Genomic DNA, 115,343 nt, shown 5'->3' on the forward strand with positions numbered 1-115,343 from the left:
TTGTATATTCCAGGAACTTTTCAGAGGAATTTAATGCTCGTAAATTTGCCTCTTTGGCAGGAGTTGCTCCATTTGAAATAAGCTCTGGAAGTAGTATTAACGGTGGTTTTCACGTCAATTGTTATTCTCATAAGCAGCTAAAAGGCATTTTTCATATAGCAGCAATGGCAGCCATACGGTTTAACCCGCAAATGAAGGAATATTTTGACCGAAAGAAAAAAGAAGGAAAGAAAGGTTTTGTGGCAATGAATAATGTGAAAAACAAATTGATTCATCAGATGTATGCAGTTGTAAGAACTAAAACACCTTTTAATCCAGAATATGTTTATAAAAGAGCAGCATAATTTTAAAGAAAATATTTGGATTTAAGTTAGCTATCGAAGTATATCGTTTTGATAATACGACGTAAAGCCCTCAGATACCCACAGCATATTGGTATAATTTTCATTTTCATAATCAAAGGGTCCAAGTGCTACTGGACGAAGCCTTTTAACGTTCCAAAGATGGAAATACTCATGGGCTATCAATCCTAAAAAACCAATATATTTATCTCGGTTTTCATAGGCTCCTGGACTCGTCTGACAAGTTGTTGAATTCAAATGCTCCAAACCACCGCCAATACCTTCTGCATGGTGTACAATGAAAAGATATTCTTTACAGGGATGTTTTCCGCCGAAAACACTCGCTGCGGCCTCAACTACCTTCTTATAGTCTGCCGACACTTGTTTTTTGTCATAGTTTAGTGGTTTTACCGAATAATTGGCAATGGTATGTTTCACGCCCATACTTTCGAATTCTATAATATCCTGATTCCCGATTTCGATTGGGCTATCCACCAAGGTGTCAAAATCTTGAACCTCAAATTTATTTTTCGAAACCATTGGCAAGGCCACAGACACCTTAGAGAATGATTTATGAGGAATTACCTCTAAATGTGATTTTTGGTTCATAAGTTCTTTTACAAACATAAAAACTGCTGCACCGTTGGCATAGCCATGTGAATCGTCTAGGTGGGCATTTCTTACACTAAGTTCGTAGGCATAAACTCGGTATTTTACCTCAATTTTTGGGGTATTTCCAAAAAATACCCTCCAGGTATTTTTAGAGGTTTTTTGATATTTGAGCCTTCCCTTTGGAGAATTTGCCTCAAAACCCTCTACATTTTTTGCGTATTCCCGAATGAGGTAGGAACCTGGGGTCCAAGTTGCCATTTTAAAATCAACAAAGTCTTTGAATTCTGTTTTATCAGCCAAATTGAGTTCGATTTTAACTTCAAAATAATGAGTGTTCGGCTCTGGCATGGACAATTCGTAGGTCATACTAGTGTTTTTTAGGGGTTCTGATTTATACGTTGAAATGGCATAACTTGTTCCAAATGAGAGGAAAAGGAGCAAAAAAGCGAGATTCTTTGATTTCATTGATGAAAAATTTTGATTTTATACAAAACTACAATTTTTAATTTTTTTAGACGTTTTGTACCAAAAAAATGTTTATTGAGAGATTTAGAATTGGCTTTTTGAGAAAAAAAGCGAACAATTTCCTAAATTTGACAAATTTTACTAGAAAAAATCCCTTATGAAAATCAAATTCCTGATAATATTCTTCGGATTAATAGCTCATCAAATTTCAGCCCAAAACACCCTAAGCTATACCCAATTAGAGGCCCACTATAACAATGGTATAGAGTTATTCGAAAAAAAAGCCTACTCAGCCGCAAGAAAGGAATTACACACGTATGTTTCGCTTTCTGAGAAGTCGCTTAATCCCAACAAATTCAATATAGCAAATGCTGAGTATTATTCTGCATTGTCTTCTTTGTATTCGCAAGCCAAAGATGCTGACATAGAAGTGGAGCGTTTCGTCGTAAAAAATCACGAACATCCCAAAGCTAAGTTGATTTTCAATGATTTGGCGAAAAGCTTTTTTAATAAAGGAGACTACGAAGGTGCAATAAAGTACTTTGAAAAGGCCTTGGCCAATCGTCAGGACAATTTAGATACATACGAAATTCGCTACCAGCTTGCATTGTCTTATTATCAATTAAAGGATTTTAAGAATGCCCTAAAGCAATTTGATTATGTTAAGGGAACAGTGGCCCCCAATGCCATCAATGCAGCCTATTATGCAGCAGTCATCAATTTCCAAAATGAAAATTACGATTTGGCTATTATTGACTTGAAAAGGGTGGAGAATGTAAATCCTTACAAGACAGAGGTGCCAAACTGGATTGCACAGATTCTCTATCGTCAGAAAAAATATGATGAATTGCTGAGCTATGCCGAACCGATTATAGCCAATCCTAACGGCAGAAAAATCGACGAACTATGTCTTTTGACGGCTGAGGTTCATTTCTTCGAAAACAATTTTGAAAAAGCTGCAGCTTATTACGAGAAATTCAAGGGCTTTAGACGAGGAACTATTTCTGATCAAGTGACTTTCCGCCATGCATACAGCCTTTACAAAGTTGAAAATTATGAAAAAGCAGCTTTACTATTTAAAAATTTGGCTGCTGCAAATACCGAACTTGGTCAGCAATCTGCCTATTATTTAGGAATAGCTTCTCTTAGAGGTGGGGATTTAAACTCAGCCATGGCGGCTTTTGATGCCGCACGTAAACAAAATTTTGATAAAGCTATACAAGAAGAAGCCAACTATAATCACATAAAGGTTTTGGTGGAGAAAGGAAATAACCAACAGGCTATAACCGATCTTCAGGCATATATAAAGACTTATCCAAACGGTAAGTACATAGATGAAACCAATGAACTTCTTAGCGAAATTCTTTTTGAGACTAATAACTACGCATCGGCCATTACCTATATTGAAGGTCTTACAAGAAGAACCACAAAAATAGATGAAGCTTACCAAAAACTGTGTTACAACCAAGGTGTTCTCGATTTTAATCTCGAAAAATTCGAATCTGCGATTACATATTTTAATAAGTCATTGAGCAAACCCATCAATAGTAATTTGGCTCTGCAGGCTAAATTCTGGAAGGCCGAATCTAATTATCAGTTAGAAAAGCCTGAAACTGAAGAATTATATCGTGAACTATTAAATTCTTCCGACAACAAATTACGGTTAAAGAGCTTATATAGTTTGGGTTATTTGTTTTACAATCAGAAGAATTATAAAAAAGCCCAAGGTTTTTTCGAGGAATTTAGGACAAAAGCAAAAAGCGAAATGAGTCTCTCTCAAAACTACGAAGACGCCTTGGTTAGGCTAGGAGATTGTTTTTTAGCGAATAAAGATTACGGCCAAGCTCTTAAAAGCTATGATTTAGCTCTTCAAACCAACAAAACCGACAAAGACTACGCCATGTACCAAAAAGGACTCACGCTGAAGTTTTTAGGACGTGACAGTGAATCAAAAGAGGTTTTTGAGAAGTTTAGTAAAACATTCAGCTCTTCCAGACTAATTGATGATGCCTTGTTTCAGAACGCAGTCTTAGAAATGGATAAAAGCAACTATGCCGCGGCAGTTTCTATTTTTACTGATTTATTGAGGAAAAAACCGAACAGTGTTTTGGTTCCTCAGGTTTTGCTTAAAAGGGCTCTTTCGTTTTCAAATATTGATAGCCACGACAAAGCTATAGCTGATTATAAGGTAATTATCAATAAATTTGGAAAAACAGAGTTTGCCGAAGAAGCACTTTTAGGTATTAGAGAATCTTTGAATGCTACCAATAGGAGTGAAGAGTTCTTCGAAATAGCCGAACAGTTTAAAACCAACAGTCCAGGAGGTAGTTCTGTTCAAAACCTTCAGTTTGACTCAGCTAAGGATCTATTTTATGCTGAAAAATACGACAAGGCGATTCTTTCACTTCAAAGTTACTTAAAGGCATATCCAACGAGTACTTCTGCAAGCGAGGCAAATTTCTTGTTGGCAGAATCATATTACTTACTTGGAAACAAAAAAGATGCCCTCAAATATTACAACGAGATAGTTTTGGCCAATCAGGTAGAATATTTGACCAAATCTGCCATGAGAGCTGGTTCTATTAATTACGAAAACCAAAATTATGAAGAGGCCATTCAGAGTTACTTACAAGTGGTTGGTTCTACCTCAAATCAAAGAGAGATTATTCTAGCACAAGAAGGATTGATAAAATCGTATTACTTTAAAGGAACTTACGATAAAGTAATCGAATACAGTTCAAAAGTTATTCAGGAAGGTGGAAATACCGTTCTGGGAGCGAAAAACAGAGCAATGCTCTTCAAGGCGAAAGCCCACATGCAGAAAAAAGAGTTTACTGATGCCAAAACGGGCTTTGAAGCCGTTATAGCACTTGCAAAAGACGTCTCAGGTGCCGAAGCCAAGTACTACCTTGGAGATATGCTCTACAAACAGAAACAATACGACGCCTCCATAAAATCACTTCAAGAGCTCGCTAATTATTTTTCAGATTTTGTTTATTGGTACGAAAAGGCGTTTTTACTTATCGCCGATAACTATCAAGCCAAAGACGACAGTTTTATGGCAAAGGCCACTTTGAATTCCATTATTGAGAACTCAGAAAACAAAGAGACTATAGAAACAGCTAAACAAAAATTAAAAGCCATCAAATAAATGAAAATTCAGCATTTTAAAACCATAATAGTTCTGAGCTTCATTTCCACCTATGCTTTTTCGCAGAAACCGGTGGTAAATGAGGAAATAAATATAACCAAAGACAGAGAAGTGGTTTTGCCAAAAGCCAACAGAATCATTGATAAGATACCCCCTGTAGTTACCGATAAGAAGGAAAAGAAGATGTCTTATGCTTTTTTTGACCGCAAACCTACAGCAGTTGAAGAAACGAAGTTTGTTCCCAATGTGGTAAGTCCTGTTTCGAAAAAAAGCACCAACGAAGATGTGATAGGTTACAAGAACTATTTCAAAGTGGGTCTGGGTAATTTCGGTCGTATATATGCTGAAACGTATATCAATTCCGATCAAAACAAAAAGTTTGTTTACGGCATATCTGGTCTTCATAATTCAACAAAACGTGGACCAATTGATGCCGAAAACTCTGCCACTTCACTGAGCAAGATTTCTGTTGATGGCAAATATCATCAAAAAAACTATGAATTGAAGTTGGATATGGGCTATGAAAATCGTGGTTACTATTTCTATGGTTATGATACGCTTACACAAAATGACTATACCCAACAAGACCTCAGACAAAGGGTAAATTTGTACAATTTCACGGCTTCGTTTGAAAATACCAACCCAAAACCAAAAGTGGATTATTCGTTAACAACAGGCATAAAAACACTTTCTGATTTTTATAAAGCCTCAGAAATTGATTGGGGAACTCAATTTAAGGCGTATTTTCCTTTGGTAGAAGATAAAGTAACGGCTCTCGTGGCTGGAGAGGCATATTTGACCCAACGATCAGATAATTACTTTGAGTTAGATAATGTCAGAAAACGTAATCTTTATAGAGTTGAACCAGCTTTCCGATTCGATTTTGGGAGAATTTCGGCCAAAATTGGCTACAAAGCGGTTAACGAATACGAACAAATAGAAAGAATAAATACAACCAAAGGATTTCCTACAGCCTCCATATCTTATAAAACACCTTCATTAACTTACTTTTTTATCGGTTTTGATGGCGATATCATTAGAAATACTTTGCATTCTTTTCTGAATGAAAACCCGTTTCTTGTTCAGGCAGTTAACTTGAAAAATACATATAAAAATCAAGATTTTTATATCGGTAGCCGTGGAGAGTTGTACAGTGGTATCAGTTTCAACACCAAAATCTCTTATGGGAAATACGAAAATCTTTATTTTTTCAATAAATACGAAGGTTTAACAGACACTCCTGCTGGCCAGCCAATAAGCGTGACCAAGTTTCAAGCTGAGTATGAAGATGCAATCACAGACTTCGTAAATGTTTCGGCTGAAATAGGGTATTCAAATTTTGAAAATTGGAAATCTAACTTAAAACTAGACTACAACTATTACGAGACCGTAAAATTCACAAAACCTTATCATCGGCCTGCGTTTACTAGCAGATGGGGTAATACTTTTACGCTAACCAATAAACTAGTGTCGTCTGTTGATTTATATTATATTTCAGGTATTTATGCCAAGGACTTGGAGTTGAATCAGCCAGTAAAACTGAAAGATATAATTGATGTGAATGCCGAATTTACCTATTTATTCAGCAAACAATTCTCAGCTTTTGTAAAATTAAACAACATTGTAGGTCAAAATTATCAGAGATATTACAATTATCCGCAATTGGGGCTTAACTTTGTTGCAGGCATAAACGTAGCCTTATAAATTTTACTAATAAATGCATAGCATTCAGCATGATATACACCATTTTATCCAAGAGCAGGATTTCTTAGTCTTGCCGGGCATTGGTTCATTTCTAGCTGATTATTCAAAACCTTATTTCGATAAAACCGGAGAAATCATTTTGCCGACAAGGTCACTGGTGTTTAATCATTTGATTGATAGAGATGTAGACGACAAATTATTCGGATTGCTTTCTAAAAATCTCAATCTTCCCATAGAACTTGTAAAATCAAATTATTACAAATTTCTCAATCATTTTAGGTCTAGTTTGGTACTTAATAATAAGTTTGAGTGGGAAAGTCTTGGTACTTTTTACAAAAACGAAAATCAAGAAATAGTTTTTTATCCAGAAAGAAGGCCTGAAAATCTTGTAGAAGTTGTTGAAAATCCAAAGGCAGTAGTTAGTAATTTGGTCGAGAAAGAATTTAATAATAGCTATGTTAAAGAAGAATTTGAGGCAGAACCAAAAGAATTCTTGTCCTCTAAACCCAAAAACTATTTAAAACTTCTATTGTACCTGGTGCCTTTGTTTATTATTACAAGCACTTTGGCATATACCATTTTCATAAAACCACTCAACAAAAAGTCTGAGAAAAAGAATATGGTTGAGGAGATTGATTCCTTGTCTAATCTTCAAAAAGAAATACTTTCTGATTCTGATGTTGCATTAGAAGATGAAAGAGTGATTTCTAAAAAAGACAATGAAAGAACAGAAACCAAGAAGAAATCAGAAAGAAGTGAAAACGATAGACAAGATTCGTCCCGAAAGAGCCATATCGTAGGTATTGGAATTTTTAAGGTGAAGGAAAATGTTGATAATTTAGCAGCATACTTAGCCGAAAACGGAATTCCTGCTCGAGTTAGACGCTTCGGTGGTAAATACAAACTATTTGTTACGGCAAGTTCAGAGGAACAAGCTGATGAGTTTGTGAAAAAAATTGAACAATTAACCGGCGAAAAAGCCGTTTATGAGAATAATTAAAGATTATTGATTGTGGAAACATTTAACGATATCGAGAAAGATAAGTACCAGGCCAAAGCTGCGGGTATAAGCGTTGTACTTTATGCTTTTATTTTGTTATCACTATATTTAATAAAAATAGCCTATGAGCCTGTTGCTGAGCCCATTGCATTGGGAGTAGATCTAAACTATGGAGTAGATTTAGTAGGGTCTGGTGATATTCAAACCACAAACAAAGCTAATCCATCAAAAAATAACTATGATGTAAAACCAGCTGAAAATAAAGTGGTTAGTAAACCAACGCCAACAAAAGTCGTTGAACCCAAGCCAGTTGCACCGGCAGTGAAGACTCCACCTGCACCCTCAAAAATATTGACAGCGGATGAAGATTCTAAAGTCACAGTTAAAAAGCCTTCAGAAACCGTAAAACCAAGTGCTAAACCCTCATTAGAAACATCCAAAACAACAACTACTGCTAAACCAGCCACCAATCCTACACCACCTCAACCACAACGTACGGTTGACAATGGATCTCTATTCAAAAAACCGACCTCTGGTACTTCAGGATCAAACGGAACTACTGGTACTCGGTCTGGAGTGGGTGGAAATAACAATGGAGACGGTAAACCCGGTGAAGTAGGAGACAAAGGCGACCCAAGGGGAACTTTAGACGGAAAAAGTTTATATGGTAACCCGGGCAAGGGAGGTGGTAGTAGTGGTGCGTCAGTGAGCATCTCAGGTTGGAAAAATAAAGGTCCGCTTAACATCCCTAAAGATAATTCTAGTGAAACTGGAAGAATTAGATTTAAAGTAGTTATTGACGAAACAGGCGAGGTGATTGCAATTTCTGTTCAAGAAAGCTCACTAAGTCCGTCCATAACAAACTATTACAAAGAGCAAATAAAAAGAAAATTAAAAGCAAATCTTATTCCTGAAGGAAATCCGAATGGAAACTCCAATGGTACAATTACCATAAATATTACGAGAGGAGCATAACCGCCATGACATATTTAGAAACGATTGAGTACTTGTATTCTCAGCTACCAGTATTTCAAAAAATCGGCAAAAAAGCCATTAAACCCAAACTCACCAATATTTCAGAATTGTTAGAGGCATTGGGTAACCCACAAAATGACTTCAAAAGTATTCATATAGCAGGAACAAATGGAAAGGGAAGTAGTTCGCACTTTCTGGCCTCGATATTGATAGAAAGTGGATATAAAGTTGGTCTTTACACGTCGCCGCATCTAAAAGACTTCAGAGAAAGGTTCCGTATAAACGGACAGATGGTGCAAGAATCCTTTATAGTGGACTTCGTTGAGAATCACTTAGAATTAATTAAAAAAATAAATCCTTCATTTTTCGAACTCTCAGTCGCTTTAGCTTTTAAGCTTTTTAGTCAAGAAAAAGTTGAAATTGCCGTGATAGAGGTCGGACTTGGAGGAAGATATGATTCTACTAATATAATTAGCAATGTGATTCTGTCATTGATTACTAATATTGGTTACGATCACATGGATATTCTAGGTGATACATTATCAAAGATAGGCTATGAGAAAGCTGGAATTATTAAAACGTCAATCCCAGTAGTTATATCAGAGTTTCATACCGAAACCTTTCCCGTGTTTCAATCTGAGGCCCATTTGAAGAATACAGAGCTTATTTCCGCCTTCGAAAAATTTGAAATCCTCGCCGAGAAGAGTGATTTGGAGGTTCTGCAGCTCAAGTTAAAAGACAAAAATACCGATGATGTGTATGAAATTCAGTCTGGTCTGGTTGGGGAATATCAAAAGAAAAATATTATCGGGGTAATGGCAAGTGTGAATTTACTAATAAAATTAGGATTTCAAATATCTCCGAAAAATCTTTCTGGTGGCTTCAAAAATGTGGTGAAAAATACACAATTGAAAGGTAGATGGCAGATTTTAGGTAGAGAGCCGTTGATAATATGTGATACAGGGCACAACGAGCATGCCTTAAAAGTTACGATTAAGAAATTATCTGACTTCAATAAGGCCAAATTACATTTTGTTTTGGGCTTTGTAAAAGACAAAGATTTGGAAAAAGTTTTGACCTTATTTCCTCAAGATGCTTACTATTACTTTACAACTTTTGATTCATTTAGGGCACATTCGCCGTCAGACCTGCAAACTGAGGCGATCAAATATGGTTTGGATTCAACTATTTACAACAATGTAAACGAGGCCTTAAACCATGTTAAAACCATCGCTAACCCAAAAGATATTATCTTTGTTGGTGGAAGTACGTATTTAGTAGCAGAATTAAACAATTTATAGACTTGTCAAGAAAGAAACAACATCGATTTGAGCACAATACTATGGCAGATAATGTCATAGAAAGAGGTAAGGAACTCTATACCTCGATAAAAGGAAAATGGAACGAAGTCTTTTTTAAAAATGCCAATCCCATCACTGTTGAATTGGCATGTGGAAAAGGAGAGTATACTGTCGGATTGAGCAAGCAATTTCCTGAAATTAATTTTATTGGAGTTGATATAAAAGGCGACAGGATAGCCAGGGGAAGTAAAAAAGCCATGGAATTGAATTTGTCAAATGTGGCCTTTCTGAGAACTGGAATACAATACCTAGACGAGTTCTTTGAGCCTGAAGAAATTGACGAGCTATGGTTAGTACATCCAGATCCACAACCAAGAGATAAAGAAGAGAAAAGAAGGCTTACTAATCAGAAATTTTTGAATTCGTATAAAATTTACTTAAAAAACGAAGGTATTTTCCATTTGAAGACCGACAGTGAGTTTCTTTTTGATTATTCACTTGAAGTTATTAAGGCTGACTCAGATTTTGAACTGCTGGATTATACACACGATTTATATAACTCTGAATTAAAAGAGGGGCATTATGACATCGTGACACATTATGAGAAATTGTTCAATGAAAAGGGTGCAACTATTCATTACCTCAAAGCAAAACTCATAAAAAAAGCCTCATAAGAGGCTTTTTTTTATGAACTATATTCGTAGAAAGATTATTTAATCAATCCTGCAAAATACTTAACCGTACGAACCAATTGTGAAACGTAAGACATTTCGTTATCATACCAGCTAACTACTCTAACCAATTGTGTATCTCCAACAGATGAAACCTTAGTTTGTGTTGCATCGAATAAAGATCCATAGCTGATTCCGATTATGTCGCTACTTACTATTTCATCTTCAGTATACCCAAAGCTTTCATTAGCAGCTGCTTTCATTGCGGCATTGATTTCAGCTGCGGTGGTGTTTTTACCTACGATAGCTGTCAATTCTGTAAGAGATCCTGTAAGTGTAGGAACCCTTTGAGCAGAACCGTCTAATTTGCCTTTCAGACTTGGCAATACCAAACCTATTGCTTTCGCAGCACCTGTACTATTCGGTACAATATTTTGTGCAGCAGCTCTACCTCTTCTCAAATCGCCTTTGGCGTGAGGAGAATCTTGCGTATTTTGGTCATTTGTGTAAGCGTGTACAGTGGTCATTAAACCGTTTACTATACCAAACTCCTTTTCCAATACTTGTGCCATTGGAGCCAAACAGTTGGTTGTGCAAGACGCACCGCTAATAATAGTTTCAGAGCCATCCAAAACATCATGGTTTACGTTGAAAACGATTGTTTTCAAATCACCAGTTGCAGGAGCAGAAATTACAACTTTCTTAGCTCCAGCCTTTAAGTGTGCCGAGGCAGACTCAACGCTTGTGAAGAAACCTGTACATTCCAAAACTACATCAACATCATGCTCACCCCAAGGAATCAACGAAGGATCTCTTTGTGCATAAATATTAATTGTCTCACCATTTACGATTATCGCACTGTCGGTTGCTTCAACTTTCTCATCGAAACGACCTTGAGCAGTATCGTACTTAAGTAAATGAGCCAATGTTTTAGGGCTAGTTAAATCGTTGATGGCTACTACATCTATACCTTCCATGTTGTAAATCTGACGATAAACTAGTTTACCAATGCGACCAAAACCATTAATTGCTACTTTGACGTTCTTCATTCGTTATAATTTTTTTGTAAAAAAAAGATATGCAAAATTATAAATAATATAAACCAATAACAATTTAAGACCTAAGAAATTAAAAAAAACGGTGAGTAGAGTACAAGAATTTACAATTAAAATCCTGATTAATGCAATTGCTAAAGAGGGGAGAGGGTATTAGTCACATTAGTAAATAAATTACTTAAATACTAACGAGAATTACTAATGCTCTTTTTTTATATTTGTATTTTAAAAGCACAAAACAGAATAAAATTCGGCTTAGTAATCTATAATTTCCAGAATTCAACATTTAGTTGTTTTTCAAGGTATTAACGGTACAAAATCAGTATTTTAAATCATTTTTGGCTGAGTTTTAATCAATAAATAATTTCTATAATTTTTACAAATGGAAGAACTAGAAAAGGTAATTTTGGCAGCGTGGGAAAATCGTGAGCTTCTTAAAGATGCTTCAGTAGTAAATGCAATCAATGAGATAGTCAAATTAGTAAACGACGGCGAATTACGCGTTGCTAATAAAAATAGTGAAGACAAGTGGATTACTAACGAATGGGTTAAGAAAGCGATTATTTTGTATTTCCCATTAAGGCATATGGAAGTTCAAGAAGTTGGAATTTTTGAATTTCACGATAAAATGCAATTAAAAAATAATTACAAAGCTTTGGGAGTTCGGGTAGTTCCTCCAGCTGTTGCCCGTTACGGATCTTATATAGCTCCTGGTGTAATCTTGATGCCAAGCTATGTAAACATTGGAGCATATGTAGATAGCGGTACTATGGTTGATACATGGGCTACGGTAGGTAGCTGTGCACAAATCGGTAAAGATGTCCATTTGAGTGGTGGTGTAGGCATAGGAGGCGTACTTGAGCCAGCACAAGCTTCACCAGTGATTATTGAAGACGGAGCGTTTATTGGTTCAAGATGTATTGTTGTAGAGGGTGCCCATATTTCAAAGAGAGCTGTTCTTGGGGCTGGGGTGACTATTACTGGAAGTTCAAAGATAATTGATGTAACTGGTCCAGAGCCGGTTCAATACATCGGTTTTGTTCCTGAAAACTCGGTGGTTATCCCTGGGACAATCACAAAATCATTCCCTGCAGGCGATTACGGGGTGCCATGTGCTTTGATTATTGGTAAAAGAAAGGAAAGTACAGACCTTAAAACTTCACTTAATGAGGCTTTAAGAGAAAATAACGTAACTGTATAAGTCTTTTAGTTTACTTTGGAGCAATTAAAAAAAGGGCAATCAATTCGTTGATGCCCTTTTTTGTTATTTATTGAACGGATTGTGTAGCACGATGTTATTAGTGATAGCATGTAAGTCACACAAATGTAAATTGGTTTTAAACTAACTTCCAAATCTTTTCTAGAATTTTTTTTTCTTAAATTTTCTGAGCTTTTTTCAAATCTTAGAATAGTCATATAGTACTATTTATCAGTAAGTTACAAGTTTACAAATGTTATTTTGGTTAAATTTGCAAATGTAAATTTTAGTATTTACATTTGTTTAAAATATTAACAGTTGTTAATTTTGAATAGTTTACTTTTGTAAATATGAGCCTCAGAGAAAAGATAGAATCACTTATTATTGGTCTTGGTTTAACCTCAACAAGGTTTGCGGATTACATTGGTGTGAATCGACCAATCATTAGTCATATACTTTCTGGTAGAAATAAAGCCAGTTTAGAGATAATACAAAAAATTGTCTCTAAATTCCCCGAATTAGGCTTCAATTGGATCTCAGACGATGAAGAATTGGATATGGATATTGTGGCTCAAATCGTTAAAAATAAAGATTTTAACGCACTATTTAGCAGTTTTTATTCTTCTCGAGAATCGAATGAAAATAAATCGCCTGACAATGATACAGAAATATTGAATTCTCAGGCGTTTAAAAATGGTAATAAAACAATACAAAAGATTGTTGTGTTTTATACTGATAACACGTTTAGCACTTTTGATCCTTCTTAAGATGTGATTGACAATTCCTACAATGATCGATCATAGTTTCCTTTTTTAATATTTTACATTTTGTTAATTTCATGGGAAGCTTCGTAACACTTAACTATTTTCCTTGCTTAGGGGGAACTTCTGAATGGCTTAAATTACTTGTCTTTTTACATTGTAATAATTTTCAATTATTACTGAAAGTACTATCAATATCACGTATTTGATTATATTCATTTTTTGTTATATAATTTATATTATGTTAAATAGTACTTTTGAATTAAAGGCCACCCTTTTAGAGTGGCCTTTATAAGTCTATTACAGAACACTAATTATTTATTGCACTGCTCTAGGATTCTTTCTAAGTTTTTCAAATTCTCCAAAACCAAATCATCGTCTGCTTTCAAAGATTTACACTTGTCGAAATAAGGTTTCGATGCAGCGAATTGTTGACATACTTTCAAATCTATTTCTTTACCACCTTGCGTTTGATATGTTTTCATATCCATTGCATCCACTGCTTTCTTTGTTTCAACCGCCTCATTGAAATAAAGAACTGCCAAATTGAAATTCGCATCATAATTGTTCGGATCCATTTCTAAGGTTCTCTTGTAATATGAAAGAGCTTTGTCTTTGTTCTCCTTAAATTTTGCCTCTAGAGCTGGAAGTTTTGCAATGTCCGAATTACCCGACATACTAGCTTTCTTGCTTTCAATTTCACTACTTATTTTAGCTATACCCTCCTCTATCGCAACTTTCTGGCTAGTTACTTCCGCAATTCTCTTCTTCGTGGCGGCAGCTGTTTTTGGTTCCTTTTTCATTTTAGCTGTAAGTGTAGCTATTTCGCCTTCGTAAACAGAAAGTTTATCTTTCTCAGATGCAAGTTTCTTTTCTAAGTCTGCTGTACTTCCTTTAGAAACTTGGTCTCTAATTTTTTGTATCTCATTGTTTAATTCTTGAGCCTTGCTATCGTACAAAAGAGCTAGGTTAGACATATTCATGCTGTTCTTTCCGCCATCAGCAGCAACCATCTTCTCCAAATCAATGATGGCTCCTTCAATATTATTTGAAGAAATATAAGTATTGATAATTTCATTTTTCAAATCTTTATCATTCGGATGAATTTCAGATCCTTTTTTCAATATTTCTACAGCTTCCGCGAATTTTTTCTCAATTTTATAAATTTGAGCCAAGCTGTAGAAAACAGCTGGGTCTTTTCCTCCATTCGCAAAATAAGTCTTGAAGCTTTGAATAGCCGCGGTGTTATTGCCTAAGGATTGGTCAACTATTCCTGCATACAATGCAGCTGTAGAATCTTTATCATTAATTCTTGAACTTTGACCAAAGAATTTACTGGCCATTACCATGTTTTTCGAATTGTAATAGGCAGCTCCTTGCTGTAAAAATCCATCACCTAAAGCTTTAGACTTGAGTATATCTTCTATTTCTTTGGTCTTCTTACCACCGGCTGCTTTTTCTACTTCCAAAGCTTTTACATAAGTATCGTAGGCTTTTTGAGTTGCCATAGAATCAGAGGTACAATTACGACCAAGATCCAAATAGGCATCGCCTAACTTGACCCATGTTGCACTTTTTACACTTTGCTTGGCGTTTTGGGTGTTTTTTAGACCCTTTTCTACTGCATCGACATATCCTTTACAGGCTAGTTCTTTCATAGGATCTGCCTGAGCTGATGCATTGAGGGCCGTAAACCCTACGAACGATGCTAAAATAAGTTTTTTCATTTTTTGATATCGAGTTTTGTTTATCATTAGACTTAAAAATACTACTTGGTTTATTTTCTTTTTTAAATTAACAATTCATTAATCTTCTGTTTCCTCAGATGATTCTTCATCAGACGGTTCTTCTGCATTGTTTTCAGGTGTCGAATCCCCAACTATTGGACTTGTACCTTCTTCTATCACGGTTGCTTCTCCTTCTACTATTTCTTCATCATCTTCTCTCACAATCCTTGTTACGGAGGCTATACCATCTTTATCACTTAGTTTGATGAGTTTCACTCCTTGGGTGTTCCTACCCATGATTCTCAGGTCTGAAACATGAATTCTGATGGCAATTCCCCTGTTTGTAATGATCATTAGGTCGTCTTCGTCAGTTACTTCTTTGATAGCCACTAAATTGCCCACTTTATCCGTGATATTGAGCGTTTTAACACCCTTTGCTCCCCTTGAAGTAATTCTATAGTCTTCAATGTCAGAACGCTTTCCAAATCCGTTTTCTGAAACAACCAGAAGTTGAGCGTCTTCTCTACCAACACAAATCATACCTATTACGTAATCATTGTCAGCGAGTGAAATTCCTCTTACCCCTGTTGCACCACGTCCCATTGGTCTGATTCCGGCCTCATGGAATCTTACGGCCTTACCTTGGCTTGCTGCAATAATGATGTAGTCGTTACCATTGGTCAAAGCTACATCTATCAGTGTATCTCCATCGTTAATGTTGATAGCTATAATACCATTTTGACGAGGACGTGAGTAAAGCTCCAGCAATGTCTTCTTGACAGTACCTTTTTTGGTACACATTACGATGTAATTATTTTTGATATAATCTTCATCTGTCAATGTTTTCACATTCAGAACGGCCTTGATTTTATCATCTGACTCAATGTTAATGAGGTTCTGAATTGCTCTTCCTTTCGAGGTTTTGTTGCCTTCTGGGGTTTCGAATACCCTTAACCAAAACAACTTACCTTTTTCTGTGAAGAATAAAAGATAATTATGGTTAGTGGCCATAAACAAGTGTTCCGTGTAGTCTTCATCTTTGGTTTTAACACCTCTTGAGCCAGTACCGCCTCTACCCTGGGTTTTGTATTCGGCCAGGTTAGTTCTTTTGATATAGCCCTGACTTGAAACCGTTACAAGCATTTCATCATCAGGAATCATATCTTCGATATTGAACTCCCCTCCCACCATTTCAATTTTTGATCTACGAGGATCACCAAATTTGGTCTTAAGGTCTTGAAGGTCAGACTTTATGATGTCTTTTTTCTTTTCTTCAGAAGCCAAAATGGCGTTTAGTTCATCTATCAATTCTTTGATTTGCTTATATTCTTCTGTGATTTTATCACGCTCAAGTCCGGTTAATCTCTGCAATCTCATGTCGAGAATTGCTCTGGCTTGAATTTCGGACAAATTGAAGTTGGTCATTAAACCTGCTCTGGCTTCATCTGGGTCTTTTGAACCTCTGATTAAGGCAATAACTTGGTCTAAATGGTCCAAAGCAATCAGTAAACCTTCTAAAATGTGGGCTCTTTTCTCAGCTTCTTTAAGTTCATACTGTGTTTTACGTGTGATTACCTCCATTCGGTGCTCAACGTAGTACTTTATTAAATCTTTCAGATTTAAAGTAACTGGTCTGCCTTTTACCAAGGCTACGTTGTTGATACTGAACGAAGACTGAAGCTGGGTATATTTGTAGAGGTTGTTAAGTACTACATTAGGTACAGCATCGCGTTTAAGGTCGTATACAATCCTCAAACCTTCTCTATCTGATTCATCTCTTAGGTCGGAAATACCTTCGATTTTTTTCTCATTGATGAGTTGAGCTGTTTTTTCTATCATATTGGCCTTGTTTACCATATATGGTATTTCAGTCACAACTATTTGCTCCTTTCCAGTTTTCGAAACTTCAAAGTTGGCAACAGACCTGATAACGATTCTACCTCTACCAGTTTCAAATGCAGATTTTACACCGCTGTAACCATAAATGATACCTCCAGTTGGGAAATCAGGAGCTTTGATGTGGTTCATCAATTCTTCTATTTCGATTTCGGGATTTTCAATGTAGGCCGTGATGCCATCCACAACTTCGTTAAGACAATGAGGAGCCATGTTTGTAGCCATACCCACCGCTATACCAGATGTTCCGTTAAGTAATAAGTTTGGGATTCTAGCTGGTAGAACGGAAGGCTCTGTGAGTGAGTCGTCAAAATTGGGCTGGAAATCAACCGTTTCTTTGTTGATATCTGCCAACATTTCCTCAGCAATTCTACGCAAACGTGCCTCTGTGTAACGCATGGCTGCTGGTGAGTCGCCATCAACCGATCCGAAGTTTCCTTGTCCGTCCACCAAGGGATATCTCAATGACCATTCTTGGGCCATTCTTACCATGGTGTCGTACACGGATGAGTCACCGTGTGGGTGATATTTACCCAAAACTTCTCCAACTATACGTGCGGATTTTTTATACGGTCTGTTATGAAAAACGCCCAATTCGGACATTCCATAAAGAACTCTTCTGTGTACGGGCTTAAAACCATCTCTAACGTCTGGTAATGCACGGGAAACAATCACTGACATTGAATAATCAATGTATGCTCCCCTCATTTCATCCTCTATATTGATTGGGATAATGGTACCGTGGATTCCGGCACCTAACTCTTGATTTTCGCTTTCTTCTGCCATAAATTGGGGTGAAGGATTCTAAAAATATTTAGTAATTAAGATTCTTTTAATTTCTTTCAAAAATACAAATTTCTCTCAAAATATGCAATCATTTTGCCAATAAATCGGGTCTTCGGAGGGTAGTTCTTTCAATGGATTTATCGAGCCTCCATTCGTTGATGAGTTTTTCATTTCCCGACAATAAAACCTCAGGTACCTTAGTGCCTTCAAAGTCAGCAGGACGGGTGTATACTGGAGGTGCCAACAGGTCGTCTTGAAATGAATCAGTTAAGGCCGATGTTTCGTCATTTATAACCCCTGGTATAAGCCGCACAATAGCATCTGTAAGTACCGCCGCTGCTATCTCCCCGCCGGAAAGGACATAATCGCCTATAGAGATTTCTTGGGTAACAAAAAGCTCTCTTACTCTTTCGTCAATACCTTTGTAATGTCCACAAATGAGCAGTAGATTTTGCGTAAGTGAGAGTGTGTTTACTGTTTTTTGGTTGAGTGTTTTGCCGTCGGGTGTTAGATATATGATCTGATCATAAATGGTGTCTTGCTGTAAAGATCTTATGAGTCTTGCAAGGGGCTCTATCATCAGTACCATACCAGCACCTCCACCATATTGATAATCATCTATTTGGCGATAATTTCCTGTACCGAAGGTTCGTAAATCGTGGGTGTTTATTTCAACAAATCCATTCTGAATGGCATTTTTTACAATCGATTGAGAGAAGAAACCGTCGATAAGTCCTGGCTGGCAAGATATTATGTCAATTTTCATAAATCTTATTGATTTAAATAAATATCCAATAAACCGTCTGGCAAGGTAACATGAATACGCTTCTCGGTATGGTCTACTGCATCTAAGAAATTATCGATGATAGGAATCAAAACCTCAGTTTCGTTGATATCGACAGCAAATAGGTCTTGACCTGTACTTTCATATATAGCTTTTAGCTCACCTAAATCTTTCTGAGAATTATTATCAAATATTTGATAGCCAATTACTTCATGATAGTAAAACTGTTTGCCTTTAAGTTTGGGTAATTTTTTTATGGGCAAATAAGCCTCAGCATCGATTATAGGTTCAGTGGCTTCTATAGAATTTATATCTTCGAATTTGACGATAGATTTCTTACCTCTAATCTGCAATTCTTCAATAATATAGGGCACCAATTGGCCTTTGATTTCTAAAAAAAGCCCATCTAGGTCAATATAGTTTTCAGGAATATCAACATCTAACCATATGGTTACCTCGCCTTTTAATCCGTGAGGTTTGGTGATTTTACCGAGCGAAAAACATTCTGATTTTTGCATATTTTAACTAAAAAAAATCCCCGCTGTTGAGCGAGGATTATTATGAAATGCTTAATGAAGCCAAATTATTCTGCCGCAGAAGCTTCTTCAGCTGCTGTTTCCTCAACTGCTGGAGTTTCTTCTGCTACTGTTTCTTCAGCTACAACCTCTTCTTCAACAACTGGAGCTGAAGCGGCGATTAAATCTGCTTCGGCTTTTGCTATTGCAGCCACTTTGTCTTCTTTTTTCTTACGTTCTGCATCAAATGCTGCAGATCTCAAAGCTTCTTTAGAAGAGTTTAATTTAGCAATTTTCTGAGTTCTAATTTCTTCTTTTGCTTTAGACCAAGCCTCAAACTTAGCATCTGCTTGCTCTTGAGTTATAGCTCCTTTGTCAACACCAATCTGAAGGTGTTTTTTGAACATTACACCGTTAACACTCAAGATTTTTCTTGTAGTATCTGTTGGCTGAGCACCTACTTGTAACCAGTACAAAGCTCTGTCATTTTTCAATGTAACGATTGCTGGTGTAGCATGTGGGTTGTATTGACCCAATTTCTCGATAAATCTACCATCACGTGGTGCACGAGCATCTGCAACAACGATGTCGTAAATAGGCATTTTGTTACGACCTCTTCTTGCTAATCTAATTTTAACTGCCATTTGCTTGTTATTTTATTAATGGGAACCCGTCCCTGTTTTAAATTTGGAGTGCAAAATTAGTAATTAATTTTGAAAATAAAAAATGAAATAAGCTAATAAGCCGAATTCTGTTCTATCCTATCATTTATCTAGGGCTTTGATTGCTCAAAACCTCCATCAACCTACCCTCCGACTTGAGCGAGCTACCCTTTAGCGTCGGTTTATTTGGTCTTTCAACTCATGAGGTTTACCTATGCGTATCGTTTTACAAGTCTACCGGTGGTCTCTTACACCTCCTTTTCACCCTTACCACGCCGAAACATGGCGGTAATTTTCTGTGGCACTGTCTGTAGAGAACGAATTCTCCCCTACCCGTTAGGTAGCATGATGCTCTGTGTTGTTCGGACTTTCCTCCAAATTATAAATAATCTGGCGATAGGTCAGCTTATTTCAACCGCAATTTAGCTGTTTTACATTCCTTTTACAACTAATTCCACTTTTGCTTTGGCTATTACTGTAGCCAAGATACCGTTTTCGGCTACTTTTACTTGATCTGGGACCACCGAAAATATCTCTCCTTTCATTTTAATTCCTTTTGAAATTTCGGAATTGATAGTTTGTAAAACCGATTGTTTGCCAAATTCTATGATTTCAGTTACTGGCAAGCCAAACTCACTCTCTATCTTTTTTTCCAAGGTACCTTCCAATAACCACGCTCCTGCCTTGTGAAGAATATTTTTGGTTTTAATGTCCAATTCGGTTTTAGACAGAACAACCAGTTTTTTTACCGGATCGTAAACGGGGATTCCTTTTAGAAATATTTGGCCTTTGAAACTACCTTTGGTCGTTGTAATTAAGGACAAATACTCACCGTCGGCTTTTATTTCTAAATCGGTGACTTCAATTTTATATTTGCCGTTTTTAAAATCATAAACCTGTCCCAAAAACATGTTTTTACTAATTTTTGTGGCTTCCTCGTATGAAATAACGTTGAAAAGTTGAACCTCAAAAACATCAGAGATGGAGGAAACTGATTTTAAATTTGGAATAGTGAGGATTTGTTTAGGTGTGTAAACAGGTGTTCCCACCAAAGTTTCAACGAATATTTTGAGACCAAAGGTTGACTTTAAACTTTTGCCAACGGCCTTTAAAGGAGTGAAATATACATCCAATGGCTCCAATTTGACCCAGGTGTTATATTCTTCTGATGCTAAAAAAGGTTTTTGGGCGGTGTTCCAAGCTTCTAAAACATAAGGTTTTAAAGAGTAATTTTCTTTAATTGTCTGATCAATTTGTTTGGCAAAAGTGGCTAAATTGTTACTTATAAGCTTGCCAATAACTGGGCCAATAGGAATCTCGACATATGAATACTTCAATACAGGTTTAGTAATCCACTCATAACCAAGGCCATTGGTAATGGTTTGAATACTGTAATCAGAGGTAATGCCGAACTTAGAAGAGAACTTTAGTTTGAGTTCAAATTCTGTTGCTGGTGCTTGGGAAACGCCTAAAACCGAAATTCGCTTCTGAGCCCAAATTTTCAATGGAACTTCGTAAGTCAGTACGTCGTTAACGACACTTGTAAATATCAGATTACCTTTTCGCCAAACTTTGGCTTTCAATTCGTCGTTTTGGTTATCCTCAAAACTATTGTCCTCGTAAATGAGGTTTGGCATACCGGTGTTTATCTTACCTTGGAGGTCTTCAATCGAAATATCGATAGGAATACTAATTATGGAAGGTTTTTTTTCGAAGACTACTGGTTTTGCTGGAATTTCCGTAGGTGCTACAGGAACTTGTGAAAAAACATGGTTTACAGATAAGAGTAGGCAGAGGCTCAATAACTTGTTCAATTCGATTAGATTTTTTTGCAAAAATACAAAACGTTTCAACAAACCATTAATTTGACCATTAATCTATTTTTTTTAGCTATCTGTTAAACATTCGTAAAATAAATTAATATTAAACATTTATGGAATTAAGAATAGAATATGATTGACCTACATCAATTTACCCAAAATTCTAGTTTTTTGGTATAGTGATTGTCCAGAAATAGTTAAAATATTATTACTGGATGAAAAAAATTACCAAAGAACTTGAACAAATAAATTCCACATTTGAGTACGGAAGAAGCTTGGGAATCGTAAGAGCAGTGGCAAAGAATGAAGATTATGATGGGCGAAACCTTATGTTGGGTAGTAAGGAAACCATATTTTTTGGAAACTGCAGTTACATGGGACTGGATCAAAATCAAGAAATTAAGGATGCAGCTAAAAATGCAATTGATAAGTATGGAATGTATTTTTCCTCTTCGAGGACATTTGTTGGTTTAGAATTATTTGAGCAAATGGAGGAAAAACTGGAAGAAATGTTCAACAAACCAGTTAACGTTACAACCTCAACGACTTTTGCCCATATTTCTAATTTACCCATACTCATCGGTCAAAATGACGCAATAATTCTGGACAATTACGTTCACAGCAGTATGCAAACTGCTGTAAATATGATGAGAAACAATGGCGATCACGTTGAATTGCTCAGACACAACAGGTTAGATTTGCTGGAAGAAAGAATAAAAACACTTGGTGCCAAATATGACAACGTTTGGTATATGATAGATGGCATTTACTCCATGATGGGCGACGGTGCCCCTATGAAAGAGTTAGAGTTTTTGATGAATAAATACGAGCAGTTTTATGTTTATGCCGATGACGCCCACGGTACAAGCTGGACTGGTAAAAATGGCGTTGGCTATGTATTAAATGAAATCCCATTTCATGAGAAATTATTTATAGGCATGTCTATGTCAAAAGGTTTTGGAACTGGTGGTGGATTGATGGTTTATCCAGATAGAGCATCAAAAGAACTTGTAAAAAATCTTGGTAAGACCATGATTTTCTCTGGTCCACCACATCCAGCAGCTGCGGCAGCGGCCATTAAATCTGCGGAAATACATATGCGGCCAGAATTTGCTGATTTACAATTAGATCTAAAGAGGAAAATTGAATATTTTTGGAAAAAAGCCATTCAGCTGAATTTACCTTTAAGTGGAAATTATAGAACTCCAATATTCTTTATAGGCTCTGGAAGTACTGAAAATACCGCTTTTACATCAAAAATGTTGCTTGACAACGGTTTTTTCGTTTCACCTTGTACCTATCCAAGTGTTCCGAAAAACAAGACTGGTATTCGAGTAACTTTGTCGAGATATATTACGATTCAAGACATTGATAATTTGCTAGAGATGGTCAATCACATCTTTATTCAGCTGGAGACTGCAGGGAAACTTGACAGAGAAGTAGTTAAGAAGAGATTCTTGGAGAAAAGTACGACTGATTTGGTTACGATGTAAACCAATCAATACCCTCCAAAATATTTTCTAAGTGACCATTCGATGGCTGCAAATGCCACCAAAAGAGCTAGAATCCATCGAAGGTTTATAAAGTCTTTGAGTTCTTCGTTGCTCACAACTTTGTTTATTAAACCTTTATTTTCTAGGCTTTTACGAAGTTCTATGATGTTTTTGTAGTTCACAAAATCACCGTTATTTTCATTCGAAAGTGTTTTGAGTAGATTGTGGTCGGCTACGAGATTTTCTGACTCTAGATCGGTTTGGGTTACTAAAAATTGACCCGTAGTGGTTTCATTTTTACCCAAAATGTTGGCACTCGCATCATATTTGTAAAGGCCAGCGGGTAGATTTGAAAGTTCGAATCTTGAAGATTCGTTGGTTATTTTGAAGCTATATGTCTTTTCAGCACCTTTTTCGTCTTTGACCTTCATGGTGATATTTTGGTCATAGATTCTTTCAAAGATATTATTGTATGCTTCCGCCTCAAAACCGATTCTTTGATCGATGCTGAAAGTTTCTAAAGTTGGATATACTCTCAATTTGCTCTTGTCTTCTTTGATAGAAAGCAATTGTAAAGTTTTAATAATCAGTTCGTCTACCTCAGATTGCTGTTCGCTCAAGGCATACTCCTCAAGTCTCCATTGCCAAATGCCTTCTCCAACAAAAACGGCATTATTTACCGAACCACTCAAATTCATGGCCAACATTGGCCTACCTGTATTGATATTTCCTATTTTTTGAAATAGTAGAATTTCAGCCCCTGGAAAAGTTTTGTATTCTCCAAAAGGTACAGAGATTGGTGGTAATTTTTCTAACAAAGCAGTGGTGCTGGAAGAAACATTAAACCTCTGAAACAAATTATTGAGTTGACTGGTGGTTTTATCTAGCTTATTGATCTGTGAGTTTATACCCACCACGTTTTGCATTCCATTAAAAGATGGAATGTTTGTTTTGCTTCCGACCACAAAAAATGTTGGCTTTTTCTTTGAAAGCAAGGTACTTACAATACCAGTAGAAGAACCATAAACGTCTGGCACTTGATGTAAAATGAGAATATCAAAAGGGTCTTTGCCAATCTGGCTTGGCTCAGTGGATTGAAGAATTTGCACTTGAAGCTCAAACAAATCATTCTTTTCAATCATCGACTTGAAGGCCTTGATATCGGGGTGTGGTGCGAATGCTAGAAAAAGTATTTTTTCTTTACCATTTACTACATCCAACACGAAGTCTTTGATATTATTTTTGATAGAAAATTCGCCTTCGACACTCTTTATTTCAGCTATATACCTTTGTTTACCCACTTTATCAGCCATCAATTCAAAAGACGCAGTTTGAAAATCTTCTTTCTTGGTAATGGAAATTTGTTTTTGTGATAATACCTTACCTGTTCCATCTTTGATTGTCACATTCGTGAGTTTACCAGGTAGTAGGTAAGCCGAAATATCTACGTTTACAGTGAATTTATTGCCCAAATAGGCCAATTTGTTAGCCGCAATTCCCGAAATTAAAATGTCTTTTTTTAGTGTAGTGTCCCCGAAACCTACCGTATGTACATTAAATGGGTATTTTTGAAAGGTTGGGGAAACTCCGTCATTGATGATTCCGTCTGAAACGAGAATAACATCACTCAGATTTTGACCCTCATAATTGTTTTTTAAATCACCAAGGACACTTGAAAGATTAGATTTGCCGAGATTGAACTTGGTTTCATTTATTTGTTCGGATTTGTCATCGCTCAACGTTCGTAATTCTAGTTCAAATCCTTTTTCAGTCAGGCTCTCTTTCAAAGCTACAATTCCCTCAAAAACCTCGTTGATGGCTTTTTTACCTCCTTGCAACATTGACCTAGAGTTGTCAAGAACCAATACCACTTTGGGTTTGATGATATTGTTTGAAATGGTTTTGATAAGCGGATTCAGCAGTAAATAGGCCACTAAAAACGTCAAAATTCCCCGAAGTGCGGATAAAGCAATTTTCTGATTTCTTGAAAAGCCTTTAATTCGGAAATAGGTGAACAATGCAAATAACAAACCCAAGCCTACACATAAAAAAACATACCAAATTGGAGTTTGTGATACTATCTCGGGTCTCATTCTTTCGTTTTTATCTAATTAACTGGATTCTGCTTTCGAAATTACATTAACATACCGCCATCAACAACTAAAACCTGTCCTGTAATATAAGAAGACGCGTCAGAACCTAAGAACAAACAGGCATTGGCTATGTCTTGCCCTTGGCCAGCTCTTTTAAGAGGAATAGACTTAGTCCATTCTTTTAGTTGCTCTTCATTTAATTCACCTGTCATTTCGGACTCAATAAAACCAGGTGCAATAGCGTTGCTGCGGATATTTCTTGAACCCAATTCTTTGGCCACAGATTTCGTAAAACCTAAAATACCGGCTTTTGAGGCTGAATAATTTGCTTGGCCAGCATTTCCCATCAGACCCACAACCGATGTGATGTTAATGATAGAACCCGCCTTGGCTCTCATCATAGGCTTGGTGGCGGCCTTTGTAAGATTGAAAACAGACTTGAGGTTGATTCTCAATACGTCGTCCCACTGTTCTTCTGACATTCTCATGAGAAGTGTATCGCGAGTAACACCGGCATTGTTAATCAGAATGTCTAGATTACCGAAATCGGCTACGACTTCTGTTACCAACTGCTCAGCAGCAGCATAATCCGAGGCGTCCGAACGATATCCTTTTATTTTAGTACCGTATTTGGCAAGATCTACCTCCAAAGCCTGACCTTTTTCAACCGATGACAAATAAGTAAACGCTACATTAGCTCCATTTTTTGCAAATTCTTCGGCTATAGCTCTACCAATTCCTCTCGAAGCACCAGTCACCAAAACAGTTTTATTATCAACTTTCATATTTGTTTTTTTTTGAATTATTACCTTCAACTATCATTACAATCTCGCCTTTTACGGTTCGAGTTGCAAAAATAGCAAGAATTTCTGATAAAGTACCCCTGACGGTTTCTTCATGTAGCTTAGAAATTTCACGACTTACCGAGGCTGTTCTCTCACCACCAAAATATTCAATGAAATTTTCAAGAGTTTTTACGAGTCTGTGTGGCGATTCGTAAAAAACCATGGTACGTTTTTCTTCTTTTAGTTCATTTAGCTTGGTTTGACGTCCTTTTTTGACCGGTAAAAAGCCTTCAAAAGTAAAGCTGTCTGTCGGAAAACCTGAAACTACCAATGCAGGAATAAGGGCAGTTGCACCAGGCAGACAAATAACCTCTATTTCATTTTGAACACAGGCTCTAACCAACAAAAAGCCTGGGTCGGAAATACCAGGTGTACCAGCATCCGAAATCAAAGCTATGCGTTTTCCAGATTTTAAGATGTCAATGATTTTTTGAACAGTTTTATGTTCATTGAATATATGGTAACTCTGAAGTGGTTTGGAAATTTCAAAATGTTTAAGCAAAACACCCGATGTTCTGGTATCTTCTGCGAGTATTAAATCGGCATTTTTGAGCTCTTCTAACGCTCGGAGTGTTATATCCTTTAAATTACCGATGGGTGTTGGAACTAAAACAAGAGACATATTTCCTAAAGTAGCTTGTGTTCATAAAAAATTAATAAAAAAATCGAAGAAATATTTCTAATTGGTTCAAAATTAGATAATTATGTACATAACCATTAAAAACCATAAAATGATACTTCTAATTTTCGCCCTGATTCTTGTCCTATTTATAACAATTTTCTCAAAATTGAAAGTAAAAAGGACAAATAGTGTTCCTAAGGAATATTTATTAGCATTGAGAAATCGCCCAAAATCTACAAATTACTGATTAGTAAATAATTATGCACATTTCTGCCAATTAGACTGAATCTTTGCTTTTATTATTTGTTGATAAATGTTTGAAAATAGGAATAACAGGATAAAAATGACCTGATATGCCGTATATACCAGGATTCAGTTATAGACATTTCATAAACATTTCAACATTCTAGTAATCAGCAATTTGACTAATTTTCCTATTTATTTGGTAACATTTCGGAGTCCTTACAGATGAATAATGAACTGTACTAAATACGGACTAGACATAATTAAAAAGCCCTTTTAGTTGTTCTAAAAGGGCTTTTCAGCAGAGAGAGAGGGATTCGAACCCCCGGACCTTTGACAGTCAACGGTTTTCAAGACCGCCGCATTCGACCACTCTGCCATCTCTCTAAATTGTTGGTCGTTCTTAAATCGGATGCAAAGATAGGAGTATTTTCTGTCAAGGCAAACTCCATTTTGATTTTTTTTTAAGATTTCAAGAATTAAAATTAGAAGTCTTTAATTGTCAACTATTTCTGTCGGAATATTTTTTTCCTAATTCAAAAAAAATATTCTGGCAACACTATACTGAATCAAAAACTGAAAAAATATTAACCTCTTTGGCATACTTGAACAAAGTCACAGAACTTACATTGATTATTATCTTCGGTTTGTTCAAACATTTGAGTCTTATCAAGAAGTTCTTCGGTGATACTTGACAACATAGACGTGGTTGCCTCCATGATTTCGAGGTGGCTAAAATCCGATTTGTTAAAAGTTAAATTAGCCGTAAGATTGCGGAATGAATAAATAATAAGCTGAATAGTATTCATGTCTATTCTTTCATCGAACTCTTTTTCTAAGCTATTTAAATTATTACTAATGAGGTAGTAATAAATGATAAGCTGCCTAAGTTTCGATTTTTCGGGATCCAGAAGTATTTGTGTGAGACTTAAGTCTTTTGTCAACAGCAGGTCCCTTTCAGCTACTTTGCCTGTTTTGTAATCAATGACTTTCAGAAACGATCCCGTGGACTCTATTTTATCAATTACACCCTTAAGCTTAACATTTGTTTCACCAAAAGTATCGATGGCGAAAAGTTCTTTTTCAATGCCTAGAACTTTAAATTTCTCTGAAAACTCGTTTTCTCTTTTCGAAAAATATTTTTCCAGAATTTTCTCGACAACAGAAAGCAAAATGAGATTCATTCCGTTGTCAAAATCGAACTGTTTCTGGTTTTCTTTGATGGCTATAGCCAATTCTTTTTGAATACTTTCCTTTTGTTTTTTTAATTCTGCAATGCCTAATTCCGCTTTTGATACAAGAAATGGTATGTCCAGATTCTCTAAAACTTTGTGGACAATAGTACCGAAAACATCCGTACCAATCTGACTCTTCAATTCGTCCTCATTTCTGATTTTCTGAATGTATTTCCAATAAAACTTTAAGCTACAACTTAAGTAATCATTTATAGATGTGGCACTTAAGCCTTTTGAACTCAAAAAATCTTGAATTCTGGTTAAATTATCTTTTTCTACAAAAATGCCAGTTTTAAAGGCCTTGTTTTCAGTGTTTTGAAAATTTAAAACAGGGTATGAAACCTTAATTCTAGGATTATATACTATCAATTCCTCTTCTACCTGCCTAATAAACCTGCTTTTTTCTTTGTTTCCGAGGGCTTCTGAGGCTCCGTTGAGATAGATAAAATTCAGTTTGTTGGCCCTTTGCAATAACCTAAAAAAATGGTAGGCCATGATGGCGTCTTGGTCTGAGTACAGTGGCAAACCGAATATTTTGCTGGCATCGAAAGTGAAAAAAGAATTGATTTTCTTCGCTGAGGGCAAATTACCTTCGTTGAAAGTCATGATGGTAACACATTCAAAATCAATGCAGCGGGTTTCCAACATACTCATTATCTGCAGCGGCGTATCGGACTCTCCTTCAAACGGAACTCGTTGGTTTTTGAGTAAGTCTTCTGTTAAGGACCTAAAGGATTTGAAGTTTAACTCCACTCCTGCTTTTATCTTTTCTTTGATAAGATTGATTTTGTTTTTAAGCACATTGGCAAAAACAAACTCTAAATCACCAAAGTCTTTAAATTGAACGTCAAAAAATCGATTAATCACCAATTCAATGGCTGAAATACAATCATTTACAGACCCTTTCTTGAAAAATATATTTATAATTTCCGAAGAAACCTTGTTTTGGGCCAACCAGTCGAGATCAAAAAAAAGTCTCTTGCTTTTGGCAATACTATTTGTTAAAGCATTCAATTGCTCCTCTCCTATTTCATTAATTATCAAAACATTAAGAACAGGATTTTCGATAATTTTAATAAAAGTGGTTTGGTGATTTTTGACCGTATCATTGTGTTCGTGATACTGAAAACACGCTATAATTAATCGTAAAATTTCGGCAAATTGACTATTAGAAATGGGTAAACCAATAGAAATGTTGAATGGTAAAGCTAAAGACGGAATATTTAATAAAAGTGGCAAAAATTGATTTTCGTCCAATACCACTATTACATGTCTCTTATTGGCCGACTCCATCGCCAGGTTTGATACTAATTTGGATTGCAGGCTGTCGTTGTTGAGCTCAAAAATTCTAACATCCTTTTTTGTATCCTTCAAGTAACTGTTTTGAAAACTCCATTTTCCGAATTTCCCTGATTTTTTATAGGCCCTTAATTTTTTTCCAGCCTTATTTTGAGAATTCATGTAAAAATCGTCCGTATCCCAGATACATTCTGACTTTTTTGCTTTCTCTAAGGTTTCAATAATCTTCTCTTCAGCTCTACTTAGGGCATTCAGACCCACGAAATAGAATTTTTTAGACTCCTGGCCAAGAATTAGGCTTGGATTTTCGGCAACTTTCCTGTAAACCATGCCTCTATAGCATGTTTTATTATCCAGCAATTTCTGGTTTAGCTGCTCGTAAACCATCGAGATTTTATCGAAAAAACTAAAATAACTCTGAGCTGTTGTTGTAAAAACGTAGTCCTCGCTTAATTCCCACCGACTAATAGCATCGGCTTCACTCATGTATTTGAATAGTAAATGAGGATGTTCTACTAAAGAAAAATCAATATTTTCGAAGTCTTTCAGCAAAGTGGGAACCCACGACATGAACTTCTCAAAGCTTTGTCCAGAATCTAATTTTGAAAGAATATCATAGATTTCGAAGTACAAATCGACATTATCGAGGGTGGTAAGCCCCGAAACTCTAAGTATAAAATCATCAATCGATTCTATTCTTGGTGCGAAAAAAGGTAGCTCTGATAAGTCCGAAAGGGCTTTCTTCAAGAAAAAAACCGCCCTTCTGCTTGGTAAAATAACCTGAAGATGTTGTAATTCATTTTTGGAATGATTACTGAAAATGGTTTGAGCGGCTATTTCTAAGAAAGATTGCATAGTTCATTTTAAAGCCGCAATATCAAACTTATTCCGCTTCATTCAAAGCCTCTTTGTAAACTTTTAAGGCTCTTTCTCTTGCCATTTTATGGTCAACAATAGGCTTGGTATAAGTTGGACTAAGATACTCTGGGACCCATTTTTTGATGTACTCAAGGTTTTTATCAAATTTGAGCGTCTGAGATTCTGGATTGAAAATTCTAAAATATGGTGCGGCATCACAACCACTACTTGATGCCCATTGCCATCCGCCATTGTTGGCAGAGAAATCAAAGTCATTGAGTTTTTGTGCAAAATAGGCCTCGCCCCATCGCCAATCTATAAGTAAATGTTTACACAAAAAGCTAGCCACCACCATTCTTACTCTGTTGTGCATAAAACCCGTATTATTCAGCTCTCTCATGCCAGCATCTACCAGCCAGTAACCTGTTTTGCCTTCACACCAAGCTTTAAACTCCGCTTCGTTGTTTCGCCACGGAATTTTGTCATAAGCTTTCTTAAAGGCCTTTCCGGCATTTATTTGTGGGAAATTTGCCAAAATATTCATGTAGAAATCTCTCCAGATGAGTTCGTTAAGCCAAGTTTCGCTGCCAAACATCAATGCGTATTGCACACATTTACGTGTACTTATGGTGCCGAACCTGAGGTGTATGCTCAACCTACTCGTACCTACAATTGCAGGGAAATCCCTCTTTTCCTTGTAGTTCAATAGAATTTGCTTCGATAATGTGGGTTTCTGAAACTCAATTTCGGTTTTTTCAAAACCTATATCGGTCAGATTCATCGCATCCATCTTCACTATTTTCAGGAAATTATTGAAGTACTTCTCAGTAGGATACGATTTTTTGTAAAAGTCATTTAATTTCTCTTTCCATTTTCTTGAGTACGGAGTAAAAACCGTGTAGGGCGTTCCTGTGGCTGACAATACCTCGTCTTTCTCAAAAATACACTGGTCTTTGAAAGTGTGAAAAGTGGCGTTTTGGGCTTGGCATAGCTTGTTAACTTTCCCATCTCTAATTAAAGCATATTGCTCATAATCATGGTTACAATACACTTTTTTGACATTGTATTCCTTGAAAATTGAGTTCCAGATTTCCATTGGATTCCCATATTTCACCAAGATGTCTGATTCGAGTGCATTAAGTTGAGTTTTAATAGAAGAAACGGCCTGATGAATAAAATCTACTCTTCTATCTTTCTTATTTTCAAGTTTGTCAAGGATATTTTTGTCGAAAATAAAAATTGGAAGAACTTTAAGGCCTGATTTCAGTGCCCTGTAAAGCCCTGCGTTATCGTCTAACCTAAGGTCTCGTCTAAACCAAAATATCGCAATTTCTTCTTTCATATATTACATTATTTGAACTAACTTTGGAGCATTAAACATTGTTTAAACAAAATCACCTTACAATTATGAAAGCACTCGTTTTAACCGCCTTCTGTTTTTGTTTTGTTATGGCTAAAGCTCAAGACTTGACTTTGGCCGACCAAGTTATCGATAAATATTTGGAAGTAACCAAAATCAAAGCCAATGCCGGTAGTATTACTGACCTGGTCATGAGTTTTACCTCAGAGTCTCCAAGAGGGGTAGCCGAAACTGAAATTAAGTACCAATTTCCACTCAAATACAATATGACTGTATTTGCCAATGGAATGGAGTTGATGTCCAATATATATGATGGAGACAAATTAGCTAGGAAAAGTAATTTTGGCGGGGCAAATCAGGACCCTAAAACAGGTAGTGCGGCAAAATCTGAGGCTCAAAAATCAAATCCTTTTTTCGAGTTAGATTATAAAAATCAGGGTTTTACGGCTACCTTGTTACCCAAAGAAGGTGATATGTATGTGATTGAGTACAAAGACCCAGAAGGGAAGACTTGGAAAGATTATTTTAATGCAAAGACAGGATTTAAAGATAAAACTTGGATGAAGGTTGAAAGTCCGAGGGGGACCTCAGAAATAACCGTTTTGTATGAAAACTACAAGGCATTTAAAGGAAGCGAAATTTTATTCTCGGCCATCAAAAAGCAATCGGCTCAAATGGGTGAAATAACCAATGAGTTGCAATCAATTAAAGTAAATAAAGGCTTGAAAGCCAAAGACTTCGAGATAAAATGAGTTTTGACAATTCCCAAAAAATAGGAATTCTGGGTGGAGGACAGTTGGGTAAAATGTTGATTCAAACCGCATTAGACCTTGATCTTGACATTAGTGTTTTGGATAATGATCCTGATTGCCCCTGTAAATCCATCGCAACAAATTTTGTAAAAGGTGATATTTCGGATTTTCAAACGGTGTATGATTTTGGAAAAGACCTAGATGTTTTGACCATTGAAATAGAAAATGTGAACATCGAGTCCCTTAAAAAGCTTGAGTCTGAAGGAAAAAAGGTATTTCCGCAGCCACATATCGTTGAGAATATAAAAAATAAGTGTACCCAGAAACAATTTTTTAAAGACCACGATATTCCCACCTCGGAATTTATTTTGGTTAGTGGTCTTAAAGAGATTGCAGACAACAAAGAATTTCTGCCTGCGGTAAATAAAATCGGTGTAGGTGGTTATGACGGAAGAGGAGTCCAAACTATCAGAACCGAAGCCGACATCGAAAAGGGATTTGATGCTCCAGGTATTCTTGAAAAATTTGTCGATTTTGATAAAGAACTGGCTGTTATAGTTGCTCGTAATTCAGACGGGGAAATTAAGACTTTTCCAGTAGTTGAAATGGTTTTTCATCCCGTGGCTAACTTAGTGGAGTATTTGTTTTCTCCTGCCGCTATTTCTAACCATATTGCAGAAAAAGCGAATAAAATTGCCATCCAAACTATAGAAGCTTATAGTCTTGTGGGGCTTTTAGCCGTAGAAATGTTTGTTACTAAGTCTGGTGAGATATTGGTTAATGAGGTAGCTCCAAGGCCTCACAACAGTGGGCATCATACCCAAAAAGCCAATTTGGTTTCACAGTACGATCAACATTGGAGGGCAATACTAAATCTACCTTTGGGCGATACAAAAGATATTTCGATGGCTGCCATGGTCAATATTCTTGGAGAAGAGAACCATGAAGGCATAGCTCAAGTAGAGGGTTTAGAAAAAATATTAGGCCAAGATAATGTATTTCCTTTTTTCTATGGTAAGAAAAAAACCAAACCATTCAGGAAGATGGGACATGTGAGTATTTTAGCCGATGACTTTGATAAATTAAAAGAAAAGGTCAATTTTGTACAAGAAAACTTGAAAGTTGTTTCAAAAAAATAGAATTATGGTTGGTATAATAATGGGGAGCATTTCTGACTTGAAAGTTATGCAAGGTGCGGTAGATATTTTGGAGAAATTTCAAGTAAAGTATGAAATAGAGATAGTTTCGGCACATAGAACTCCCGAGAAAATGGTTTCTTACGCATCAGAAGCAGAAAGCAGAGGCCTAAGTGCCATAATAGCTGGAGCTGGTGGGGCGGCACATTTGCCAGGTATGGTGGCATCTTGCACGGTTTTACCAGTGATTGGTGTACCGGTGAAATCTAGCAACTCTATTGATGGCTGGGATTCGGTATTGTCTATCTTGCAAATGCCCAATGGCGTGCCGGTAGCAACAGTTGCCCTCAATGCCTCCATGAATGCTGGTCTGTTGGCTATTCAAATAATGAGTACGGCTGATTCTGAGCTCAGGAAGAAATTACACAATTACAAAGAAGAATTGAAAGAGAAAGTGAACCAAATGAATGTTGAATTAAATAGTGCAAAATAATGGAATTTGAAGACAGAAACCCCAAACCCGAAACCCCGAACAGTGGCTTACCAATGGCCGTTTTATTGGTCTTAGTAGGTATCATTTGTTTATTACTTTATGCTGGATGGCATTTGATGTCTGATGACGCATCTAAAGCAAGCGATCTTGGTCAAGAACCTGTTGTTGTTGAAAAAATGCAGGATTCAGTCGTGGTAGATACAGATACCACACTTAGCTCAGCTCCAGTTTCTGTTGAAACCGAAGAAATAAAATCGGAGGAGTTAAAAGCAGCGGTAAAATCTGTAGAAACTGAAAAACCTCTAAATATTAGTGGTGAAAAATTATCACATACGGTGAAGGATGGTGAAACGTTCTATGGTATTGCCAATAAGTTTAATGTTTCGGCCAATACCCTGAAGAAACTAAACCCAAGTGTTGAGCCAAGTGGAATTAAAGTTGGCGTTACTAAACTTGTTATTCCTATTCAGGGATATCACGTAGTTGGGCCTGGAGATATTCTTAAAGTAGTAGCTAAAAAATATGATATAACCGTTGAAGGTTTAATGGCAGCAAATGGAAAGACCAAGAATTTTGCTGAAAGAGGCGAAAAACTAATAATCCCTAAAAAGGTTAAAGAGTAAAATAAAGTTTAAAATGAAAAAGCCTGATAATTTAGTGATTATCAGGCTTTTTTGTTAGTTATTTATATTGTCAAGATCAATTTTCCATAAAAGTGAGTACTGCTAGGGCAGCGATAGCAGATGCCAGAATGATATTCCAAGTCCTTTTGGACCTCTCTGTTTTATAATTCATTATCAAAAACATCCCCAAAAGTGCTATAATTAGAAAGAACAACTTAAAGGTTTTGTAAAAACTTTGTGGAATTTGATAAGACATAAATAAGGCAGTGAGAATAGAAATTGCCACACCAATTTTTAAATAATTTAATGCCTTTGAACTGCTGATACTCATATTTCGCTTGGTTTAATGTTATTATCTGTTTCTTGTTCTGTTTCCTCCTCTGTCATATGTTTTACAAATTCATCATCAAGAGGTTTCATGTCTAAAAATCGTTTTTGAAAAATCAAAATTGCCGCTACACCACAAAATATACAAGCATCGGCAAAATTGAAAATCGGTGTTAGGTGATAGTTCCCTCCTACTACCGGCACCCACTGAGGCCAAACCCCGTCTAAGAAGTTAAAGTAGAACATATCTATCACTTGACCGTGAAACCATGGTGTAGATGCACCTTCAGCGGCATTTCCTACTAGAAATACACCATAAAATATACTGTCGATGAGATTACCGATGGCACCGGCCAAAATAGCTCCAATAGCCCATAACAAACCATTATCGGGTGTTTTCTGAGCTTGGTGATTAAGGTACCAGCCTATTGCAAACATTGCCACCAACCTAAAACTTGTCAGAATCAGCTTACCATATTCTCCGCCTAATTCTATACCGAAGGCCATGCCTGGGTTAGTGACGTAGTGGAGCTTTAAAAAATTGGGTATTAAATCAATGTTGCCAAAATGCTGAGGAACTACGATGAAGTGCATCCAAAGTTTAAGTACCTGATCAATGATTATCAATAATATGGTGAACAGAAAATATTTGTAGGATAATTTCATACTTTGTTATTGCTTCTTCTTTTTAATTCTTTCTTTAGTAATAAAAACTCACGGCTGCTTTGTCCTGCTATTGATGTATTTTCATCGGCTCTTCTAAACAAATATGGCATTACCGCTTCTATTGGACCATAGGGAACATATTTGGCAACATTATAACCTTTTTTGGCTAAATTATAAGAGATATTGTCGCTCATGCCCAAAAGTTGAGCAAAATAAACACGTTGATCTCCAGAATCCAAACCTTTTTTGTTCAACAAATCTACTCCTAACTTACAACTGGTCTCATTATGCGTCCCGCAGCATAGACTTACGGTCTCTATGTTGTCCATACAAGCCTCTAATGCCAAATTAAATTGCTCATCGGTTTTAGCTTTGTTTTCATTTATGGGGTCTGGGTAATTCAATTCCTCAGCTCTTTTTCTCTCTTTTTCCATGTATGCACCCCTCACAAGCTTTGCCCCTATTTTAAAGCCGCCCGCTTTTGCTTTCGAAATGTGTTGCATCAGTATTCCCAAGCCTTCGTTTCGATAGAGTTGGTAGGTGTTGTAAATATATGTTGCACCGCCTAAGTTATATTTTTCCATTTTTTCCAAAACCAGAGCGTCTATGACCGTTTGGATCCATGTTTCTTCGGCATCAACAAACAAGCGTATTTCACATTCGGATGCCTTTTTACAAATATTTTCAAATCTCTTTTTAAAGTTCTCCCATTGCTTTTCTTCCGTCTCGGACAACTTATTACCAACCTGTACTTTGGTCAAAAGGTCTCTGGAGCCTATTCCCGTAATCTTAAATACCGAAAAAGGAATCTCCTCTTTATGTGATTTACCATAGGCAATAGAAGCAATCACCTCGGCCTCAGTTGCATCAAAACTTTTTTCATCGTCCTCGCCTTCCACAGAATAATCCAAGATTGTACCCACTGAAAACCTATGAAGATTTTCAATTGTATTTTTACAATCTTCGATTGTTTCGCCACCACAAAAAAGTTCAAAAATGGTCTGTTTTATTATTTTTTTTATGGGCAAACCAAATTTTAAACTGTATTTAATAAAAAAAGTACCTATCTTTACGAGCCAATTTTGGTTCATTAAAGCGAAAATGGCATAGTTTTTTTTCAGTTTTTCGATACTTTGATTTTCAAAAGCGACTTTTGTGTCCGAAAAATCAATTTCTAGGCGTTCCATTTTATTTTGAATGTTTGTCGATGATGCTGCAAAGATACCTATTAGGATTTAAATAATAATGTTTAGGGATATACAATTGACATCCGTGTCGGTTTTTTTAATTAATTACAGATGAAAGCAAATTTAGATGTTTTACCTTTAGATAGTTGGGTAAACACCGGTGGAAAACCTCTTATAATAGCCGGGCCATGTAGTGCAGAGACAGAGGAACAAGTTTTAGAAACAGCTCGTGGAATAGCCAAAAATGGTTTTGCTCACATATTGCGTGCTGGAGTTTGGAAGCCAAGAACAAGACCAGGTAGTTTTGAAGGAAAAGGTGAAGAAGCTCTTCCTTGGTTGCAAAAAGCAAAGGCCGAAACTGGACTAAAAACAGCTGTTGAAGTTGCTACTCCTCAGCACGTTGAGTTGGCTTTGAAATACGGTGTTGATGTACTTTGGATTGGTGCTAGAACTACTGTAAACCCTTTCAATGTTCAAGACCTTGCTGATTCACTAAAAGGTGTTGATATTCCTGTATTGATCAAAAACCCAGTAAACCCTGACTTGGCCTTGTGGTTAGGTGCTTTTGAAAGAATTGCTGGTGCTGGTATCAATAAAATGGGTGCTATCCATCGTGGATTCTCGAATGCACAAGAAACGAAATATAGAAACTCGCCAATGTGGCAAATAGCGGTTGAATTTAAGACATTCTTCCCGCAAATACCAATGATAGGTGACCCAAGTCACATGGCTGGTAAAAGAGCCTACCTTGCTGAACTAACGCAAAGAGCGATGGACTTAAACTATGATGGTTTAATCATAGAATCTCATAGAAATCCTGATGAAGCTTGGTCCGACGCCTCTCAGCAGTTGACACCTGATGCTCTGGCAGAAATGTTAAAGTCTATCGAATTTAGAAACGCTACTTACGGTAGTGATTTCCAAAGTGAATTGGATAGATTGAGAGAAAGATTGGACAATCTGGATAGAGAATTACTAGAAGTGTTGGCAAGCAGAATGTCTGTTGTAGAGCAGTTGGGCGAATACAAAAGAGACAATAACGTAGCTGTACTTCAATTAAATAGATGGAAACAAGTTCACGAATCTCGTGCAGACTGGGCCAAAAGCTTGAATCTGTATCCTGAAGTTGTGGAGGAGTTGTTCAAACTGATACACATGGAGTCAATTCGGAAACAAACCGAAGTTATGAATCAACAAAATGCATAATAATTAAAGCCTTCCTCGGAAGGCTTTTTTTTTGAAACCATGTTATTTTTGTGTGTCAAAAAAACAGCCAATGCAGAAAGAGATTGAATTTTTCGAAAGACACTTTAAGGGATTATTTGAACACGAGCTTTTAGAGGAAATGCAAAAAGTAGGTAGTTACTTAGAGTTGGATGCTGGAAGTTATCTCATGCGGGCAGGTGGGTATATTCGCTCCGTACCCATAATTTTAGAAGGCACCATTAAAATCCTTAGAGAAGATAAAGATGGAAAAGAGATGCTGCTCTATTATCTATCTGGCCTAGACAGCTGTGCGATGTCTCTTACTTGCTGTTTATCTTCAAAGATTAGTGATATTTCCGCCTATGCTGAGGAAAAAACGAAGATGATTTCTTTTCCTTTCGAAAAAGTAGAAGAATGGATGTGCAAGTACAGCAGCTGGAAGGTTTTTGTATTTCAAACCTACCAAAAACGCTTTGACAACCTTTTGGAAACCATCGATTGCATAGCCTTCAATAAACTAGACCAACGATTGGTGTCTTTGATTAAAAAGAAAATAAAGGTGACGGGAGGTACAAAAATATTATACTGTACACACGAAGAACTTGCCACGGAACTAGCCACCTCACGGGAAGTAGTTTCTAGACTACTCAAACAACTTGAAAAAATAGGAAAACTAAAGCTTTCAAGGAATAAAATTGAGATGTTGTAAAGGACTTTTGCAATATTTTATTTTGTTTTTTTTAAAAATATCAACTTATTTTATTTTGTTGCCCATAGATATCCCAAAGTTTCTCGGATTAAAATTGTTCCTGTTATAAATAGGTACCCAGGCTAGGCCAAAAAACAACGAAGGAGTCTTTTTGTAATATCTATAACCTAAACTAAAAGTACCATAGTTTTTTGATAGGTTATAATCTCCTAATCCTAAGATTGGGAATGCTGATGAATTTTTTTTGGAGAGGAAGGCAGTTAAGCCAGTTCCAAACTCCAAATGATGTTTATTTTTGCCCAATAGGTAATTCAAGGAAATCGGAATAATGTTTCCTCTCAAAACTATAAAATCACATTCCTTACAAGCAAAAGCATTGCTCATACCATATCCGATTCGGAAACCTAATCCGTCATCACATTTCAAAAATCTTGAGTCGAAGTTAACCGAAATCAAAGAAGTTTGTCCCAAAATTTCTCCAAAAATAACAGGATTTCTGCTTTGAGAAAAGGTGTAAAGTGGAAGAAATATTGTAAGGAGAATTGTGTAGTGTTTAGCCATTTTTTTAAGTTATATTTTTATTCCAACTTATAACATTTTGGTTAAGCATAAAAGGGTTTTTTCTATTTTATGTTAACTAAATAGGCAATTTATCCAGATTCGATTACAATAATATAAAACTTATTAGATTGAAATTTCAATTTATTTAGCCTAGAGATTGTATTTGCGGACATTCTAAAAATGATTTCATAGCTCTTCACAATCCAATTCCATTTCTATAAACTCCTTCAAATTTTTAACCGTAATATAAATTTCTCAGTGATTTAAATCCGCTAAATAAGATTCATTTGCATCTCGAAATCGAAAAACATAAAATTTGTCGTTCGAAACATGAAAACTAAAAATTTAAAACTATGGGAAAACAATTGAGCAGGTTTAGTACGCTAAACCTCAACAAGGTCAAGCAGTTGCGTCAGTTCAAAATCAAGTATGACAACGTACGGAATTTAGAACTCCTCGACAAAAACAAGGATTACAAAGTGGAGAGCTTTAACCAATTTAGGTTAAAAATCGACCCGGCCATCTTCAAAATTCTTACGATTTGGGGCAGAACGAGACCTACATTTAATTCTGATGAAGCCTACCTCCAAAACTACTCCAGCTTACACTATCCCAAAGGAAAAGTGGCTATTGTGGTCAATTCCGGAATTTACGATGCTGTAAGGTCCTCTATCAATCAATATGTGGTTGATCTGGCCAGAGAAGGCTACTTTGGGCTGATTTACACGGTAAATGGGGCAAGTCCTTCAGGTCTTAAAAATCATTTGAAGAGTATTATTGGCCTAAAAGGTGCTGTTTTTGTAGGAAATGTCCCTGTAGCTTGGTTTGAAATGTCTGATGATTTCTATGGTGCAAGTTCAGAATTTCCGTGCGATTTGTATTATATGGATCTCAACGGCAATTGGACTGACCCCGATGGAGATGGTAAATTCAGCTCACATACCGGAAATGTTCAGCCCGAAATTTGGATTTCGAGAGTCTGGACACCAACGGATGAGGGTAATAATACTCAACAAATTAATGAATACTTTATCCGAAATCACCAATTTAGAGTAGGCTTGGCTGGTTGCTCACGTACGGGTCTGAGCTTGATAGACGACGATTGGGAGCATTTCGGCGATTGCTCCATGGATTCTTTCTTACCCGCAGCGAATATCGAAATCATTACCAATCCAGCTCAGACTACTGGAGACAGATATAAAACCGAAATACAAAGTATCAGAGGCTGGGCTACCATTGGAGCTCACTCCTCTCCTAACGGTCATTCATTTCAAAAAACGGGTGGAAGCGATTGGGTACCGAATACCTATCTTCGTGATACACGTCCGCCAAAGGCATTTTTCTATAATCTTTATGCTTGCAGCAACACCAGATTTACCTCAGACAATTTTATGGGAGGCTGGTATATTTTCGATAACCCAGGTGGTGAACAATGCCGTGGATTAGCTGCGGTTGGCAGTACCAAAACAGGTAGTATGCTCTATTTTGAGAATTTTTATACACCAATGGGTTCAGGAAAAGTAGTGGGTGAAGCCTATAAAGATTGGTGGCTAGCACTAGGGCCTGACCATGACCTAGGTGAAAGACAATGGTTTTATGGCATGAATTTACTCGGTGACCCAACTATCAATTGGTGGACTGGGGCGGTGCCTGTTCAAATTGGACCATTAAATGAAACCGTTTTCAACCATTTTCCAAGAGCCACCACTTTCACTTGGGCGGCAGTTCCGATTAGCGGCGTTACCTACACCATCGAGGTGGATGCATTTGGTGCCAGAAACTCTGGTCAATGGGCCACGCAAACGGGCGAACATTGGCTGGTGCAGTCAGGCATAACCGGGACAAGTTTTAATCACAATTTCGTAGGTGCCCAACGAGGCCGCTGGCGTGTAAAAGCCAACATATCTGGCCTGAACCTTCCTTGGAGCGAGTGGCGGTATTTCAAATATACGAAATAAAAGGTTAACTAAATGAAAAAGCACCCATGATAATTTATTGTATTGTGGGTGCTTTTTGTTGAAAAGGGTAATTTGTTTGACGGATGGCAATCACATTTAAATATCTTAAAATAAAAATTTCACATTATTTTTACGAAGAGGTCACTATCATTTTAATTTTGTTGACCACTTATGCTAGAGTGAAATACTCTACCATCTGAATCAATAATTATTACCGATGGTTCAATACTGTAGTCGTTATTTGTTATCGGGATGCTCCATTTTAAAGTTCCATTTTTTGAGTCAACTGCTACCAATTTGTTGGTTGATGTAACGTAAACCTTATTATTATAATACACTGGTTATGTAATTATTTCCTCTCCATATCTCCAATTTTCCTTACCTGTTAATAGGTCAATTGAAAACAGTTTGCCATTTCCGACTGCGTAAATACTGTTCTGATTGACTTTCGGGGAAGAGTCAAAAGAAAAAGGGAAAGGACGACTCTTGTTGGTATTAACAGGAAATTTAAAAACCCACTTAAAATTTTTCTTGTTAATATCAAAAATTACTAGACTGGTCTGATTATTTATTATCAAACTTTGATCAATGTAAGTAGGCGAAGACATTGTTCTAGGACTTAATTCGAAGAGCTTATTGGATTTTTTAGATTGTGTATCGTATGTGAATATTTGCGAAAAAGGCTCATTTGTAAAATTCCTATTTTGGCAATGATAAACTTCTGTTCCATTTACACATGGTGATGAGTCATAGGAAGATGCGGCACTTACTGACTTTGGTCTGAAGCCGTTAAATTTAGTATTGCTATATTTACCTGTTAATACATCAATAATATAAATTCCGTCCACACTTCCAATGAAAATACTGTTATCTTTGATGGTCGGTGAGGAATCTCCAGCAAAAATCAGTTCATTTTCCCATACTATTTGACCTGTTGAGCTTTCGATACAATACAAAATTGCACTTGAGCCTCCCCAATTACTAGATGTAAAAAACACTTTATTGTCCTTTACAATTGGAGTGGACCGAATTCCCCTTTTTGTTGTAAATTCCCATTGGCTTTTTCCATTTATTATATCCAAGGCAATGAGTTTACCATTTGGGTAATTATTGGCTGGAACCAGAATCATTCCATTGGAGTAAGTTGGACTTCCGTCCATTCCCGATCCTGGATTAACAGGCAATTCTGTCTTCGAAATGATATTTCCAGATTTTGCATCAATTAAGGAGCAATTTGATTCGTCATCGCAAACAAAAACGTAATCTATTTTCTCAACACTTACATTTGAAACTTTTATATCTACCTGTGTGGAATCTTTTGAAAATTGATTGAATGCAATTAATTTAGAACTACAGTTGCCATTTTGTTTAAAACTAATTTTCGGATTTTTCTCGGTTGATGTTTGATTGTCACTAAACGACCATTCATATCTTAAAGTATTTTCTGATTGATTTTTAAACTCAACCACGCCATTTTCTTTAAGTTCGAATGTGAATTTTGATTTTGCAAGATTTTCAATAGGATTGATATCTGAAATACTTCTCTTACAACCCAGAAACAAAATAAGTGTAGCTGAGATTACTGTGTTTATTTGAAAAATCCTTTTGGAAGTCATGTTATATAGTGTTTATTTTGAACGAGTTAAGATTTATTTTTGTAGTCTTTTTCGAGTTTAAGTTTTAACTATTTAGAATAAGATTTTTTGACAGTGTCAAGTTCAGAAAAAGGAAATTGAAAAGTAAAAGGATTTTTTTGATATAAAATACTTTTTATACAGGCTCGAAACTGTCCTTTGAAACATCTTGTAAAACTAGTCTTATTGTATTTTTCAAAACGCAAAATGGCATAATTGCATCCAAAATTTAATACTTTTTGAGTAATTTCGACTAATAATAAACAACTTATAAAAAGATTAAAGCTTAACCACTTTAAAAATATACTTATTTGATAGTTTTTGAGCTAATGATTCATCATCGAATCCCTCTAAAATTAAATTTCCATCACATTCATACAAGATTGTAAAGCAATATTTTCCTTTGTCACAAATATAATTCTCCTTATTTCCATTTATCACTACAATTACAATTTCTCTGGGAGATCTTTCCTTGAAAAAACCAAGTCTTGAAAGACGCTGAGAATCAGATTTTTTCAAAAAACCATAGTAGACATGGTGATAATATCCTTTATGCTGTTCCCATTTTAAATAATGCTCATTGAAAACCCAAGGGAGTTCTTTCTCAGGGTTTTTTATATTACATTCAGAAATGAGAATACTTTGTTCTTTTTTGCATGAAAATATTAAGAAGATTGCGATAAGGATATAATTTTTCATTTCTATTAGTTCCAACACCTATAAATGAGATAATTTTTGCAGTAAATTTGACCGATTTGATTTAAGATATAAAAACTTTTACAATTTTGTATGGATCGAAAGCAAATAGCTTAAATGCTTCGCCAATTCGATGTCGACCAACCAAATTTGGGAACCTATAAAAATAGAAAATAAATCATATAACCTTCTACAAACGAATGTAACTCACCAAATCTTTTTTCAATTAGTGAAAAAAGAATTTAAAAAGCAAAAGGATTTATTGTTCGATATCAAATTCCTCTTTATCTAACTTCGGGATTGTTCTGCGGAACGATTCGAAGAGCGGTTCCTGCCACATAATAAGATTGATCCAGTTGAAGATTAATTTGCTCGGGACTTCGAGCCAATGCAATTCTGGAAAGCAAAAAAACAAATAAAATGCTTGTGCGTAATTTCATAATTTATAATCTTGTATGAGTTTGTTGTAACGATTTTTTATTTACAAACATCAGGAAAGTGCGTAATTCCCAAAAATAAGTGTTTCATGGAAACTTCGTATCTGCTGGACATATTTTTTTTCTTTCTGAATTTGGTTTTTTTAGAGGGTGTGTTATTTAGAATGTAAGAGGATATTATGGTTTTCTTTTTATCAAATGAGATACCTATTTTTTTGAAAAGAATGAGCTGATGTTTTAGTGAGAAGCAAAAGAGTTTATTTTTCGGATTAGAAATCCTCTTTATCAAACTTCGAAATTGTCCTGCGGAACATCTCCATAGCTGAACTAAAAAAACTCTTTGCATATAACGATTTCGGGCTTTGAATATGGTTGAGTTATGCTGTAAAAATGTTCATCTATTTCCAAAGTTCAATAAAAATAATAGGTTCTAAGTTTGTACATCACCTAGCCACTGGCAAAGCTTTTGTTTACTGTTTTTTTAAGTCTTAATCTCACTTTTTTTGAATTTTGTCAGCAGTGCTACACCTAACCAGTAAAATAATAAAAATGGTATCCCTGGAATGAAGAATAAAAATAAAATTTCAAAACCTTTTGGAATATTCATTTGAGTAAGAAGTATTACTGATGCTGAGATGATTCCTATTAAACTAAATAGTGTAATTAGTATTGGGCACCAAATTTTGATTTGTCCCAACCTGTATAATCGAATTGAAAGCAGTATTGCTAACGAGAACTGAATAAACCTGCCTAATACCCCAATATTTATGATAGCTATATTGTCATATTTTTTGCTGAATTCTGCAACTTTGTTACCTTGGTTAATCCATTCTTTTAATGCCTCTGGATATAAATAATGATGAGAAAACTCCCAGATAAATTCTGAAAAAGCAATGATAAAAATCAATGTTAATATCCGACAATTTAAAGTTGCGATTTTTAGTGCATTCCTTTTAATTAGTAATACAGAAAACGCAGCAAATAGTAATGCTGCAATGAAAAGAAAGATATATCTCAAATGTTCTCTTTCTGGGTGTTGAAGCATTTTAAGGCTAAGGTCAGGTGCTGATGCTAAACCAATTATGCCTGCAATTGGGCTTATTAGTAAAAAGAGCCATAACCCACCAATTACTAAAGCACCAAATGATTTGGAGTAATGCTTTGATAGAACGAACACAATCGAAACAAAAGCAATTGAAATAATTATCCATATAAAAACATATGACTTAAAACTGTTCGCTTCTACATATGGTGAATATTTACTTATAGGAATACCAACTAAGAATGGAAGTATAATTAAAATGCAGGTAGCCAGTGTTATTGATATTTTTCTTTTCATTTGAGCTATAATTATATTTTGATTATTAATGAAATTGTAGCCTATTTACCGCACACATCAGCAATAGATATAATTGATAAAAAAACGGTTTGGGCTAAAAATATTATTTATGCAAAGATTATAGAAATGAAAATTTGGATATAGTAAAAAAGCGACAACTTTAATAAATTATAGCATTTTCAAAATCAAATTTGCACGGAATTATACTTGTAAATTGTTTAAAATCTCGGAGTAGATGCATTTGGTCATAATAACCAACCATATAAGTAATATCAATCCAAGAAAGCGTTGGTGTTTTCTTTTTGATTTTCATTACTTCATTAAACTTTAAGATTCTTTGATATAATTTGGGGTTTACACCTGTTCTCTCAAAAAATTTCCTTTCAAACTGCCTTTTGCTAATACATGCATCAGAAGCTAATTTGTCTAATGAGTTTTGAAGTAACCCCTTTTGGTTTATTACAATATCAATAGGGTGTTTATAAGTCTTAACAGTTTTTAATTTGTCCATAAAAAACATGTCTGCAAAACCAGCCATTTCCTCGAAACTTATAGCATTTGTAATTTGCTCTCTTAGTAATTTGACATTTTTGCCCAAAACAGAGATTGTTTCTGTATGTACATTTGTAAATAAAGACATTGGAATACCAAACAATCTATAAAAACCACCTGTTTGAAAAATGATTTTAAACATAATATAATCGTTTGGGGTTAGCATATCAATTCTTGAAGTAGATTGACGGATTATGAAAGTATCATTTGTTTGAACAAATTCTCCATGAGTGTTGGCATAGGGCAAATTTCTGGGAAAAAAGCATACTGCTTCTTCTGGGGTTGGTGTGTTAGATAGGCTTATCGGAGAGGCATTTTGCCAATGCACATACCAGTACTCTTTTACAAATTCTGATAAACAAGGGTTCGGTTTTTTTTTTAGTAATTCAGACATTTTTTAAACTAAACTGGTTGCGAATTAATAAAAGGGGTTTGTAAAAGTCACCACCAACTTATAAAATACGTATCTAGGGATGTGTAAATAATCTTTATAATAAATGTTTCAAATGTTAATTTTGAATTTATTTTTATCTTTTTTGAAAACTTAAAGTACCAGTATTTTTTCGAATTAGGAAATTTTCCAAATAATTTTTTTGATAATTTGCGGCGGTTGTATCTAAAATTTTGGTCTGATTTTTTAAAATCATTTACATAAAAAAAACGACCCCTCACGAGGTCGTTTTCAAAACAAAACTAAAATATCTCTTACGCCAACACCTTAGTAATCAAGTCAGCAGCGTCTTTAAGCAATACGGCTGAGTATACTTTTAGGCCAGAGTCGTTGATGATTTTGGCACCTTCTTCGGCATTGGTACCCTGTAGTCTAACGATAATCGGCACTGGAATTTCGCCTATTGATTTGTATGCTTCAACTATACCTGCAGCCACCCTGTCGCATCTAACAATACCACCAAAGATGTTAACAAATATTGCTTTTACGTTAGGGTCTTTCAATATCAATCTGAAACCAGCTTCTACCGTAACGGCGTTTGCACCACCACCTACGTCTAAGAAGTTAGCCGGATCGCCACCTTTAAGCTTGATGATATCCATAGTCGCCATGGCCAATCCAGCTCCATTCACCATACAACCTACGTTTCCGTCTAGTTTTACATAGTTTAGGTCACTTTCTGAGGCTTCTACTTCCATTGGATCTTCCTCGGCTTTGTCTCTCAAGATGGCCAAGTCTTTATGACGGAACAAGGCGTTGTCGTCCAAACTCACTTTGGCATCAACGGCCAATATTTTATCGTCAGAAGTTTTCAATACTGGGTTTATCTCAAACATCGCCGAGTCGGTTTCTTCGTAAGCTTTGTAAAGGCTCATCAAGAAAGCTACCATTTCTTTGTTAGCGTTGCCCGTCATTCCTAGTTTGTAGGCCACCTTACGAGCCTGAAAGCCCTGTAAACCTACTCTTGGGTCTATCCACTCCTTAATGATTTTCTCTGGCGTGTGCTCAGCCACTTCTTCAATGTCCATACCACCTTCGGTAGAGGCCATTATGACGTTGCAAGCTCTGCCTCTGTCCAAAAGAATAGAAACATACAATTCTTTTGGCTCAGAATCACCAGGATAATAAACGTCTTCGGCAATCAAAATTTTGTTCACCACTTTTCCTTCAGCACCAGTTTGAATGGTCACGAGTGTGTTTCCAAGCAAATTCGTAGCGATGGTTTTTACATCATCAGCAGATTTGGCCAATTGCACACCTCTTTGCTCAGTTCCGACAATTTTGCCTTTTCCTCTACCACCTGCATGTATCTGAGATTTTACAACCGCAAACTTCGAATTTGTTCTTTCGGCTATTTGCTGATAAGCAGCAATGGCCTCTTCTGGCGTAGAAGCAACAATTCCTTGTTGAACTCTTACACCATATTTCGATAAAATTTCTTTACCTTGGTACTCGTGAATATTCATAATTTATTAAATAAAAATTGAACTTTTCTAATTTTTTGCCAAATTAGCAAATTATTATACTTTTTAAAAATTTATTTCGAAAAAATAAGCAAAGAATTACAGAAAAATATATGTTGGAAGGATCAAATATTTACAAAAAATACGGCTCAATTGAGGTTTTAAAGGATATTTCACTGCAAATACAGCCTTCTGAGATAGTTTCTATCGTAGGGGCATCGGGTGCAGGCAAGAGCACGCTTTTGCATATATTGGGTACGCTTGACAAGGCAGATTCTGGAAAAATATATTTGGATAAAATAGAGTTGAGCCAGTTGGATAACAAGGCTCTGGCCAAAGTAAGAAACGAGAAAATTGGCTTTATTTTCCAGTTTCACAATCTTATGGCAGAGCTTACGGCCAAGGAAAATATCTGTTTGCCGGCTTGGGTGGGCAAAAAAAGCAAAGAGGAAACCGAAAAGCGGGCCGAAGTTTTATTGGATGCTCTAAAAATTTCGCACAGAGCTGATCATTTGCCTTCCGAAATGTCAGGTGGTGAACAGCAGCGTGTAGCGGTGGCGAGGGCATTAATTAACTCGCCAAAATTCGTCTTCGCCGACGAACCAAGCGGGAATTTGGACACCAAAAACGCCGAGGAGTTACATTCGCTATTTTTCGAACTCAGAAACACTTTTGGTTGCTCTTTTGTTATAGTGACACATAACCCATCACTCGCAGAACGCTCTGACAGAACTATAGAATTAAAAGACGGGAGAATTTTGTGAGAAGTAAAAATAAAATCTAATGGTTCCTCTAAATCACAAAAAAGTCCGTATGCAAAATTTGATAACACGGTGATTTCAAGTTTGTGGGGATTTCTTAATCAAATTTTTCATGAGGACTCATTTTTTGTGAATGTTTTTTTGCTTACTTTTTTTCAAAAAAAAGTAAGTCCCCGCCGGATAGGCGACGAAAGAGAATCAAAATTTATATACTTAAGCTTTTTTTGCTAATTTTTTTTAAAAAAACAGTTTATTTTGAAATTCTACCCATTGATGCAATTTTGATTGCCAGAAAACTAATTAACCATTATGATTGGATCAAAAAAACAAATCTTATTTATCGTCCTCTGCGGCATTTTCATCACCAATGCCTTAGTTGCAGAAATCATCGGAGCTAAAATCTTCTCATTAGAAGGAGTTTTTGGCTTACGACCTGCTCAATTAGATCTTTTGGGCTACAAATTAGATTTTAACCTCACGGCCGGTGTACTCAATTGGCCCATCGTATTCATTATTTCGGATATCATCAATGAATATTATGGAGTAAAAGGGGTGAAAATAATCTCTTACCTCACCGCCGCCTTGATAGCCTACGCCTTTATGATACTTTACGGAGCTACAAGTCTCCCACCTGCTCAATTTTGGTTGGACATCAACAGTGTTGACGGACAAGGGAAGTCGTTAAATATCAACAATGCCTTTGGTTTGATACTGCGTCAAGGGATGGGAATTATGCTTGGAAGTATTATTGCCTTTTTATTTGGTCAGATTTTGGATGCTTTGATATTCAGAAAATTACGTCAAATGACCACGAATAAGTTTCTTTGGATTAGAGCTACAGGTTCCACTTTAGTTTCGCAACTAATAGATAGTTTTGTGGTATTATTCATTGCGTTTTTTGTCTTTGGCAAGTGGCCAATGAGTCAAGTATTAGCGGTAGCTTCCGTAAATTACATTTACAAATTTATAATAGCGGTGATGATGACGCCTGTAATTTATCTGATTCATTTTGCTGTAGATAAATATTTGGGTAAACAGGAATCAGACGAGTTGATCGAGAAAGCTACTTATCAGTAATTTCCTGGGCTGTCGGGCATGTAGAACATGCTCCTGAGCTACAAGAACTACAAGCACCAGCCTTTCCTTTGGCTTGTTTCATAAATAAGCTCACGATGTATTTGATAGCGATACCAAATACAACAATGATGAAAATATTTTCGAGTAATTGTTTCATATTGCTGTTGTTTTCTTTAGCACATTTCGGTGACTGAGCGGAGTCGAAGCCACCGAAATAGGAGTCGCAGCTAGTTCATCGCCAATTTGATATGCTCCAAATGATGCTCCGAATGCCATCTATACAAGGCAATTACATTTCTGAGAATATACGTCCTTTGGTATCCATTGTGATAAAATGTCTTTTCAAAGTCTTCTTGTTTTAGATTTCTGAAAATAAAAACAAGTCTCTCGTGTAAACCTTCGATGATATTTAGAGAACTATCTATTGGCAATTTAGAATCTGGTAAATTTGCCCAATCGCCTTCACTATAGCCTTTTATTGTCGGATTTTCTTCCGTTAATGCACATTTTACACGTATGTACATGTTAGAATGCGAATCTGCAATGTGATGAACCACTTGTCTCACTGTCCAACCTTCAGGACGATAAGGAGTATCTAAAATAGCATCCCGTAAACCCGTAACCAATTCTCTCAAGATTTTCGGGAAATCTTCTAAGTAATTTATAGCACCACTTAACGATTCGTAAGGATACTCTTTGATGTTATAGAATTTGCCGATGGGGTATTTTAGATTTTCCATATTTTTGTTGTTTTATTTTTTGTCACAGAGTTTCACAGTATTCTTTTTTATTCACTTTTCGTTTTTGAGTTTCACGGAGTTTTCGCTTTGCTCATTTCCGCATCGTCAACTTGAATTTAAGCTTTTAAAACTTAGCGTTTCTTTATGAAAACTTTGCGTCTCTGCGTCTTAACGGTTATAACTAACCTCCTTTTTGAGTTTCACGGAGTTTTCGCTTTGCTCATTTCCGCATCGTAAACTTGAATTTAAGCTTTTAAAACTTTGCGTATCTTTGCGAAAACTTAGCGTCTTTGCGTTTAAATTAATCAGCCTATATTACCAAAAACGCTTTATTTCTGCCAAAAGTTCGGTTTGAACTGCACTTCCTGCTATGATATCTCCGCCAAAAAGATAATTATCACCTCCCGAGAAATCAGTAACCTTCCCTCCTGCTTCTGTGACCAAAAGCACACCAGCGGCCATGTCCCATGAGTTGAGATTATATTCGAAAAAGCCATCGAACATTCCAGCTGCCACATATGCTAAATCCAGTGCTGCAGAACCAAATCTCCGTAATCCATGTGTTTTTTGCATTAAAGATTCTAAGATTTGGATATATTTTTCCATTTCTTCGAATTTATAATAGGGAAAACCTGTGGCAAATAAACTTTGACCAAATGATTGATTATCAGAAACTTTTATTGCAGAATCGTTCCTAAAAGCACCGCCACCTTTCGTGGCCCAAAACATATCATAGGTACAAATGTTATAGACCACACCGATTAGAACATCCTTTCCTTCAGCCAAAGCTAAACTTACTGAATAATGAGGTAATCCATGCACGAAATTAGCTGTTCCATCCAATGGGTCTATGATCCAATTTAATCCGTTTTGATCTCCTGTGGCCACCGTTCCTTCTTCTGTAATAAAACTAATTTCGGGATTTATGGCTCTCAGTCTGGTAACAATCAGATTTTCAGCCTCTTTGTCCACATAAGACACCACGTTATTTATGTCTTTGTATTCTATGGCATTGGTTTTGAACTTTAGAGCTTCATTTGCTATGAATTCTCCAGCCTCTTTGGCTATTTCTTTGACTTGTTCAACTATTATATTTAAATCCATTGTAATTTTTTAAAATGAATGCCACTCTGATTAATGCTGCGAGAATAATTGGTATTACGGCTAATGGAATTCCTTGTGGTTTAATACCCCAAGCATGCAATAATCCCAAATTTATCAAGGCATACATCCAAAGTAATGGTTTTGTTACAGAAGGTTTTTTTACAAAAAATATCATGGGGAACATAATTGGAAAAGCCCATATTACATTCATATTTTTTTCAGTAACGCCATGATCGGTCAGGAACCAAAGTCCTAGAAAAAACCACCCGGCAATGCCCAATAAAGAAAAGAATATTTTATCAAAAAGTAATTTTTTATGCCCTGATTTCATTTGCCAAAAAGTATAGATAGCCACCAGTCCAAAAAGCAATGAGAAAACAACAAAAGGCGAGAATACAGAAGAAGAAACACTTGGAGGATCCACCGAAGTGTGCTGAATTCTACCTAAAACAAAAGGCTGTTTTACGCCTCCATGAACAATCGATGCAGAATCAAAACCAACAGAAAGATTTTCTGGTAGAAACATAGCACCTGATTCCTTCGTTTTTTCGTCGGATGGTAAGCCTATAGCGAGACTCATACCAAAATTCATCCAAGGCTTCTTTTTGCTTGCATATTTGTCGATCCACTGCCTGTAGGTCGAGTCAGCATGCAATGTCGGCGAGAACTGCAATGAGTCTTTACAGACTTGTTGGAGAATATCACGGATTCTACTTGCACAGTTGTAATAGAAAAAACGGTATTTATATTCTCTGTTTTCAGGCAAATAGTTGTTTGTCAAGAACTGATGAAGGTCTTGCTTTTGCTGTTCCGAGAGATTCAGTATTTGTTCAGAAGCCGAACGGTTTTCTTTATATTTGTAATGGTCAATGAATGGCTGGAAATCGTATTTGGCCATTTGGTAAGGCAAAGTTCCTCTTAAAAACTTTACAATAAAACCGGGCTGGTCAAAGCTAAAAGTTCCGTAATCGTAACACTCATTAATTCCATTTATTGGGTCATTGAGGTGCAAAACCGTATGACCCCAAATCTGATAAATAGCGTCTTCAGAAGAACCCGTGGAAACTGTTACTAAGCCGAATTTTGCTTCTTTAGAAAGCTGCTGAGCCTGACTTCCAAACGCAGCTACCAACCAAATGAATAAAAGTAGTTTTTTCATAAAACAAAAATAGCACGAGAAACTTTCCTCGTGCTATTGAATTAAATTATTTGAAATTTATTGCTCAATCGTTTCCTCTTTAGGCTTTTTGCTAAATGATAGAGACTCTGAATTTTCTTCATGATTTACAAGAATTACGTCTCCTTCGCTCATACTACCTTTCAGAATTTCCTCAGCCAATGGGTCTTCAACATATTTCTGAATAGCTCTATTCAGCGGTCTTGCCCCATATTGTTGGTCATAACCTTTCTCAGCTAAGAAATCTTTGGCTTTTTCGGTCAATTCCATCGAATAACCAATGCTGGTAATTCTTGAGAACAGCTTCTTAAGCGAAATATCGATAATTTTGTGAATGTCTTCTCTTGCTAGAGAGTTGAAAACGATAACGTCGTCCAATCTGTTCAAAAACTCTGGAGAGAAAGTTTTCTTCAAAGCATTTTGTATGGTAGATTTTACCATATCATCTTGATTTTCAACTCTTGACTTAGTCGCAAAACCAATTCCAGACCCAAAATCTTTCAAATCTCTAACGCCAATGTTTGAGGTCATAATGATGATTGTATTTCTAAAATCAACTCTTCTTCCCAAACTATCTGTTAAAATACCATCATCCAATACTTGCAACAATATATTGAAAATATCAGGGTGTGCTTTTTCAATTTCATCCAAAAGAACAACAGAATATGGCTTTCTACGAACTTTCTCCGTCAATTGACCGCCTTCTTCATAACCTACATATCCTGGAGGAGCTCCTACTAAACGCGATATACTGAATTTCTCCATGTATTCACTCATATCAATGCGTATCAATGCGTCCTCTTTGTCAAAAAGATATTCGGTTAGTGTTTTGGCCAATTCTGTTTTACCTACACCCGTTGGTCCCAAGAAAATGAAGGTTCCAATCGGCTTTTTCGGATCTTTCAATCCTACTCTGGTTCTTTGTATCGCTTTTACAAGTTTCTCAACAGCAGCATCTTGACCAACAATTCTTCCACGAAGCGAATCACCCATTTTCAGGATTTTATCTCCTTCGTTCATATTGACTTTTTTCACAGGAATACCCGTCATCATGGCAATTACCTCGCCTACGTGGTCCTCGGTTACAATATGACGCAAAGTCTTCGATTCTTCTTCCCAAGCTTGCTTCGCGTTTTCAAGTTGTTCCAAAAGCTTCTTCTCACGATCTCTCAATTGAGCAGCTTCTTCGTACCGTTGACTTTTAACAACTCTATTCTTTTCAAGTTTAATCTCCTCAACTGCCTCTTCTAAGTCTACCACTTCTTGTGGTACGTTGATGTTTTTGATGTGAACTCTCGCTCCTACTTCATCTATAACATCAATGGCCTTGTCAGGTAAAAATCTATCGGTAATGTATCTTTCTGAGTATTTTACTGCCGAAACAATGGCTTCATCAGAATAAGTTACATTGTGGTGATCTTCGTATTTGCCCTTGATATTGTTCAGAATCTCAATGGTTTCGTCTATCGAAGTAGCATCCACCATTACCATTTGGAATCTTCTGGCCAAAGCACCGTCTTTTTCTATGTATTGACGATATTCGTCTAAAGTTGTTGCACCAACGCATTGAATATCCCCTCTGGCCAAAGCTGGTTTGAACATATTGGAGGCGTCCAAAGAGCCGCTTGCTCCACCTGCACCTACAATAGTGTGAATTTCGTCAATGAAAAGAACGATTTGAGGATTTTTCTCAATTTCAAGCATAACTGCTTTCATTCTTTCCTCGAACTGACCTCTATATTTTGTTCCAGCCACCAAAGAAGCCAAGTCTAGTGTCACTACTCTTTTACCAAAAAGCACACGTGAAACTTTCTTTTGGACAATTCTAAGTGCTAAACCTTCGGCAATGGCTGTTTTACCCACTCCGGGCTCTCCAATTAATATAGGGTTATTTTTCTTTCTTCTGGAAAGAATCTGAGCAACTCTTTCTATTTCTTTTTCGCGACCTACGATAGGATCAAGCTTGCCTATTTCAGCCATTTTAGTCAAATCTCTGCCGAAATTATCCAAAATCGGTGTTCTTGACTTTTCTCCTGTTTTTGAGTCTGCTTTTTGGCTTCCATAAGATCCACCGCCACCACCAAACGACTTATCATCGTCATCGGTATCTGGTCTTTCCATGGTTGGTTCTTGGCCAGTAAGTTGGTATTCCAACATTTCCTTGATCAATTTGTAATTGATTCTGTAGCGATTCAAAATTTGGCAACCCAAATTATCATCGTCTCGTAAGACTGCTAGCAATAAATGCTCAGTTCCGATAACATCAGATTTGAATATTTTTGCTTCTAAGTGGGTGATTTTTAAGACTTTTTCCGACTGTCTGGTCAGGGGAATGTTAGAAAGGTTTTTGATGGTATTGGTAGCTGTTCCTCTTGTTGAATTTTCAATTGAGGTTCTCAATTCTTCAGGATTTAAACCCGCCTTTTGAATCAACTCCAAACCCAATCCTTCACCTTCACGAATCATTCCTAAGATTAGATGTTCAGTCCCGATGTAGTCGTGCCCCAATCTCAATGCCTCTTCACGGGCAAGAGATATAACTTCTTTTACTCTTTGTGAAAACTTGGGTTCCATTTAATCTCCTTTTTTATCGAATTAACATTATTTTTTAAAACATTGTTCAAATGACCGAATTCTTTGAACTTTTAAGTATCTGCACGCTCTCAGGTCCTTTCGAAAAAAGAAGGTCAATGACGCTGAGGTTAGGCTCAAACTTATTGCCAAAGTTTTGAAAATATTCCACTGGTTTATAAAAATCTGGTAAATCGAGCCTATTCTTTGCATTAAAGCTAATAAAATCGTTTTTATTCTCAAAATACGAAAATTCAGCTTGACAAATTGTCTTGTTTATTTTTAATATTTCAAGACATATTGTCAGAGATTTGTGATTAAAGTCCACTAAGTAATCGTAGGGCCTATCAAATAAGGGCCGAAAGAGATACTCATAATAATCGTAGTAGGGACTTTTTTTGTAGGAATTCTCGATGGTTTTAAAAATTGTCTTCCGCCAATCCGTTCTGTTATCAATCTTTATTTCTTTAATAATTTCGTTATTTGGAGCCTTTTGGATAGGAACTGTTAGGGTTTCTACTTGATGTGGCCCGAGGATATTGGCTCTTGTTCGATAAGATTGTTTCCGGTACTGCTCGCCAATGTTTATTTTTATTTCAGATTCTTCTAAAATTGCGGTCATATAAGCCAAACATGGCAAAAAATTTGATGAGAATATCATCGTAAGATAATTTTTATGATTTTTAGAAGTTTAAAGAACAAAGATAATAAGGCAATTTTGATGGTAAGAGGTTTTGTATTTATAGTTTTTGGTTTAATTTCTTTGTTTGTAAGTAATGATACTTTTGCGTTTGAAAATATCAAGCTCAAGGTAGTGGTTATTAATAGTTTCGATGGCAATCAACTGCAGTCCAATTTTGATATCAAAGTTACACTCGACCCTAGCGGTCAGGTGGTAAAGTTGACTTCGAACAAGAAGGAATCGTACTATGAAGTTTCACGAGGACAAGTCATAAAGGTTTCTGTGACAGCTGTTGGATTTTATACCGAACAAAAAGTGGTCGAAACCGAGAATCTCAACGATGGAGATGTTATAGAGGTTCAAATGAACCCAAAACCATCAGGTAAATTGGTTTTGACAACCGTGGATTCTGAAACCAAAGATCCTGTAGTGGCAGATGTAGAAATAGTTTATTTTTCACGAATTAATAAGGAGAAAATAAACGAACAAAATACACAGGTTAGTTATTTCTACGAAATGAAAGGTAAATATAAAATTACCACAAACGCAGATGGTTATCTAAAGGATTATCGAGAAATAGACCTTGATATTTCGGCCAATCAAAAAACTGAGAATTTGATAATAGAGTTGGTAAAAAACCGGATGAAACAAGAAGTAAGTTTGTTTGACGTGTCTACCAATGGAAAAATATCTTCAGGAACGGCGGTCATAACCCACGATGAAACGGGCCAAAAGATTTTTGAAGGAAAAATAGAAAATGGGATAATTCAGTTCGACGGAAATAGAAATGACAACTATACACTAACCACTAAAGTCAACGGTTTTTCTGATCTTAAGAGTCCGTTTCTGCTTGATGGGAAGCCAAAAAAATACGGACTAACCCCCAATTCGACCCTACAAATTGAGATTTTTGACGAAGAGTCGAACCAGAGACTTGGTGTTGATTTGGAAATCATTAGTCCTTCCGGTAAAAAATTCAAAGCCATAACAACAAACAAAGAAAGCTATAATTTTACGCCAACAGAAACTGGTACTTATACCATTGAATCCAAGGCTACTGGCTACATAAACAGATCTGGAAACTTTAGTATCAAATCTTTGACTGCGGGAAACACTTTTTACACTTTAAGGCTAAAAAAAGGTTCCAACGAGTATGTTATCAATGTTTTTGATTACGAAACCAAAAATCCAATCAACAATGCCTTGGTGAAGGTTTTTAACGAGCAATCAAGAGAAATTCAGGGTAAAGCAAACAAGAACCAGAAAACTGTTAATCTAGACGCAGAAAAGAAACACTTTTATGAAGTATCAGCTGCTGGATACAATGATTATACAGCTAATGTGGGATTTGATAAGTCAATACAGGTCTTTTTGAAGAAAAAATTGGCTGATTCGTTAATCACTGTAGAAATAAAGGTAATAGATGAGCAAACCAGGTTGTCAATAAAGGATGCTAGACTGAGGGTTTTTGAAGATAATGTAAAGGCCTTGGCATTAAGTTTTGATCCATCAATTTCGAGTTTTGTTTCTAACAAGATCAATCCAAAGCTTAGTTACAGTTATGAATTGTCAGCAAAAGGGTATAATAATTTGAGGCAAACATTGGCTCTTAACGATAGGAAAATAGAGTTAGTAATGACTGCTTTTGAGATTAGTAACTTCTATTTTTCGGCATTTGATGCCTTTACCAAAGAAAAAATTGATGCTGAATTTAGTATTAAGGTAGGTCAAGTGCCTATTAAACAGGATATTGAAGATGGCAAAGTAAAAGTAAGTCTCTCTGGCACTAATAACTACAATTTGGATGTACAAAAGGATAACTACAAAGGTGTGTCAAAGCTATTGGATAAAAGAGAAGCCGAAAACGATGAATTCAAAATTGGGTTGTTTAGAGAAAGTTACCCCATCTTGTTTAAACTAAACAATAAAGTCGAGGCCGAAAATATATCTGGTGTGAAGGCAACTATTAGAAACAAAGTAGACAATAAATCGGAGAATTTGATTTATGATGAATCAAAGAATGGATTTAGTGGTAATATAAGTCCTGAAGGTAATTATTTCATTGAAATAAATATGAATGGTTTTGAAAACTTCACGGGTGCTTTTGTCTTGAAACAAGCCAATCCTGAAAAATTGGAATATGGTTTGACCTTAAAACCAATAAAAAAAGTGGCAGAGAAGGTTATTCCAGAAAAGCCAATCGCGAAAGTAGAAGAATCCAAAGTCAAGTCAGAAGTTGCTAAACAAACAGAAGTAAGTCCAATAGAAAGCCCTAAACCTACTTTGGATATTAAAAAGGGTGTGAAATATCCACTTGAGGGTGTGAATTTTGAAAAGAGTAAGACTGTTTTGGTGAAAGGTGCTGAAGTAAAACTTGACGGCGTAGTGGATTACCTTAAACAAAATCCAAAGGCACAAATTGAGGTGGCTGGTCACACCGACAACGAGGGCACAGACCAACGATTGAACCAACGACTTTCGGAGTTTAGGGCTAAAGTGGTAGCCAATTATCTTTTTAACAAAGGTATTTCACCAGATCGAATAACTACCGTAGGTAAAGGTTCTTCTGAGCCTATTGTACCGAACGATACAGACGAGAACAAATCGAAAAATAGACGTATTGAAATATTGATTTTAGAGGATTAAGACTTGGCTGCAGCTCTTCTGAGTCTATCATTTATGGCTACGCCAAGGCCTTTCTCTGGTACCAATTCTATAAAGACTTTTTCAATTTCCATTTTATCAAATTGGCGAAGAGCGTCAAAAAGTCTAAAGGCAGCCTCATTAAGATTGCCCGCCTCAGATAGAAGTATCTGGTTTTCAAATCCTTCAAGTTTTGTATTAAATCTTAAAAAGCCAGTTGACTCCTTATGAATCTTTTGAAGTTCTGAAAAATCATTCAAAATTTCTATTCTTTTGTTCGGGGAATAATGCTTGTCCAACATTCCGGGTGCCTGCGGGTTCGAACTTGAGTGGTCATTTATTAATATTTCACCAGAAAATACTTTCCGAATTTCATCCAAATCAAGTCCACCTTTGCGGTATATAATAAGCCTTTCATTTTCTATGCCCACTATTGTTGACTCCAAACCGACTTTACTCGGCCCGCCGTCTAGAATATAGGGTATCTTCTCCCCTAGTTGTTCATATACATGATGTGCTGTTGTGGGCGACACATAACCAAATGGATTAGCACTTGGAGCCGCTAGGGGAAAGTTCAGGCTATTTAGAAGTTCTAAGGTCAAAGGATGCTTAGGAATTCGAATTGCGACTTTTTCGAGTCCTGAAGTAGTTATTTCGGGAATTATTTCGCTTTTTTTGACCAAAAAAGTTATGGGGCCTGGGCAAAATTTCTCCGCCAAACCTAGTAATTGAACTGGAAAATCAACTGTATATTTTTGAAAATCAGCAATTTCCCCAACATGAATAATCAATGGGTCAAAACTCGGGCGATTCTTGGCTGCATAAATATTACTTACGGCCAAAGGATCTAAAGCATTTGCAGCTAGTCCATAAACTGTTTCGGTAGGAATGCCTACCAGACCACCATTGTCTAGAATATCCTTGGCTTTTAAGTTATCAATGCCGATTTCTGCCCTCATAATTGTTTTTCAAAATATAATATATCCTCTTCAGGATTGATGTTGTAGGGGTTTGTTTGCTCAAAACCAAGTTTCTTATACAAAGCCACTGCGGATTCCAAACGACCTAGGGTGTCTAGTTTCATGGTTTTGAAACTCAAATTCTTTGACTTTTCTAAGAGAGCTTCGGTAAGCATTTTCCCAATTCCATAACCTTGATAGTCAGGAAGTACGAATAAGCGTTTCATTTCACATATTCCGTCCTCCAGTTGTTTTAATGCAACAATTCCTGCAATATTTTCCCTTTCTTTCGCCAAAAGTATAGTACCTGTTGGTACTGAATATTTACCAGGTAAAGTATCCAATTCTTCCTGAAAGCCCTGGAAGCATAAGGAGATTCCTAAATGGGCCTGATATTCAATGAAAAGTTCTTTAACGACCGACATTTCATGAGTTTGAGCTTCATGTATTTCAATTTTACGCTCAAAATAGCCCTCTGAATAGTTTACTTCCTCCAAAGTAAGGCCTTCTGCTTTTGCAGCTATACCAGCTTTGGTCCTGTCTCGTTCCAATATTATTTTTTCAAAATCTTCAACGGTTATTTTGCCATAGCCGACATTCAGCAATGTCCCCACTATTGCCCGCACCATACCTCTGAGAAACCTATTGGCTTTGATATGAAACTCTAAAGTATTTCCATTTTGCACCCAAAAAGCCTCTTCGATCTTACAATCAAAGGTATTTACACTGGTTTTAACTTTGCTAAAGCTCTTGAAATCAATATGTTTTAGCAAAATACCAGATGCCTCGTTAAGTTTTGCGATATCGAGCTTTTTGAAATAAATGGCAGCAATTTCTCTTTTGAATGGGTCTTTGCTGTTGATAATCCGATAAATGTATTTTCTATTGAGGGCATCAAATCTGGTGTGACTGTCTGGAAATACCAAGAAGATTTTGTTGACCGAAATGTCACTTTTTAGAAACTTATTGAGTCTATTTTTAAGGGCGTCTAACTCTACAAGTTTTTTAGAAGTTCTAAAATGAGCAAATTGTTGTCTGGCATTCACTCCAGTATCTGTACGACTACTGCCCATAATAGAAATATTCTCGCCCAAAATGGTACTAAGAGCGTTTTCGAGTTCGCCTTGAATGCTGGGGTTGTTGGGCTGAATCTGCCAACCATGAAAATTGGTACCAAGGTAAGAGACCTCTATAAAGTATTTCATGCCGCAAAATTATGGATTTTTTCAGCAATATAATTGATAAATGATTTTTTAGGCTTTAAAAAAATGCTTTAGTTTGTAGGATTAAAAAAACAATAAAACCCTGATTATATTATGAAATTGACCGTTAGAATTCAGCTTATGTTGATGATGTTCTTGATGTTTTTTACTTGGGGCTCATGGTATGGGCAGATGGGAAAGTATATGTTTACCACTTTGAATGCCAACGGTGACCAAATTGGAAACGCCTACGCTACCTTTTCTATCGCTTCCATAATTGCACCTTTCTTTGTCGGAATGATAGCTGACAGGTATTTTTCAGCACAAAAAGTAATGGGTGTTTTGAATTTATTGGGTGCTGGAATTCTCTATTTTTTGATCCAAAATCAATCGGCCGATGACTTTTTCTGGTATATACTGGCCTATACCTTGACTTTCGCTCCAAACCTTGCATTATCTAGCTCCATTGCCATGAATCAAATGAAAGATCCGGGTAAGGAATTTCCAGTTATCAGGGTTTTGGGTACTATCGCTTGGATTGTTGTGACAAACATTATCGGTTTTTATGAGGTAGGAGATAAAGTGACGATTTTCCAAATAGCCATGTTTACTTCATTGGCATGGGCGGTTTTTGCCTTTACCTTACCAAATACACCTCCAAAAGCAACTGGAAATGCCACAGTAGGTCAAATTTTGGGAACAGATGCTTTTGTGTTGTTTAAAGATCGTTCGTTCTTAATTTTCTTCCTATCGTCGGTTTTGGTTTGTATTCCTTTGGCATTTTATTATGCTCACGGAAATTTATCGCTCACTGAGTCTAACATGAGCAATGTGGAGAATAAAATGTCACTTGGACAAGTATCTGAGGTCGGATTTATGCTTTTGATTCCTTTTGCATTACAAAAATTTGGCATCAAGAAAATGCTGATTGTGGGTTTGATTGCCTGGATTACACGTTTTATCTGTTTCGGATATGGTGATGGAATTTCATCAGAATGGGTGCTTTATATAGCCATTTTGCTTCACGGTGTATGTTATGATTTCTTTTTCGTTACTGGGCAAATTTATACAGATAACAAGGCGGGAGAAAAAATTAAGAACTCAGCACAAGGCCTTATCACATTTGCAACTTATGGTGTTGGTATGGGTATTGGGTCGTATTTGTCAGGAAAAGTACTGACTAAATACACCACAGTATTAAATGGAGTAACAAAACATGACTGGTCGGGCGTTTGGATGGTTCCAGCTTATATAGCCGCAGGTGTTTTGATCCTATTTATTTTGTTTTTCAAAGATAATACAAGAAATTCTGCCAAATAAATTGTATAATTCTAAGTTTGAAATTATTCAATTCGATATTAAATTTGTAAAAATTATAAAAAAATGGACTACAGAATAGAAAAAGATACGATGGGCGAAGTGCAAGTGCCTTCGCATGTTTATTGGGGAGCTCAAACCCAGCGTTCGATTGAGAATTTTCAAATCGCACAAGACATCAATAAAATGCCAAAGGAAATCATCAAGGCATTCGCATATCTTAAGCATGGTGCTGCTTTGGCAAACTTTGAGGCTGGGGTTTTGGATGAAGAAAAAGCAAAGCTCATTGGTGTAGTTTGTGATGAAATACTCGAAGGAAAATTAGACGATCAGTTTCCTTTGGTAGTGTGGCAAACTGGTTCGGGAACACAGTCTAACATGAACTGTAACGAGGTAATAGCTTACCGAGCACATGTCTTAAAAGGTGGTGAATTGAATGATAAAACGAAATTTTTACATCCCAACGACGATGTAAACAAGTCACAGTCTTCAAATGACACCTTCCCTACGGCTATGCACATAGCGGCCTATAAGATGCTCATTGAGAAAACAATACCGGGTATTGAAAAACTTAGGGACACACTTGCGGCCAAGTCGAAAGAGTTTATGAATGTTGTGAAAATTGGACGTACGCACTTCATGGATGCTACTCCACTTACACTTGGTCAGGAGTTCTCGGGTTATGTTTCACAACTGAACCACGGCTTAAAAGCAATCAATAATACATTGGATCATTTGGCAGAGTTAGCTCTTGGAGGTACGGCCGTTGGAACTGGGATTAATACGCCAGATGGATATTCGGAAAATGTTGCTGGTCAAATTGCCAAACTAACAGGTTTACCATTCAGAACCGCTGAAAATAAATTTGAGGCTCTTGCTGCACATGATGCCATTGTTGAGGCTCACGGTGCTTTGAAAACGGTGGCAGTTAGTCTTATGAAAATTGGCAACGATGTAAGAATGTTATCCTCTGGTCCAAGGTCGGGTATTGGTGAAATTTATATCCCTGACAATGAGCCGGGTTCGTCAATTATGCCAGGTAAAGTGAATCCTACACAATGCGAAGCCATGACCATGGCTGCAGCTCAGATTCTTGGCAATGATGTAGCTATTAATATTGGCGGTTCAAACGGTCATTTTGAGCTGAATGTTTTCAAACCGATGATGATTTACAACTTCTTACATTCTGCTAGACTTATAGGCGATGTTTGTGTGTCGTTTAATGATAAATGTGCGGTGGGAATTGAACCGTTACATGAAAATATCAAGAAGCACGTTAACAACTCCTTAATGTTGGTGACTGCGTTAAATACCAAGATTGGCTATTATAAAGCAGCTGAAATAGCTCAAACCGCCCATAAAAATGGAAGTACCTTAAAGGAAACGGCAATCGCTTTGGGATATCTGACTGCAGTTGAGTTTGATGAGTGGGTTAAACCTGAGGAAATGGTAGGAAAAATTTCCTGAAAATTTATTGGAAATATCCATTTGTATATTATTTTTGAGTAAAAAATATCACTAATGAAAAAATTAGTTCTTTTTCTTTTGTTGGGTTCTGCCACTTTTTCACTGTCTAGTTTTGGAATTGTGAGTAATCCGAGAATAGCTGAGCATCAAGCAAAAGCTGGGAAATGTATGGTGATTAACTCAAAATCAGCTGTTAACTCAGATATTTTATTGGTAAATCCTTTGTCAAATAATGCGAATGTTAACCAAGATGCTTCAAAAGAAGAATCGCAGAAAAGTTTTTTAAAGAGCTTTTTTGGATTTATTGTTAGTGCTTTGTCTCAAATCGTTATTACTTTGATTTCAAAATAATCAGTTTTGATAAATTTTTTGTTCAAAAAAACGTTGTCTTCTACAAGGCAACGTTTTTTTATGAAATATATCTTTCTCGTTTTTATTTTATTCTCCTGTGCCAAAAAAGATTCAGAGGTTTCCGATTTGAATTTTGAAAAAAACTCGGCCTTTATTGTTAATGGAGGAGATAACAGCATTTCTATTATCGATACCAAAAGTTTTGCTGAAAAAGGACGTTTTTATTTCAAAAATGTTGGAAATTCTTTTGCACATCATATTTACCTTTCAAAAGACTTCACCAAACTTTCAGTAGCTTTTCCAGAATACGACTTTTCTAATGGACATAATGGCTTACACGGTGCTTCAGTAGAAGGAAATGTCGGAATTTTGAATCTATTGGATAAATCTGTAAAGACTTTTCCAGTGGCTTTCGCCAACCACAATGCTATTTTATCTAATGATCAGTCTGAAATATGGACCAGTTTAGTATCTCATTCGGGAAAGATTCAAGTATTTGATGCCAACAACTTGACCTCTATTAAAGAAATTTCAGTTGGACCAGACCCAACAGAGGTAATTTTTGCAAAAAATGGAGAATTGGCACTTGTTGCTTGTGGAGAAACCTCTTTTTTGACAGTAATTGATACCAAAAAAAAGGAAATTATTAAGGAAATAAAAGTAGATCCATTCCCGACCAATGTGTGGCCTGGGTGGAATCAATCTGTTGTTTTTGTTGAAAATTCAAACGCCAAGAGTCTAAATATCGTTAATCTGGATGACTATAAAGTTATAGATTTTATTGATTTTGATTTTTTACCTGGATTTTCGATATTCAACTCATCGACAAACGAGCTTTGGGTTTGTGCCCCAAAATCTAATAAAGTTTATGTTTATGAAAAAGTACAAACTGAATGGATTAAGAAAAGTGAAATCCTGACGGATGTAGAGCCGCACCAGATTGGTTTTCTGAAAGACGGAAAAACTGCCTTTATCGTTAATCAGAAAGGGAACTCAGTACAAGTTGCTGATGTTTCCTCCAAAAAAATTATAAAAAAAATAAATGTTGGTCTCAAGCCCAATGGAATTGCGATTTGGGAATAATTATACAAAATGAAAGATATTCTTGAATTATTGGAGGCATATAATTGTCCTTTAGACTCGGAAATTTTAATTAAAAATAGGTTTATCGATTTCGTAAAAAAACACAAAAATTGTTTCGAGCGACATTTGGAGATTGGTCATATTACTGCCTCTGCCTTTATTTTTGACCCAAGTAATAGAAAAACACTCTTACTGCATCATAAAAAACTCAATAAATGGTTACAACCTGGTGGTCACTGTGATGGCGAAAAGGACACGCTTTCAGTCGCTATTAAAGAGGTTTTTGAAGAAACTGGGCTTGTTGTAGAGAATCTTAGTCAAGATGTGTTTGATTTGGATATTCATACAATTCCCGAAAATAAGGGAGTTCCAGAACACGAACATTTTGATGTAAGATATTTACTTATCGCAGATTCCACCATTCCTTTGGTACAAAACCACGAGACCAATCAATTGAAATGGGTTAAATTGTCAGAAATGGAAAAATACACTACAGAGGAGTCGTTGGTGAGAATGAAAAATAAGCTTAATTTAAAATATTAAAAATCAAATCTTTGTAAATATCTCCTTCTGATATTGAGCCAGACTCTACGCCTTTTGATTTCTGATCAGCTATTCTCAACGCATGTATGACTTTCATCAATTGACCTATTGGATATAATGAGGCCGCTTTTTTATAATCTTTTAGGAAATAGGCATTTACACCCATATTTCTGGCTAAATCTGCGTCAGATTGATTTTTAAGTCCATGTAGCAAAAGAACCTTGGAGAAAAAATTATAAAGAATAATGATATTAGGCGTAATTGGGTGGTCTTTGGTGTTATCTCCAAAGTATTTTACTATCTGAAAACTCTTTTTTACGTTTTTCTCGGTTAGAGCTTTTTGTAACTCAAAAACATTATAATCTTTCGAAATTCCAACATATTTTTCAATAGTTGTTGCGTCAATTGCCTCATCTGGCTTTAGATTTACCTTTAGTTTATCTATCTCGTTGTGTATAGCTTGCAAGTTGTTGCCGATGTGTTCAGAGAGTAATTGAACCGCTTTTGGACTTATTTTCAGATTTAGTGAAGCACAATGCGAAATTATAAAATCAGGGATTTCATAATCATACATTTTTTTGAAGTTCAGATTTTGGCCATGTTTTGCAAAGGCTTTTACCCATGACTTACGTTCATCCTGTGCTTTTCCAAAACTCAAAACCAAGATGGTAGAACTCAAAGGATTATTTACATAGTTTTCAATCAGTGTTTGATTGTCTTTATTGCTCAAATCCGAAATCATGTGGGCTTCTTTGATCAATACCAGCTGTCTTTCGGCCATCATCGGAAACTTTCTTGCATAGTTTAATATATCACCCGTTGTAATATCCTTGCCGTAAAGTACATATTCGTTGAAACCTTTTTCGAAGTCTGGAATTGCTATTTCTAAAATTTTCTGGACGAACTGATCTACATAAAAAGGCTCAGTACCATGTAATAAATACACAGGTTTGAGCGACTTTCCGTCCAATTTGTCTATTATTTGCTGATAATTATTTGCCATCTGCCAAGTGTTCTTTCAAAAATTTATCACAGTGTTTTTTAAGATCCTCGAAGAAATCAAGGAATTTCTCATTGAGGAAATAGTAGTTTTCTTCAAATTCTTTAAGAGATAGTCGTAGGTCAACTTCTGGTTTGTTTATGCGTTTGTTGAGATTCAAAAATGCTTTTTCAAGTCCCCAATTTTCCTTGTAATTTTTAAGCCAGTCATGTTCTATCATAGAGTTAATCATTCCTTGGAGCTGTTCCGGCTGAATATCTAAATACTTTTTGAGAGATTTATAAACCCTCGGTCTGAAACTATCAAAAGGCTCTTCAGTGAAAATCTCCCAATTTTTTACCAAATAATGATCAAACAAAACATCAATTACAATAGGTGAATATTTACCAAAGTTGGGATAGAAAAGTTCTTTGCATTCTTTTACAACCGGATGCGAATCGGTCATAGTGTCTATTTGGCGATGCATCATTAGACCAAGTTTGACATCGTGGGGTAATTTACCGTTAGTTTCGTTCTCTATTGGTCCAGTAACAAAATCTTCTAATAGATTACCAAGAATGATTCCTTCATTTCGACCAGCTAAAAAAAGGTGTGCCAAGTAATTCATGTCCTTTCGTATTTAACTACCTCAACTCCAAACTTTCGAAGAAAATCAACTCCTTCGTCGCTTGGAATACCTTTGTATTGAGCATAAGAATTCAAATAAAACACTTTCTTTATTTTCATTGAATAAATGACTCTTGCACAAGCTATACAAGGTGACAAGGTTACATAAAGTGTTGATCCCTCGACTTTTGCACCATTTTTTGATGCGTAAAGTATAGCGTTTTGCTCAGCATGTAATGCTAGAGAACAGCTGCCTTTGGAGTCTCTTGGGCACCCTACTTCTCCAAAATCCTCGTCGCAGTTATGTGTACCTGATGGCGGCCCATTGTAACCAATAGAGGTTATTCTGGTATCATTTACCAAAACTGCACCTACCTGAGCCTTAATGCAATGGGACCTTTTGGCTAAGTTTATCGCCAAATCCATAAAAATGTCATCAAACTTAGGCTTTTCGGATTTTTTAAATTCCATAAATAAGAATTGGAAGACTAAAAATTTGTTATTGTTTCAAAATTAAACAAAAACAAACCTGAAAGGAAATGTATTTTCTCCTGCAGATAATTTTTATTGAGAAATTAGTCGTTTGTAGACAATTTCGTCACCAGACTTGACTCGTAAGTTGTAGATTCCTTTCCCCAAATCGGCCTTGGAGATTTGTATTAGTCTGCTTGGAGAGTCCTCAAATGCGGACTGGACAATTAATTTTCCAGAAGTATCAAATATTTCATAATTAAAATTTGCGAAGTCATTTAGTAGTATTTGAAACTGTAAATAATCGGTAGAAGATGGATTTTCTAGCACTTTCACGATCAATTTCTCTGCTTGAGGTAAGTTGAATTCTGAGTTAGTAACTAATCGTTTACGTCTTTTACTCACCTCCAAAACTGCACGAACACGCGTTTTTTGATCTACCGTGAAAATATTCATGCAACTATCGGCTGTGTAGTCCATGTAGTTTTCTATCATGTTCAAAGTACGAGTTCCTCGGCAGTTTGAATATTTTGGTGTGCATCTTATAGTGAGGTTGCCGCTCTCTGTTGGTGGAGTGTCGTTACAGAAATCGTCGCCACAGTATTCATCACCCCAAATATGGATTAATCCAAGCCAGTGGCCTATTTCATGGGTAAGCGTACGACCATAGGTGTATACACCGCTGATGGATGTTCCTGTCCGTCTTCCAAAAGCCCTATGGTCAATCATTACACCGTCTATTTTTTCATCTATTTCTTCAATCTCCAATCCATCATATTCTCCTGTTGGAAACTCCGCATAACCCAAAAAATCGTCATTGAGGGTAGTAACCCAAATATTCAAATACCGATTGGAATCCCAATATAACAAACTCGAGAGCAAAGTTTTTTCGTCGAAAACGTCAAAATTTGACTTTGGAGAATAAACTCTATTGATTCCTAAACTAGGCTTGCCATCTGGGTCTTTGTCGGCAAGGTAGAACTCTATATTCATGTCCGTTCCAACTGGTGAATTATTGAAACCCGGAGTAGAAATTTTCTTTCTGTAGTCTTCGTTTAATACTTTAATTTGAGAAAAGACCTGCTCATCTGAAATATTCCCATTGTTTTCACCTCCGATTTTACCAGCCGAATTATTGTGTATGATATGAACTACAACAGGGATTCTGATAAGTTTATCGGCAAAAGCACTTTTCTTGTCGTATTTTCTATAAAAATCTTGAAGTTTAAGATTCAAAGCTTCGTGTCTTCGTCTTAATTTTTCATCGGCAATATCACCCACAGCACACTTTTTTTGAGCATGTAGGTTCAAAACTGCCGAAAACAGAATTAAAAGACTAAGAATCCGCTTTTTCATAGGCTTGTAATATTTTTACTACCAATGGATGTCTTACAACGTCTTTTCCGTCTAATTCTATGAATTCTATTCCATTAATTTTTTGAAGCTTCGTCTCGGCGTCTTCCAATCCCGACTTCTGATTTTTTGGCAAATCCACCTGAGTTTTGTCGCCAGTAACAATAATCTTGGAGGCTGGACCCATACGGGTCAAAAACATTTTAAGTTGCATAGGAGTGGTATTTTGAGCTTCATCCAAAAGAATGAAGGCGTTGTCCAGTGTTCGGCCTCTCATGTAGGCCAAAGGAGCTATTTCAATGGTGTTCTTTTCCAAGAATGCTTTCAGTTTTTCTCCCGAAACCATATCTTCCAAAGCATCATAAATGGGTCTCAAGTAGGGATCAATCTTTTCTTTTAGGTCGCCTGGTAAGAAACCAAGATTCTCTCCCGCTTCAACAGCTGGGCGGGTTATAATAATTTTCTTGACTTTTTTGTCCTTTAATGCCCTCACGGCCAATGCTACAGCGGTGTAGGTTTTACCTGTTCCAGCAGGTCCAATCGCAAACACGATATCCGATTTTTCAGAAGCTTCAACCAGTCTTTTTTGGTTTAAAGTTTTGGCTTTAACAATTAAACCTCTGTTGCCATGAACTATGATGTCTTTTTGATTGAGTATCTCGTCAATGTGCTGCGTCTCTCCTTCCAAATAATTCTTTATATTTTCTAACGAAAGATGGCCCGTTTTCTCAAAATGGGCTAAAAGTTTCTCAAACAAACTACTTAGTTGGTTTACGTCTTTTTCTGGACCTTTTAAGAAAATCTCCTCTCCACGGGAGATTATTTTGCTTTGGGGGTATGATTTAGCTATTTCTTTAATGTTTTCATTCTGAAATCCGAAGAATTCATTCAAAGACGATGATTCTAGTTTGAGTGTTTTTTCAGTCAATTGTTAACCTATTTATAATTTTGTTCAAATTTGGAAAAATTATTAACAATTTCAACGTTTTTTCCACAAAAAAATATTGCTTTCGGATTAAATTACTGATAAATAATCGTTTCTAAATTTTAAGGTTTTTTGTAACTTTATTATCAATTTTTTTTGGTGTAATATTGTACTCGGATCACCGAATTTGAAAAAAACAGGCTTTGAGCGAATCTATAAATAAATCGATTGTCAGTGAGAATTTATCTCTTCAGAGAGGTAAAGTTGCTCCCCAAACCCCCGAAATGGAAGAAGCGGTTTTGGGAGCAATTCTCATTGATAAAGATGCGTTTGGCCTTATCTATGAGCTGCTTAATGTTGAAAGTTTCTATTCCGAGGCTCATCAGATTATCTTTTCTACTATAACTGACTTGTTCAAAAGTTCAGAACCCATTGACTCTTTGAATGTTATAAGGAACCTCAGAAAAACGGGGCTTATCCAAAAAGCTGGGGGAGCAAAATACATAGCTAGTCTGAGTAGTAAAATCAATTCTGCGGCCAACATTGAATATCATGCCATGGCCATTTCTCAGTCTGCCATAAAACGAGAAATGATACGGGTTTCTGGTGAAATTTTAGAAGAAGGATTTTCTGATAATTTTGATGTTTTCGATTTATTAAATAAAACAGAGCAGTCGTTTTTTAGTATTTCGGAGAAAAATATCAGAAAGAATTACTTGGACGCCAACACCATCATGCGTAATACGATTGATGAGTTGGAGCATAAAAAACAAACCAATGTTGATGGTTTGACGGGTATTGCAAGTGGATTTAATGATTTAGACAATCTTACAGGTGGCTGGCAAAAAACAGAGTTAACGATTATTGCGGCTAGGCCAGGTATGGGTAAAACTGCATTTGTGGTTTCTTCAATGAGAAATGCCGCTGTTGACCACAACATTCCTATTGCTATTTTCTCCTTGGAAATGTCAGCTACTCAGCTAATGTTGAGAATGATATCTGCTGAAGCTGAGATTGATTCAGAAAAGCTGAGAAAAGGTACCCTACAAGGCCATGAATGGGAGCAATTGCACCATAGAATCGAGAAACTTTCTAAGTCTAATATTTTTATTGACGATACTCCTGCCCTATCTATTTTGGAATTGAGAGCCAAATGTCGTCGACTAAAGGCTCAGCACAACATTCAGATGGTTATCATTGACTATTTACAGTTAATGACAGGTGATGATGGTTCGGGTGTTTCGAACAGTCGTGAACAGGAAATTGCCGCTATTTCAAGATCACTGAAAAACCTTGCAAAAGAATTAGAAGTTCCTGTTTTGGCTCTTTCGCAATTGAGTAGAGCCGTGGAAACCCGTGGTGGTGATAAAAGACCGCAACTGTCAGATTTAAGGGAATCAGGGTCTATCGAGCAGGATGCAGACATGGTTATGTTTTTGTACCGACCGGAATATTACAAAATTACGGAGGATGAACAAGGAAACTCGACAGAGGGGATTGGTGAAGTGATCATTGCTAAAAACCGTGCAGGTACAATTGACACCATAAGGCTTCAGTTTATTGGTAAGTTCACTAAATTCGCCAATATCGGTGAATACTCAGGTGTCTCTTCAATTCCAAATTCATTCAGTCAACACTCAGGAATTAGTCAGTTCGAATCACAGGCCATAGATCCCGGTTTTCAGACGTTCAAAAGTAAAATGAACATAGAAGAGGAAACTCCAAAGCCCAATTTAGACGAGGAGTATCCATTCTAAACTCAGACTCTAAAGTTTTTTAGTATCCAGCCGCCTCCAATTACATCGTCACCTTCATAAAAGACGGCAGCTTGGCCAGGAGCTATGGCAGCTACCGATTCATCAAAGTGAGCTTCAATTTTATCGGCTTCGATTTGTTTAATAAAAGCAGACTGTCCTTTGTCTTTATATCTGATTTTGGTAACAGTTTGAAGGCCACCTTCTGGCAAAGTCGCATATTTTTGCAAATTTAGTTTTCCAACTGTCATTGCATTTTTCATAAGATACTCTTCAGTTCCTAACACCACCTCATTGGTTTCTTTGCGTATTTCAGTTACAAAAACGGGGTAGCCCATTGCTATTTTTAAGCCTTTTCTTTGTCCAATGGTATAAAAAGGATAACCTTCGTGTTTTCCAACTATTTCGCCTGTTTCAAGAACAAAATTGCCGCCATTTACTCTTTCTTCTAGCCCTTCTACCCTTCTTTTTAGGAATCCACGATAATCATTATCTGGTACAAAACAGATTTCATAAGACTCAGATTTATTAACCAAATCGTAAAATCCTTTCTGTTTCGCCATGTTTCTGATTTCCTCTTTTGTGTATCCTCCAAGCGGTAGAATTGTACGCGATAGGCTTTCCTGCGATACTCCCCAAAGTACATAACTCTGGTCTTTGGTAAGGTCAACTCCTTTTGATATCACATATCTGCCATTTTCTTCTCGTATTTTGGCATAATGCCCGGTAGCAATAAACTCGCAATCCAGATTATCTGCACGCCTCAAAAGTGCGTCCCATTTTATGTGTGTATTGCACAAAACGCATGGATTGGGGGTACGTCCCTCTAAATATTCTCCTGTGAAATGATCTATAACGTAGTCGCCAAATTCAGACCGAATGTCTAATATATAGTGAGGGAAACCTAAATCTACCGCAATGGCTCGGGCGTCGTTTATAGAGTCAAGGCTACAACAGCCTGTTTCTTTCTTTGTACCACCTGAAGATGCATAATCCCAGGTTTTCATGGTCATACCAATAACTTCATATCCTTGTTCATGGAGCAAAACTGCTGCTAATGAACTATCAATACCGCCGCTCATGGCGACCAAAACTCTTCCTTTTTTACTCATGATTTCACTGCGAGGATTCAAAGTCCTCCGTTTCGTTAAAAATTAAAATACAAAAATAGGTAACAATAAAGCCATTTGATTGGTTCTTACGTAATTTTGCAAAAAAAAGAAATTGATGATGCCCAAAACTACTTTGGTAAAAAGTATTACAAGTTTATCAGAAGCACGATACTGTTCAGGGATGATGGTGGATTATATTTCGTTTGATTTAAATCCGGATAGTCCCGATTATGTGCCAATAACCAAATTTGAAGAAATAAAAAACTGGCTAAGTGGTGTTAAAATATTAGGTTCTTTCGAAACTTCCGATATATTTCAAATCATAGATACGCTTAATACTTATAGCTTGGATGGTTTTATTTTTAGTGAAAATCAGAATAGTATGTTGGATGATTTAGAAGTCTCTGACAAGTTTTTGGAGGTTTCCAAGGATACTGAATTCGACGAAAACCTGAATATATACTACATTATATATACTGGACCTATAGAAAATGCCGTAATATGGGCAAATGGATATAATGTTTTACTCGGTTACGAATTTGAAAATGTAGATGATCAATCCGATTATCTTGCCGGTTATGCATTCAAAGGAAGTAAGGAATTAAGACCTGGTATCAATAATTATGACGGTCTTATGGAGGCTTTAGAAAAACTTGAAGATAGAGTTTAAGTTCTCAAACAGTATATTATCGGTTTATCAAGTATTTATACCACTTATGTAGTTTGCAATACACAGTACCGTTGTACGTACTAAGTTTGTTTCATAATTAATGAAAAAGCTATAATGTATGTACAGAATTAAAAACCAAAACAGTATCTTAGGTGGAGTTTGCCAGGGATTGGCCAGCTATTTAAAAACAGACCTTACATTGGTACGAATTGTATTTGTTGTCTTGTTTTTTACACCGTTTCCGATTATTATTTCGTACCTTATTTTGTGGGCCGTTTTGCCCAAACACCATTTAGAGATGGCAACCAGTAATGAATTTTATGAAACAAGTACAAATTTAAAACCAATAGCAGACATGAGCAATCAATCAAGAAACGGAAACATGGTAGGAGGATTGATCCTTATCATTTTAGGAGCAGTTTTTTCTTTCAAAACATTCTTTGATATCAACCTTTTTTCTTATTTGAAAAACATGTGGCCTTTGATTTTGATCGGCTTAGGTGTTTGGATTATAGTGAAAGACAAGGACGATAACAACGGAGAAATAAATAATTCAAACCCAACCGGTACCGGTTATTAATTTCTATAATTTATGAAAAATAACGGTAATATATTTTGGGGAGCCATTTTGGTAGCCTTTGGAGTGCTAATGCTCGGTGTTGTGAACGACTGGTTTCAGTTTGAGGTTTCTATGAGGGAATTGGCCAAATATTGGCCAGTACTGATAATCTTGGGTGGTATTGCGGTTTTTTTTACGCCAAAAAGGACGGTCTTCAATCCTACCACTGCACTGCTAGTTGCCTTTGCTATTCCTTTGGCTATTTATAATGCATCTACCTCAGCTATAGATAAAGTAAAAGCTGAAATCAATGATGATTTTGATTTCGACGTGGAAATGGACGACAATGACGATAATTTTACATTCGACTCCGACAGCTCAAATTCGTACAACACCTCCCAGAATTTTAGCGTACCATTCGATAAATCAGTTCAAGAAGTTAACCTAGAGATTGGTGGTGGAGCGGCTGAATTTTTTCTGAGCGAGGCATCAGGTTCTGACGTTTTTTCGGCCGAAACCAAACTTTTCGAGAATAAATTTAACTTAGAAGACGAAAAGAAAGGAACAATTCAGGAGATATCTTTCAAAATGAGTTCTAAGAATGGTTCGGATAATATTCGTTTAGGAAAAGGAATGAATAACGATGTCAATTTGAAACTAAGTAAAGCTCCAATCTGGAACTTGGACCTTGGAATTGGTGCAGGAGAACTTAAGTTTGATTTATCTGACTACAAAGTAAAAGACATTAAAATGGAAACAGGTGCTGCCGATATTAGCCTGAAAATGGGTGATAAGCTGAAAGAATCCAAAGTAAGAATTGAAAGTGGTGTAGCCAAGGTAAAGGTGATGGTTCCTAAAAATTCAGCTTGTCAGATTAAAATGGACGGTGCTTTAAATGCCAAAGATTTTGATGGATTCTCAAAGTCTGGTTCAAGAACTTGGAAAACCGAAAATTTTGATACGGCAACTAATAAAATTTATCTTGAAATTGAGAGCGGCCTTTCAGCTGTTTCTGTGGATAGATACTAATCTTTTTTGTAAGGTTTTTTCAAAGATTGAGTTATGTAAATAGCTCAATCTTTGTATTTTAGGGCTTCCACAGGACTTATTCGCCTAATTATTAATGATGGCAAATAAGAAATTGCAAGTACAACTATAAACGCCCCGATGTTTACGATTAATACCACCAACCAATTCCACTCAATTGGCACAAAATTCATGTAATAATTTGTCGGATCCAGTTTGATCAGTTTGTATTTGGCCTGTAAGAAAGAAAGTCCCAAGCCGATTATATTTCCCCATAGAAGTCCCCAAAGTATTATTTTGGAGCTGTTTAAAAGAAATATATTTCTGATTTGGTAGTTCTGTGTACCAATAGCCTTTAGAAGTCCAATCATTGGGGTTCTTTCCATAATCATTATAAGTAGTACAGAAATCATATTGAAGGCAGCTACAATGATTATCAAACCAATTACCATTACAATGTTTCTGTCTAAAAGACTGAACCAATCAAAAAATTGTGGGATAATCTCCGGTACCTTGAGAACTTCATATTCTTGCGGAAAAATATTAAGTAGTTTGCTTTTTACGGCATCCATTTGGTTAATGTCTTTTATGAAAATCTCATAATGTCCAAACTCACCATTTTGCCAGTTATTAATTTTTTGAATAATACTAAGGTTGGTTAAAACATAAACTTGGTCCAGTTCTTCTACATTGGTATCGTAAATACCCACTATCTTTAGTTTACGGGCTCTTGGAGGATTTTGAATAAAGTAAACCAAAAGGTCTTGATTCAACTTTAATTGTAGCTCATTGGCAATTTTTCGACTAATTATTATTTCGTTTTCCCCTCTGGCCTTAAGTTTTCGGCCTTCCACAATATTTTGTTCAAATTCAGACCAGTCATACTTTTCATCTATACCTTTTAGTACCACTCCAGAAATTTCTTCCTCCGATTTTAGTATGACAGACTTCATGGCAACTTTGTTGACGGACTTTACTTCGGGTAGATTTTTGGTATTCTTAAAAAAAACCAAATTATTTGCCATCGTCGCTTCTTCAAACGAGCGATTAAGTGTAATTTTGTTGACTTGAATGTGGGATGTTTGGCTAAAAAGTTTTTTCTTAATGGTGTTTTTAAAGCCTAATAGTATAAAAAAGGACAAAATTAGCACAGACACAGCAATGGCAATGCTGGCTATTCCTACTTTGACAATAATAGATGAGAAAGTTTGGTTTTTCGTGTGTTGAATTTTTTTAGCCAAATACAATGCTATATTCATCTAAATTTCTTTTTTCTATAAAATATTTGATTGCAAAAGTAACGTTTGCATTTCAAAACTAAGTTAAATAACCAAAGGAGTTTGAATAATTAATAAGCAATTGATGACAGAACAAGAGATTTTGATTATAGATTTTGGGTCGCAGTATACCCAACTTATAGCCCGCAGAGTAAGAGAATTAAACGTGTATTGTGAGATTCATCCTTTTCATCACTTGCCCGAAATTACTGAAAATATCAAGGGAATAATACTTTCTGGTAGTCCATGCTCAGTTAGAGACGAGGATTCTCCTACAATTTCCATAGAAGAATGGAGGGGTAAATTACCGATTTTAGGTGTTTGTTATGGAGCCCAATTGATGGCTAATAACTTTGGGGGTAGTGTTGAGGCATCTAATACCCGTGAATATGGCAGAGCTTTTGTTGATGATTTTGACTCATCAAATGAATTATTTAATGGTGTTTCACAGAATTCTCAAGTTTGGATGTCACACGGAGATACCATTACCAAACTACCTAACGGAGCTAAATTAATAGCTTCTACTTCTGCCGTAAAAAATGCAGGGTTTGTATTTGAAAATGAAAAAACCTTTGGAATTCAATTTCACCCTGAAGTGACACATTCAACCGACGGTGTAAAAATACTCGAAAATTTTGTTGTAAAAATTTGTGGATGTGACCAAAGCTATACCCCAAACTCTTTCGTGGAAACTTCGGTGGCCGAGTTGAAGGAAAAATTAGGTAATGATAAGGTTGTTCTTGGTTTATCTGGTGGTGTAGATTCTTCAGTGGCGGCTTTGTTAATTCATAAAGCCATTGGCAAAAATTTATATTGCATATTTGTGGATAACGGTCTGTTGAGAAAAAATGAATACCAACAAGTTTTAGAGTCTTATCAAGGTTTGGGATTAAATGTTATTGGTGTAGACGCATCTCAAAGATTTTATGCTGCATTGAAAGGTTTGACCGATCCTGAAGCAAAGAGAAAGGCAATTGGTAAAACATTTATCGAGGTGTTTGACGATGAGGCACATAAAATTTCTGACGTCAAATGGCTCGGTCAAGGAACAATATATCCCGATATTATAGAGTCAGTTTCTGTAAAAGGTCCGTCTGTTACCATAAAATCGCACCACAATGTAGGCGGATTGCCTGATTTTATGAAACTTAAAATCGTTGAGCCCCTTAAAACGCTTTTCAAAGATGGCGTTAGGTTAGTGGGTAAATCCATGGAAATGCCTCAGCATATTTTAGGAAGACACCCCTTCCCAGGGCCGGGTTTAGGTATTAGAATACTTGGAGAGGTTACGGCTGAAAAAGTTGAGATTTTACAAAATGTTGATGATATTTTTATTTCTGGTTTAAAAGAAAAAGGCCTTTATGACAGCATTTGGCAAGCCGGAGCTATGCTTTTGCCTGTACAAAGTGTAGGTGTTATGGGTGATGAGCGTACATACGAAAGCGTTGTAGCTCTTAGGGCTGTAACCAGCGTGGATGGAATGACAGCAGACTGGGCACACTTACCTTACGAATTTCTTGGCGAGGTCTCTAACAATATTATAAATAAAGTTCGAGGGGTTAACAGAGTGGTTTATGACATAAGTTCAAAACCGCCAGCAACTATTGAATGGGAATAAAACAAAAAAGCCAGACTTTCGGGTCTGGCTTTTTTTATTGTCTTTTTAACTTAATTCGGATTGATACTTCGTTCAAATTTCAAAGTAGGCTTTCTGTTGGCCTTGATATTTTTTTCTACTTCCTTGTTGGTGATTTTTTGTTTGTAGAATTTTAATCTTCTAATCTCAAGTTGACGAGCAATTAATAAATAGCCTGCAAATAATACCAAAAGCGATAAAGATAATTGAGTATTAGTAAAGTACTTACGAAGTACATACGTAAAAGTAGTTAGAGAAATGGTAGCAAAGTAGAGTATAAACGAGGTGGCAATATGTGAGAGACCATTATCTACCATTAAATGGTGTAAATGCAACCTATCAGCTTTGAAAGGCGACTTTCCTTTTAGAATTCTTAAACCAAAAACCCTTAATGTATCAAAAATAGGTACACTTAATAATATGATTGCAATAACAGGAGCGTTTCGGTATACCGAGTTGGGGTTGGTGTTGAAAACGTTGAATTGAACAAATTTTATAGCCAAAACTGCCACCACAAAACCAACGATTAGGGAACCTGTGTCACCCATAAATATTTTATTGGTTGGGGAAAAGTTGTACCTCAGAAAGCCCAACAAAGAGGCAGCCATCGAAAATCCTAAGCAAGCCAATGACCATTCGTTGTTTAATGCAAACCATAAAGCAAAACCAGCACTGGCTATCATCGCTATGCCTCCAGAAAGTCCGTCAACACCATCAATTAAATTAAATGAATTGATGAGAGCTACAATTAGAAATATAGTAAAAGCTGCACTAATAATGTATGGCAATTCATAAATGCCGAAAATTCCGAAGAAACTTGTGATTCTTAAATCGCTACCAACAACTACCAAAATAGCCACCAGTACTTGTGAGCCAAGCTTTTTGAGTGCATCAAGGGCAAATAAATCATCCTTTATTCCCAAAAAGAATAAAATAACTAAGCCCGCAAAAACTTTATGTAGCAGGAAGCCTTCGTCGTTGAAATTCCAAAGCATGTAACCTATTAAAGTACTTGCAAATATGGCTACGCCACCGAAGGTTGGGGTAGGCGTCTCATGTGAGCTTCTTTTGATTGGGTCAACCATCAGACCTTTTAGGTTACAGATATTAATTATCACTGGTATTGATCTCCAGGTAATAGCAAAGGACAGAATCATTGAAATTATCAACTGATATGTCTTTTCAATGAACAGGTTTTCGAATATAAAATTCATTTTTGGGTATTATTTCTTCATCAGAACGTTTCAAATATAGTCACAAAATAGATTTCAGAAAAATTATCAATCGATTATTCAGTCATTTTCTTATTCTACGGAAAAATCATCTTCAATTTTTCTATCTCTAACCCATACAGCCGGATTTCCTTGATAAACGGAAAAAGCGTTTAAATCTTTTGTTGCCACGGATCCTACAGCTAAAACTGAATGCGTTTTAAGTGTAATTCCAGGACAAACAACGGTCTTAGCTCCTACCCATGATCCTCTTTCTAAAACAATTTTGCCAGGCATCAAGTCAAAGGTTTCTTTAGAATAATTATGATTGCCAGTCAATAATAAGGCACCTTGAGAAATGCACACATTGGGTTCAATTAAAACATCAACGAAATTATCTATCCAAACCTTTTCACCAATCCAAACATTGTCTTTAATAGTCAGAAACCACGGATATTTAATATTCACACTGGGTTTTATCGTAACATTATGACCCACTTTAGCCCCAAAAAGTCTCAAAATTAGAATTTTAATTTTCATTGGCAAAGGTAAAGTGCTATTAATGAAAGCATTGCTAATAACATGCCAAAAAAATCTTTTCAGAAAACTTCCAGGATTGTACCACGAATTATCAAATTTGCCTAAGTCAACTTCTTTCATTTATTTATCCTTGAAATGAGTTCGTTACTTTTTCGTCTACCTTCTTCTAGTCTTGGTGCCAAGAATTTTTTTGTGGCGTCAAAATGTTGTTCATATGCCTTTTTGTCACCTAACTCTAAGATATTCGTCCATTCATGAACGGCTGTGTGAAATGCCAAATCATCAATTATATTGGTTTTATCTTTCAATGCTGTATTTATAGTTTCTTCGAGAAGATCTTCATTTAAGAAAAGATATTCTGCTAATCCAACTCTTAATTTAAACGGGGGCGTTTGACAGACCAAGTTTTTGTATGGATTTATACCCAATTCAGACCAAGTACATACCATACTGAGCAAACTCAAGTGAGAATTTGCTTTGTGGTTTTCACCTGGGTTTAGGGTATATTCTTGCATAATTTCGTCATTGAGCATCATTTTGGAATTATGCATACCGAAAACGTTCTCCTTGGCTTTCAGTATTTTATTTCTAAATTTTTGTTTATTTTCGGAAATCATCATTCCGAAAAGCTCATTTTCGGTTGTCGCAAATTTCCTGACATCCTTAATAGCATAAGGATTATGAAAAGCTAGACCCGAATACACATGCGATTTGTACGAAAATATTCTCAAAGTGAGGAGAATCTTCATATTGTCGATACCATTAATAGTATTTTTATCTTCCCAAGGAAAAGATTTTCTGTGCATAAATGCTGTACCAATGCTCTCAAATCCAACATGCGTAATAACTTGAATATCAGCCATCATTTTGTCATGGGCATGAAAGTCATCTAAAACTTCGACTTTTGCACCTGTTTGAGAGAAGAATTCTTGCGATAACGCAAATGCTTCATTTGAGGCCCTATGCTGAAAAATGGCAATTGTCTGTCCTTTCGGATTGATGGCTGGTCCAAAAAGTGCATGCGAGCCCACAATTTGCGTATCTTTTGGTAAATATTTTTCAAAAGCGGCAATTTCAGGAGCTTTTACGGAGGTTTGACCTGTTACTATTGCACCGTATTTAGTGGATGGACCAGCGAATTTTACTACTTCTGCAATGTTTTCTGCCTCTACACAATACATGATAAAATCACAAATTCTAGAAACCGAAACTGCGTCGTGAAGAACTTTTATATTGGTATCCGAAAGTTCTTTTACCAAGTCGTCATATTTATTGGGTAGGTCACAGCCGTAAACTTCCATGGAAAGGGAATCCCAAGTTTTGGCAAAAAGTTTGCCCATATCACCCAAACCAATAATCCCGATTTTCATTCAAACAGCGAATTTTTACAAATTTAGGATAAAAGTACGGTTATAAAAAAGGGTTTGGTGTAAAACACCAAACCCTATATACGCAGATATGTTGATCAACTTATTTTATCCCATACTTCGAATTATACTTTTCGGCCAACCTTTTTTGCTTATCATCCAGCGAAACTTCGGCCCCTCTTATAAATGCCTGGGTCACTTTGGCAGTTCTCATGTCCAAAATATCCCCTTCAGAAATAATAAAGCTAGCATGTTTACCAACTTCAAGTGTTCCTACTTCTTTGTCAATTCCGAGTATTTTAGCATTGTTCAAAGTAATCATGGACAGGGCTTGAGCTTTGGTTAAGCCATGACCAACTGCAGTTCCAGCAACGAAAGGTAAATTTCGAGTTCTCCAATAAGAGTCATTGTAGTGCATACCTACCAGAATCCCTTTGCTAAATAGTTTGAATGGAAGTTTATAAGCTTCCCAAACGTCAGAGTCTGATTTGGCAGGCAGTCTATGGGTGCTAGGAATAATGATTGGTACATTGTTTTCCTTCAGAGCATTTATAGCTGTTTCAGAATAAACCGCACCTACTATTACCGGAAATTTAATTTGTTGAGCTATACAAAACGAGATTGCATCAAGTGCTTCTTTGTCATTTCCAATTTGAATATATAATCTGTCGCTACCTTTCAATACGCCATTCATAGCTGAAAGTTTCAGATTGTCAAATAAATTATTTTCTGAAGCCATGAGCTTGGCTTGAGCAAAAAACTTATACAGTTCGTCAATGGTTGTTTGATAATTTTCATTTTTCTTGGACTCTCTTGTTCCAGTTGCAAAGTCAAATGAGATCGTCATTTTAGATGGCCAATTTAGCCAAACACCATCGTCAGCTTTCAGTAGAGCGTCTTCCCAATTCCAGCCATCTAAATACATCACGGATGATCTTCCAGAAATTAAACCTCCCTCAGGCGTTGCTTGAGTGATTAAAACACCGTTACTTCTTACAGTTGGAATTACCTCAGAATCTGTATTATACGCAATTAAAGCTCTCACATTTGAGTTTAGTTGACCAATTTCCTGATAATCAGAAGTAGTTCTTACAGCTTCGATTTCAGTTAAACCAAGAGCGTTTACAGGAGAAATAAGTCCTGGGTAAATGTGTTTTCCTCCTACATTGACTTTTTTGGCAGAAGCATAATTGGCAGAAACGTCTCCTTCTGCAACCGCTGTGATTTTGCCATTTTCCACTACTAGTGAGCCGTTATTTATTTCTTTGCCGTTTCCAACATAGATTTTGGCATTACTAAAAACTGTAACGCCCGCCACAGATTTGCCAGCTGCTGGGTTTTGAGCCATTACGCACTGACTAATCAAAATGAGATGTATTGCTATGATTATTTTTTTCATCATTCTTAATTTTGATTGTTCATTTTTTCTAAATATTCATCCAAATTTTCAACCGATACTCCATCATATTCTAAAATGGCATCGCAATGTATGTCTGATGGTCTTGTTCTGGTTGAAGGTCTAACTGTTGGAGTTCCTTTACTTTTTTCAAGCAAAAGTTTCTGAATGATTCTATTTTTTTCAGTTTCCACACTTCTGAATTTAGCCGACTCATTTTCAAGATCAAAATATATCGTTCCGTCGATGATGGTCTTCTCTGGTTTGGCATAAACCGAAAGTGGATTGTCTGTCCAGAGAACCAAATCCGCATCTTTACCTTTTTTGATCGAACCCAGTCTGTCGTCTAAGTGAAGCATTTTGGCTGGATTGAGAGTAACAGTTTTCCAAGCTTGCTCTTCTGTTAAACCACCATAAAGGATAGTTTTAGCAGCTTCTTGGTTCAATCTTCTGGCCATTTCAGCATCATCTGAGTTGATGGCAGTATTTACACCAACTTTGGTCATAATGGCTGCATTGTAAGGAATGGCTTCTTTCACTTCCATTTTATAGGCCCACCAGTCTGAGAAAGTCGAGGCATTGATATTTCTTGCCTTCATTTTATCGGCTACTTTGTATCCCTCCAATATGTGCGTCAAAGTATTCACTTTAAAACCTAAAGAGTCAGCCAATTTCATTAACATATTGATTTCTGACTGTACATAAGAGTGACAAGTGATGTTTCTTTTGCCATCGAGGATTTCTACTAAAGCATCTAGTTCTAAGTCTCTCCTTGGTGCAATAAGACCAGTTTTTACTTTCTGATTGTTATAGTTTGTCCATTCTTTCTTGTAAGCTATGGCTCTTGTAAATGCATCATTAAAGACTTGTTCCACACCCATTCTGGTACTTGGGTAGCGATTAGGAGCCTGAGGAGCATTTCCTCTTTTGACGTTTTCGCCCAAAGCAAACTTTATGAATTTAGGAGAGTTCGGTATAATTAGGTTTTCTGCAGTTTCACCCCATTTGAGCTTAATAATAGCTGATTGACCACCAATACAGTCGGCAGAACCATGCAAAAGTTGAGATGTCGTAACACCTCCAGCTAACTGTCGATAAATATTGATATCCTCAGAGTTAACTACGTCTTCTTGTCTTACTTCTGATGAAACCGTTTCTACTTCGTTGATTGAGAATAATGCAATGTGACTGTGTTCGTCAATTATACCGTTGGTAAGATGCTTTCCTGTTCCATCTACCACTTTTGCACCAGCAGCAGATAGGTTTTTACCAACCGTTTCTATTTTACCATTTTTTATCAAAACGTCACCCGTAATATTTCCATCGCTCTCATTGGTCCAAATAGTAGCGTTTTTAATCAACAAATCTTGCTTTGCAGGAATTGAAGGATTGCCAAAGGCCACAAAAGGATAAACCAAGTCTCCTACTTTAGGCAATTCCGCTTTTTTTGTAGTATCCGTTTTTGCTTTTTCAACGGTTGCTTCCTCTAGCGTAGCTGACCATGTAAAAGATTGTCCATTAGGATCTTTACCTTCTCCAGATATCTTTTTATCAGCAATAAAGCCAGAAAGTCTGTAAGAACCGGCTTCTTTTTTCTTGTAGCTTATGGTAAGGAAATTTCTATCTCTTACTGTGGTTGTTTTAATTTTGGTAGTATCATTTTCGAAAAACTCAAGTGCTGGTTTATCGTTTTCACCAGTTACTTCCAATTTAGTGAAACCCGGAATGTTGACTTTGTATTTGCCATTTATTGCCGAAAGGCTTAAATCTGTGATGACAAACTTTTGACCTTGTACCCAGTTTTCCAATAATTTTGCTTTTGCATCAAAAATATCCTCGTTAGAAATCAAAAAATTGGCTATCAGACCAGTTTTTATGGAACCAACTAAGTTATCAATTTTGAATGCTTTGGCAGGTTGATTGGTGAGTGCATCTAGTGCAGCACCTTTGTCTAAACCATGTGCAACGGCCTTTTGTAAATTTCCAAAAAATTGTGACTTGTCTACCAAATCTGACGAAGTAATGGAGAAGCTGATTTGATTCGAAGCCAATTTTCCTAAATTTGTCGGGGCCAATTCCCAATGTTTAAGATCTGTTAATGAAACGGCTTCTGCATCCAAAGGATCTTCAACATCCAAAGCTTTAGGGAAATTGATAGGTGCAATGATATGCGTATTGAGTTTTTTGATTTCATCAATTCTTTGATAATCGTCTCCACCAGATTTTAGAATATATTTCTGACCGAACTCTTTACCAATTTTATCTGCTCTAAGGGCATCCAGAATGCTTTTTCCATGAAAAACTGCTGGTAAAGTCATGCTGTTAGACAAAGCCTCTAAAGATAGATTTCTTTCCGAACTACTTCCGCCGTTCTTAAGCCAAATGGCGTCATAATAAGCTTGACGAAGCAGGGCAACAGAACCCATAAGTGAAACCGGGTAGGTCTGCGTGCTAGAACCTTTTTCAAAAGAGAAATGAGCTGAAACGTCAGATTTTAGCAATACTTCGTTTTCTTTTCCATTTGCCAATGAAACCAATGCTGAGTTTCCTCTGGCTATGCCGTCTTTTGAATGAGAAACCACAGCTCCAAAACCAATTTTTCTTAAATCCTCTGCCCCTTTTGGATTTGCTTTGAAAATTTCGGCTGCTTTGGTTTCGGGCTTAATGGCCTGATTCCAGTAGTAAGCACCATCTTTTTGTGAATTGAATTGCGTTTCGTAGAAATTTCCACCCCTGGTTCTTTTGATTTCGGGCATTCCGTAGTCCGAATAAACGTCTACGAAGCCAGGATAAATGTGTTTTCCAGCTAAATCATAAACCTGGGCGGATTTTGGAAATTCGAAATCTTTACCAACCTTTTCGATTCTATCACCTTTGATCAAAAGCCAGCCATTAGATATGGTGGTTCTGCCGTCGACATGAATGGTGGCATTTTTAAACAAACTGTATTCTGGGCGTTTGTCTCTGACCCCGTTTTCATGGAAAGTTGGCTGTGCATACGCCGCCAATCCGAGTCCAAATAGATTTAGTAAAAAGAGAAATAGTCTTTTCATAAAGATTAGTTTAAAGATGATTAATAATTTTTAAAGATAATATAATCGAAGTTTTGTTTTTTGAAATTGGTGTTTTTTTGCTGGTTTTATAGACTAAAGTGAAGTTTTTGTTGATTTACTGAAAAAGAGATTTTTTGTCCTGAAATTGAATAAAATAAAAATGTCTCACTGGAAGATTCCAATGAGACATTTCTAATAATCAAAAAAACAGCACTACTTTACTCTCAAAGTGCCTTGCATAAGGGTATAATGCCCTGGAAAAGTACAGACAAAAGTATAATTACCCGCTTTTGAAGGTGCAACGAAATAAATCGTTTCTGACGATTCAGGCTCTAATATTCCTGTATGATAAATCACCTCTTCCAAATTCGGAATATAGTTTTGTTGGGCTCCTTCTAAACCAAGTTCTAGTGCGGCTTTTCCAACTTTATCTACTGTATTTGGCTTAACAATCAATAAGTTATGGAGCATGTCGTCGTTGTTTTCGAAGACCAATTTGATTTTTGAACCCGCTTTTACTTGAATATTATTAATATCGAACTTTAAACCGGGTTTTGTTCCTATCGTAATGGTTTGGTCAACAGTGTTGTTCCAACTTTCTGGCATTTTACTTATTCTTTTGGCTGATGCGGGCATCGAGGCTACCTTCATGGCTTCCATGTTGTGATTTTCATGGTTCATTGCTTTTTCTTTTACCCCAAAAACCGATAAATCAATCATGGCATCGGCCGAATTTATCTGATTTAGGGTGTAATATCCGACATTGTGAAGTAATGGTTTGTTTTGACTATTCAAGACACCCTCCATTTTCACTTCATGGATATACCCTAGACGCAATGTGTCCAGAACAATCCTTACGCTCATTTCATCATCAGATACTTTTATACCTTTTATTTTCAGTTTCATATTGTTGATTACCGGACTTCCATAAAAATGGTGGTATTTGTAATTGAAACTGTTAAAACTATAATTATCAGCATCTAAAGCAGATTTTTTATCCACCTTTTCAGTAAATTCTATCAAAAAACCGTCGGGCATTGATTTGATGGTTTTCATTTCGAATGGTGTATTTCCAGTCCAAACCATACGTTGCAAACCAAATTTTTCTTTGCCCGTTGAGGCCCAACCACGGCTGGTCATACCTACAAACATGGAACCGTCTAGTCCCCATTTCATTCGCAAAATGCCCGAACTAAAACCTTCTCTAAATGGAAAACAAGCTCCCTGATAAACACCATTCACTTTTTCGAGGTACATTCTCATAATTTTGCTATGGCCTTGGTCACCAACGAACATTTGGCCTTCAAAGGGTCCAAAGTTTTTTGGCGAGTCCAATTCCAGAATATCGGAGGTAGAAATACCCATTAAAGTATGTGGAAACCAAACAGCAGGTGGTTTTATACCCGGTACACTTTTGGCCACATCGTACAAGGGTTCTCCGGTATCAGGAATATCCTTAAGAGTAAGTTTTACAGGAGAATCTTTCTCTCCTGACCAAATTAAGCCCGCAGCATTGCCGGCAAAATCTCCTTTTTCCAAGTGTGTAACTCTTCCAGAACCTACCCAGTCGCCTTGGTTTTCGGTGTAGAAAATATCACCTGCCTTGTTGATATTGAAACCTGAGGGTGAACGAAGACCCGTAGCCCAAGGTGTCATTTTACCATCGGGACTAATTTTTAGCATCCAACCACGCCATTTTGAAAGACTCGCTCCTCTCCCAATCCAATCTAGATTAAGGGTAAAAAGCATATCTTTGTTTGGCAACAATATCGGGCCATAAGAATATTGGTGGTAATTGCCCGACAGTGGCCATTTGTAAAAAGTCTTGTAGGAATCTATTATTTCGTCACCATTTTTGTCTTCCAAAGTGGTAACTTCACCCCTTTGTGTGGCGAAAAATTTGTTATCGATATAATTTAGGCCCAAAACTTCATGCAGCCCCTCGGCTATTTTTTTGTAAATAGGCGGAGTGTTGTCAATCATGTAAGGATTTTTGATTAGGAAAATCTCACCTCGTCTTGTTGAAGTGGCGATATTGCCATCATTCAAAACAGTGAGCCCACCAACTTCCATCTCCACGTCTTCAGGTGTTGGAAGCGTTATTATTTTATAAAAATCGTCCTCGGTCTGAGGTTTCTGTTGTGCTTCCGTATTTTGGCACAAAAACAAAAATGAAATACCTGTTAATATAATATTTTTCATGATTTACCAAGTTAAATTGTAAGCAATTTTTCCATTCAAATTCGTCCTCAGATGGTATTTTTCACCATTTTCTATGACATAAACCTTCGCTTTTTCATTAATTTCGACGTAAAAGTTGTCTACTTTGTATAAATTATCGCTTAACTTGATTATTTCATTGCCAATTGCCATTGTGTAGCCGAATTTTGAAATTTGATTACCAGTAATTTCACAAAGTAGACCTCCCTTACTTGGTGAAAACTTTTGAGTAAAGCTCGCATTTTTCCAATTATAAGTATAAGTCGGAATCCCGCTCTCGTCCAATTCGTAGCCCGCATTGACAAATTCGGTATAGACATCTGGCTTAGTTTGGGCTTCATTATTAAGTTCGAAAAATGGTATTTCATTATTCAAAACAGTGAGCAATCCGGATGGATATAGCAACTGCGGCTCTCCCCTTTCATGCCACATTTGTGTGACGTCGGCAAATTTACCTTTCCAAACTTGGAGTAAGGAACCGTTGTCCAAATCAAATGAATAATGAATCTTTTCAGGTGTACCTACTGAAATAACTTTGGTGAGCTTTGTGGTGTTGAAATTCAGGAATGATCTAATCGTTTTGGCCTTATTTTCAACATTATCAATAAATATCCCACCATCCAATTGACGTGTAGGTAGCGTTTTTGGATCATTTAGTCCATAAGGTCTAAAATCAGCCCCAGAAACTTCTACCCCAAAGACTGGCCTCCAATAAATAGGATGATAAATATATTCGAAACTGTGTTTGCCTGCTTTAATTTCCTTTAAATCCGATATAGGATTTCTATATAAATATTCTCCTGAACCAACCACCTGCTCCCCATCTATCAAAAACTTACCAGTTCCTTGGTGTTCAAGGGTAAATCCGTAAATACCATCTTTTTCAACGTTCATATCTCCTTTATAATGAAGAATATACTTATTGAAATTATTCGGGATGTCAAAGGTCAAAGAATTACTTTTACCACTTATTTTTTCCTGTTTTTTTGATTCAAAAGAGCGGTCAGCGTTGTAGGTTTCTTCTAACGTGTAAGATAAGTTACTGATAGAAATAGGTTGTTTTTTCTGAAAACCTATATATTCGAAGCCTTTAAATGCCAATAAACCCGTTTGATTTGTAAACGAAAGATTACCATCTGAATTTTTTAGATTTGGCAAAAGAACGTTAGAATGGATCAACAAATCATTCAAAATTACTTTTTCTATGACAGGAATTCCATTAAGACCAGTCAATGAAAGTACCAATTCCACTTTTTGCCATAATCCTTCCTTTCTTTTAGCATCGGTGACTGGCTTGATAATTGTCTCATTGTTTTTAACAATGGCCCCATATGAATCAATGGAGTTCATATCGAAAATCAAACTTAAGTTATCTCCAAGATTTAGTTTTGCATTGCCTGATTTTGATTGAAGTATATAAAACTTCAATTTTAAATCTTGTAGTTTTATTTCTGAAACGATACTCGCGTTAGGAGACTTGGTGTAAACAATCGATTTCCCTTCAATTATTTGAGTTTTCTTTTCATTTACAGGATTCAAAGTAATCTTTTCAGCACTTTGCCAAGGGGCGGATAGGTTCCAAGTGGCACTGTTCAAGGGGAAATCTTTCTGTCCAAACCCCAAAAGAGCTTGAAACAACAGAAGCTTCAACAATAGTATTTTCTTCATTTACGGTTAATTATTTAGAATGAATTACAAATTTATCAATAAATGTTAATATAACACTTAAAGAATTTCTTCGGAAATATTTAAATATAACTATTTTTGCAAAAAAAAGATTAATGAAACCTACACTATTGATTTTAGCGGCTGGAATGGGAAGCCGTTATGGTGGTATAAAACAGATTGACCCCTTTGGTCCAAATGGAGAAACTATTATAGATTATTCGCTTTATGATGCGATACGGTCTGGATTCGGAAAAGTTGTGTTTATTATTCGTGAAGAACTTAAAGAAGACTTTATAAGACTTTTCGGGCCAAAATTAGATGGTAAAATAGATTACGATTTTGCAATTCAGGGATTTCAAAGTTATGTTCCAGCAGATTTGGCTGGCGTTAAACGTGAAAAACCTTGGGGAACTGGTCATGCGGTATTGTGTGCTTGGGAACAAACAGAAACGCCTTTTGCAGTAATAAATGCAGATGATTTCTATGGCTTTGAAGCTTTCAAGACTATGGCAGATTTTTTAAGTAACAATATTGACGATGCCATGCATGCCATGATCGGCTATCAAATAAAAAATACGCTTTCAGAAAATGGGACAGTTTCGAGGGGAGTTTGCGTAACAACACCAGAAGGTCTTTTGATTAATGTTACAGAAAGAACTAAAATAATCAAGCAAGAAAATGGCGAAATTGCATTTCTTGATGAAGGTGAACCAATAGTTTTGGGAGAAAATACACCTGTTTCAATGAATTTCTGGGGTTTTATGCCAACTGTTTTTCCTGAAATAAAAGATTTGTTTGAGACTTATGCTAGAGAAAATTTTGATGCTCCCAAGGCTGAATTTTATATTCCGAAAGTAATGAGTTATTTAATAGACTCTGAAAAAGGCAATTGTAAAGTTTTTGAAAGTGCTTCAGACTGGTTTGGAGTAACTTATCCAGAAGACAAAGAGATGGTTATCAGTCAATTGAATAGATTAATTGGCGAAGGAAAATATCCAAATAAGTTATGGTAAGCCGAGATTAACTCTCGGCTTTTTTTATCTTTTCTATAATACTTATTTGTTCTAGAATTTGGTCAGGCTTAATAATCGGCTCAACATTTTTTGTAATTACACCGGCCAAATTATCAAATAAATGCCCCCAGTTTCCTCCTTTGGTTTCCACTTTTCCAGAAATTTCGACACCATTGATGTTTGTTTTGACGGAACCATCCATCGCTTTTGGCTCGAATCCAAATCCAGTCTGATTTGGCCATAACCCAGCAACTAAGTGGTCTTCTTGAATATCCAAACCGTATTTAGTGTAGGTACCCAATGTACCATTTACAACATATTTCGGGCCTTGGTCTTTTACCATTAGACTAGATTTCAGCGTTACTCTGAGTTTTCCATAATCTAAAATAATATCAAACGCATCATCAATTTCAGAGCCTGCTCTTTGTGTAAACACTTCACCAAAAACTTTTTTCGGTTTGCCAAAAAGATAAATGGATTGATCGATCAAATGTGATCCCAAATCGTAAAGAATACCGTTGGCAGGAGCTACAACTTCTTTCCATTTTTTTGGATTCAAAATTGGCTTATATCTGTCAAAATGAGCCTCATAAGAAATAATTTCTCCCAAAACCCCCGATTCTATAACACTTTTCACTGTCATAAAGTCTGAATCAAATCTTCGGTTTTGAAATACACAAATTTTCCGTTTAAAAGCTTCAGCTAATCTAAAAAGTTCCTCAGCTTCATGCAAATGAGCTGTTATTGGCTTCTCAATCAATATATTTTTACCCGCCTCCAAACATTTTTTTGCGTATTCGTAATGCGTATTACTCGGAGAACAAATAGAAATCAACTGAATTGTTTCGTCCTCCAAGAGTGTTTCGTAAGTATCTACTCTTTGGGTTTCAGGAAACAAATGTTTTGGTATTTCTTGAGAAGTTACGATACTTTTAAGATTAAAATTGGGATTGGTTTGGAAAAATGGAGCTTGCAAATATCTACCCGAAAGTCCAAAACCAATAAGGCCGACGTTTATCATATTTTTATTTAAAAGATTGAATACCAGTTATTTCATTGCCTAAAATCAAGAGGTGAATGTCATGAGTACCTTCGTAAGTAACCACCGATTCGAGATTCATCATGTGACGCATGACTGAGAATTCTCCTGTTATTCCGTTGCCACCCAATATTTGCCTTGCCTCTCGAGCTATTTCAAGGGCCATTTGCACATTATTTCTTTTGGCTAATGATATCTGAGCGGTGGTAGCTTTTCCTTGGTTTTTATTTTGACCCAATTTCCAGACTAAAAGCTGAGCTTTGGTGATTTCTGTTAGCATTTCTGCCAATTTCTTTTGAATCAGCTGAAATGAAGCGATGGGTTTTCCAAACTGAATTCTTTCTGCCGCGTATTTTCGGGCAGCCTCATAACAATCCATGGCAGCACCCAAGGCTCCCCAGGCAATTCCGAATCTCGCATTGTCCAAACAAGCCAAAGGAGCTTTTAGTCCATCAGCCTCTGGTAGAATATTGGTTTTCGGTACTCTTACATCGTTGAATACCAATTCGCCAGTAGCACTTGCTCTTAAAGACCATTTGTTGTGGATTTCTGGTGCTGAAAAACCCGGCATACCTTTTTCAACTATTAATCCTTTTATTCTTCCAGCCTCGTTTTTTGCCCAAACTACGGCAATATCGGCAAATGGAGCGTTGGAAATCCACATTTTGGAGCCATTCAAAATTACATCTTCACCATCTTCTTTAAAATTGGTCACCATTCCACCAGGATTTGAACCATGGTCGGGTTCGGTCAACCCAAAACAGCCGAGAAACTCACCAGAGGCTAGTTTAGGTAGAAATTTCAACTTTTGTTCTTCTGAGCCAAATTTAAGAATTGGAAACATGACCAAAGAACCTTGTACCGAAGCAGTTGATCGGATTCCCGAATCACAACGCTCCAATTCCTGCATCATGAGTCCGTAGGAAATGTAGTCGCTTCCCATTCCGCCATATTGCTCAGGAACAGTTGGGCCAAAAACACCCATTTCTCCCATTTTTTTCACCAAATGGTAGGGGAATTTGGCACTTTGAGCCGCATCCTCTATAATTGGCGAAATATCTTTTTTTACAAAATCCCTGACCGAGGAACGAATCATTTTCTGTTCTTCGGTCAACAAATCATCTACACCATAAAAATCTGGCGATTCGAATTCGTCTTTTTTGTGAGAAATTTTAAAATTGTAATCCATCTTTTAGAAGTCCACAAGGACTTGGTTGTTTAATATGTCTTGAAGTGTCTCTCTTTTTCTTATCAAATGAGCCTTGTTTTCATAAATTAAAACTTCAGCAGGCCTAAACCGAGCATTATAATTAGACGCCATAGTAAAGCCGTAAGCACCTGCATTTTTTATGGCCAATATGTCACCTTCTGAGGCTTCAGGTAACTCTCTTTCCTTAGCAATATCGTCAGTTTCACAGATATATCCCACCACATCATACATTTTTTTTGAAGATTCGGCAGACTTCGAAATATTAACGACATCGTGAAAAGCGTCATACATCATAGGCCTTATGAGGTGATTCAGGCCTGTATTTAGTCCCAAAAGAGTTTTTGTAGGATTTTCTTTTACTACATTAACTTGTGCAAGTAAATATCCGCTCTCACTAACTAAGAATTTACCTGGCTCAAACCATAGCTCCAAATCTTTGCCATATTTTTGACAGAACTCTGAAAAAGAAGCACTTATTTTCTCGCCCAAATCCTTCATATCTGTTTCAATATCACCTTCTTTGTAGGCCACTTTAAATCCACCACCAAAATCCAGATATTTTAAGTTTGGAAAATCCATGGCAAATTCAAAAATGACTTTGGCCACGTTTACAAACGTTTTTCCATCTTTTATGTCGGAACCCGTATGTTGGTGAATTCCAACGATATTCAGATCATATTTTTTAATCAAATCAAGAATAGCGGGCTTTTGCTCAATTGCAATTCCAAATTTAGACTCTTTGTGACCAGTACTTATTTTTAGATTTCCACCACCTTCAATATTCGGCCTGATTCTTATCAAAACAGGAACAGAATTTCCATATTTTTGACCAAACTTCTCTAAAGACGAAAGATTATCTATGTTAATCAGTACATTTTCGGTCACGCATTCCTCTATTTCATCGAACGAAACACCACTTGAAGTATAGGTAATTTGCTCAGGAGAAAAACCAGCTTTTAGAGCAATGGCCATTTCTTGGGGAGAAACTACATCAATTTCCACGCCCAATTTGTTCATTAATTTTAAAACTGAAATATTGGTATTGGCCTTACAAGCATATTTAATCTTCATTTTAATGCCCTTAAATGCGTTTTTTAGGGTATTAACTTTCTCTTCTATTTTAGCTCCATCATATACATAAAGTGGTGTGCCGTAGTTCTGGCAAAGTTCTAACAAATCCTGATTTTGAATACAATACCTATCTTCTCTAACAATCATCAATAATTTTTTTCTGCAAAAATAAGTTTTAAAACCTAAATAGAATAGGTAAAATCTAACATATTTCGATACGATTTGAGATTTATTGAATTCTTAATTTGAGGATATTGAAGAATAGAAAAGGAATGTATAAATTGCAGATACATTAATATCAACAAATGAAAAAACAAACTACAATTTTACTGGTACTATTTTTTGGATTTGTTTCTGGTTTAAATGCTCAAATCAAATCTGGTCCGATGCTCGGATATTCCGAAATGAGAGAGGTTTTGCTCTGGGTTCAAACAGAAAAGGCTGATTTCGTGAAATTTTCCTATTGGGACAAAGAAACTCCTGCTGTGAAGTACTACACGGAGGAAATTCAGACCAATAAAGACAATGCTTATGTGGCAAAATTGATTGCAGATCAAGTTTTACCTGGTAAAAAGTACGGATATGAGGTTTGGATAAATAAGAAACCTGTTAAAGCTGTAAATACGCAAGAGTTTCAAACTCAAACACTTTGGCAGTACAGATTTGACCCACCAGCTTTCAAGTTTGCCTTGGGAAGTTGTACCTATACCAATGAAGAGCGTTTTGATAGGCCAGGTAATCCCTACGGAAAAAGTACTTCTATTTTTACAAAAATATCGGAGCAAAAGCCCAATTTCATGGTTTGGGGAGGAGATAATATCTACCTAAGAGAGGTGGATTGGAATACAAAAACGGGCATCAACCATCGTTACTCTGAGTTCAAAAAAGTTAAAGAACTTCAACCACTCTGGGCAAATGTTCACCATTATGCCATTTGGGATGACCACGAATTTGGCCCAAATGATTCAGATCGTAGTTTTTTTGGTAAAAACATGACGCTTGCTGCTTTCAAGAATTTCTGGGGAAATCCAAACTACATCTTTGAAAATGAAGGTATTACAGGTACTTTTTCATGGGAGGATTGCCAGTTTTTTTTGATGGATGATAGGTATTTCAGAGCTCCAAATGACTTGGTAGATTCTACTAAAGATTATTTCGGAGAAAAACAGTTAAATTGGTTAATCGATGCATTGAGTGCTTCTGCGGCTCCATTTAAATTTGTAATAAATGGTGGACAAGTAGTAAATGAAGCAGCGGTTTCTGAAAATATGGCCACATACCCCGTAGAAAGAAAGAAACTTTTTGATAAACTTACTGAAAACAAAATATCTGGTGTTATTTTCGTTTCGGGTGATAGGCATCATACCAACCTTCAAAAATTGGAGAGAAACGGGACTTATCCTTTGTATGACTTGACAATTTCTCCGCTGACTTCGAGTGCGGGCAAGCCTGCGGAAATTGAACTTAAAGGCAATACCATTATAAAAGGAACAGAGTTGTACAATTCACAAGCCTTTAGCATAATGGAGGTTTCTGGAAAAAGAACTGACAGAGTATTGAAAATCAACGTTTTTGATGGCAATGGGGAGAAAAAATGGGATTACACCATCAACGCCAAAGATTTAAGGGCTAAATAATTTGACCATGGATAATCAAATATTTGTTGATTCTGAAATTTCAACTTTACAACGTCTAATAATTCATAGCCCAGACAGTGGCTTAGGTAAAGTAGTACCATCTAAAGCCCAAGATTGGCTATTCGAGGACATTATTCATCTCGATACCATGCGGCGAAAAGAGTATGATTATTATGTTAAACTTCTTTTATTTTTTTTAGATCCTGAAAAAATTCAGAATCAAGATTTATCCGACGCTAAACGTGAGTTTTTTAAACCAAATTCGAAAGGATATTTCAATTCAGATAAAGTAATTGATTTTGAAAAACTTTTGGCTGACGTCCTTAATATTGAAGAAGTAAAAGTACAGTTGGTGGCGGCAGTAAGTGCCATAGAAGAATGTTCTTATCTCGAAATGAAGCGTTTTTTGACTTTTGGCAATATAGAATTGTCGAAAGTTTTAATAACCGGCATCACCGATTCAGGAGAAATGTTCTTCCCTCCCATTCCGAATTTGATTTTTACACGGGACATAGGAATAGTAGTCAACGACCACATTTTATTGAACAAGCCTGCCAGAAGAGCCAGATCAAGGGAGTCTTTATTGGCCAAATATATTTTCTTCAATCACCCATTGTTTGCTACTCTCACAGGCAAAATAATTGAAATTGAAGAAGATGAGGAGCACTTTCTTTTGCCCGAAGACCAAGGAAAGCGGATAGACACCCTGGAAGGTGGTGATGTAATGATGGTAGCTCCTAATCATTTATTAATAGGAATAAGTGAAAGAACCACCGTAGAAGCGGCCCGTCAGGTAATCGATAAGCTTTTTGCCAAGAATATAGTTAAGAAAATTTCCTTGATAAAAATTCCTGCCAAACGGGATTATATGCATATTGATACTATTTTTACACAAATAAAACGTAATGTTTGGGTGCTTTTGGGTTCATTAGCCCGCACCAAAGAAACGGCAGAAAATGAGAAAGTTTGGGACGAATTAGGACAAAGGGTTACCCATGAAGACATTATTATCAAGCAGTTTTACAAAGAAGGCGACAAGGTTTTGAGCAGGAATTTCGATAATTTGGAGGAACTTCTAAAGTATATTTCGGAAATTGATTTGAAATGCACAGAACCTGTTAATTTCATATATTCTGGCAACAATGTTTTTCCATTTGGAGCGAGAGAACAATGGACAGACTCTTGTAATCTTTTGGTTCTGAAAGAAGGTGTTGCGGTAGGATATGATCGAAACGATAAAACGAGTGAGGCTTTCAGAGAGTATGGTTTCAAGACCATTCATGCCGTAGAACTCGTAAATCAACTCGAACAAGGAAAAGTAAAAGTCGAGGACATCAATGATACGATAATTCTGCTGCCATCGTCGGAGTTGTCAAGAGCTCGAGGTGGGTCGCATTGTATGAGTATGCCACTTCAAAGAATTGCCTACAAACCTAAAAATTAGAATCATGCAAGAACAAATCACTTCTAATGTATTGATGATTAGGCCAGTTAACTTTAATTTTAATGAACAAACAGCCGAATCAAACAAGTTTCAGAGCAAAGGAACTGACGAAAATATCAATTTTTCGGCACAAGTAGCTTTTGATCAATTTGTAGAGCAACTTGAGCTAAGAGGTATAAATGTAATGGTGATAGAGGATACCCCTGAGCCATTTACGCCAGATAGTATTTTCCCGAACAATTGGATTTCGATGCACCATTCTGGTAAGGTTATTCTGTATCCAATGGAGGCTCCCAATCGTAGGGCTGAGAGGAGAAAAGATATTCTGGATAAAATAAAGCAGAAATATGACCTAAATGTTGTGTTGGATTTTACTCATTATGAGGAAGAAAATAAGTTTTTAGAAGGGACAGGAAGTTTGGTTTTAGACAGAATTCATCGTGTTGCTTTTGCTTGTATTTCAACAAGAACAAACCCTGAGGTGTTGGCAGCTTGGAAAAAACAAATGAACTACGATTTGGTGACTTTCAATGCATTTGACCAAAACCAGCACCCTATTTATCACACCAATGTAGTGATGTGTATGGGCGATACTTTTTGTGTAATTTGTTTAGAATCTATCTCTGACTTGGATGAAAGGCTAATAATAAAGCAAAAGTTGGAAAGTTTGGGTAAAGAGGTGATTGAAATCAGTCTTGACCAAATGAATGAATTTGCGGGAAATATGCTTCTTGTTAAAAACAAATCTGAAAAAAAATTCTTGGTGATGTCGGACAGAGCATATAAATCTTTGTCGAATAATCAAGTGGAGCTCTTAGAGGAATATGCTGAAATTATTCACCCAGATTTGAGCGTTATAGAAACCTATGGCGGTGGTTCTGCACGATGCATGATTGCAGAAATACATTTGCCCGAAATTTGAATATTACAATTTCCTTTAAAAACGAAAAAGCCCTTCCAAATTACTTTGAAAGGGTTTTTTTATGCTAAACTTTACCTTACTGAAACTTGAAATTGTAAGAAAGTGAGATAATTGGTGCTCCAAAAACAGTCAATTTATTCGCTTTTATGGCCGTTCCTTGATTTTTTAAGAATACCGAATACGCGTTCTTCCTTCCATAAAGATTATATACTGTAAAAGTCCAGTTTCCTTTCCAGCGTTTGCTTTCATCCATGCTCGGGTTATAGATATTCCAAGAAAAATCCAATCTATGATAATCAGGTATTCTCGCATTGTTTCTCAAAGAATAGAATGGATAGCTTCTGTCTTGATATAAAATGAAACCCTGCGGCATAGTAAATGGACGACCTGTGCTGTAGGTAAAGTTAAATGAAAAATCGTGGTGTTTACCTTGATTTATCACCATTGTCGCATTGGCTGAATGAGGTCTATCATAGTTTGCTGTGTACCAATCGCCCTGGTTTATTTGTAAAGAAGGACCAAAGCCTTCATCTACTTTATTGAAACTTCTAGAATAGGTATAATTCAACCATCCTGTCAATTCGCCCTTTTTCTTCGAAATCATGAATTCTAAACCATAAGATTTGTTTTTACCCTGCAACAATTGGCTTTCTGGATATTCTTGCAAAAGGAAATCGGCACCTGGTTTGTAGTCGACGATATTGTTGGTTTGTCTCCAATATGCCTCTATGGAATACTCGTAAATATTGTCTGTAAGTTCTTGGAAATAACCCAAAGTATATAGACTGCTAACTTGTGGCTTGATATACAAATCTGATGTTTTCCATCTTGAAGTCGGCAATGGTGTGGTGGTATTGGTAATTACTTGCAAATATTGACGCATTAAGTTGTAGCCAAACTTCAGTGACTTTTGCTTGTCTAACTGATATCTCATTCCAACTCTCGGTTCAAATCCACCGTATGATTGTTGAACTACGCCTTTATTTACAAAAACAGTATCTAGTAGTGCCAATTCTTCTCTCGGAAATCCCTGCTGGTAGGTGCGATATGAACCCGGGCCCATGTTGAAGAACTGAGAATATCTTATACCAGCCGTCATTACAAATCTTTTACTAAATTCAATCTCATCCTCAACGTAAGCACCTAATTCATAGGCATTTTCTTGTTGGGTAATAACTCGTCGGATATTTTGATTACTTCCCGGATCTAATTCGCCAGGGTTAATGCCGTATTTGATTGCGTCCAAACCGACTTCCAATTTGTGTTTTCCTTTGAAATAATTAAGGTTGGTTTTTACTTGTTTATAACTTATGCCTGATTTAATCTTTACTTTATTTTCAGAGTTTAATTCTGGAAGAATTGTGGTAGGAGCATAATCAGAACTTATAAATTTGGTTTGGAAGTTCAAATTACTATTGATGGCATAAAACCAATTGAGTGTGTTATTGATGGTTTGATATTGATATTGGGTATTGATAGAATTTATTTCATTTATCGATCCCAAAATTTCGGTCTGGAAGAAGTCAGTGCTAAAATAGGTACTGAGTGTAAAAGTATTTTTATTATTTGGCCTGAAAAATATTTTAGAAGACCCATCTCCAAATTTAGCCTTGATGTTATCTAATTTTTTTGAAGCTAGTGGAAGCAAGAAATCATTAAAAGCCGCTCTTCCTGAAATCGAAATTCCGAGCTTATCTTTAATGATTGGAACATCCAATTTAAGTCTGTTAGAAACCAAACTTATGCCACCTGAAATTTTGAATTTATCGAGGCTTGGATTGGCAAGTGTTACATCCAAAACTGCCGCAGCTCTCCCGCCAAACCTCGTCGGAACGTTTCCTTTGTAAAGGTCAAAGCTAGAAACCGCCTCTGAAGGGAAGGCAGAGAATAGGCCAAACATGTGCGTTGGATTAAATATAGGGGCATCATCTAACAAAATAAGGTTTTGGTCGGTAGCTCCTCCCCTAATGTTCACACCATTCGCAGCTTCACCCACACTGGTTACGCCAGGCAGCATTTGTAAGCCACGTAAAATATCTATTTCACCAAGTGCTGAAGGTATTTTATTTAAAGTCTTTATGCTTAGTGAATTAACTCCAAGAATAGGTCTTTTAATGTTTGTTTCTTGATTTTTACTGCTCACAATTACTTCTTCTAGATCATTTGAGACAAGTAATAGTCGAACATCTAAGTTTATATCTTTGCTTTCGGTCAACGTAATTCTCCACGGTTTGTAACCCACAAATTTTACAATGATTACACTTTCCTTTTTTGTTGCCACTAAGCTAAATTTTCCTTTTTTGTCTGTGATGGCGTTGTTGTCGCCGTAATTAAGATTGACATTTGCACCCACCAGCGGCTCATTAGTTAATGAGTCCAAAACCTGACCTGAAACGGTGAAAAATCCCTGACCAACCGCCTCTTTTTTTGTAAAAAGAGTAGCAAGCACAAACAACAATGTAAATATTTTTTTCATACTTTTTTATAAAGGCCAGCCTTCTGGTTTTAATGGAGTTCTTGTATTACTGATTACGCAGGGTGCAAATGGAGGTCGTGAGCCATCTCCGGAAGCTGGTTCATAATTTTCCTTTCTACCTAACATATAATATTGTTTAGATCCTACGGCATCTAATCTATCTACCCAAATCCTTTTAATTTTCGAATTGCCAACCATGAAATACCCTCCAACAGTTTCTTTGGAGTCATTTATATTTCTTATGTTACCTATCAAAGCTGCAGGTGGAGCGTCAACTAGAGTTCCGTTGTTTTGAGACTGATTACCCAAAATTTTCAAATATTGAAATGCCGAAGGAGTAACTGTTTGCTGCTTTATTTCTATCAAAAAACCATTTTCTTGATAAAATGGTATACTCGCCACAAGCCTATTTTTTATTTCTTTACCTTGTGAAAATGCATCGCTCATTACATTCAGATCTTGAGAGTAGTAGATCTCCCAACAGTTACCTTGACAAAGATAGTCGTATTCAACTCCCGCTTCTGCTAAAGCAGTAACTGGGCTACACTTACCCAATGGAGCAGGTGATGTTAGAAAAATGCCACCATAGCATGTTTTGCATACCACTTGTTTTTCATATAACTTCCAAGACCACATGAAGTTATCACCGGGTTCAATGGGGTCTTTGGTGTCTAGATAAATCAAATGTGCGGGTATACTATTCTCACCTAATTTTATTCCTTTTGGGTCAAACTTTACCGTATATCCTGTAATTTGTGGAGTTGAACGCATTACTTCTTCCGATGATTCGTACACATTACCATTTGCCAACACTATCTTTAGCTTATATTTACTCCCTACTAAAGCCTTGAATCCTAATGGCAAATAATAATATCCATTGTTTCTATAAAAGCAGTCGATTTGTTCTTTCCCATCTTTTATTATACTCACTTTGGCGTCTGCCTCACTGGCATATCTTACATTGCCAGTTGATGAAGGTATAAACTTTTTAACAGTGATATACTGGTCATTGCTTGAGTCATCAATGGCACCGTCAATAATCAGTATAGTTTCTGTGGTTATTACTTCCAGATCAAATGGCTCTACACAAGCCATAAAAACAAGTATGGAGAAAAAGAATACTATTTTAGATTTTACGTATTTCAATTTTGTTAAAATTAGTCTATCCAACCTATTGGCTGTATTTTGGTTCTTGTTTCGCTTTCTATACATGGAGCAAAGGGTGGCCTAGAGGTGTCATTTCCCATAGGTTCGGGAGTTGGTTGTCGCCCATTAAACAGTCCGATGGCATTTAATCCACCAAAACTCTCTTTTCTTTGAATTATAAACGTTTTCGAAGTTTTGCTACTTACCATAAATAAGCCTCCAACGGCCTCAGATTTATCGCTCAGGTTTTTAATATTTCCAATTAGTCCCGCAGGTGGCGTATCCGCCAAAGTACCATTTCTTTGGGTTTGGTTAACCATTATATTGAAATAGTCAAAAGCAGATTTCGAAATAGAAAACTGTTGAATATCAATAAGTGCATTTCTAAATTGATAATAAGGAACATTCGCCACTAATCGCCCTTTGATGGTTTGACCATTGGTATAGTTATCGGTCATGACGTTTACCTCTTCACTATAAATGATATCCCAGCAATTTGATACACACAAATAATCATAAGTTACACCTCTCCTAGCAAGGTTTGCATCATCTACGCACCTACCAAGCGGTGCTGGCGTTGTGAAATACCTGCCACCGTTGCAGCTTGCACAATAACTCTGTTTTTCGTAAAGTTTATATTGCCACATGTAATACTGACCCTTGGTTTCTGCATCTTTGGTATCCAGAAATATTCTGTGACCGTCAATTTTTTTTCCAAGAAAATCAATCCCTTTTTCAGCAAATTGAGCATAAATTCTTTCTATTGGCGAAATCGGAGTTACAGTTTCGAGAGTAGACTCGTAAGTAGAGCCTTCCATCACTATTCGGAGCTGATAAGGTGTATTGGTTTTGGCTTTGAAACCTTTTGGAAGTTGATATTTTCCACCCGTGGTATAGGCACAATCATAGAACTTGTTGGTGCCTTCTATTAATTGAACCTTTGCATTTTCTATATTCCTATAGACTATATTGTTCGGTTCAGGAATATTCTTTTTGATTATAACATACTGTAAAGAGTCAAAATCGTTTATATCAGCCTCAATGAACAATATTTCTTTTTGACTTCCAAAGTTTAAATCATAGGGCTCTACACAAGCAAAAACCACCAATCCAACCGCCGCCAATAATAATTTAATCCTATATTTCATCAAAATATTTAAAGTTCTCAAAGCTACTGAATTTGAGGCAGAACTGCGTATTATATTCTGAAAAGTATCAATATCTGCATATATAATGTAAAAATGTGTAGATTTAAGAACCGCCTTATTTTAAAAGAAAGTGTTGTTTTTCGATTCCTTTTCTAAAAAACACCAAACCAACAAAGAATAAGTCTATACTAATGCTAACTTCTGGATGGTTAATAATTGTTTTCCAAGCATTTTTCATCTCATCTGACCAATAAATATCATCAAAAACAAAGCAGCTATGCTCTGTTTTTAACTGCAAACAGGCCTCAAAATACCTCAGGGTAGGCTCTTCACGATGATTAGCATCAAAAAAGGCCAGATCTATTTTCTTTACTTTGCTCAATGTCTCTCCCAAAGTGATGTCTAGATTACCCTGCACAGCTGTAACATTTTGAATTTCCAAATTTTGAAAAGTTTCTTTTGCAATTTTTAAAGTCTCCGGACAGCCTTCAAAAGTATAAACCTCTGCGTCACGATTTGCTTTTGCTAGATAAGCAGTAGTAATGCCAAAGGATGTACCTAACTCAATTATTGATGCGTAATTATAAAACTTAACTAACCTATAAAGAAACTGACTCCATCTCTGAGACTTCAAAGAGGTTTTCGCAATCGCGGATATTTTTTGAGGAGTATTTCTTTTTGTACCGGCACCAAAATCTAGTCTTTCTAAGATGTTCTTATTGGAAATTAATCGAAGTCTTTCTGACTCTATTAATCTAGATATGGGAATTGGGGATTTATCCTTGAAAACTTTGTTATAAAACTCAAAAACAAAAGGGGAATGGATAGAATGGGCATTATTTGCCTGAAAAAAATACTTAACAAAGTCCAGATACATTCCTTAGTTAAGTAAGTAAGGTGCCATCATCACAAACTCTGGAATGACAATTAAGAATGTTTTACCGTCAAGAACTCGTTCCATTGTATAAAAGCCATACATTTTGCCAATTCCTGACTTGAAATTACAACCAGATACATATTCATGGAAACTTCCTGGCTCTATAACCGGCTGGTAACCAACCACGCCATCACCAATTACTTCGTCAGAAACACCAATAGAATCCCAGATATACCAATGCCTTTTTAACAATTTCATGGTAGATTCCGAATGATTTTCGATTCGTATTCTGTACGAAAAAGCAAAATGATGCCTCTCGGGATCAGAATAAAATGGTTGGAATTCTGCAACCACACTCACTTTTATGCCTTTCGTGACAGCTATTTCCATATCTATTAAGTTTTTAGTTTCTAAACGAAACTTTTCTATTTTTCTTTGTAAATAAAAGAATAATTTTGATTTCTATCAATAAAAAATCGAAAAATATCTCATATATGAATATAAAACTAGAAGAGAGCTGGAAAGTTCAGTTGAATGATGAATTTGAAAAGATATATTTTCAGAATCTGATTAATTTTATAAAAAAAGAATACACCAGCACCATTTGCTATCCACCAGGCAGGTTAATTTTCAATGCGTTCGACAAATGCCCTTTTGACAAAACCAAAGTAGTTATTCTAGGGCAAGACCCCTACCATGGCCCTAATCAGGCCAACGGTCTCTGTTTTTCTGTGAGTGATGGAGTTTCTTTTCCTCCTTCATTGGTAAATATTTTCAAAGAAATAAAAAATGATCTTGGAATCGAAATTCCTAGAACCGGAAATCTGGAGAGATGGGCGACTCAAGGAGTCTTATTATTAAATGCCACTTTGACTGTCAGGGACAATCAAGCGGGTTCGCATCAGAAACAAGGCTGGGAAACATTTACGGATGCCGTAATTTCAAAACTCAATCAGGAAAAGGAAAACCTTGTTTTCCTACTTTGGGGAGCTTTTGCACAAAATAAAGGCAAGTTTATAGACACAAGAAAAAATTTAGTGCTCAAATCGAAACATCCTTCTCCATTGTCTGCCAATCAAGGTGGTTGGTTTGATCAGCATCATTTCTCCCAGACCAACAGCTTTCTGGAAAGTAAGGGATTGGAATCCATAAAATGGTAATTACATTCTATTTCAAGTCTAAATTGAGAATTTGGGTTAATATGTTTTAATTTTGTAGTATGCAGAAATACGAAATAGTAGCCACCACCTTGATGGGACTTGAAAATGTCCTAATGCAAGAATTAACTAATTTAGGAGCTCAAAATATTGAAAAATTAAGACGTGCCGTGCGTTTTGTTGGTGATGATGAATTACTTTACAAAGCCAATTTAAGTGCAAGAACAGCTCTTAGATTCCTGGTGCCCATTGAAGACTTCTCGGCCGAAAATGAAGCTGAGCTGTATAGTCAGGCCAAAGTATTTCCATGGGAAAAAGTGTTGCACTTGAATCAAACTTTTTCAATAGATGCTACCATAAGCGGAAATCATTTTAGGCACTCGCAATACGTAGCCTTGAAAGTCAAAGACGCCATAGCCGATAGATTTAGAGAAAAAAAAGGCAAAAGACCCGATGTTGATCGAGAGAATCCAGATATTGTTATAAATATACATGTAACTGGTAGCGAAGTAGTTATATCTTTAGACTCTACCGGTTTAAGTTTGGATAGGCGAGGATACAGAAAAAAATCAAATGAAGCTCCTATAAATGAAGTTTTGGCTGCCGGAATTATTCTAATGAGTGGTTGGCGGTCTGACATTCCATTTTACGACCCTATGGCTGGATCGGGAACTTTTAGCATTGAGGCGGCACTCATCGGAACTAAAACCCCTCCAAATCTCAATAGAGTTTTTTGTTTGCAAAATTGGAGAGATTTTGATCATATACTCTATAATAAGGTAAAAGCAGCTTTAAAATCTGAAATTATAGAGCCAGACCTCCAGATATTTGCAAGAGATATTTTGCCTAAGAACCTCGAAATCATTGCAGAGAATGCTGAGTTGGCAGGAATGGACGAATATATAAACTTGAAAAAAGCTGATTTTTTTGAAACAGAACCCACCACAGAAAACGGAATTGTCTTTTTAAATCCACCCTACGGCGAACGAATGAAAATAGAAGATGTTTTTGATTTCTATTCGAGAATTGGGGATACACTGAAACAAAAATATGCTGGTTTTGAGGCTTGGATGATAAGTTCAGACAAAGAAGCTATAAAGAAAGTGGGTCTAAGAGGTGAACAAAAAATTGACTTGCTCAATGGAGGTTTAGAGGCTCGTCTTTTGAAATACGAATTGTATAAGGGCAAAAAATAAGGCTACTTTTTCTTGAAAGTAGCCTTAAGTATATATAATAGCGAAAGTTCTTATTTTATCAAGCTAAACAATCTGCTCCATCTGATTTTATTCAACAAACTTCCATTAGCGTCTATCGACATCCAGATAAACACCGCTTTCCCGACTATGTGGTCTGCAGGTACAAATCCCCAGAATCTTGAATCGTCAGATTCATAACGGTTGTCTCCCATCATGAAGTAGTAGTCTTGGTTGAAGGTATATTCATTTACTTGCTTGCCATCAATAAATATCTTTCCGTTTTTGTATTCTACGTTCTTATTCAAATCAAAAACCGTAATAACTGACTTATACATGGCTATGTTTTTGTCAGTCAACTGAATTTTCATTCCTTTTTTAGGAACTGTGAACGGCTCAAAATTATCCCTATTGTTTGAAAACAATGTAGTTTGGTGAGGGAAGGCATTATAATTCTGATCAGAAGTATCACCCTTGGCTATGATATCAGGGAAAATATTCGTCACAAAATCATATTTTTTTAGTTCAGCAAGAGCCGATTCTGTTGCATTTATAGAATAATAAATTTTACCATTCTCAGAACGCTCACCTTTATTTTCTATACCAAGTTTTTCAAATAGTTTTTCGTTGACATTGGTGTTAGCCTCAATGCTGTAATATTTTTGGGTATTGGGTGCATTATCAAATTTCTTGTTGTTTACATACACCTCCGAATTTCTGATATCTACAACATCTCCACCAATACCTATACATCTCTTAATATAGTTGGTTCTCAAATCCACGGGATACTTGTCATAACCACCGTATGGATCGGGCCTTTCAGGACAACCAGGATAATTAAAAACTACCACATCACCGTTTTTCACAGAAGTAAAGCCTGGAAGTCGGAAGTTTGGTATCTGAATAGCATCAGAATATGAAGGAATATCGGTAAACCAAATTTTCTGGTGAGTTAACGGAACTTGAAGAATGGTTTTTGGAGTTCTGGCTCCATAATGTACTTTCGAAACAAAAAGGAAATCGTTTATCAATAAACTTTTCTCCATCGAACCGGTTGGAATTGTGTAGGCTTCTAAAAATAATCCTCTGATGAGGGTAGCGGCCACAACTGCAAAAAGCACCGAGTCCCACCACTCTCGCATCGCCGATTTTTGTTTTTTAGGTTTCTTATTTTCTTGTTCTGCCATGAAATAATTTCAGATTAATTTTTACAAAAATAAATAAAATACGCCAAAAGCTCTAAAATAATTGCTTGATTGGCAAAATACATGGATTAGTCGACCGAATCAATGATGGCGTCAAAGTCGTTTTCCATGTCTTTGAAACGTTCTACCACCTTTCTAAGAAAACCATCACCCATCATTTCTTCAATATCTTCCTCACCTGACACATCGAACTCAGAAACTTTGTAAATTTGCTCCAACATACCAGCCTCAAACTTTATAATGTATTTGTTGTTGAATTGGTAAAGCTCAGCTTTACAATAATCATTTTCTATATTTTTTACAAACCTCATGAAAAAGCTATTAATTTTTGTCTTGTTGACTCCCTTTTTTTGGGCGTGCAAAGGTAACAAAGAATCTTCTGAATTTTTTAAACGAGGAAATTTTCATTTTAAAAAAAATGAACTCGATAAAGCAGAGCATTTTTTTTCTGAGGCTATCAAGAAAACCCCCGATTTTGCTGATGCCTATAACAATCGTGGAGTTGTTTATCTGAAAGTTGGAAGGACGGACGAGGCCCTGAAAGATTTTGAAAAAGCTGTTTCTTTAGACGATTCATTTGTTGATGCTAAGCTGAACCTAGGACGATTGTACAGCGAAATGGGCAAAACAACCGAAGCCGAAAATCTTTTTAAATCAATAGAAAAAAAGCTTGAGAAATCAAGTGATTTCTTCAACTTCTATGGACAGAATTTTGTCAGACAAAATCACTTTCTGGAGGCAGAACAAATGCTCAACAAGTCGCTGTCTTTAAATCCCAAAAATATCGATGCACTTGCTAATATTTCTTATTTGAAGACTGTAACCAATCAATCGGAAGAAGCCAGAGCCTTTTTAGCCAAAGCACAAGCTCTAGACAAAGAAAATGCCGTTGTAATGAACAATTTGGCTGTTTTGGATGGTAAAGAGAGAAACTTTGAAAGTGCCGAAAAGAACTTATTGCTTGCTGAAAACAAGGAGGTTAACAATATTATTTACCTAAACAACCTAGCTCTTTTCTATTTCGAGAATGATAAGTATTTTCTTGGTAAAGAAAAATTAGAAAAAGCACTTAAAATTGATGATAAAAATCCCTACACCTTAAGAAACCTTGGTATTAAAGCCTACATGGATAAGGATTTTGACAAGGCCATGGGATTTTTTACAAAAGTAGAGAAATCAAATCCAGAGGTCGATTACATATATTATTATATTGGGAGAACACTTTTGGCCATGGGTAAAAGCAAAGAAGCTTGTGCCAATTTCAAAATTGGAGCAAAGCTAAATGACAGCTGGAGTAAGAAATACTCAGATAATTGCCGCTAGGCCTTATTTTTCAAGAAATCAATATTTCGCATCAGACCTTCGTATTTGGTGCGTTTAATGGCAGATTTTTTAAATACTTTTGAGAAAACTTCATGGGTAATTTCCTCCCAATTATTCAAATTTTTCAAGTCATCGTTAGGCAGAAACTCGGCCGTTTTGTGCGGTTTGGCAAATGAATTCCACGGACAAACATCTTGACAGATATCACAGCCAAAGGCCCAGTTTTCCATTTTACCCTTAAATTCAGTAGGAATATTTTCTTTAAGTTCGATGGTCAAATAACTGATGCATTTGCTGCCATCAACCACGTAGGGCTCAGTGATGGCGTCTGTTGGACATGCATCTATACAAGCGGTGCAGGTGCCACAATAGTCTTTTATGGGCCCGTCATAATCAAGTTCTAAGTCACAAATGATTTCTCCAATAAAGAAAAAACTACCGATTTTTCGATTAATCAAATTGCTGTGTTTCCCTATCCAGCCTAGCCCGCCTTTTTTAGCCCAGACTTTGTCCATAACGGGTGCAGAGTCAACAAATACTCTTGCGTTTATATTGCCTATTTCGGTTTGCATTGAAGCCAATAGAGATGAAAGTTTGTCCTTTATAACAAAATGATAATCAGTGCCATAAGCATATTTCGAAATTTTGTAGTCTTGCTCCGTAAGTTCCTTCTCTGGGAAATAATTGAGAATGAAAGTTATTACGGATTTGGCACCATCTACAAGTAACCGTGGATCAAGCCTTTTGTCGAAATAATTGGCCATATAAGCCATTTTACCATTATAGTTTCTTTTGAGCCATGTCTCTAAAAGTTTGGCTTCATTTTCCAGGAATTCTGCTTTTGAAATACCGCAAAAATCAAAGCCCAGCTCTGCTGCTTTGGATTTTATGAAGGCGGTATTTTTATCTTTTTGCAATTAAGTTTAATTTTTCTCAAATGTACTTTGCTTTATTTTCAGAGCAAAGGTTTTTTATTGTCTAATTTCAAAACTATTTTTGTATAAATCAATACATATTGAGTGTATGAGTCCCATTTTTCGTGCTTTAATAATACTTGTTTTATTGGCCATGTCTTGTACTCGGCCTCCCGATTTACCCCCATTTGATATAGTTGCTACGGTATTGGACAACAGTATTTCGGTCCGTTTGGATTGGCCCTTGGTTGAGGATGAAAGAATAGGACCTGTTCGTTACGACCTATACTTGGGTAATACCTTAGTTGCAAGTAATATAAATGCGAATACCTACACCATAAACAATCTAAATTATAACACTACCTATACAGGTACTTTGGTAGGGAAAAACTTAGCTGGTGATACAGAATCAGCCCCATACACTTTCACCACAGGAAAAGAATACATACCTATACCTGATGCAGGACTTGAGCAAGCTCTCATTTCGGCTGGTTATGACACAGAAGGAATTCGGAATGGGAAAATGATTAAAGTTGATGCTTTGCTCGTTAAAAATTTAGTTGCTATTAATGCAGGTATCACCAATATGGAGGGTATTCAGCATTTTGTAAATTTAGAAACTTTGGATATCTCTGGTAATTCTGTTGCACAGCTGAACTTAGGTCAAAATATTAATTTAACAGAGCTTAATGCAGGCTCTAATCTCATCACCAACTTGAATTTATCGCCAAATGTTAACTTAAAAGTGCTAAGAGTATTTAAAAATAGGCTAAATCAACTAAATATCACTCAAAATACGCAATTGGAAGTTCTGGTGGCTGATAATAACTTGTTGAGCAGTATCGATATCAGCCGAAATACAATTCTGAGAGTGGTAGGTTTGAGTTTCAACAATCTTAATCAAATAAATTTATCCGCAAATGCTCAGCTTAACGATCTAGATTTGAGTAATAATCCTATAACTGGCTTGAGTCTATCAGGAGTATCTTTACTCGAAAATTTGGCCTGCCAGTCTTGTCGATTAAGTGGATTGGGAATAGGGAATTTAACAAATTTGAAGCACCTTGATGTTTCTTTCAATACGATTTCGAGCGTGAGTCTTACAAATAATGTTGGCATAAAAACCTTGGATGTTTCTAACAATAGACTTACGGGCCTCAGTGTAAAAAATAATCCAAATATAATAGCCTTGAATACTAAAAATAACAATAATCTTTCTCAAATTTGTGTCACGAATGTAGCCGCGGCCACTGCAAATGAGGATTGGGTGAAAGATACATTTACAAACTATAGTTCTAATTGTAATTAATAAAAAATGACATACGCTACTACAGAAATAACCAGTGCGGAGATATTATCGGATAATCCAGTGCATCAAAGGTTGTATTTTCCTTATGAAATGGCCGCCAAAATAATAAGTGGGAAAGTGCTAGAGTTAGGCTGTGGTTGGGGTCGTGGTGTTGAAAAACTTATTAGCAATTGCGAACATTTTACTGGCTTAGACAAAAATGAGCCTCTCATTAAAGCTCTTCAAGAGAAGCATCCAAAACATTACTTTAATACCGTCAATCTTCCCTTTCTAACTGAATTCGAGGATAATACCTTTGATTTTATAGTTACATTTCAAGTTATTGAGCACATTCAGGACGACCACAAGTTTCTACAAGAGGCACACAGGGTTTTGAAACCTGGTGGCAAAATATTGTTGACCACCGTTAATAAAGAATATTCATTAAGCCGAAATCCTTGGCATATCAGAGAATATAAAACAGAAGAATTGAAAAGTTTAATGCTCAAATATTTCAAAACTCTTGATGCCAAAGGTGTAGGCGGAAATGACAAAGTTTGGGAATATTATGCCCAAAATAAGGCCTCAGTAAATAAAATTATGCGTTGGGACATCTTTAATCTTCAACACAATTTACCAGCCTGGATTCTTAGAATTCCTTATGAAATATTGAATAGATTCAACAGAAATAAGCTTTTGCAACAATCAGAAGGGCTGGCAGCTGAAATCAATTGGGATGATCATTATCTAAGCGAAGAACCAGAGAAATGCATTGACTATTTCTTTGTGGCTACCAAATAATGCACCTCTACATTCATATTCCTTTTTGTAAACAGGCCTGTTTTTATTGCGATTTCCATTTCAGCACCAATCTTTCTTTGAAAGATAAGATGGTGGAAGCTATTTGCAAGGAAATTGAACTTCAGACAGATTATCTTAAAAACAAGAAACTCCAAACCATTTATTTTGGAGGTGGTACTCCTTCCCTACTTTCGGGACCTGATTTTGAGAAAATTTTTAAAACCATTTCAAATTTCTATGATATATCTTGTCTGAAAGAAACTACTATTGAAACCAATCCTGACGATATTACTATTGACAAAATAAATGAATGGAAATCATACGGAATAGACAGAGTTAGTTTGGGTATTCAGACTTTTGATAATGACTTATTGAAGTTTATGAACCGTGCTCATGATTCAAAGCAAAGTATAAATGCATTGGATTTGCTTTTAACTAATAACCTAGGAAATATCACTATTGATTTGATTTATGCTAAAAATGCGAAGGAATTTGATATCGAAAAGCAAAATAGTATTCTAATAAATGATATAGAAATCATTGAAAAATATAATCTAAACCATATATCGGCTTATAACCTAACCATCGAAGATTCTACAGTTTTTGGTAAGTGGGTAAATCAAAAAAAGCTAGAACCCATCGGTGAGGATTATGCGGCCGAGCAGTACGAAATATTGATAGAAAGTCTAACTAGTCAAGGTTTCGAACAATATGAAGTTTCCAATTTTGCAAAAAACGGGAAATACGCTATTCACAATTCGGCTTATTGGAAAAACGAAGAATACCTAGGAGTTGGTCCGTCGGCACATTCGTATAATTTGGATTCTCGCCAATCAAACATTTCCAATAATTCTAAATATATTGCGGCACTAGAATCAGGAAAGGTGCCTTTTGCGATAGAGAATCTTAGTATTTCAGACAAAGTGAATGATTATTTATTGTGCGGGCTTAGAACAATTTGGGGAATTGATACAAAAAAAATATCCCAAATAGCCGGAAGAATTCCTCAAACTTTTTGGGATACTTTAGATATTTTGAAAAATCAAAATCTAGTAATTCAATCTGGAAATTCTATCAAAATTACAACTCAAGGAAGAATTTTCTCTGATAAAATAGCCTCTGATTTATTTTTTGATTGATTATTCAGCTACACACACTTCTTCATAAATCGCTGCCAAATGTCCACCAATCATTTGTGCTGAACGACCTTCAATGTGGTGTCTTTCTACAAAATGAACCAACTCACCGTCTTTAAACAATGCAATTGATGGTGATGACGGAGGCAATGGAATGTATTCACGCATACGTTGCGTAGCTTCTGTGTCCACACCAGCAAAAACTGTTACTAATTGGTCAGGTTTTGATTCTGACATTTCAAGAGAAAGCTTTGCTCCTGGACGACAAGTGCCTGCTGCACAGCCACATACTGAATTTATAACTACAAGTGCAGTGCCTTTTTGATTGGCCATAAATTGGTCAACCTCTTCGGCTGTTTGCAAAGACTTAAAACCTACCGAAGTAAGATCAGCTTTCATTGGTTCTACTAAATGGGGAGGATACATTGTTTCTTAATTTTATTCCCCGACCCCTTCGGGGGAGTTTTAAAAATCAACAGCATTTTTGGAGGGGTGTACTCAAAAAAGCTTTTTATAAAAATCCTAATTCTAATTTTGCCACTTCACTCATCATCTCGGTGCCGTAAGGTGGATCGAAAGTCAATTCGATACTTACGTCATTTACACCTTCAACTTCCCTTATCTTTTGCTCTATTTCAGATGGAATAGACTCGGCTGAAGGACATGACGGAGAAGTGAGTGTCATTAAAACAAATACGTTGTTGACAGGGAAAATTTTGATATCGTAGATAAGACCAAGTTCAAACACGTCAACAGGTATCTCTGGATCATAAACCTGTTTTATGGCTTCAATCACTTTGGCTTTCAATTCTTCTTCTTGCGTATCCATTTCAATTAGGTTTTAAATACTTCTAAAAAACACAACGAATTTTAATAAAGTTCTCTATTTTTCTAAACTTTGATAAGCCAAAGCGTAAGTTTTCATCTGTTTAACCATCGATGCCAATCCATTTGATCGGGTTTGTGCCAAATGACTTGTAAGGCCAATTTTCTCGATAAAATACAAATCTGCATTTAATATTTCGGTTGGGCTATGGTTAGAAAGAACTTTTAAAAGCATATTAACCAAACCTTTCACGATTATGGCTTGACTATCTCCTTCAAAAATTACAAGGCCATTTTCAAATCTTGCATTCAACCAAACTACTGATTGGCAGCCTTTTATGATATTTTCGTCGGTCTTAAATTCTTCGGCCAATGGTGCGAGCTTTTTGCCCAAATCAATAATATATTCGTATTTGCCTTCCCAGTCGTCCTCGAAAAGCTCAAATTCCTCTATTATTTCGTCTTGTAGTTCGTTTATGGTCATTTTATGACAAAAGTTTTTTTACCTTCAAGATTCCTGCCACCAATGCATCTATTTCCTCAAAAGTGTTATAGACTGAAAATGAGGCTCTTGCCGTCCCTGGAATACCCAAACGTTGCATTAAAGGCTGGGTACAATGGTGACCAGTTCTTACCGCAATTCCCTGTTGATCAAGTATAATTCCGATATCTTGCGGGTGTATTCCCTCTAAAACAAATGATATTACACTCACCTTTTCTTTGGCCTTCCCAATAACTGTAAGACCCTCAATTGACTCCAATTTCTCAGTAGCGTAAGCTAGCAGTTCGTTTTCGTAAGCCGCGATATTTGTCTTTCCTATGTTTTGTATATAATCCAAAGCGAATTTAAAAGCTACAACGTCGGCTATATTCGGCGTACCCGCTTCAAACTTATAAGGTAAATCAGCATAGGTGGTCTTTTCAAAAGTCACTTCTTTTATCATTTCTCCACCGCCTCTGTATGGAGGCATAGCCTCTAAAAGCTCTTTTTTGCCATAAAGAACACCCATTCCGGTTGGTCCAAATAGTTTATGAGCGGAAAGAGCATAAAAATCAACATCCAAAGCCTGTACATCAATATCAAGGTGGCTACTAGCCTGTGCCCCATCTATCAAAACCTTTGCTCCAACAGCGTGGGCTTTGTCGATAATGGTTTTGATGGGATTTATAGTTCCCAAAGCATTAGAAACATGCACTACGGAGACAAATTTCGTTTTTGGTGAAAGTAATTTTTCATACTCTTCCAAAATTATCTCACCTTCATCATTGATTGGAATTATCTTCAGAATACACCCTTTTTCTTCACAAAGCATCTGCCACGGAACAATATTGGAGTGGTGTTCGAGTGTAGATATGATAATTTCATCGCCCGCATTAATGAATTTTCTACCGTAAGTACCAGCAACTAAATTAATACTATCAGTAGTGCCATAGGTAAATATTATTTCCTCAATAGAATTAGCATTCAGAAAGGATTTAACGGTTTTTCGTGTGGCTTCAAATGCCGCAGTGGCTTTTTCAGCCAAATGATGAATGCCACGATGAATATTGGCATTATAACCTTCGTAGTAGTTTTTCAATGCCTCAATAACCACAGAAGGCTTCTGAGTGGTTGCGGCATTATCAAAATAAACCAGTTTTTTGCCGTTTATAGATTGCTCTAGTATCGGAAAATCGTGTCTTATTTTATTGATATCAAGTTTCAAAGTAATCTTTGTTGTAAATAAATCCTTATTTGGAATTTATTTGAGTTTGTTTTCAATCATCGTATCCAACATTTCTCTTAGTTCCTCTATTTTGATTTGAGAAACTACATCTTCTGCAAAAGCCACCAACTGTAATCTAATGGCCTCTGGCTTAGGAATTCCTCTTGACTGCATGTAAAAAATCGCTTCATCATTGAGTTTTCCTGTGGTTGTTCCATGCGAACATTTTACATCATCAGCCCAAATTTCCAACTGCGGCTTACTGTTCATTGTAGCTGAATCTGAGGTGATTACATTTCTACAATTTTGGTATGCATTGGTTTTTTGAGCGTCTTCTCTAACGAAAATTTTGCCATTAAAAACACCATTCGAGCTATCCATCAAAACACCTTTATAAAGCTCGTTGCTCTCGCAATTTGGCATTTTATGATCTACAAGTGTATGATTATCAACGTGTTGTTTTCCATTTGGAATATAAAGTCCATACATGTGGTTGTCGATGTACTGACCGTTGAGAACCAAGTTCAAGTTATTTCTTACAAAACCACCATTGAGGGTAATTGTTGCAGAATAGAAGTAACTTTTATCCTCCTGATTGACCTGTGTGGTACCCACATGGTAGCTCTGGT

101 protein-coding genes, 1 tRNA gene and 1 other RNA gene (1 of these 103 running past the window's edge) are annotated in these 115,343 nt (G+C 36.3%); 40 read left to right on the top strand and 63 right to left on the bottom strand.

Annotated features, from left to right (window positions below):
• The coding region (locus EGI31_RS18770; RefSeq protein WP_255038691.1) for a transposase at window positions 1-344 on the top strand (344 nt) is incomplete at its 5' end.
• A 30-nt stretch (window positions 345-374) separates the two neighbouring features.
• On the opposite strand, the gene EGI31_RS18775 is transcribed toward EGI31_RS18770, so the two are convergent.
• Window positions 375-1,418 carry a M61 family metallopeptidase gene (locus tag EGI31_RS18775; RefSeq protein ID WP_255038692.1) on the bottom strand — a complete coding sequence of 348 codons (1,044 nt, stop codon included), beginning with the start codon at window positions 1,416-1,418 and terminating at the stop codon, window positions 375-377.
• 157 nt (window positions 1,419-1,575) lie between these two features.
• Between EGI31_RS18775 and EGI31_RS18780 the strand changes: the two genes are divergently transcribed.
• Genes EGI31_RS18780 through trmB form a run of 6 tightly spaced genes read left to right on the top strand, consistent with a single transcriptional unit; the run spans window position 1,576 to window position 10,223 of the window.
• Complete coding sequence (locus tag EGI31_RS18780; protein ID WP_255038693.1) at window positions 1,576-4,569, top strand: tetratricopeptide repeat protein; 2,994 nt, start codon at window positions 1,576-1,578, stop codon at window positions 4,567-4,569.
• Window positions 4,570-6,273: a TonB-dependent receptor gene (locus EGI31_RS18785; RefSeq protein ID WP_255038694.1), complete on the top strand. Its 1,704-nt coding sequence runs from the start codon at window positions 4,570-4,572 to the stop codon at window positions 6,271-6,273.
• 13 nt (window positions 6,274-6,286) lie between these two features.
• Complete coding sequence (locus tag EGI31_RS18790) at window positions 6,287-7,273, top strand: HU domain-containing protein (RefSeq protein ID WP_255038695.1); 987 nt, start codon at window positions 6,287-6,289, stop codon at window positions 7,271-7,273.
• 12 nt (window positions 7,274-7,285) lie between these two features.
• Window positions 7,286-8,248, top strand: coding sequence for a hypothetical protein (locus tag EGI31_RS18795; RefSeq protein ID WP_255038696.1), 963 nt, complete (start codon window positions 7,286-7,288; stop codon window positions 8,246-8,248).
• A gap of 5 nt (window positions 8,249-8,253) precedes the next feature.
• The gene (locus EGI31_RS18800; RefSeq protein ID WP_255038697.1) at window positions 8,254-9,549 is read left to right on the top strand and encodes a bifunctional folylpolyglutamate synthase/dihydrofolate synthase; all 1,296 of its coding nucleotides are present in this window, start codon (window positions 8,254-8,256) and stop codon (window positions 9,547-9,549) included.
• Between the two features lie 2 nt (window positions 9,550-9,551).
• Window positions 9,552-10,223 carry a tRNA (guanosine(46)-N7)-methyltransferase TrmB gene (gene trmB, locus EGI31_RS18805; RefSeq protein ID WP_255038698.1) on the top strand — a complete coding sequence of 224 codons (672 nt, stop codon included), beginning with the start codon at window positions 9,552-9,554 and terminating at the stop codon, window positions 10,221-10,223.
• A gap of 35 nt (window positions 10,224-10,258) precedes the next feature.
• Here trmB and gap read toward each other — a convergent pair whose 3' ends face one another.
• Window positions 10,259-11,269: a type I glyceraldehyde-3-phosphate dehydrogenase gene (gene gap / locus EGI31_RS18810; protein WP_255038699.1), complete on the bottom strand. Its 1,011-nt coding sequence runs from the start codon at window positions 11,267-11,269 to the stop codon at window positions 10,259-10,261.
• 388 nt (window positions 11,270-11,657) lie between these two features.
• On the opposite strand from gap, the gene EGI31_RS18815 reads away from it, so the two are divergent.
• Window positions 11,658-12,476: a 2,3,4,5-tetrahydropyridine-2,6-dicarboxylate N-succinyltransferase gene (locus EGI31_RS18815; RefSeq protein WP_255038700.1), complete on the top strand. Its 819-nt coding sequence runs from the start codon at window positions 11,658-11,660 to the stop codon at window positions 12,474-12,476.
• Between the two features lie 347 nt (window positions 12,477-12,823).
• Window positions 12,824-13,240, top strand: a complete 417-nt coding sequence (locus EGI31_RS18820; RefSeq protein WP_255038701.1) for a helix-turn-helix transcriptional regulator — start codon at window positions 12,824-12,826, stop codon at window positions 13,238-13,240.
• Between the two features lie 308 nt (window positions 13,241-13,548).
• Here EGI31_RS18820 and EGI31_RS18825 read toward each other — a convergent pair whose 3' ends face one another.
• From EGI31_RS18825 to EGI31_RS18855, 7 genes are all read right to left on the bottom strand, one after another.
• On the bottom strand, window positions 13,549-14,961 hold the full coding sequence (locus EGI31_RS18825; RefSeq protein ID WP_255038702.1) for a tetratricopeptide repeat protein: 1,413 nt from the start codon (window positions 14,959-14,961) through the stop codon (window positions 13,549-13,551).
• 78 nt (window positions 14,962-15,039) lie between these two features.
• Window positions 15,040-17,643 (bottom strand): DNA gyrase subunit A, encoded by a 2,604-nt coding sequence (gene gyrA, locus EGI31_RS18830; protein WP_255038703.1) that lies wholly within the window; start codon window positions 17,641-17,643, stop codon window positions 15,040-15,042.
• Between the two features lie 88 nt (window positions 17,644-17,731).
• Window positions 17,732-18,409, bottom strand: coding sequence for a tRNA (guanosine(37)-N1)-methyltransferase TrmD (trmD, locus tag EGI31_RS18835; RefSeq protein ID WP_255038704.1), 678 nt, complete (start codon window positions 18,407-18,409; stop codon window positions 17,732-17,734).
• A 5-nt stretch (window positions 18,410-18,414) separates the two neighbouring features.
• A complete protein-coding gene (gene rimM, locus EGI31_RS18840; RefSeq protein WP_255038705.1) occupies window positions 18,415-18,945 on the bottom strand; it encodes a ribosome maturation factor RimM in 531 nt (176 codons plus the stop codon).
• A gap of 65 nt (window positions 18,946-19,010) precedes the next feature.
• The gene (locus EGI31_RS18845; protein WP_255038706.1) at window positions 19,011-19,586 is read right to left on the bottom strand and encodes a 30S ribosomal protein S16; all 576 of its coding nucleotides are present in this window, start codon (window positions 19,584-19,586) and stop codon (window positions 19,011-19,013) included.
• A gap of 80 nt (window positions 19,587-19,666) precedes the next feature.
• Window positions 19,667-20,017, bottom strand: an RNA gene (rnpB, locus tag EGI31_RS18850) — RNase P RNA component class A.
• An 18-nt stretch (window positions 20,018-20,035) separates the two neighbouring features.
• Window positions 20,036-21,418, bottom strand: a complete 1,383-nt coding sequence (locus EGI31_RS18855; protein ID WP_255038707.1) for a DUF4403 family protein — start codon at window positions 21,416-21,418, stop codon at window positions 20,036-20,038.
• Between the two features lie 221 nt (window positions 21,419-21,639).
• Here EGI31_RS18855 and EGI31_RS18860 point away from each other — a divergent pair, with 221 nt between their 5' ends.
• Window positions 21,640-22,917: an aminotransferase class I/II-fold pyridoxal phosphate-dependent enzyme gene (locus tag EGI31_RS18860; RefSeq protein ID WP_255038708.1), complete on the top strand. Its 1,278-nt coding sequence runs from the start codon at window positions 21,640-21,642 to the stop codon at window positions 22,915-22,917.
• Between the two features lie 5 nt (window positions 22,918-22,922).
• On the opposite strand, the gene EGI31_RS18865 is transcribed toward EGI31_RS18860, so the two are convergent.
• The 6 genes from EGI31_RS18865 to EGI31_RS18890 all read right to left on the bottom strand — a co-directional run bounded on the left by EGI31_RS18865 (window position 22,923) and on the right by EGI31_RS18890 (window position 31,454).
• Window positions 22,923-25,010: a vWA domain-containing protein gene (locus tag EGI31_RS18865; protein ID WP_255038709.1), complete on the bottom strand. Its 2,088-nt coding sequence runs from the start codon at window positions 25,008-25,010 to the stop codon at window positions 22,923-22,925.
• A 41-nt stretch (window positions 25,011-25,051) separates the two neighbouring features.
• Complete coding sequence (gene fabG, locus EGI31_RS18870; RefSeq protein ID WP_255038710.1) at window positions 25,052-25,795, bottom strand: 3-oxoacyl-[acyl-carrier-protein] reductase; 744 nt, start codon at window positions 25,793-25,795, stop codon at window positions 25,052-25,054.
• Window positions 25,785-26,477, bottom strand: coding sequence for a 16S rRNA (cytidine(1402)-2'-O)-methyltransferase (rsmI, locus tag EGI31_RS18875; RefSeq protein ID WP_255038711.1), 693 nt, complete (start codon window positions 26,475-26,477; stop codon window positions 25,785-25,787). Before rsmI ends, fabG begins: the two co-directional genes overlap by 11 nt.
• Before the next feature lie 545 nt (window positions 26,478-27,022).
• Window positions 27,023-27,107, bottom strand: a tRNA-Ser gene (locus EGI31_RS18880).
• Window positions 27,108-27,307: 200 nt separating this feature from the next.
• Window positions 27,308-30,109: a PD-(D/E)XK nuclease family protein gene (locus tag EGI31_RS18885; RefSeq protein ID WP_255038712.1), complete on the bottom strand. Its 2,802-nt coding sequence runs from the start codon at window positions 30,107-30,109 to the stop codon at window positions 27,308-27,310.
• Between the two features lie 28 nt (window positions 30,110-30,137).
• A complete protein-coding gene (locus tag EGI31_RS18890; RefSeq protein ID WP_255038713.1) occupies window positions 30,138-31,454 on the bottom strand; it encodes a cryptochrome/photolyase family protein in 1,317 nt (438 codons plus the stop codon).
• Between the two features lie 65 nt (window positions 31,455-31,519).
• On the opposite strand from EGI31_RS18890, the gene EGI31_RS18895 reads away from it, so the two are divergent.
• Genes EGI31_RS18895 through EGI31_RS18910 form a run of 4 tightly spaced genes read left to right on the top strand, consistent with a single transcriptional unit; the run spans window position 31,520 to window position 34,476 of the window.
• The gene (locus tag EGI31_RS18895; protein ID WP_255038714.1) at window positions 31,520-32,224 is read left to right on the top strand and encodes a hypothetical protein; all 705 of its coding nucleotides are present in this window, start codon (window positions 31,520-31,522) and stop codon (window positions 32,222-32,224) included.
• A complete protein-coding gene (locus EGI31_RS18900; protein ID WP_255038715.1) occupies window positions 32,221-33,363 on the top strand; it encodes a 5-(carboxyamino)imidazole ribonucleotide synthase in 1,143 nt (380 codons plus the stop codon). Before EGI31_RS18895 ends, EGI31_RS18900 begins: the two co-directional genes overlap by 4 nt.
• Window positions 33,364-33,367: 4 nt before the next feature.
• Complete coding sequence (purE, locus tag EGI31_RS18905; RefSeq protein WP_255038716.1) at window positions 33,368-33,853, top strand: 5-(carboxyamino)imidazole ribonucleotide mutase; 486 nt, start codon at window positions 33,368-33,370, stop codon at window positions 33,851-33,853.
• Window positions 33,853-34,476, top strand: a complete 624-nt coding sequence (locus EGI31_RS18910) for a LysM peptidoglycan-binding domain-containing protein (RefSeq protein WP_255038717.1) — start codon at window positions 33,853-33,855, stop codon at window positions 34,474-34,476. The genes purE and EGI31_RS18910 overlap by 1 nt, the downstream gene beginning before the upstream one ends.
• Window positions 34,477-34,552: 76 nt before the next feature.
• On the opposite strand, the gene EGI31_RS18915 is transcribed toward EGI31_RS18910, so the two are convergent.
• From EGI31_RS18915 to EGI31_RS18925, 3 genes are read right to left on the bottom strand one after another with little or no spacing between them, the layout of a single operon-like run.
• Window positions 34,553-34,807 (bottom strand): hypothetical protein, encoded by a 255-nt coding sequence (locus EGI31_RS18915; RefSeq protein ID WP_255038718.1) that lies wholly within the window; start codon window positions 34,805-34,807, stop codon window positions 34,553-34,555.
• Window positions 34,804-35,469, bottom strand: a complete 666-nt coding sequence (locus EGI31_RS18920) for a lipoprotein signal peptidase (protein ID WP_255038719.1) — start codon at window positions 35,467-35,469, stop codon at window positions 34,804-34,806. Before EGI31_RS18920 ends, EGI31_RS18915 begins: the two co-directional genes overlap by 4 nt.
• Window positions 35,466-36,656 (bottom strand): proline dehydrogenase family protein, encoded by a 1,191-nt coding sequence (locus EGI31_RS18925; protein ID WP_255038720.1) that lies wholly within the window; start codon window positions 36,654-36,656, stop codon window positions 35,466-35,468. Before EGI31_RS18925 ends, EGI31_RS18920 begins: the two co-directional genes overlap by 4 nt.
• Before the next feature lie 111 nt (window positions 36,657-36,767).
• Here EGI31_RS18925 and EGI31_RS18930 point away from each other — a divergent pair, with 111 nt between their 5' ends.
• A complete protein-coding gene (locus EGI31_RS18930) occupies window positions 36,768-37,862 on the top strand; it encodes a chorismate mutase (protein ID WP_255038721.1) in 1,095 nt (364 codons plus the stop codon).
• A 70-nt stretch (window positions 37,863-37,932) separates the two neighbouring features.
• Window positions 37,933-38,571: a Crp/Fnr family transcriptional regulator gene (locus EGI31_RS18935; protein ID WP_255038722.1), complete on the top strand. Its 639-nt coding sequence runs from the start codon at window positions 37,933-37,935 to the stop codon at window positions 38,569-38,571.
• Window positions 38,572-38,616: 45 nt separating this feature from the next.
• On the opposite strand, the gene EGI31_RS18940 is transcribed toward EGI31_RS18935, so the two are convergent.
• On the bottom strand, window positions 38,617-39,132 hold the full coding sequence (locus EGI31_RS18940) for a hypothetical protein (protein WP_255038723.1): 516 nt from the start codon (window positions 39,130-39,132) through the stop codon (window positions 38,617-38,619).
• 353 nt (window positions 39,133-39,485) lie between these two features.
• Between EGI31_RS18940 and EGI31_RS18945 the strand changes: the two genes are divergently transcribed.
• Window positions 39,486-41,090: a C25 family cysteine peptidase gene (locus EGI31_RS18945; RefSeq protein WP_255038724.1), complete on the top strand. Its 1,605-nt coding sequence runs from the start codon at window positions 39,486-39,488 to the stop codon at window positions 41,088-41,090.
• Window positions 41,091-41,431: 341 nt separating this feature from the next.
• Here the strand turns inward: EGI31_RS18945 and EGI31_RS18950 are convergent, their stop codons facing one another.
• The 6 genes from EGI31_RS18950 to sucC all read right to left on the bottom strand — a co-directional run bounded on the left by EGI31_RS18950 (window position 41,432) and on the right by sucC (window position 47,665).
• Entirely contained in the window at window positions 41,432-42,706 is a 1,275-nt protein-coding gene (locus tag EGI31_RS18950; protein WP_255038725.1) for an outer membrane protein assembly factor BamB family protein, read from the bottom strand.
• Window positions 42,707-43,003: 297 nt separating this feature from the next.
• The gene (locus tag EGI31_RS18955) at window positions 43,004-43,423 is read right to left on the bottom strand and encodes a hypothetical protein (protein WP_255038726.1); all 420 of its coding nucleotides are present in this window, start codon (window positions 43,421-43,423) and stop codon (window positions 43,004-43,006) included.
• Between the two features lie 281 nt (window positions 43,424-43,704).
• Window positions 43,705-43,860 carry a hypothetical protein gene (locus tag EGI31_RS18960; RefSeq protein WP_255038727.1) on the bottom strand — a complete coding sequence of 52 codons (156 nt, stop codon included), beginning with the start codon at window positions 43,858-43,860 and terminating at the stop codon, window positions 43,705-43,707.
• Between the two features lie 478 nt (window positions 43,861-44,338).
• Window positions 44,339-45,196, bottom strand: coding sequence for a hypothetical protein (locus EGI31_RS18965; protein ID WP_255038728.1), 858 nt, complete (start codon window positions 45,194-45,196; stop codon window positions 44,339-44,341).
• Between the two features lie 160 nt (window positions 45,197-45,356).
• Window positions 45,357-46,142, bottom strand: a complete 786-nt coding sequence (locus EGI31_RS18970) for a helix-turn-helix domain-containing protein (RefSeq protein ID WP_255038729.1) — start codon at window positions 46,140-46,142, stop codon at window positions 45,357-45,359.
• A 311-nt stretch (window positions 46,143-46,453) separates the two neighbouring features.
• Entirely contained in the window at window positions 46,454-47,665 is a 1,212-nt protein-coding gene (sucC, locus tag EGI31_RS18975; protein WP_255038730.1) for an ADP-forming succinate--CoA ligase subunit beta, read from the bottom strand.
• Window positions 47,666-47,775: 110 nt separating this feature from the next.
• On the opposite strand from sucC, the gene EGI31_RS18980 reads away from it, so the two are divergent.
• Both EGI31_RS18980 and EGI31_RS18985 read left to right on the top strand, forming a co-directional pair.
• Window positions 47,776-48,426: an ABC transporter ATP-binding protein gene (locus EGI31_RS18980; protein ID WP_255038731.1), complete on the top strand. Its 651-nt coding sequence runs from the start codon at window positions 47,776-47,778 to the stop codon at window positions 48,424-48,426.
• Between the two features lie 306 nt (window positions 48,427-48,732).
• A complete protein-coding gene (locus EGI31_RS18985) occupies window positions 48,733-49,500 on the top strand; it encodes a queuosine precursor transporter (RefSeq protein ID WP_255038732.1) in 768 nt (255 codons plus the stop codon).
• Here EGI31_RS18985 and EGI31_RS18990 read toward each other — a convergent pair.
• The 6 genes from EGI31_RS18990 to EGI31_RS19015 form a co-directional block, all read right to left on the bottom strand.
• The gene (locus tag EGI31_RS18990) at window positions 49,487-49,657 is read right to left on the bottom strand and encodes a hypothetical protein (protein WP_255038733.1); all 171 of its coding nucleotides are present in this window, start codon (window positions 49,655-49,657) and stop codon (window positions 49,487-49,489) included. The genes EGI31_RS18985 and EGI31_RS18990 overlap by 14 nt on opposite strands.
• Window positions 49,658-49,727: 70 nt before the next feature.
• Window positions 49,728-50,240, bottom strand: a complete 513-nt coding sequence (locus tag EGI31_RS18995; protein WP_255038734.1) for a YfiT family bacillithiol transferase — start codon at window positions 50,238-50,240, stop codon at window positions 49,728-49,730.
• A 315-nt stretch (window positions 50,241-50,555) separates the two neighbouring features.
• Window positions 50,556-51,344 (bottom strand): inositol monophosphatase family protein, encoded by a 789-nt coding sequence (locus EGI31_RS19000; protein ID WP_255038735.1) that lies wholly within the window; start codon window positions 51,342-51,344, stop codon window positions 50,556-50,558.
• Entirely contained in the window at window positions 51,322-52,503 is a 1,182-nt protein-coding gene (locus tag EGI31_RS19005; RefSeq protein ID WP_255038736.1) for a lipoprotein N-acyltransferase Lnb domain-containing protein, read from the bottom strand. Before EGI31_RS19005 ends, EGI31_RS19000 begins: the two co-directional genes overlap by 23 nt.
• 57 nt (window positions 52,504-52,560) lie before the next feature.
• A complete protein-coding gene (locus EGI31_RS19010; RefSeq protein ID WP_255038737.1) occupies window positions 52,561-55,095 on the bottom strand; it encodes an ATP-dependent Clp protease ATP-binding subunit in 2,535 nt (844 codons plus the stop codon).
• Window positions 55,096-55,141: 46 nt separating this feature from the next.
• Window positions 55,142-55,753, bottom strand: a complete 612-nt coding sequence (locus EGI31_RS19015; RefSeq protein ID WP_255038738.1) for a WbqC family protein — start codon at window positions 55,751-55,753, stop codon at window positions 55,142-55,144.
• 15 nt (window positions 55,754-55,768) lie between these two features.
• On the opposite strand from EGI31_RS19015, the gene EGI31_RS19020 reads away from it, so the two are divergent.
• Window positions 55,769-58,420, top strand: a complete 2,652-nt coding sequence (locus tag EGI31_RS19020) for an OmpA family protein (RefSeq protein ID WP_255038739.1) — start codon at window positions 55,769-55,771, stop codon at window positions 58,418-58,420.
• Here EGI31_RS19020 and EGI31_RS19025 read toward each other — a convergent pair.
• The gene (locus EGI31_RS19025) at window positions 58,417-59,376 is read right to left on the bottom strand and encodes an L-threonylcarbamoyladenylate synthase (protein WP_255038740.1); all 960 of its coding nucleotides are present in this window, start codon (window positions 59,374-59,376) and stop codon (window positions 58,417-58,419) included. The two genes, EGI31_RS19020 and EGI31_RS19025, sit on opposite strands and share 4 nt — an antisense overlap.
• Window positions 59,373-60,581, bottom strand: coding sequence for a tRNA pseudouridine(38-40) synthase TruA (truA, locus tag EGI31_RS25355; protein ID WP_310586232.1), 1,209 nt, complete (start codon window positions 60,579-60,581; stop codon window positions 59,373-59,375). Before truA ends, EGI31_RS19025 begins: the two co-directional genes overlap by 4 nt.
• A 111-nt stretch (window positions 60,582-60,692) precedes the next feature.
• Between truA and EGI31_RS19040 the strand changes: the two genes are divergently transcribed.
• From EGI31_RS19040 to EGI31_RS19060, 5 genes are all read left to right on the top strand, one after another.
• On the top strand, window positions 60,693-61,898 hold the full coding sequence (locus EGI31_RS19040; RefSeq protein WP_255038741.1) for an MFS transporter: 1,206 nt from the start codon (window positions 60,693-60,695) through the stop codon (window positions 61,896-61,898).
• Between the two features lie 63 nt (window positions 61,899-61,961).
• Entirely contained in the window at window positions 61,962-63,362 is a 1,401-nt protein-coding gene (gene fumC / locus EGI31_RS19045; protein ID WP_255038742.1) for a class II fumarate hydratase, read from the top strand.
• A gap of 54 nt (window positions 63,363-63,416) precedes the next feature.
• Window positions 63,417-63,713 (top strand): hypothetical protein, encoded by a 297-nt coding sequence (locus EGI31_RS19050; protein ID WP_255038743.1) that lies wholly within the window; start codon window positions 63,417-63,419, stop codon window positions 63,711-63,713.
• Window positions 63,714-63,773: 60 nt separating this feature from the next.
• Entirely contained in the window at window positions 63,774-64,796 is a 1,023-nt protein-coding gene (locus EGI31_RS19055) for a beta-propeller fold lactonase family protein (protein WP_255038744.1), read from the top strand.
• A 9-nt stretch (window positions 64,797-64,805) separates the two neighbouring features.
• Complete coding sequence (locus EGI31_RS19060; RefSeq protein WP_255038746.1) at window positions 64,806-65,339, top strand: NUDIX hydrolase; 534 nt, start codon at window positions 64,806-64,808, stop codon at window positions 65,337-65,339.
• Here the strand turns inward: EGI31_RS19060 and holA are convergent.
• The 5 genes from holA to EGI31_RS19085 form a co-directional block, all read right to left on the bottom strand.
• Complete coding sequence (gene holA, locus EGI31_RS19065; RefSeq protein ID WP_255038747.1) at window positions 65,323-66,342, bottom strand: DNA polymerase III subunit delta; 1,020 nt, start codon at window positions 66,340-66,342, stop codon at window positions 65,323-65,325. The genes EGI31_RS19060 and holA overlap by 17 nt on opposite strands.
• Window positions 66,332-66,946 carry an acyl carrier protein phosphodiesterase gene (locus EGI31_RS19070; protein ID WP_255038748.1) on the bottom strand — a complete coding sequence of 205 codons (615 nt, stop codon included), beginning with the start codon at window positions 66,944-66,946 and terminating at the stop codon, window positions 66,332-66,334. Before EGI31_RS19070 ends, holA begins: the two co-directional genes overlap by 11 nt.
• Window positions 66,943-67,416 carry a deoxycytidylate deaminase gene (locus EGI31_RS19075; RefSeq protein ID WP_255038749.1) on the bottom strand — a complete coding sequence of 158 codons (474 nt, stop codon included), beginning with the start codon at window positions 67,414-67,416 and terminating at the stop codon, window positions 66,943-66,945. Before EGI31_RS19075 ends, EGI31_RS19070 begins: the two co-directional genes overlap by 4 nt.
• A gap of 93 nt (window positions 67,417-67,509) precedes the next feature.
• A complete protein-coding gene (locus tag EGI31_RS19080; RefSeq protein WP_255038750.1) occupies window positions 67,510-68,772 on the bottom strand; it encodes a M43 family zinc metalloprotease in 1,263 nt (420 codons plus the stop codon).
• Window positions 68,753-69,697 carry a PhoH family protein gene (locus EGI31_RS19085; protein ID WP_255038751.1) on the bottom strand — a complete coding sequence of 315 codons (945 nt, stop codon included), beginning with the start codon at window positions 69,695-69,697 and terminating at the stop codon, window positions 68,753-68,755. Before EGI31_RS19085 ends, EGI31_RS19080 begins: the two co-directional genes overlap by 20 nt.
• 200 nt (window positions 69,698-69,897) lie before the next feature.
• On the opposite strand from EGI31_RS19085, the gene dnaB reads away from it, so the two are divergent.
• Window positions 69,898-71,451, top strand: coding sequence for a replicative DNA helicase (gene dnaB / locus EGI31_RS19090; RefSeq protein WP_255038752.1), 1,554 nt, complete (start codon window positions 69,898-69,900; stop codon window positions 71,449-71,451).
• Between the two features lie 2 nt (window positions 71,452-71,453).
• Here the strand turns inward: dnaB and mnmA are convergent, their stop codons facing one another.
• Window positions 71,454-72,560, bottom strand: coding sequence for a tRNA 2-thiouridine(34) synthase MnmA (gene mnmA, locus EGI31_RS19095; protein ID WP_255038753.1), 1,107 nt, complete (start codon window positions 72,558-72,560; stop codon window positions 71,454-71,456).
• A gap of 115 nt (window positions 72,561-72,675) precedes the next feature.
• Here mnmA and EGI31_RS19100 point away from each other — a divergent pair, with 115 nt between their 5' ends.
• The 3 genes from EGI31_RS19100 to EGI31_RS19110 all read left to right on the top strand — a co-directional run bounded on the left by EGI31_RS19100 (window position 72,676) and on the right by EGI31_RS19110 (window position 74,818).
• Window positions 72,676-73,230, top strand: a complete 555-nt coding sequence (locus EGI31_RS19100; protein ID WP_255038754.1) for a beta/alpha barrel domain-containing protein — start codon at window positions 72,676-72,678, stop codon at window positions 73,228-73,230.
• A gap of 118 nt (window positions 73,231-73,348) precedes the next feature.
• Window positions 73,349-73,810 carry a PspC domain-containing protein gene (locus EGI31_RS19105; RefSeq protein ID WP_255038755.1) on the top strand — a complete coding sequence of 154 codons (462 nt, stop codon included), beginning with the start codon at window positions 73,349-73,351 and terminating at the stop codon, window positions 73,808-73,810.
• Window positions 73,811-73,822: 12 nt separating this feature from the next.
• On the top strand, window positions 73,823-74,818 hold the full coding sequence (locus EGI31_RS19110; RefSeq protein ID WP_255038756.1) for a toast rack family protein: 996 nt from the start codon (window positions 73,823-73,825) through the stop codon (window positions 74,816-74,818).
• 44 nt (window positions 74,819-74,862) lie between these two features.
• Here the strand turns inward: EGI31_RS19110 and EGI31_RS19115 are convergent, their stop codons facing one another.
• Window positions 74,863-76,074: an ABC transporter permease gene (locus tag EGI31_RS19115; RefSeq protein ID WP_255038757.1), complete on the bottom strand. Its 1,212-nt coding sequence runs from the start codon at window positions 76,072-76,074 to the stop codon at window positions 74,863-74,865.
• A 103-nt stretch (window positions 76,075-76,177) separates the two neighbouring features.
• Between EGI31_RS19115 and guaA the strand changes: the two genes are divergently transcribed.
• Window positions 76,178-77,710: a glutamine-hydrolyzing GMP synthase gene (gene guaA / locus EGI31_RS19120; protein WP_255038758.1), complete on the top strand. Its 1,533-nt coding sequence runs from the start codon at window positions 76,178-76,180 to the stop codon at window positions 77,708-77,710.
• 50 nt (window positions 77,711-77,760) lie between these two features.
• On the opposite strand, the gene EGI31_RS19125 is transcribed toward guaA, so the two are convergent.
• The 7 genes from EGI31_RS19125 to EGI31_RS19155 all read right to left on the bottom strand — a co-directional run bounded on the left by EGI31_RS19125 (window position 77,761) and on the right by EGI31_RS19155 (window position 89,183).
• A complete protein-coding gene (locus tag EGI31_RS19125) occupies window positions 77,761-78,942 on the bottom strand; it encodes a glycosyltransferase family 4 protein (protein WP_255038759.1) in 1,182 nt (393 codons plus the stop codon).
• Between the two features lie 90 nt (window positions 78,943-79,032).
• Window positions 79,033-79,599 carry a WcaF family extracellular polysaccharide biosynthesis acetyltransferase gene (locus EGI31_RS19130; protein ID WP_255038760.1) on the bottom strand — a complete coding sequence of 189 codons (567 nt, stop codon included), beginning with the start codon at window positions 79,597-79,599 and terminating at the stop codon, window positions 79,033-79,035.
• The gene (locus EGI31_RS19135) at window positions 79,596-80,849 is read right to left on the bottom strand and encodes a prephenate dehydrogenase (protein ID WP_255038761.1); all 1,254 of its coding nucleotides are present in this window, start codon (window positions 80,847-80,849) and stop codon (window positions 79,596-79,598) included. The genes EGI31_RS19130 and EGI31_RS19135 overlap by 4 nt, the downstream gene beginning before the upstream one ends.
• A gap of 100 nt (window positions 80,850-80,949) precedes the next feature.
• A complete protein-coding gene (locus EGI31_RS19140) occupies window positions 80,950-82,248 on the bottom strand; it encodes an amidohydrolase family protein (RefSeq protein WP_255038762.1) in 1,299 nt (432 codons plus the stop codon).
• A gap of 2 nt (window positions 82,249-82,250) precedes the next feature.
• Window positions 82,251-85,295 (bottom strand): amidohydrolase family protein, encoded by a 3,045-nt coding sequence (locus EGI31_RS19145; RefSeq protein WP_255038763.1) that lies wholly within the window; start codon window positions 85,293-85,295, stop codon window positions 82,251-82,253.
• Window positions 85,296-85,508: 213 nt separating this feature from the next.
• Window positions 85,509-87,497: a plastocyanin/azurin family copper-binding protein gene (locus EGI31_RS19150; protein WP_255038764.1), complete on the bottom strand. Its 1,989-nt coding sequence runs from the start codon at window positions 87,495-87,497 to the stop codon at window positions 85,509-85,511.
• A gap of 3 nt (window positions 87,498-87,500) precedes the next feature.
• Entirely contained in the window at window positions 87,501-89,183 is a 1,683-nt protein-coding gene (locus EGI31_RS19155; protein WP_255038765.1) for a hypothetical protein, read from the bottom strand.
• Between the two features lie 113 nt (window positions 89,184-89,296).
• Here EGI31_RS19155 and EGI31_RS19160 point away from each other — a divergent pair, with 113 nt between their 5' ends.
• Window positions 89,297-90,196: a nucleotidyltransferase family protein gene (locus tag EGI31_RS19160; protein ID WP_255038766.1), complete on the top strand. Its 900-nt coding sequence runs from the start codon at window positions 89,297-89,299 to the stop codon at window positions 90,194-90,196.
• Window positions 90,197-90,203: 7 nt separating this feature from the next.
• Here EGI31_RS19160 and EGI31_RS19165 read toward each other — a convergent pair whose 3' ends face one another.
• The 3 genes from EGI31_RS19165 to lysA are packed head-to-tail and all read right to left on the bottom strand — an operon-like array spanning window position 90,204 to window position 93,663.
• Window positions 90,204-91,217 carry a Gfo/Idh/MocA family protein gene (locus EGI31_RS19165; protein ID WP_255038767.1) on the bottom strand — a complete coding sequence of 338 codons (1,014 nt, stop codon included), beginning with the start codon at window positions 91,215-91,217 and terminating at the stop codon, window positions 90,204-90,206.
• Window positions 91,218-91,221: 4 nt separating this feature from the next.
• Window positions 91,222-92,424 carry an acyl-CoA dehydrogenase family protein gene (locus tag EGI31_RS19170; protein ID WP_255038768.1) on the bottom strand — a complete coding sequence of 401 codons (1,203 nt, stop codon included), beginning with the start codon at window positions 92,422-92,424 and terminating at the stop codon, window positions 91,222-91,224.
• A gap of 3 nt (window positions 92,425-92,427) precedes the next feature.
• Window positions 92,428-93,663 (bottom strand): diaminopimelate decarboxylase, encoded by a 1,236-nt coding sequence (gene lysA / locus EGI31_RS19175; protein WP_255038769.1) that lies wholly within the window; start codon window positions 93,661-93,663, stop codon window positions 92,428-92,430.
• A 158-nt stretch (window positions 93,664-93,821) separates the two neighbouring features.
• Here lysA and EGI31_RS19180 point away from each other — a divergent pair, with 158 nt between their 5' ends.
• From EGI31_RS19180 to ctlX, 3 genes are read left to right on the top strand one after another with little or no spacing between them, the layout of a single operon-like run.
• Entirely contained in the window at window positions 93,822-95,153 is a 1,332-nt protein-coding gene (locus EGI31_RS19180) for an alkaline phosphatase D family protein (protein WP_255038770.1), read from the top strand.
• Between the two features lie 7 nt (window positions 95,154-95,160).
• Window positions 95,161-96,597, top strand: a complete 1,437-nt coding sequence (locus EGI31_RS19185; RefSeq protein ID WP_255038771.1) for an arginine deiminase family protein — start codon at window positions 95,161-95,163, stop codon at window positions 96,595-96,597.
• A gap of 4 nt (window positions 96,598-96,601) precedes the next feature.
• Window positions 96,602-97,519 (top strand): citrulline utilization hydrolase CtlX, encoded by a 918-nt coding sequence (gene ctlX, locus EGI31_RS19190; protein WP_255038772.1) that lies wholly within the window; start codon window positions 96,602-96,604, stop codon window positions 97,517-97,519.
• A 76-nt stretch (window positions 97,520-97,595) separates the two neighbouring features.
• Here ctlX and EGI31_RS19195 read toward each other — a convergent pair whose 3' ends face one another.
• From EGI31_RS19195 to apaG, 5 genes are all read right to left on the bottom strand, one after another.
• Entirely contained in the window at window positions 97,596-99,995 is a 2,400-nt protein-coding gene (locus EGI31_RS19195) for a TonB-dependent receptor (protein WP_255038773.1), read from the bottom strand.
• 6 nt (window positions 99,996-100,001) lie between these two features.
• Window positions 100,002-101,141 carry a DUF4249 family protein gene (locus EGI31_RS19200; protein WP_255038774.1) on the bottom strand — a complete coding sequence of 380 codons (1,140 nt, stop codon included), beginning with the start codon at window positions 101,139-101,141 and terminating at the stop codon, window positions 100,002-100,004.
• Between the two features lie 11 nt (window positions 101,142-101,152).
• On the bottom strand, window positions 101,153-102,289 hold the full coding sequence (locus EGI31_RS19205; protein WP_255038775.1) for a DUF4249 family protein: 1,137 nt from the start codon (window positions 102,287-102,289) through the stop codon (window positions 101,153-101,155).
• A gap of 115 nt (window positions 102,290-102,404) precedes the next feature.
• The gene (locus EGI31_RS19210) at window positions 102,405-103,166 is read right to left on the bottom strand and encodes an O-methyltransferase (RefSeq protein WP_255038776.1); all 762 of its coding nucleotides are present in this window, start codon (window positions 103,164-103,166) and stop codon (window positions 102,405-102,407) included.
• A 3-nt stretch (window positions 103,167-103,169) separates the two neighbouring features.
• On the bottom strand, window positions 103,170-103,556 hold the full coding sequence (gene apaG, locus EGI31_RS19215; RefSeq protein WP_255038777.1) for a Co2+/Mg2+ efflux facilitator ApaG/CorD: 387 nt from the start codon (window positions 103,554-103,556) through the stop codon (window positions 103,170-103,172).
• Between the two features lie 104 nt (window positions 103,557-103,660).
• On the opposite strand from apaG, the gene ung reads away from it, so the two are divergent.
• Together ung and EGI31_RS19225 are read left to right on the top strand one after the other, a co-directional pair.
• The gene (gene ung / locus EGI31_RS19220; protein WP_255038778.1) at window positions 103,661-104,326 is read left to right on the top strand and encodes a uracil-DNA glycosylase; all 666 of its coding nucleotides are present in this window, start codon (window positions 103,661-103,663) and stop codon (window positions 104,324-104,326) included.
• A gap of 59 nt (window positions 104,327-104,385) precedes the next feature.
• The gene (locus EGI31_RS19225) at window positions 104,386-105,519 is read left to right on the top strand and encodes a THUMP domain-containing class I SAM-dependent RNA methyltransferase (protein ID WP_255038779.1); all 1,134 of its coding nucleotides are present in this window, start codon (window positions 104,386-104,388) and stop codon (window positions 105,517-105,519) included.
• 50 nt (window positions 105,520-105,569) lie between these two features.
• Here EGI31_RS19225 and lepB read toward each other — a convergent pair whose 3' ends face one another.
• Window positions 105,570-106,703 carry a signal peptidase I gene (lepB, locus tag EGI31_RS19230; protein ID WP_255038780.1) on the bottom strand — a complete coding sequence of 378 codons (1,134 nt, stop codon included), beginning with the start codon at window positions 106,701-106,703 and terminating at the stop codon, window positions 105,570-105,572.
• Between the two features lie 86 nt (window positions 106,704-106,789).
• On the bottom strand, window positions 106,790-107,032 hold the full coding sequence (locus EGI31_RS19235; protein WP_255038781.1) for a hypothetical protein: 243 nt from the start codon (window positions 107,030-107,032) through the stop codon (window positions 106,790-106,792).
• On the opposite strand from EGI31_RS19235, the gene EGI31_RS19240 reads away from it, so the two are divergent.
• Window positions 107,031-108,044: a tetratricopeptide repeat protein gene (locus EGI31_RS19240; RefSeq protein WP_255038782.1), complete on the top strand. Its 1,014-nt coding sequence runs from the start codon at window positions 107,031-107,033 to the stop codon at window positions 108,042-108,044. The genes EGI31_RS19235 and EGI31_RS19240 overlap by 2 nt on opposite strands.
• Here the strand turns inward: EGI31_RS19240 and queG are convergent.
• Window positions 108,041-108,961: a tRNA epoxyqueuosine(34) reductase QueG gene (queG, locus tag EGI31_RS19245; RefSeq protein ID WP_255038783.1), complete on the bottom strand. Its 921-nt coding sequence runs from the start codon at window positions 108,959-108,961 to the stop codon at window positions 108,041-108,043. The genes EGI31_RS19240 and queG overlap by 4 nt on opposite strands.
• 106 nt (window positions 108,962-109,067) lie before the next feature.
• Here queG and EGI31_RS19250 point away from each other — a divergent pair, with 106 nt between their 5' ends.
• The 3 genes from EGI31_RS19250 to hemW are packed head-to-tail and all read left to right on the top strand — an operon-like array spanning window position 109,068 to window position 112,186.
• Window positions 109,068-110,267 carry a hypothetical protein gene (locus tag EGI31_RS19250; protein WP_255038784.1) on the top strand — a complete coding sequence of 400 codons (1,200 nt, stop codon included), beginning with the start codon at window positions 109,068-109,070 and terminating at the stop codon, window positions 110,265-110,267.
• A 6-nt stretch (window positions 110,268-110,273) separates the two neighbouring features.
• Window positions 110,274-111,047 (top strand): class I SAM-dependent methyltransferase, encoded by a 774-nt coding sequence (locus EGI31_RS19255; RefSeq protein ID WP_255038785.1) that lies wholly within the window; start codon window positions 110,274-110,276, stop codon window positions 111,045-111,047.
• Window positions 111,047-112,186: a radical SAM family heme chaperone HemW gene (hemW, locus tag EGI31_RS19260; RefSeq protein ID WP_255038786.1), complete on the top strand. Its 1,140-nt coding sequence runs from the start codon at window positions 111,047-111,049 to the stop codon at window positions 112,184-112,186. The genes EGI31_RS19255 and hemW overlap by 1 nt, the downstream gene beginning before the upstream one ends.
• On the opposite strand, the gene EGI31_RS19265 is transcribed toward hemW, so the two are convergent.
• The 5 genes from EGI31_RS19265 to sufD all read right to left on the bottom strand — a co-directional run.
• The gene (locus EGI31_RS19265) at window positions 112,187-112,609 is read right to left on the bottom strand and encodes a BrxA/BrxB family bacilliredoxin (RefSeq protein WP_255038787.1); all 423 of its coding nucleotides are present in this window, start codon (window positions 112,607-112,609) and stop codon (window positions 112,187-112,189) included. It abuts the gene before it with no gap.
• Between the two features lie 85 nt (window positions 112,610-112,694).
• Window positions 112,695-113,012 (bottom strand): DUF59 domain-containing protein, encoded by a 318-nt coding sequence (locus EGI31_RS19270; RefSeq protein ID WP_255038788.1) that lies wholly within the window; start codon window positions 113,010-113,012, stop codon window positions 112,695-112,697.
• Window positions 113,013-113,066: 54 nt separating this feature from the next.
• Window positions 113,067-113,492: a SufE family protein gene (locus EGI31_RS19275; RefSeq protein ID WP_255038789.1), complete on the bottom strand. Its 426-nt coding sequence runs from the start codon at window positions 113,490-113,492 to the stop codon at window positions 113,067-113,069.
• Window position 113,493: 1 nt separating this feature from the next.
• The gene (locus EGI31_RS19280; RefSeq protein WP_310586234.1) at window positions 113,494-114,720 is read right to left on the bottom strand and encodes a SufS family cysteine desulfurase; all 1,227 of its coding nucleotides are present in this window, start codon (window positions 114,718-114,720) and stop codon (window positions 113,494-113,496) included.
• Window positions 114,721-114,750: 30 nt separating this feature from the next.
• Window positions 114,751-115,343, bottom strand: the final stretch of a protein-coding gene (gene sufD, locus EGI31_RS19285; RefSeq protein ID WP_255038791.1) for a Fe-S cluster assembly protein SufD. It continues 712 nt past the right edge of the window; the window shows 593 of its 1,305 coding nt (coding positions 713-1,305); its start codon lies off the right edge, out of view; its stop codon occupies window positions 114,751-114,753.

Source organism: Lacihabitans soyangensis (assembly GCF_024343775.1).
Classification (GTDB): domain Bacteria; phylum Bacteroidota; class Bacteroidia; order Cytophagales; family Spirosomataceae; genus Leadbetterella; species Leadbetterella soyangensis.

What these genes read in the sequence shown, in the direction of transcription:
- EGI31_RS18775 (WP_255038692.1), bottom strand. Translation starts at nt 1,418, where the DNA reads ATGAAATCAAAGAATCTCGCTTTTTTGCTCCTTTTCCTCTCATTTGGA.
- EGI31_RS18780 (WP_255038693.1), top strand. Translation starts at nt 1,576, where the DNA reads ATGAAAATCAAATTCCTGATAATATTCTTCGGATTAATAGCTCATCAA.
- EGI31_RS18785 (WP_255038694.1), top strand. Translation starts at nt 4,570, where the DNA reads ATGAAAATTCAGCATTTTAAAACCATAATAGTTCTGAGCTTCATTTCC.
- EGI31_RS18790 (WP_255038695.1), top strand. Translation starts at nt 6,287, where the DNA reads ATGCATAGCATTCAGCATGATATACACCATTTTATCCAAGAGCAGGAT.
- EGI31_RS18800 (WP_255038697.1), top strand. Translation starts at nt 8,254, where the DNA reads ATGACATATTTAGAAACGATTGAGTACTTGTATTCTCAGCTACCAGTA.
- gap (WP_255038699.1), bottom strand. Translation starts at nt 11,269, where the DNA reads ATGAAGAACGTCAAAGTAGCAATTAATGGTTTTGGTCGCATTGGTAAA.
- EGI31_RS18815 (WP_255038700.1), top strand. Translation starts at nt 11,658, where the DNA reads ATGGAAGAACTAGAAAAGGTAATTTTGGCAGCGTGGGAAAATCGTGAG.
- EGI31_RS18820 (WP_255038701.1), top strand. Translation starts at nt 12,824, where the DNA reads ATGAGCCTCAGAGAAAAGATAGAATCACTTATTATTGGTCTTGGTTTA.
- EGI31_RS18825 (WP_255038702.1), bottom strand. Translation starts at nt 14,961, where the DNA reads ATGAAAAAACTTATTTTAGCATCGTTCGTAGGGTTTACGGCCCTCAAT.
- gyrA (WP_255038703.1), bottom strand. Translation starts at nt 17,643, where the DNA reads ATGGCAGAAGAAAGCGAAAATCAAGAGTTAGGTGCCGGAATCCACGGT.
- trmD (WP_255038704.1), bottom strand. Translation starts at nt 18,409, where the DNA reads ATGAAAATTGACATAATATCTTGCCAGCCAGGACTTATCGACGGTTTC.
- rimM (WP_255038705.1), bottom strand. Translation starts at nt 18,945, where the DNA reads ATGCAAAAATCAGAATGTTTTTCGCTCGGTAAAATCACCAAACCTCAC.
- EGI31_RS18845 (WP_255038706.1), bottom strand. Translation starts at nt 19,586, where the DNA reads ATGGCAGTTAAAATTAGATTAGCAAGAAGAGGTCGTAACAAAATGCCT.
- EGI31_RS18860 (WP_255038708.1), top strand. Translation starts at nt 21,640, where the DNA reads ATGAAAAAAATTACCAAAGAACTTGAACAAATAAATTCCACATTTGAG.
- EGI31_RS18865 (WP_255038709.1), bottom strand. Translation starts at nt 25,010, where the DNA reads ATGAGACCCGAGATAGTATCACAAACTCCAATTTGGTATGTTTTTTTA.
- fabG (WP_255038710.1), bottom strand. Translation starts at nt 25,795, where the DNA reads ATGAAAGTTGATAATAAAACTGTTTTGGTGACTGGTGCTTCGAGAGGA.
- rsmI (WP_255038711.1), bottom strand. Translation starts at nt 26,477, where the DNA reads ATGTCTCTTGTTTTAGTTCCAACACCCATCGGTAATTTAAAGGATATA.
- EGI31_RS18885 (WP_255038712.1), bottom strand. Translation starts at nt 30,109, where the DNA reads ATGCAATCTTTCTTAGAAATAGCCGCTCAAACCATTTTCAGTAATCAT.
- EGI31_RS18890 (WP_255038713.1), bottom strand. Translation starts at nt 31,454, where the DNA reads ATGAAAGAAGAAATTGCGATATTTTGGTTTAGACGAGACCTTAGGTTA.
- EGI31_RS18895 (WP_255038714.1), top strand. Translation starts at nt 31,520, where the DNA reads ATGAAAGCACTCGTTTTAACCGCCTTCTGTTTTTGTTTTGTTATGGCT.
- EGI31_RS18900 (WP_255038715.1), top strand. Translation starts at nt 32,221, where the DNA reads ATGAGTTTTGACAATTCCCAAAAAATAGGAATTCTGGGTGGAGGACAG.
- purE (WP_255038716.1), top strand. Translation starts at nt 33,368, where the DNA reads ATGGTTGGTATAATAATGGGGAGCATTTCTGACTTGAAAGTTATGCAA.
- EGI31_RS18910 (WP_255038717.1), top strand. Translation starts at nt 33,853, where the DNA reads ATGGAATTTGAAGACAGAAACCCCAAACCCGAAACCCCGAACAGTGGC.
- EGI31_RS18915 (WP_255038718.1), bottom strand. Translation starts at nt 34,807, where the DNA reads ATGAGTATCAGCAGTTCAAAGGCATTAAATTATTTAAAAATTGGTGTG.
- EGI31_RS18920 (WP_255038719.1), bottom strand. Translation starts at nt 35,469, where the DNA reads ATGAAATTATCCTACAAATATTTTCTGTTCACCATATTATTGATAATC.
- EGI31_RS18925 (WP_255038720.1), bottom strand. Translation starts at nt 36,656, where the DNA reads ATGGAACGCCTAGAAATTGATTTTTCGGACACAAAAGTCGCTTTTGAA.
- EGI31_RS18930 (WP_255038721.1), top strand. Translation starts at nt 36,768, where the DNA reads ATGAAAGCAAATTTAGATGTTTTACCTTTAGATAGTTGGGTAAACACC.
- EGI31_RS18935 (WP_255038722.1), top strand. Translation starts at nt 37,933, where the DNA reads ATGCAGAAAGAGATTGAATTTTTCGAAAGACACTTTAAGGGATTATTT.
- EGI31_RS18940 (WP_255038723.1), bottom strand. Translation starts at nt 39,132, where the DNA reads ATGGCTAAACACTACACAATTCTCCTTACAATATTTCTTCCACTTTAC.
- EGI31_RS18945 (WP_255038724.1), top strand. Translation starts at nt 39,486, where the DNA reads ATGGGAAAACAATTGAGCAGGTTTAGTACGCTAAACCTCAACAAGGTC.
- EGI31_RS18950 (WP_255038725.1), bottom strand. Translation starts at nt 42,706, where the DNA reads ATGACTTCCAAAAGGATTTTTCAAATAAACACAGTAATCTCAGCTACA.
- EGI31_RS18955 (WP_255038726.1), bottom strand. Translation starts at nt 43,423, where the DNA reads ATGAAAAATTATATCCTTATCGCAATCTTCTTAATATTTTCATGCAAA.
- EGI31_RS18960 (WP_255038727.1), bottom strand. Translation starts at nt 43,860, where the DNA reads ATGAAATTACGCACAAGCATTTTATTTGTTTTTTTGCTTTCCAGAATT.
- EGI31_RS18965 (WP_255038728.1), bottom strand. Translation starts at nt 45,196, where the DNA reads ATGAAAAGAAAAATATCAATAACACTGGCTACCTGCATTTTAATTATA.
- EGI31_RS18970 (WP_255038729.1), bottom strand. Translation starts at nt 46,142, where the DNA reads ATGTCTGAATTACTAAAAAAAAAACCGAACCCTTGTTTATCAGAATTT.
- sucC (WP_255038730.1), bottom strand. Translation starts at nt 47,665, where the DNA reads ATGAATATTCACGAGTACCAAGGTAAAGAAATTTTATCGAAATATGGT.
- EGI31_RS18980 (WP_255038731.1), top strand. Translation starts at nt 47,776, where the DNA reads ATGTTGGAAGGATCAAATATTTACAAAAAATACGGCTCAATTGAGGTT.
- EGI31_RS18985 (WP_255038732.1), top strand. Translation starts at nt 48,733, where the DNA reads ATGATTGGATCAAAAAAACAAATCTTATTTATCGTCCTCTGCGGCATT.
- EGI31_RS18990 (WP_255038733.1), bottom strand. Translation starts at nt 49,657, where the DNA reads ATGAAACAATTACTCGAAAATATTTTCATCATTGTTGTATTTGGTATC.
- EGI31_RS18995 (WP_255038734.1), bottom strand. Translation starts at nt 50,240, where the DNA reads ATGGAAAATCTAAAATACCCCATCGGCAAATTCTATAACATCAAAGAG.
- EGI31_RS19000 (WP_255038735.1), bottom strand. Translation starts at nt 51,344, where the DNA reads ATGGATTTAAATATAATAGTTGAACAAGTCAAAGAAATAGCCAAAGAG.
- EGI31_RS19005 (WP_255038736.1), bottom strand. Translation starts at nt 52,503, where the DNA reads ATGAAAAAACTACTTTTATTCATTTGGTTGGTAGCTGCGTTTGGAAGT.
- EGI31_RS19010 (WP_255038737.1), bottom strand. Translation starts at nt 55,095, where the DNA reads ATGGAACCCAAGTTTTCACAAAGAGTAAAAGAAGTTATATCTCTTGCC.
- EGI31_RS19015 (WP_255038738.1), bottom strand. Translation starts at nt 55,753, where the DNA reads ATGATATTCTCATCAAATTTTTTGCCATGTTTGGCTTATATGACCGCA.
- EGI31_RS19020 (WP_255038739.1), top strand. Translation starts at nt 55,769, where the DNA reads ATGATTTTTAGAAGTTTAAAGAACAAAGATAATAAGGCAATTTTGATG.
- EGI31_RS19025 (WP_255038740.1), bottom strand. Translation starts at nt 59,376, where the DNA reads ATGAGGGCAGAAATCGGCATTGATAACTTAAAAGCCAAGGATATTCTA.
- truA (WP_310586232.1), bottom strand. Translation starts at nt 60,581, where the DNA reads ATGAAATACTTTATAGAGGTCTCTTACCTTGGTACCAATTTTCATGGT.
- EGI31_RS19040 (WP_255038741.1), top strand. Translation starts at nt 60,693, where the DNA reads ATGAAATTGACCGTTAGAATTCAGCTTATGTTGATGATGTTCTTGATG.
- fumC (WP_255038742.1), top strand. Translation starts at nt 61,962, where the DNA reads ATGGACTACAGAATAGAAAAAGATACGATGGGCGAAGTGCAAGTGCCT.
- EGI31_RS19050 (WP_255038743.1), top strand. Translation starts at nt 63,417, where the DNA reads ATGAAAAAATTAGTTCTTTTTCTTTTGTTGGGTTCTGCCACTTTTTCA.
- EGI31_RS19055 (WP_255038744.1), top strand. Translation starts at nt 63,774, where the DNA reads ATGAAATATATCTTTCTCGTTTTTATTTTATTCTCCTGTGCCAAAAAA.
- EGI31_RS19060 (WP_255038746.1), top strand. Translation starts at nt 64,806, where the DNA reads ATGAAAGATATTCTTGAATTATTGGAGGCATATAATTGTCCTTTAGAC.
- holA (WP_255038747.1), bottom strand. Translation starts at nt 66,342, where the DNA reads ATGGCAAATAATTATCAGCAAATAATAGACAAATTGGACGGAAAGTCG.
- EGI31_RS19070 (WP_255038748.1), bottom strand. Translation starts at nt 66,946, where the DNA reads ATGAATTACTTGGCACACCTTTTTTTAGCTGGTCGAAATGAAGGAATC.
- EGI31_RS19075 (WP_255038749.1), bottom strand. Translation starts at nt 67,416, where the DNA reads ATGGAATTTAAAAAATCCGAAAAGCCTAAGTTTGATGACATTTTTATG.
- EGI31_RS19080 (WP_255038750.1), bottom strand. Translation starts at nt 68,772, where the DNA reads ATGAAAAAGCGGATTCTTAGTCTTTTAATTCTGTTTTCGGCAGTTTTG.
- mnmA (WP_255038753.1), bottom strand. Translation starts at nt 72,560, where the DNA reads ATGAGTAAAAAAGGAAGAGTTTTGGTCGCCATGAGCGGCGGTATTGAT.
- EGI31_RS19100 (WP_255038754.1), top strand. Translation starts at nt 72,676, where the DNA reads ATGATGCCCAAAACTACTTTGGTAAAAAGTATTACAAGTTTATCAGAA.
- EGI31_RS19105 (WP_255038755.1), top strand. Translation starts at nt 73,349, where the DNA reads ATGTACAGAATTAAAAACCAAAACAGTATCTTAGGTGGAGTTTGCCAG.
- EGI31_RS19110 (WP_255038756.1), top strand. Translation starts at nt 73,823, where the DNA reads ATGAAAAATAACGGTAATATATTTTGGGGAGCCATTTTGGTAGCCTTT.
- EGI31_RS19115 (WP_255038757.1), bottom strand. Translation starts at nt 76,074, where the DNA reads ATGAATATAGCATTGTATTTGGCTAAAAAAATTCAACACACGAAAAAC.
- guaA (WP_255038758.1), top strand. Translation starts at nt 76,178, where the DNA reads ATGACAGAACAAGAGATTTTGATTATAGATTTTGGGTCGCAGTATACC.
- EGI31_RS19125 (WP_255038759.1), bottom strand. Translation starts at nt 78,942, where the DNA reads ATGAATTTTATATTCGAAAACCTGTTCATTGAAAAGACATATCAGTTG.
- EGI31_RS19130 (WP_255038760.1), bottom strand. Translation starts at nt 79,599, where the DNA reads ATGAAAGAAGTTGACTTAGGCAAATTTGATAATTCGTGGTACAATCCT.
- EGI31_RS19135 (WP_255038761.1), bottom strand. Translation starts at nt 80,849, where the DNA reads ATGAAAATCGGGATTATTGGTTTGGGTGATATGGGCAAACTTTTTGCC.
- EGI31_RS19140 (WP_255038762.1), bottom strand. Translation starts at nt 82,248, where the DNA reads ATGATGAAAAAAATAATCATAGCAATACATCTCATTTTGATTAGTCAG.
- EGI31_RS19145 (WP_255038763.1), bottom strand. Translation starts at nt 85,295, where the DNA reads ATGAAAAGACTATTTCTCTTTTTACTAAATCTATTTGGACTCGGATTG.
- EGI31_RS19150 (WP_255038764.1), bottom strand. Translation starts at nt 87,497, where the DNA reads ATGAAAAATATTATATTAACAGGTATTTCATTTTTGTTTTTGTGCCAA.
- EGI31_RS19155 (WP_255038765.1), bottom strand. Translation starts at nt 89,183, where the DNA reads ATGAAGAAAATACTATTGTTGAAGCTTCTGTTGTTTCAAGCTCTTTTG.
- EGI31_RS19160 (WP_255038766.1), top strand. Translation starts at nt 89,297, where the DNA reads ATGAAACCTACACTATTGATTTTAGCGGCTGGAATGGGAAGCCGTTAT.
- EGI31_RS19165 (WP_255038767.1), bottom strand. Translation starts at nt 91,217, where the DNA reads ATGATAAACGTCGGCCTTATTGGTTTTGGACTTTCGGGTAGATATTTG.
- EGI31_RS19170 (WP_255038768.1), bottom strand. Translation starts at nt 92,424, where the DNA reads ATGGATTACAATTTTAAAATTTCTCACAAAAAAGACGAATTCGAATCG.
- lysA (WP_255038769.1), bottom strand. Translation starts at nt 93,663, where the DNA reads ATGATTGTTAGAGAAGATAGGTATTGTATTCAAAATCAGGATTTGTTA.
- EGI31_RS19180 (WP_255038770.1), top strand. Translation starts at nt 93,822, where the DNA reads ATGAAAAAACAAACTACAATTTTACTGGTACTATTTTTTGGATTTGTT.
- EGI31_RS19185 (WP_255038771.1), top strand. Translation starts at nt 95,161, where the DNA reads ATGGATAATCAAATATTTGTTGATTCTGAAATTTCAACTTTACAACGT.
- ctlX (WP_255038772.1), top strand. Translation starts at nt 96,602, where the DNA reads ATGCAAGAACAAATCACTTCTAATGTATTGATGATTAGGCCAGTTAAC.
- EGI31_RS19195 (WP_255038773.1), bottom strand. Translation starts at nt 99,995, where the DNA reads ATGAAAAAAATATTTACATTGTTGTTTGTGCTTGCTACTCTTTTTACA.
- EGI31_RS19205 (WP_255038775.1), bottom strand. Translation starts at nt 102,289, where the DNA reads ATGAAATATAGGATTAAATTATTATTGGCGGCGGTTGGATTGGTGGTT.
- EGI31_RS19210 (WP_255038776.1), bottom strand. Translation starts at nt 103,166, where the DNA reads ATGTATCTGGACTTTGTTAAGTATTTTTTTCAGGCAAATAATGCCCAT.
- apaG (WP_255038777.1), bottom strand. Translation starts at nt 103,556, where the DNA reads ATGGAAATAGCTGTCACGAAAGGCATAAAAGTGAGTGTGGTTGCAGAA.
- ung (WP_255038778.1), top strand. Translation starts at nt 103,661, where the DNA reads ATGAATATAAAACTAGAAGAGAGCTGGAAAGTTCAGTTGAATGATGAA.
- EGI31_RS19225 (WP_255038779.1), top strand. Translation starts at nt 104,386, where the DNA reads ATGCAGAAATACGAAATAGTAGCCACCACCTTGATGGGACTTGAAAAT.
- lepB (WP_255038780.1), bottom strand. Translation starts at nt 106,703, where the DNA reads ATGGCAGAACAAGAAAATAAGAAACCTAAAAAACAAAAATCGGCGATG.
- EGI31_RS19240 (WP_255038782.1), top strand. Translation starts at nt 107,031, where the DNA reads ATGAAAAAGCTATTAATTTTTGTCTTGTTGACTCCCTTTTTTTGGGCG.
- EGI31_RS19235 (WP_255038781.1), bottom strand. Translation starts at nt 107,032, where the DNA reads ATGAGGTTTGTAAAAAATATAGAAAATGATTATTGTAAAGCTGAGCTT.
- EGI31_RS19250 (WP_255038784.1), top strand. Translation starts at nt 109,068, where the DNA reads ATGAGTCCCATTTTTCGTGCTTTAATAATACTTGTTTTATTGGCCATG.
- EGI31_RS19255 (WP_255038785.1), top strand. Translation starts at nt 110,274, where the DNA reads ATGACATACGCTACTACAGAAATAACCAGTGCGGAGATATTATCGGAT.
- hemW (WP_255038786.1), top strand. Translation starts at nt 111,047, where the DNA reads ATGCACCTCTACATTCATATTCCTTTTTGTAAACAGGCCTGTTTTTAT.
- EGI31_RS19265 (WP_255038787.1), bottom strand. Translation starts at nt 112,609, where the DNA reads ATGTATCCTCCCCATTTAGTAGAACCAATGAAAGCTGATCTTACTTCG.
- EGI31_RS19270 (WP_255038788.1), bottom strand. Translation starts at nt 113,012, where the DNA reads ATGGATACGCAAGAAGAAGAATTGAAAGCCAAAGTGATTGAAGCCATA.
- EGI31_RS19275 (WP_255038789.1), bottom strand. Translation starts at nt 113,492, where the DNA reads ATGACCATAAACGAACTACAAGACGAAATAATAGAGGAATTTGAGCTT.